At 72.7% G+C, this 110,276-nt stretch carries 110 protein-coding genes and 2 pseudogenes (1 of these 112 cut by a window edge); 49 read left to right on the top strand and 63 right to left on the bottom strand.

What is annotated here, in order from left to right:
- The first annotated feature begins 399 nt into the window (after nucleotides 1-399).
- Entirely contained in the window at nucleotides 400-1,404 is a 1,005-nt protein-coding gene (locus tag ACH5AC_RS16365) for a Ppx/GppA family phosphatase (protein ID WP_398862481.1), read from the top strand.
- A 15-nt stretch (nucleotides 1,405-1,419) separates the two neighbouring features.
- On the opposite strand, the gene ACH5AC_RS16360 is transcribed toward ACH5AC_RS16365, so the two are convergent.
- Both ACH5AC_RS16360 and ACH5AC_RS16355 read right to left on the bottom strand, forming a co-directional pair.
- Nucleotides 1,420-2,028, bottom strand: coding sequence for a flavodoxin family protein (locus ACH5AC_RS16360; RefSeq protein ID WP_398862480.1), 609 nt, complete (start codon nucleotides 2,026-2,028; stop codon nucleotides 1,420-1,422).
- Between the two features lie 204 nt (nucleotides 2,029-2,232).
- Nucleotides 2,233-2,655 carry a subtilase-type protease inhibitor gene (locus ACH5AC_RS16355; protein ID WP_398862479.1) on the bottom strand — a complete coding sequence of 141 codons (423 nt, stop codon included), beginning with the start codon at nucleotides 2,653-2,655 and terminating at the stop codon, nucleotides 2,233-2,235.
- A 326-nt stretch (nucleotides 2,656-2,981) separates the two neighbouring features.
- Here ACH5AC_RS16355 and ACH5AC_RS16350 point away from each other — a divergent pair, with 326 nt between their 5' ends.
- Together ACH5AC_RS16350 and ACH5AC_RS16345 are read left to right on the top strand one after the other, a co-directional pair.
- Complete coding sequence (locus ACH5AC_RS16350; protein WP_398862478.1) at nucleotides 2,982-3,521, top strand: hypothetical protein; 540 nt, start codon at nucleotides 2,982-2,984, stop codon at nucleotides 3,519-3,521.
- A 39-nt stretch (nucleotides 3,522-3,560) separates the two neighbouring features.
- The gene (locus tag ACH5AC_RS16345) at nucleotides 3,561-4,253 is read left to right on the top strand and encodes an alpha/beta fold hydrolase (protein WP_398862477.1); all 693 of its coding nucleotides are present in this window, start codon (nucleotides 3,561-3,563) and stop codon (nucleotides 4,251-4,253) included.
- Between the two features lie 48 nt (nucleotides 4,254-4,301).
- On the opposite strand, the gene ACH5AC_RS16340 is transcribed toward ACH5AC_RS16345, so the two are convergent.
- The 3 genes from ACH5AC_RS16340 to ACH5AC_RS16330 form a co-directional block, all read right to left on the bottom strand.
- Entirely contained in the window at nucleotides 4,302-5,948 is a 1,647-nt protein-coding gene (locus ACH5AC_RS16340; protein WP_398862476.1) for an RICIN domain-containing protein, read from the bottom strand.
- A 390-nt stretch (nucleotides 5,949-6,338) separates the two neighbouring features.
- Nucleotides 6,339-6,716 (bottom strand): toxin Doc, encoded by a 378-nt coding sequence (locus ACH5AC_RS16335; RefSeq protein WP_067232917.1) that lies wholly within the window; start codon nucleotides 6,714-6,716, stop codon nucleotides 6,339-6,341.
- A 3-nt stretch (nucleotides 6,717-6,719) separates the two neighbouring features.
- Complete coding sequence (locus ACH5AC_RS16330) at nucleotides 6,720-6,965, bottom strand: hypothetical protein (protein ID WP_398862475.1); 246 nt, start codon at nucleotides 6,963-6,965, stop codon at nucleotides 6,720-6,722.
- Nucleotides 6,966-7,159: 194 nt separating this feature from the next.
- Here ACH5AC_RS16330 and ACH5AC_RS16325 point away from each other — a divergent pair, with 194 nt between their 5' ends.
- Nucleotides 7,160-8,404 carry a cytochrome bc complex cytochrome b subunit gene (locus ACH5AC_RS16325; protein ID WP_398862474.1) on the top strand — a complete coding sequence of 415 codons (1,245 nt, stop codon included), beginning with the start codon at nucleotides 7,160-7,162 and terminating at the stop codon, nucleotides 8,402-8,404.
- On the opposite strand, the gene ACH5AC_RS16320 is transcribed toward ACH5AC_RS16325, so the two are convergent.
- The gene (locus ACH5AC_RS16320; protein ID WP_398862473.1) at nucleotides 8,349-10,589 is read right to left on the bottom strand and encodes a glycoside hydrolase family 9 protein; all 2,241 of its coding nucleotides are present in this window, start codon (nucleotides 10,587-10,589) and stop codon (nucleotides 8,349-8,351) included. The genes ACH5AC_RS16325 and ACH5AC_RS16320 overlap by 56 nt on opposite strands.
- A 396-nt stretch (nucleotides 10,590-10,985) precedes the next feature.
- Between ACH5AC_RS16320 and ACH5AC_RS16315 the strand changes: the two genes are divergently transcribed.
- The gene (locus ACH5AC_RS16315; RefSeq protein ID WP_398862472.1) at nucleotides 10,986-13,355 is read left to right on the top strand and encodes a SpoIIE family protein phosphatase; all 2,370 of its coding nucleotides are present in this window, start codon (nucleotides 10,986-10,988) and stop codon (nucleotides 13,353-13,355) included.
- A gap of 21 nt (nucleotides 13,356-13,376) precedes the next feature.
- Here ACH5AC_RS16315 and ACH5AC_RS16310 read toward each other — a convergent pair whose 3' ends face one another.
- Entirely contained in the window at nucleotides 13,377-15,179 is a 1,803-nt protein-coding gene (locus tag ACH5AC_RS16310) for a ricin-type beta-trefoil lectin domain protein (protein ID WP_398862471.1), read from the bottom strand.
- Between the two features lie 241 nt (nucleotides 15,180-15,420).
- Nucleotides 15,421-16,386 carry a helix-turn-helix domain-containing protein gene (locus ACH5AC_RS16305; RefSeq protein ID WP_398862470.1) on the bottom strand — a complete coding sequence of 322 codons (966 nt, stop codon included), beginning with the start codon at nucleotides 16,384-16,386 and terminating at the stop codon, nucleotides 15,421-15,423.
- A 73-nt stretch (nucleotides 16,387-16,459) separates the two neighbouring features.
- Between ACH5AC_RS16305 and ACH5AC_RS16300 the strand changes: the two genes are divergently transcribed.
- Nucleotides 16,460-17,239: a phytanoyl-CoA dioxygenase family protein gene (locus ACH5AC_RS16300; RefSeq protein WP_398862469.1), complete on the top strand. Its 780-nt coding sequence runs from the start codon at nucleotides 16,460-16,462 to the stop codon at nucleotides 17,237-17,239.
- 48 nt (nucleotides 17,240-17,287) lie between these two features.
- Here ACH5AC_RS16300 and ACH5AC_RS16295 read toward each other — a convergent pair whose 3' ends face one another.
- Together ACH5AC_RS16295 and ACH5AC_RS16290 are read right to left on the bottom strand one after the other, a co-directional pair.
- The gene (locus tag ACH5AC_RS16295; protein ID WP_398862468.1) at nucleotides 17,288-17,794 is read right to left on the bottom strand and encodes a flavoprotein; all 507 of its coding nucleotides are present in this window, start codon (nucleotides 17,792-17,794) and stop codon (nucleotides 17,288-17,290) included.
- Nucleotides 17,795-17,819: 25 nt separating this feature from the next.
- A complete protein-coding gene (locus ACH5AC_RS16290) occupies nucleotides 17,820-18,278 on the bottom strand; it encodes a nuclear transport factor 2 family protein (protein WP_398862467.1) in 459 nt (152 codons plus the stop codon).
- 114 nt (nucleotides 18,279-18,392) lie between these two features.
- Here ACH5AC_RS16290 and ACH5AC_RS16285 point away from each other — a divergent pair, with 114 nt between their 5' ends.
- Nucleotides 18,393-18,944: a TetR family transcriptional regulator gene (locus tag ACH5AC_RS16285; RefSeq protein WP_398862466.1), complete on the top strand. Its 552-nt coding sequence runs from the start codon at nucleotides 18,393-18,395 to the stop codon at nucleotides 18,942-18,944.
- 515 nt (nucleotides 18,945-19,459) lie between these two features.
- Nucleotides 19,460-20,083 (top strand): LysE/ArgO family amino acid transporter, encoded by a 624-nt coding sequence (locus ACH5AC_RS16280; RefSeq protein WP_398862465.1) that lies wholly within the window; start codon nucleotides 19,460-19,462, stop codon nucleotides 20,081-20,083.
- Between the two features lie 58 nt (nucleotides 20,084-20,141).
- On the opposite strand, the gene ACH5AC_RS16275 is transcribed toward ACH5AC_RS16280, so the two are convergent.
- Nucleotides 20,142-21,143 (bottom strand): cation diffusion facilitator family transporter, encoded by a 1,002-nt coding sequence (locus ACH5AC_RS16275; protein ID WP_398862464.1) that lies wholly within the window; start codon nucleotides 21,141-21,143, stop codon nucleotides 20,142-20,144.
- Between the two features lie 107 nt (nucleotides 21,144-21,250).
- On the opposite strand from ACH5AC_RS16275, the gene ACH5AC_RS16270 reads away from it, so the two are divergent.
- Entirely contained in the window at nucleotides 21,251-22,270 is a 1,020-nt protein-coding gene (locus ACH5AC_RS16270) for a glutathione S-transferase family protein (RefSeq protein ID WP_398862463.1), read from the top strand.
- A 65-nt stretch (nucleotides 22,271-22,335) separates the two neighbouring features.
- Nucleotides 22,336-22,656, top strand: coding sequence for a DUF4235 domain-containing protein (locus ACH5AC_RS16265; protein WP_398862462.1), 321 nt, complete (start codon nucleotides 22,336-22,338; stop codon nucleotides 22,654-22,656).
- Nucleotides 22,657-23,222: 566 nt separating this feature from the next.
- Here ACH5AC_RS16265 and ACH5AC_RS16260 read toward each other — a convergent pair.
- Nucleotides 23,223-23,687 (bottom strand): pyridoxamine 5'-phosphate oxidase family protein, encoded by a 465-nt coding sequence (locus ACH5AC_RS16260; protein WP_398862461.1) that lies wholly within the window; start codon nucleotides 23,685-23,687, stop codon nucleotides 23,223-23,225.
- Nucleotides 23,688-23,808: 121 nt separating this feature from the next.
- Here ACH5AC_RS16260 and ACH5AC_RS16255 point away from each other — a divergent pair, with 121 nt between their 5' ends.
- From ACH5AC_RS16255 to ACH5AC_RS16245, 3 genes are all read left to right on the top strand, one after another.
- Entirely contained in the window at nucleotides 23,809-25,029 is a 1,221-nt protein-coding gene (locus ACH5AC_RS16255) for a PucR family transcriptional regulator (protein WP_398862460.1), read from the top strand.
- Between the two features lie 66 nt (nucleotides 25,030-25,095).
- Nucleotides 25,096-25,458 carry a DUF1304 domain-containing protein gene (locus tag ACH5AC_RS16250; protein WP_398862459.1) on the top strand — a complete coding sequence of 121 codons (363 nt, stop codon included), beginning with the start codon at nucleotides 25,096-25,098 and terminating at the stop codon, nucleotides 25,456-25,458.
- Nucleotides 25,455-26,018, top strand: coding sequence for a TetR/AcrR family transcriptional regulator (locus ACH5AC_RS16245; RefSeq protein WP_398862458.1), 564 nt, complete (start codon nucleotides 25,455-25,457; stop codon nucleotides 26,016-26,018). Before ACH5AC_RS16250 ends, ACH5AC_RS16245 begins: the two co-directional genes overlap by 4 nt.
- A 4-nt stretch (nucleotides 26,019-26,022) precedes the next feature.
- On the opposite strand, the gene ACH5AC_RS16240 is transcribed toward ACH5AC_RS16245, so the two are convergent.
- The 3 genes from ACH5AC_RS16240 to ACH5AC_RS16230 form a co-directional block, all read right to left on the bottom strand.
- Nucleotides 26,023-26,877 (bottom strand): hypothetical protein, encoded by an 855-nt coding sequence (locus tag ACH5AC_RS16240; RefSeq protein WP_398862457.1) that lies wholly within the window; start codon nucleotides 26,875-26,877, stop codon nucleotides 26,023-26,025.
- An 81-nt stretch (nucleotides 26,878-26,958) separates the two neighbouring features.
- Nucleotides 26,959-28,065, bottom strand: a complete 1,107-nt coding sequence (locus ACH5AC_RS16235; protein ID WP_398862456.1) for an NAD(P)-dependent alcohol dehydrogenase — start codon at nucleotides 28,063-28,065, stop codon at nucleotides 26,959-26,961.
- 25 nt (nucleotides 28,066-28,090) lie between these two features.
- Nucleotides 28,091-29,545, bottom strand: a complete 1,455-nt coding sequence (locus ACH5AC_RS16230; protein WP_398862455.1) for an aldehyde dehydrogenase family protein — start codon at nucleotides 29,543-29,545, stop codon at nucleotides 28,091-28,093.
- 130 nt (nucleotides 29,546-29,675) lie between these two features.
- On the opposite strand from ACH5AC_RS16230, the gene ACH5AC_RS16225 reads away from it, so the two are divergent.
- Together ACH5AC_RS16225 and ACH5AC_RS16220 are read left to right on the top strand one after the other, a co-directional pair.
- Nucleotides 29,676-30,113: a MarR family winged helix-turn-helix transcriptional regulator gene (locus tag ACH5AC_RS16225; protein WP_398862454.1), complete on the top strand. Its 438-nt coding sequence runs from the start codon at nucleotides 29,676-29,678 to the stop codon at nucleotides 30,111-30,113.
- Nucleotides 30,114-30,266: 153 nt separating this feature from the next.
- Nucleotides 30,267-30,629, top strand: a complete 363-nt coding sequence (locus ACH5AC_RS16220) for an anti-sigma factor antagonist (protein WP_398862453.1) — start codon at nucleotides 30,267-30,269, stop codon at nucleotides 30,627-30,629.
- Between the two features lie 32 nt (nucleotides 30,630-30,661).
- On the opposite strand, the gene ACH5AC_RS16215 is transcribed toward ACH5AC_RS16220, so the two are convergent.
- Entirely contained in the window at nucleotides 30,662-30,916 is a 255-nt protein-coding gene (locus ACH5AC_RS16215; protein ID WP_398862452.1) for a hypothetical protein, read from the bottom strand.
- 110 nt (nucleotides 30,917-31,026) lie between these two features.
- Between ACH5AC_RS16215 and ACH5AC_RS16210 the strand changes: the two genes are divergently transcribed.
- From ACH5AC_RS16210 to ACH5AC_RS16200, 3 genes are all read left to right on the top strand, one after another.
- Complete coding sequence (locus ACH5AC_RS16210) at nucleotides 31,027-32,064, top strand: PHP domain-containing protein (protein ID WP_398862451.1); 1,038 nt, start codon at nucleotides 31,027-31,029, stop codon at nucleotides 32,062-32,064.
- 34 nt (nucleotides 32,065-32,098) lie between these two features.
- Entirely contained in the window at nucleotides 32,099-32,770 is a 672-nt protein-coding gene (locus ACH5AC_RS16205; RefSeq protein WP_398862450.1) for an HAD family hydrolase, read from the top strand.
- A gap of 89 nt (nucleotides 32,771-32,859) precedes the next feature.
- Complete coding sequence (locus tag ACH5AC_RS16200; RefSeq protein WP_398862449.1) at nucleotides 32,860-33,876, top strand: SDR family oxidoreductase; 1,017 nt, start codon at nucleotides 32,860-32,862, stop codon at nucleotides 33,874-33,876.
- A gap of 84 nt (nucleotides 33,877-33,960) precedes the next feature.
- On the opposite strand, the gene ACH5AC_RS16195 is transcribed toward ACH5AC_RS16200, so the two are convergent.
- Nucleotides 33,961-34,206 (bottom strand): hypothetical protein, encoded by a 246-nt coding sequence (locus ACH5AC_RS16195; RefSeq protein ID WP_398862448.1) that lies wholly within the window; start codon nucleotides 34,204-34,206, stop codon nucleotides 33,961-33,963.
- 607 nt (nucleotides 34,207-34,813) lie between these two features.
- On the opposite strand from ACH5AC_RS16195, the gene ACH5AC_RS16190 reads away from it, so the two are divergent.
- From ACH5AC_RS16190 to ACH5AC_RS16170, 5 genes are all read left to right on the top strand, one after another.
- Complete coding sequence (locus ACH5AC_RS16190; protein ID WP_398862447.1) at nucleotides 34,814-35,413, top strand: HD domain-containing protein; 600 nt, start codon at nucleotides 34,814-34,816, stop codon at nucleotides 35,411-35,413.
- A 111-nt stretch (nucleotides 35,414-35,524) separates the two neighbouring features.
- Entirely contained in the window at nucleotides 35,525-36,019 is a 495-nt protein-coding gene (locus ACH5AC_RS16185; protein WP_398862446.1) for an FBP domain-containing protein, read from the top strand.
- A gap of 121 nt (nucleotides 36,020-36,140) precedes the next feature.
- The gene (locus ACH5AC_RS16180; RefSeq protein ID WP_398862445.1) at nucleotides 36,141-37,388 is read left to right on the top strand and encodes an aromatic acid exporter family protein; all 1,248 of its coding nucleotides are present in this window, start codon (nucleotides 36,141-36,143) and stop codon (nucleotides 37,386-37,388) included.
- Nucleotides 37,389-37,422: 34 nt separating this feature from the next.
- Entirely contained in the window at nucleotides 37,423-38,466 is a 1,044-nt protein-coding gene (locus ACH5AC_RS16175; protein ID WP_398862444.1) for a hypothetical protein, read from the top strand.
- A 102-nt stretch (nucleotides 38,467-38,568) separates the two neighbouring features.
- Complete coding sequence (locus ACH5AC_RS16170) at nucleotides 38,569-39,735, top strand: lactonase family protein (protein ID WP_398862443.1); 1,167 nt, start codon at nucleotides 38,569-38,571, stop codon at nucleotides 39,733-39,735.
- On the opposite strand, the gene ACH5AC_RS16165 is transcribed toward ACH5AC_RS16170, so the two are convergent.
- Together ACH5AC_RS16165 and ACH5AC_RS16160 are read right to left on the bottom strand one after the other, a co-directional pair.
- Nucleotides 39,703-40,431 (bottom strand): DUF2470 domain-containing protein, encoded by a 729-nt coding sequence (locus ACH5AC_RS16165; RefSeq protein ID WP_398862442.1) that lies wholly within the window; start codon nucleotides 40,429-40,431, stop codon nucleotides 39,703-39,705. The genes ACH5AC_RS16170 and ACH5AC_RS16165 overlap by 33 nt on opposite strands.
- Before the next feature lie 75 nt (nucleotides 40,432-40,506).
- Nucleotides 40,507-41,112 (bottom strand): TetR/AcrR family transcriptional regulator, encoded by a 606-nt coding sequence (locus ACH5AC_RS16160; RefSeq protein ID WP_398862441.1) that lies wholly within the window; start codon nucleotides 41,110-41,112, stop codon nucleotides 40,507-40,509.
- Nucleotides 41,113-41,241: 129 nt separating this feature from the next.
- On the opposite strand from ACH5AC_RS16160, the gene ACH5AC_RS16155 reads away from it, so the two are divergent.
- Nucleotides 41,242-42,753: a cytochrome P450 gene (locus tag ACH5AC_RS16155; protein ID WP_398862439.1), complete on the top strand. Its 1,512-nt coding sequence runs from the start codon at nucleotides 41,242-41,244 to the stop codon at nucleotides 42,751-42,753.
- Here the strand turns inward: ACH5AC_RS16155 and ACH5AC_RS16150 are convergent.
- The 10 genes from ACH5AC_RS16150 to ACH5AC_RS16105 form a co-directional block, all read right to left on the bottom strand.
- Nucleotides 42,715-43,548 carry a pentapeptide repeat-containing protein gene (locus ACH5AC_RS16150; protein ID WP_398862438.1) on the bottom strand — a complete coding sequence of 278 codons (834 nt, stop codon included), beginning with the start codon at nucleotides 43,546-43,548 and terminating at the stop codon, nucleotides 42,715-42,717. The genes ACH5AC_RS16155 and ACH5AC_RS16150 overlap by 39 nt on opposite strands.
- A gap of 32 nt (nucleotides 43,549-43,580) precedes the next feature.
- Nucleotides 43,581-44,309 (bottom strand): PIG-L deacetylase family protein, encoded by a 729-nt coding sequence (locus ACH5AC_RS16145; RefSeq protein WP_398862437.1) that lies wholly within the window; start codon nucleotides 44,307-44,309, stop codon nucleotides 43,581-43,583.
- 97 nt (nucleotides 44,310-44,406) lie between these two features.
- Nucleotides 44,407-45,708, bottom strand: coding sequence for an alpha/beta fold hydrolase (locus ACH5AC_RS16140; protein ID WP_398862436.1), 1,302 nt, complete (start codon nucleotides 45,706-45,708; stop codon nucleotides 44,407-44,409).
- Nucleotides 45,709-45,798: 90 nt separating this feature from the next.
- Nucleotides 45,799-46,824, bottom strand: coding sequence for a LacI family DNA-binding transcriptional regulator (locus ACH5AC_RS16135; RefSeq protein ID WP_398862435.1), 1,026 nt, complete (start codon nucleotides 46,822-46,824; stop codon nucleotides 45,799-45,801).
- Nucleotides 46,825-46,901: 77 nt separating this feature from the next.
- Entirely contained in the window at nucleotides 46,902-48,332 is a 1,431-nt protein-coding gene (locus ACH5AC_RS16130) for a BNR repeat-containing protein (RefSeq protein WP_398862434.1), read from the bottom strand.
- A gap of 62 nt (nucleotides 48,333-48,394) precedes the next feature.
- Nucleotides 48,395-48,715: an L-rhamnose mutarotase gene (locus tag ACH5AC_RS16125; protein WP_398862433.1), complete on the bottom strand. Its 321-nt coding sequence runs from the start codon at nucleotides 48,713-48,715 to the stop codon at nucleotides 48,395-48,397.
- A gap of 31 nt (nucleotides 48,716-48,746) precedes the next feature.
- Nucleotides 48,747-49,829, bottom strand: coding sequence for a rhamnose ABC transporter substrate-binding protein (gene rhaS, locus ACH5AC_RS16120; RefSeq protein WP_398862432.1), 1,083 nt, complete (start codon nucleotides 49,827-49,829; stop codon nucleotides 48,747-48,749).
- A 43-nt stretch (nucleotides 49,830-49,872) separates the two neighbouring features.
- Nucleotides 49,873-50,868, bottom strand: a complete 996-nt coding sequence (locus tag ACH5AC_RS16115; protein ID WP_398862431.1) for an ABC transporter permease — start codon at nucleotides 50,866-50,868, stop codon at nucleotides 49,873-49,875.
- Entirely contained in the window at nucleotides 50,861-51,901 is a 1,041-nt protein-coding gene (locus tag ACH5AC_RS16110; RefSeq protein ID WP_398862430.1) for an ABC transporter permease, read from the bottom strand. Before ACH5AC_RS16110 ends, ACH5AC_RS16115 begins: the two co-directional genes overlap by 8 nt.
- A complete protein-coding gene (locus tag ACH5AC_RS16105; protein WP_398862429.1) occupies nucleotides 51,898-53,415 on the bottom strand; it encodes a sugar ABC transporter ATP-binding protein in 1,518 nt (505 codons plus the stop codon). Before ACH5AC_RS16105 ends, ACH5AC_RS16110 begins: the two co-directional genes overlap by 4 nt.
- 260 nt (nucleotides 53,416-53,675) lie before the next feature.
- Here ACH5AC_RS16105 and rhaI point away from each other — a divergent pair, with 260 nt between their 5' ends.
- The 6 genes from rhaI to ACH5AC_RS16075 all read left to right on the top strand — a co-directional run bounded on the left by rhaI (nucleotide 53,676) and on the right by ACH5AC_RS16075 (nucleotide 61,358).
- Entirely contained in the window at nucleotides 53,676-54,836 is a 1,161-nt protein-coding gene (gene rhaI, locus ACH5AC_RS16100) for an L-rhamnose isomerase (protein WP_398862427.1), read from the top strand.
- 104 nt (nucleotides 54,837-54,940) lie between these two features.
- A complete protein-coding gene (locus ACH5AC_RS16095) occupies nucleotides 54,941-56,980 on the top strand; it encodes a bifunctional aldolase/short-chain dehydrogenase (RefSeq protein ID WP_398862426.1) in 2,040 nt (679 codons plus the stop codon).
- 8 nt (nucleotides 56,981-56,988) lie between these two features.
- Nucleotides 56,989-58,425 carry a rhamnulokinase family protein gene (locus tag ACH5AC_RS16090; RefSeq protein WP_398862694.1) on the top strand — a complete coding sequence of 479 codons (1,437 nt, stop codon included), beginning with the start codon at nucleotides 56,989-56,991 and terminating at the stop codon, nucleotides 58,423-58,425.
- Between the two features lie 73 nt (nucleotides 58,426-58,498).
- Nucleotides 58,499-59,254 carry a (Fe-S)-binding protein gene (locus ACH5AC_RS16085; protein WP_398862424.1) on the top strand — a complete coding sequence of 252 codons (756 nt, stop codon included), beginning with the start codon at nucleotides 58,499-58,501 and terminating at the stop codon, nucleotides 59,252-59,254.
- On the top strand, nucleotides 59,251-60,729 hold the full coding sequence (locus ACH5AC_RS16080) for a LutB/LldF family L-lactate oxidation iron-sulfur protein (RefSeq protein WP_398862423.1): 1,479 nt from the start codon (nucleotides 59,251-59,253) through the stop codon (nucleotides 60,727-60,729). Before ACH5AC_RS16085 ends, ACH5AC_RS16080 begins: the two co-directional genes overlap by 4 nt.
- The gene (locus ACH5AC_RS16075) at nucleotides 60,726-61,358 is read left to right on the top strand and encodes a lactate utilization protein C (protein WP_398862422.1); all 633 of its coding nucleotides are present in this window, start codon (nucleotides 60,726-60,728) and stop codon (nucleotides 61,356-61,358) included. The genes ACH5AC_RS16080 and ACH5AC_RS16075 overlap by 4 nt, the downstream gene beginning before the upstream one ends.
- Nucleotides 61,359-61,367: 9 nt before the next feature.
- Here ACH5AC_RS16075 and ACH5AC_RS16070 read toward each other — a convergent pair whose 3' ends face one another.
- From ACH5AC_RS16070 to ACH5AC_RS16060, 3 genes are all read right to left on the bottom strand, one after another.
- A complete protein-coding gene (locus ACH5AC_RS16070) occupies nucleotides 61,368-62,909 on the bottom strand; it encodes an FAD-dependent oxidoreductase (RefSeq protein WP_398862421.1) in 1,542 nt (513 codons plus the stop codon).
- A gap of 166 nt (nucleotides 62,910-63,075) precedes the next feature.
- On the bottom strand, nucleotides 63,076-63,495 hold the full coding sequence (locus ACH5AC_RS16065; RefSeq protein ID WP_398862420.1) for a CBS domain-containing protein: 420 nt from the start codon (nucleotides 63,493-63,495) through the stop codon (nucleotides 63,076-63,078).
- Nucleotides 63,496-63,603: 108 nt separating this feature from the next.
- A complete protein-coding gene (locus tag ACH5AC_RS16060) occupies nucleotides 63,604-63,999 on the bottom strand; it encodes a winged helix-turn-helix transcriptional regulator (protein ID WP_398862419.1) in 396 nt (131 codons plus the stop codon).
- A gap of 108 nt (nucleotides 64,000-64,107) precedes the next feature.
- Here ACH5AC_RS16060 and ACH5AC_RS16055 point away from each other — a divergent pair, with 108 nt between their 5' ends.
- From ACH5AC_RS16055 to ACH5AC_RS16040, 4 genes are all read left to right on the top strand, one after another.
- Entirely contained in the window at nucleotides 64,108-64,953 is an 846-nt protein-coding gene (locus ACH5AC_RS16055) for an SDR family oxidoreductase (protein WP_398862418.1), read from the top strand.
- A 96-nt stretch (nucleotides 64,954-65,049) separates the two neighbouring features.
- Nucleotides 65,050-65,907, top strand: coding sequence for an AAA family ATPase (locus tag ACH5AC_RS16050; protein WP_398862417.1), 858 nt, complete (start codon nucleotides 65,050-65,052; stop codon nucleotides 65,905-65,907).
- Nucleotides 65,904-67,262, top strand: a complete 1,359-nt coding sequence (locus ACH5AC_RS16045; RefSeq protein WP_398862416.1) for a VWA domain-containing protein — start codon at nucleotides 65,904-65,906, stop codon at nucleotides 67,260-67,262. Before ACH5AC_RS16050 ends, ACH5AC_RS16045 begins: the two co-directional genes overlap by 4 nt.
- A 97-nt stretch (nucleotides 67,263-67,359) precedes the next feature.
- Nucleotides 67,360-68,337, top strand: a complete 978-nt coding sequence (locus ACH5AC_RS16040) for an NAD(P)-dependent alcohol dehydrogenase (protein WP_398862415.1) — start codon at nucleotides 67,360-67,362, stop codon at nucleotides 68,335-68,337.
- 39 nt (nucleotides 68,338-68,376) lie between these two features.
- Here the strand turns inward: ACH5AC_RS16040 and ACH5AC_RS16035 are convergent, their stop codons facing one another.
- The 3 genes from ACH5AC_RS16035 to ACH5AC_RS16025 form a co-directional block, all read right to left on the bottom strand.
- Nucleotides 68,377-68,742 carry a cupin domain-containing protein gene (locus ACH5AC_RS16035; RefSeq protein WP_398862414.1) on the bottom strand — a complete coding sequence of 122 codons (366 nt, stop codon included), beginning with the start codon at nucleotides 68,740-68,742 and terminating at the stop codon, nucleotides 68,377-68,379.
- Between the two features lie 89 nt (nucleotides 68,743-68,831).
- A complete protein-coding gene (locus tag ACH5AC_RS16030) occupies nucleotides 68,832-69,803 on the bottom strand; it encodes a pyridoxal-phosphate dependent enzyme (RefSeq protein WP_398862413.1) in 972 nt (323 codons plus the stop codon).
- Entirely contained in the window at nucleotides 69,800-70,495 is a 696-nt protein-coding gene (locus ACH5AC_RS16025) for a transcriptional regulator (protein WP_398862412.1), read from the bottom strand. The genes ACH5AC_RS16030 and ACH5AC_RS16025 overlap by 4 nt, the downstream gene beginning before the upstream one ends.
- 229 nt (nucleotides 70,496-70,724) lie before the next feature.
- Between ACH5AC_RS16025 and ACH5AC_RS16020 the strand changes: the two genes are divergently transcribed.
- Entirely contained in the window at nucleotides 70,725-71,543 is an 819-nt protein-coding gene (locus tag ACH5AC_RS16020; RefSeq protein WP_398862411.1) for an SAM-dependent methyltransferase, read from the top strand.
- A gap of 18 nt (nucleotides 71,544-71,561) precedes the next feature.
- Here the strand turns inward: ACH5AC_RS16020 and ACH5AC_RS16015 are convergent, their stop codons facing one another.
- Nucleotides 71,562-72,482: a helix-turn-helix domain-containing protein gene (locus ACH5AC_RS16015; protein ID WP_398862410.1), complete on the bottom strand. Its 921-nt coding sequence runs from the start codon at nucleotides 72,480-72,482 to the stop codon at nucleotides 71,562-71,564.
- 97 nt (nucleotides 72,483-72,579) lie between these two features.
- Complete coding sequence (locus ACH5AC_RS16010; RefSeq protein ID WP_398862409.1) at nucleotides 72,580-72,810, bottom strand: DUF397 domain-containing protein; 231 nt, start codon at nucleotides 72,808-72,810, stop codon at nucleotides 72,580-72,582.
- A 127-nt stretch (nucleotides 72,811-72,937) separates the two neighbouring features.
- On the opposite strand from ACH5AC_RS16010, the gene ACH5AC_RS16005 reads away from it, so the two are divergent.
- The 4 genes from ACH5AC_RS16005 (at nucleotide 72,938) to ACH5AC_RS15990 (ending at nucleotide 76,820) form a co-directional block, all read left to right on the top strand.
- Complete coding sequence (locus ACH5AC_RS16005) at nucleotides 72,938-73,396, top strand: ATP-binding protein (RefSeq protein WP_398862408.1); 459 nt, start codon at nucleotides 72,938-72,940, stop codon at nucleotides 73,394-73,396.
- The gene (locus ACH5AC_RS16000; protein ID WP_398862407.1) at nucleotides 73,393-73,875 is read left to right on the top strand and encodes a hypothetical protein; all 483 of its coding nucleotides are present in this window, start codon (nucleotides 73,393-73,395) and stop codon (nucleotides 73,873-73,875) included. Before ACH5AC_RS16005 ends, ACH5AC_RS16000 begins: the two co-directional genes overlap by 4 nt.
- 636 nt (nucleotides 73,876-74,511) lie before the next feature.
- Complete coding sequence (locus ACH5AC_RS15995; RefSeq protein ID WP_398862406.1) at nucleotides 74,512-75,906, top strand: diacylglycerol/lipid kinase family protein; 1,395 nt, start codon at nucleotides 74,512-74,514, stop codon at nucleotides 75,904-75,906.
- 89 nt (nucleotides 75,907-75,995) lie between these two features.
- The gene (locus tag ACH5AC_RS15990) at nucleotides 75,996-76,820 is read left to right on the top strand and encodes an SAM-dependent methyltransferase (protein WP_398862405.1); all 825 of its coding nucleotides are present in this window, start codon (nucleotides 75,996-75,998) and stop codon (nucleotides 76,818-76,820) included.
- Nucleotides 76,821-76,856: 36 nt separating this feature from the next.
- Here ACH5AC_RS15990 and ACH5AC_RS15985 read toward each other — a convergent pair whose 3' ends face one another.
- From ACH5AC_RS15985 to ACH5AC_RS15970, 4 genes are all read right to left on the bottom strand, one after another.
- Complete coding sequence (locus ACH5AC_RS15985; protein WP_398862404.1) at nucleotides 76,857-77,123, bottom strand: DUF4235 domain-containing protein; 267 nt, start codon at nucleotides 77,121-77,123, stop codon at nucleotides 76,857-76,859.
- Nucleotides 77,120-77,641 (bottom strand): DUF3618 domain-containing protein, encoded by a 522-nt coding sequence (locus ACH5AC_RS15980; protein ID WP_398862403.1) that lies wholly within the window; start codon nucleotides 77,639-77,641, stop codon nucleotides 77,120-77,122. Before ACH5AC_RS15980 ends, ACH5AC_RS15985 begins: the two co-directional genes overlap by 4 nt.
- A complete protein-coding gene (locus ACH5AC_RS15975) occupies nucleotides 77,638-78,054 on the bottom strand; it encodes a phage holin family protein (RefSeq protein ID WP_398862402.1) in 417 nt (138 codons plus the stop codon). The genes ACH5AC_RS15980 and ACH5AC_RS15975 overlap by 4 nt, the downstream gene beginning before the upstream one ends.
- 110 nt (nucleotides 78,055-78,164) lie before the next feature.
- On the bottom strand, nucleotides 78,165-79,136 hold the full coding sequence (locus tag ACH5AC_RS15970; RefSeq protein ID WP_398862400.1) for an expansin EXLX1 family cellulose-binding protein: 972 nt from the start codon (nucleotides 79,134-79,136) through the stop codon (nucleotides 78,165-78,167).
- A 183-nt stretch (nucleotides 79,137-79,319) separates the two neighbouring features.
- Between ACH5AC_RS15970 and ACH5AC_RS15965 the strand changes: the two genes are divergently transcribed.
- A complete protein-coding gene (locus ACH5AC_RS15965) occupies nucleotides 79,320-80,579 on the top strand; it encodes a cytochrome P450 (RefSeq protein ID WP_398862399.1) in 1,260 nt (419 codons plus the stop codon).
- 21 nt (nucleotides 80,580-80,600) lie between these two features.
- Here ACH5AC_RS15965 and ACH5AC_RS15960 read toward each other — a convergent pair whose 3' ends face one another.
- The 8 genes and pseudogenes from ACH5AC_RS15960 to ACH5AC_RS15925 all read right to left on the bottom strand — a co-directional run bounded on the left by ACH5AC_RS15960 (nucleotide 80,601) and on the right by ACH5AC_RS15925 (nucleotide 88,714).
- Nucleotides 80,601-82,136: a polysaccharide lyase family 1 protein gene (locus ACH5AC_RS15960; protein WP_398862398.1), complete on the bottom strand. Its 1,536-nt coding sequence runs from the start codon at nucleotides 82,134-82,136 to the stop codon at nucleotides 80,601-80,603.
- A gap of 482 nt (nucleotides 82,137-82,618) precedes the next feature.
- Nucleotides 82,619-82,772, bottom strand: a pseudogene (locus ACH5AC_RS15955) (dehydrogenase); the annotation flags it as partial.
- Nucleotides 82,756-83,609: pseudogene (locus ACH5AC_RS15950) on the bottom strand (NAD(P)-dependent oxidoreductase). The pseudogenes ACH5AC_RS15950 and ACH5AC_RS15955, both read right to left, overlap by 17 nt.
- A 33-nt stretch (nucleotides 83,610-83,642) precedes the next feature.
- Nucleotides 83,643-84,437, bottom strand: a complete 795-nt coding sequence (locus ACH5AC_RS15945; RefSeq protein ID WP_398862397.1) for an alpha/beta fold hydrolase — start codon at nucleotides 84,435-84,437, stop codon at nucleotides 83,643-83,645.
- 10 nt (nucleotides 84,438-84,447) lie between these two features.
- Entirely contained in the window at nucleotides 84,448-85,860 is a 1,413-nt protein-coding gene (locus tag ACH5AC_RS15940; RefSeq protein ID WP_398862396.1) for a hypothetical protein, read from the bottom strand.
- A gap of 167 nt (nucleotides 85,861-86,027) precedes the next feature.
- Entirely contained in the window at nucleotides 86,028-87,065 is a 1,038-nt protein-coding gene (locus ACH5AC_RS15935) for an NAD(P)/FAD-dependent oxidoreductase (protein WP_398862395.1), read from the bottom strand.
- Nucleotides 87,062-87,577, bottom strand: coding sequence for an isoprenylcysteine carboxyl methyltransferase family protein (locus tag ACH5AC_RS15930; protein WP_398862394.1), 516 nt, complete (start codon nucleotides 87,575-87,577; stop codon nucleotides 87,062-87,064). Before ACH5AC_RS15930 ends, ACH5AC_RS15935 begins: the two co-directional genes overlap by 4 nt.
- Before the next feature lie 12 nt (nucleotides 87,578-87,589).
- Nucleotides 87,590-88,714, bottom strand: a complete 1,125-nt coding sequence (locus tag ACH5AC_RS15925) for a type III polyketide synthase (protein WP_398862393.1) — start codon at nucleotides 88,712-88,714, stop codon at nucleotides 87,590-87,592.
- Nucleotides 88,715-88,760: 46 nt separating this feature from the next.
- Between ACH5AC_RS15925 and ACH5AC_RS15920 the strand changes: the two genes are divergently transcribed.
- Complete coding sequence (locus ACH5AC_RS15920) at nucleotides 88,761-89,627, top strand: UbiA family prenyltransferase (protein ID WP_398862391.1); 867 nt, start codon at nucleotides 88,761-88,763, stop codon at nucleotides 89,625-89,627.
- A gap of 23 nt (nucleotides 89,628-89,650) precedes the next feature.
- On the opposite strand, the gene ACH5AC_RS15915 is transcribed toward ACH5AC_RS15920, so the two are convergent.
- Both ACH5AC_RS15915 and ACH5AC_RS15910 read right to left on the bottom strand, forming a co-directional pair.
- Nucleotides 89,651-90,604: a Ku protein gene (locus ACH5AC_RS15915; protein ID WP_398862390.1), complete on the bottom strand. Its 954-nt coding sequence runs from the start codon at nucleotides 90,602-90,604 to the stop codon at nucleotides 89,651-89,653.
- Nucleotides 90,605-90,635: 31 nt separating this feature from the next.
- Nucleotides 90,636-91,535, bottom strand: a complete 900-nt coding sequence (locus ACH5AC_RS15910; RefSeq protein WP_398862388.1) for a hypothetical protein — start codon at nucleotides 91,533-91,535, stop codon at nucleotides 90,636-90,638.
- Nucleotides 91,536-91,723: 188 nt separating this feature from the next.
- Between ACH5AC_RS15910 and ACH5AC_RS15905 the strand changes: the two genes are divergently transcribed.
- Nucleotides 91,724-92,314 (top strand): hemerythrin domain-containing protein, encoded by a 591-nt coding sequence (locus ACH5AC_RS15905; protein ID WP_398862387.1) that lies wholly within the window; start codon nucleotides 91,724-91,726, stop codon nucleotides 92,312-92,314.
- 34 nt (nucleotides 92,315-92,348) lie between these two features.
- Complete coding sequence (locus ACH5AC_RS15900; protein WP_398862386.1) at nucleotides 92,349-92,747, top strand: hypothetical protein; 399 nt, start codon at nucleotides 92,349-92,351, stop codon at nucleotides 92,745-92,747.
- 32 nt (nucleotides 92,748-92,779) lie between these two features.
- On the opposite strand, the gene ACH5AC_RS15895 is transcribed toward ACH5AC_RS15900, so the two are convergent.
- Nucleotides 92,780-93,757 (bottom strand): SDR family oxidoreductase, encoded by a 978-nt coding sequence (locus ACH5AC_RS15895; RefSeq protein WP_398862385.1) that lies wholly within the window; start codon nucleotides 93,755-93,757, stop codon nucleotides 92,780-92,782.
- Between the two features lie 492 nt (nucleotides 93,758-94,249).
- On the opposite strand from ACH5AC_RS15895, the gene ACH5AC_RS15890 reads away from it, so the two are divergent.
- From ACH5AC_RS15890 to ACH5AC_RS15870, 5 genes are all read left to right on the top strand, one after another.
- Nucleotides 94,250-95,524, top strand: coding sequence for a hypothetical protein (locus ACH5AC_RS15890; protein ID WP_398862384.1), 1,275 nt, complete (start codon nucleotides 94,250-94,252; stop codon nucleotides 95,522-95,524).
- A 55-nt stretch (nucleotides 95,525-95,579) separates the two neighbouring features.
- Nucleotides 95,580-96,032 (top strand): hypothetical protein, encoded by a 453-nt coding sequence (locus ACH5AC_RS15885; RefSeq protein WP_398862382.1) that lies wholly within the window; start codon nucleotides 95,580-95,582, stop codon nucleotides 96,030-96,032.
- Between the two features lie 170 nt (nucleotides 96,033-96,202).
- Nucleotides 96,203-96,991 carry a hypothetical protein gene (locus tag ACH5AC_RS15880; protein WP_398862381.1) on the top strand — a complete coding sequence of 263 codons (789 nt, stop codon included), beginning with the start codon at nucleotides 96,203-96,205 and terminating at the stop codon, nucleotides 96,989-96,991.
- Entirely contained in the window at nucleotides 96,975-98,117 is a 1,143-nt protein-coding gene (locus ACH5AC_RS15875; protein ID WP_398862379.1) for a hypothetical protein, read from the top strand. The genes ACH5AC_RS15880 and ACH5AC_RS15875 overlap by 17 nt, the downstream gene beginning before the upstream one ends.
- A 135-nt stretch (nucleotides 98,118-98,252) precedes the next feature.
- A complete protein-coding gene (locus ACH5AC_RS15870) occupies nucleotides 98,253-98,825 on the top strand; it encodes a MarR family winged helix-turn-helix transcriptional regulator (RefSeq protein WP_398862378.1) in 573 nt (190 codons plus the stop codon).
- A 22-nt stretch (nucleotides 98,826-98,847) separates the two neighbouring features.
- Here the strand turns inward: ACH5AC_RS15870 and ACH5AC_RS15865 are convergent, their stop codons facing one another.
- From ACH5AC_RS15865 to ACH5AC_RS15815, 11 genes are all read right to left on the bottom strand, one after another.
- Nucleotides 98,848-99,423: a TetR/AcrR family transcriptional regulator gene (locus ACH5AC_RS15865; RefSeq protein WP_398862377.1), complete on the bottom strand. Its 576-nt coding sequence runs from the start codon at nucleotides 99,421-99,423 to the stop codon at nucleotides 98,848-98,850.
- Nucleotides 99,423-100,133, bottom strand: a complete 711-nt coding sequence (locus ACH5AC_RS15860; RefSeq protein WP_398862376.1) for a gamma-glutamyl-gamma-aminobutyrate hydrolase family protein — start codon at nucleotides 100,131-100,133, stop codon at nucleotides 99,423-99,425. The genes ACH5AC_RS15865 and ACH5AC_RS15860 overlap by 1 nt, the downstream gene beginning before the upstream one ends.
- The gene (locus tag ACH5AC_RS15855; protein WP_398862375.1) at nucleotides 100,130-101,620 is read right to left on the bottom strand and encodes an aldehyde dehydrogenase; all 1,491 of its coding nucleotides are present in this window, start codon (nucleotides 101,618-101,620) and stop codon (nucleotides 100,130-100,132) included. Before ACH5AC_RS15855 ends, ACH5AC_RS15860 begins: the two co-directional genes overlap by 4 nt.
- Before the next feature lie 92 nt (nucleotides 101,621-101,712).
- The gene (locus ACH5AC_RS15850) at nucleotides 101,713-103,170 is read right to left on the bottom strand and encodes an APC family permease (protein WP_398862374.1); all 1,458 of its coding nucleotides are present in this window, start codon (nucleotides 103,168-103,170) and stop codon (nucleotides 101,713-101,715) included.
- A gap of 190 nt (nucleotides 103,171-103,360) precedes the next feature.
- Complete coding sequence (locus ACH5AC_RS15845) at nucleotides 103,361-103,978, bottom strand: TetR/AcrR family transcriptional regulator (RefSeq protein ID WP_398862373.1); 618 nt, start codon at nucleotides 103,976-103,978, stop codon at nucleotides 103,361-103,363.
- A gap of 52 nt (nucleotides 103,979-104,030) precedes the next feature.
- Nucleotides 104,031-104,876 (bottom strand): fumarylacetoacetate hydrolase family protein, encoded by an 846-nt coding sequence (locus tag ACH5AC_RS15840; RefSeq protein WP_398862372.1) that lies wholly within the window; start codon nucleotides 104,874-104,876, stop codon nucleotides 104,031-104,033.
- Entirely contained in the window at nucleotides 104,869-105,789 is a 921-nt protein-coding gene (locus tag ACH5AC_RS15835; RefSeq protein ID WP_398862371.1) for a 3,4-dihydroxyphenylacetate 2,3-dioxygenase, read from the bottom strand. The genes ACH5AC_RS15840 and ACH5AC_RS15835 overlap by 8 nt, the downstream gene beginning before the upstream one ends.
- Nucleotides 105,782-107,248, bottom strand: a complete 1,467-nt coding sequence (locus tag ACH5AC_RS15830) for an aldehyde dehydrogenase (protein WP_398862370.1) — start codon at nucleotides 107,246-107,248, stop codon at nucleotides 105,782-105,784. The genes ACH5AC_RS15835 and ACH5AC_RS15830 overlap by 8 nt, the downstream gene beginning before the upstream one ends.
- Before the next feature lie 37 nt (nucleotides 107,249-107,285).
- Nucleotides 107,286-108,092 carry an acetoacetate decarboxylase family protein gene (locus tag ACH5AC_RS15825; RefSeq protein WP_398862369.1) on the bottom strand — a complete coding sequence of 269 codons (807 nt, stop codon included), beginning with the start codon at nucleotides 108,090-108,092 and terminating at the stop codon, nucleotides 107,286-107,288.
- A gap of 13 nt (nucleotides 108,093-108,105) precedes the next feature.
- Nucleotides 108,106-109,314 carry an NAD(P)/FAD-dependent oxidoreductase gene (locus ACH5AC_RS15820; protein ID WP_398862368.1) on the bottom strand — a complete coding sequence of 403 codons (1,209 nt, stop codon included), beginning with the start codon at nucleotides 109,312-109,314 and terminating at the stop codon, nucleotides 108,106-108,108.
- A gap of 5 nt (nucleotides 109,315-109,319) precedes the next feature.
- Entirely contained in the window at nucleotides 109,320-109,508 is a 189-nt protein-coding gene (locus ACH5AC_RS15815) for a ferredoxin (RefSeq protein ID WP_398862367.1), read from the bottom strand.
- A gap of 332 nt (nucleotides 109,509-109,840) precedes the next feature.
- On the opposite strand from ACH5AC_RS15815, the gene ACH5AC_RS15810 reads away from it, so the two are divergent.
- Nucleotides 109,841-110,276, top strand: partial view of a glutamine synthetase family protein gene (locus ACH5AC_RS15810; RefSeq protein WP_398862365.1) — the 5' portion only. Its footprint extends 920 nt past the window's final position; only the first 436 of its 1,356 coding nucleotides appear in the window; the start codon lies at nucleotides 109,841-109,843; its stop codon lies off the right edge, out of view.

The following is a 110,276-nucleotide window of genomic DNA, read 5'->3' as shown; positions in this document are numbered from 1 at the left end:
AGGCGCCCTGTTCGGACACACCCTGGAGCGGAGCCGGACCCGGAGCGGGCCGTCGCGCCCGCCGTCGGTCAGTGCGCCGACCTGCTGGACCGCGCGGGCGATCTCTGATCGTGGCCGCGCTGGAGGCGGCGGCCGCCGACGCCGGGGCGCGGGACACGTGCGCCGCGCGTCTGTCGCCGGCCACGGCCCTGCACCGGCGCGGCGTCCCGCGCCCCGGTCCGGGCGCCGACCGGGCCGCCGACACCCTCTGCGCGCTCGCCTTCCCGCCCGTCCGCCACCTGCGGGCACCTACCGGGAGTGGTCGCGGGAGCTGCTGGTCGGGGAGTTGCTGCCGCGGGAGTGACCGGGCGTCGCCGCCGGGAGGGGCAGGAAGGGGGCCGCCCGGGTACTCGCCTCCCTATGAGAATCGGTGTGGTGGACGTCGGATCGAACACGGTACGGCTGGTGGTGGCGGACGCGGCGGGCGGAGTTCCCCTGCCGGTGCACACGGCCAAGTGGCGCCTGCGCCTGTCCGAACTGGTCAGGCCGGGCGAGCCCATTCCCGAGGAGGCCGTGGAGCTGCTGGTCGACGCGGTCGCGGCGGCGGACCGTACCGCGGCGCGGTGGGGCACGGCCGGGCCTCCGCTGGCCTTCGCGACCGCCGTGGTGCGCGGCGCGCCCAACCGCGAGGAGGTGCTGAGCGCCGTCCGCGCGCGGACCGATGTGGCGCTGTGCACCCTGCCGGGCGAGGTGGAGGCCGAGCTGACCTTCCTCGGGGCCCGGCGGTGGATGGGCTGGCGGTCGGGCCCGCTCGCCCTGTTCGACATCGGCGGCGGCTCCTTCGAAGTGGCCTTCGGGCGGGGCCGGTTGCCCGACTTCGTGGCCTCGCTGCCGCTCGGCGCGGGCCGGCTCACCCATGAGTTCCTGCTCGGCGAGGAGCTGCCCGAGCCGGCGCGGGTCCGGGCGCTGCGGCGCAAGCTGCGGCACGAACTGCGGGACGCGGCGGCCCGGATCCGCTGGGAGGGGCCGCGCACGGCGGTGGCCACCTCCCGCACCTTCCAGCAGCTGAGCCGACTGTGCGGATCGGCGCCCGGCCGGCACGGCCCGTTCGTGGAGCGCACCCTGTGCCGCCGGGACCTGCGCGCCGCGATCGACCGGTTGTCCGCCCTGACGGCCGCGGAACGCGCCGCGCTGCCCGGCATCTCCGCGCCGCGTGCCGCGCAGAGTCTGGCCGGTGCGGTGATCGGGCACACGGCGATGAAGCTGACCGGGCTGAAGCGCGTCACGATCTGCCCGTGGGCGATCCGGGAGGGGGTCCTGCTGCGCCATATCGAGGACGGCCCGTCCTGGTGGGCGGAGGTCTCCCGGCCGACCGACGAGCCCCCGCCGAGGGAGCCGGTGCCGCTGCGCATCGCGAGCCGCTGACCCCACCCGGGGCGGTCATCCGGGGGGCGCCCCCAGCGGCCGCTCCGCCAGGGCCCGGGCCACGCCGTGCAGGTTGGCGGCCATGGCCCGGCCCGTGCGGTGGGACCAGTCGTGGCCACGCTCGTCCTCGCGGTAGTCCGGTCCCGGCCCGGGTCCCAGGTGCCAGTACGTCCATGCCTGGCCGGGGACGGTGTAGCCGAGGTCGGCGAGCGCTCCGGAGATCTCGCTGATGACGTGGTGCGCGCCGTCCTCGTTGCCGGTGACGACCACGCCGGCGACCCGGTTGTAGGCGACGGGTCGGCCCTGGTCGTCGGTCTCGGACAGCATCGCGTCCATCCGCTCCAGCACCCTCTGGGCCACGGAGGACGGCCGGCCGAGCCAGGTCGGCGACGCCATGACGAGGATGTCGCTGGCCAGCAGCTTGTCGTGGACGAGCGGCCACATGTCACCGTCCCGCACGGCCTCGCTGACCACCCCGGGCGCGATGTCCAGGTCGACGGCCCGCACCACCTCGATCTCCACGCCGTCCTTCTCCAGCTGCTCGACCACGACCCGGGCGAGCGCCTCGGTGTTGGAGAACTCCGGCGATGTCTTAAGCGTGCAGTTCACCACAAGTGCCTTCATCCGACTCGGAGTACCCCGGTGTCGCGTCGCCACGCGGGCGGCGGCGATCCGGCGGGTCTCCGTACAACCCCAGGGGCCGGTGGGCGGCCCCACTCCGCCCTGCCGGCCCCTGGGTAACGAGATCGCAGCGGTCCCGTGTCAGAGCTCGCACTCCCCATCTGCGAGCCTCTCGCGGCATGCACGGGGACCGCGCGATCCCGGTCTCTAGAACGCGAAGACGCTGCTGCGGCTCGCGTTCATCACGCACTCGTTGGAGAAGGTGCGCTCGTACGAGACCCGGGTGCCCTGCCAGACACCGTCGACGGTCACGACCACGGGCGCGTACTCCTTGGTGCAGATGGCGGCCCCCGGTTCCGCGAGGGCGTCCAGGTCACCACCGGTGGCGCGCAGTTCGGCGCAGGCCGCGGCGGGCGCCGGATGCGTCCCGGAGGGAGCCGGGGCGCAGCTGAGGGTGACGGCGCGGGACGGGGTCGCCAGGGCCGCGCTCTCGCCGTGGCCCATGGTCAGCACCAGGGCGGACGGCGCGTAGAGCGAGGCGGGGGCGGCGGAGGCGCTCCCGGCGAGGGGAGCGCAGACGGCGGTGGCCGTGAGGGCGAGGGTCGCCGCCCAGCGCGCGGTGTTCCGCATTGTGTGCATCCTTCCGCTGAATAACGAGGGTGTGCCGGCCCGGCCCTGTGGGTGCCGGACGGCGGCGACCGCGAGTCTGCCGAGTCCGCGACGGAAACTCACATCGACCCCACGAGTTTCAGTAACCTTGCGTATTGAATCAGTGGCGGGAAGTGACACGCTCCGGTTGTCCGAACGCCGGAACCAGGCGCCTCCCGGTTCCCCGGATCGGCCACATGGCCGATTTCCATAGCTTCGTTAATCGTCCTGAAACATTCAGCTTCCGCCCTCGACCGAACCCTCCGCGACCCCTTGCGTTCATGGACCAGCGGAGTAATGGTCATTACATGCTTACGAACGAGCAACGCGAGAAACTGCGCGGCTGGTTCACCGGCCGCCTGCCCGACGACCTCTTCGAGGAGCTCACCGACCTGACGGTCGACCGCGAGGAGATCACCGTGATCGGCCGCATCCCCCCGCCCCGGCTCGCCGAGGGGGCCCCGGCCGCCGAGCGCCGGGCCGCGATCGAGTCCCGGATCCTGGAGTTCCGGGAGCGCACCCGGGAGACCAGGATGTCCGTGGCACGGGAGGCGGAGCACCGGTTCCGCCGGAAGGTGTCCTGGGGCGTGGTCTGCGACGGGGAGCGCGCCCTGTTCACACATGTGGCCGCGCCGGTGATGACCCGGCTGCGGCAGCCCGAGCGCCAGGTCCTCGACACACTGATCGCCGGGGGTGTGGCCCGCAGCCGCAGCGACGCGCTCGCCTGGTGCGTGCGGCTGGTCCAGCGCCACACCGACGACTGGCTCACCGAACTGCGTGAGTCCCTGGAGCAGGTGCACCGGGTGCGGGAGCGTGGCCCGGACGCGGGTCCCGCCGACGGCACGTGAGCTGCGGGCCTTGTCAGATGCCTGCGTTAGCGTGCGGGCATGACCAACTTCGTACTGGTGGCGGGTGCTTGGCTGGGCGCGTGGGCGTGGGAGGAGGTGGCGGCCGAGCTGCGTGCGGCGGGCCTCGGCGTCCGTGCCCTGACGCTGAGCGGGCTCGCCGAGAGACATGGCGTCCCGGCGGGACAGCAGACCCATGTCCGGGACATCGTCGACGAGATCGAGCGGCTCGACCTGCGGGACGTCGTCCTGGTCGGGCACAGCTACTCCGGTGTGCCGGTCGGGCAGGCGGCCGAGCGGATCGGGGACCGGCTGCGGCGGGTGGTGTACGTGGACGCGAACGCGGCGGTGGACGGCGAGGCGTTCCTGTCGGGCCCGTGGAGCGACCAGGTGCGGCAGATGATCGAGGACAACGGCGGCTTCTGGCCTCCCCTGCCCGAGGAGTTCACCGGCCAGGGCCTCACCGACGAGCAGATCGGCCGTGTCGCCGAGCGCTTGACGCCCCACCCCGGCGCCTCCCTCACCGAGCCGGCCGTCATGACCCGTCAGCTCGGCGAGCTCCCCGGCACGTACATCAAGTGTCTGCTCGACGGCGAGGAGCCGTGGGGTGCCGCTGCCGACCTGCTCAAGAGCGAACGCTGGGAGCTGGTGACGATGGACACCGGCCACTGGCCGATGTTCTCGCAGCCGCGTGAACTCGCCCGGATCCTGCGGGAGCCGGCCCTCCACCCCTGATCCGTCCGGCCGTACCCGCCGGTGTGAGTCGGTCTGCGCGCGCCCGGCTCACGCCGTCCGGTCGGGCAGCTCCGCCGGCTGGGGCGTCGGTCCCTCGGTGCCGCTGATCGACAGCGACCCGGGGCTTGCCGTCACCGCGTCGGTCCGCCAGCGCTGGGCGGTGGAGCCGTCGCGGACCTTGACCACGAGGTCGGCGCCGGCCTCACGCCCGGCCGGGGCGAGGGCGAGGGCCTCGTCCCAGCGGGGCAGCAGCTCGCCCTGCACCGTGAAGTCGTAGCGGACGTCGGCGGCCCGGGCGGTGTCCTCCTCGGCGCACGCCCCGAGGATGACCACCCCGGCGTCGGCGTGCGAGTCCACGCACAGCCCGGGCTCGGCGACACTGCGCAACTGCCCGTCGTCCTCGTAGGTCCACTGCTGGGTCCAGTCCGAGGAGCACACCGCCAGTTCGATCCCGGCGCCCTCCTGGGGCGTGCCGCTGATGTCGAGGCAGAGGTCGGCGTCGGCGTTGCGCAGCCTGGTCTGCGCGGGCACGCCGGGCAGTCCGGCGGTGCCGGGGGCCGTGGGCGTGCCGGCCGTCGGGGCCTGGGCGTCGGTGCCGGGGACGGTACCGCCGCCGCTGGCACTGGTGGAGGCCGCCGGGTCGGCGCCGCCGTCGTCGGACCACATGCCGGCCGCGAGCAGGGTGGTCAGCAGGCCGGCCGAGGCGAGTCCGACGCCGGTGAGCAGCGTCCGCGGCGAGCGGCCGGCCCCCGGGGAGCGGCGTACCGGCGCGGGGATACGGTCCAGCAGGCGCCGCCCCCTGCCGCGCGGGCGTCCGCCGCGGTGCCGGGCGGAGCCGCGCAGCCGCACGGGCTGCTGACCGGCGCGGCCGGGGCGGGTCTCCAGGTAGCGCTGGGCGCCCCAGCCGAGCACCGCCTCCGCGAGCAGCAGACCCAGCCCGCCCTCGAAATGGCCGAGTTGCTCGGCGGCGGCCCGGCAGTAGCGGCAGCCGTCCAGGTGTTCGCGGACATCGGGCAGCAGGTCGCCGCCGCGCCGCAGGGGGACGTCGAGGAGGCGGTTGTAGAAGCGGCAGTCCTTGCTGGGCGCCAGTTCGCGGTGGGCGCGGACGATGCCCTCGCGCAGCTTGTCCCGGGCCTGGTCGAGGGCGGCCGCCGCGGCCTCGGCGTCCACGCCGAGCAGCTGGGCGGCGACGGGGACCGGTTCGGCCTCGACCTCGATGTGCCACAGCACACAGCGGTCCACGGAGGACAGGCCCTGGTACGCGCGCTCGGCCAGCACCCGGTGGTCGGGGACCAGGGACTTGGCCGCCCGCATGCCGCGCGCCCCGGCGGGCTTGCGCAGCACGGGCAGGGCACCGGAGACGCGCTCCGTGCCGGACCACAGCCGGGCGGTGTCCCGTACGGTCACCAGCAGCCGGGGGCGCAGGGCGGTGCCGGGCTCGCCGAGCTTCAGCCGGTCGAAGACCTGGTGGAAGGCGGCCCCCGTGACCATGGCCGCGACGCTTCCGGAGGAGGCCAGGCAGATCACCGCGTAGTCGTGGACCGGTTTCCAGTGCCGCGCGATGATCAGGGCGGTGGACTGGGCGACCTCGTGGTCCGGGCCGCCGCGCACTCCGGCGGCGAGCGACTCGTCGGACTCGGCCGGATCCGTACCGGGCGGCGGGTACGGCGGACGGGGCGGGTGGGGGGTGGGCACTGAGCGGATTCCTTTGGTACGTACCTACTTCGACGCGGTGGGGAGGCCCAGCCGTCACCCCCGCTCGAGTGGTTCACCCTTGCACAACCAACTCATGCGTAACAAGGCACTTGAGTGACATCCCTCTTATTGAAAGAAAGTCGACAGGGCGGGCCAACACGGACCGTTCGCCGCCGCGTTCACCGGTGGCATGCGCCCCGTGTGAAACGTCCGCACACTCCGGTGCGCCGCGCACGCTCCCGGCCCACCGGGCCGCCGTAGTGGACTGGATCCGGCCTTTCCTCGTAAGGCCCCGCGCGGGACGGCGGCTCTCCCGCGCGAAACGGCCGCCGGCCCTGCTCCTCCCGCCCTCGGCCGGCGGCCCGGGGAGGCCCCGGGCCGCGGGTGGTCTCAGATCTGCCAGGAGCGCAGCCGGTCGGCCGCCCCGTAGACGTCGGCCTTGCCGGACATCAGATCGCGGGCGAGGTCCACGAGGGCGCCGTAGGGCGGGTCGATGCCGACGCCGCTGACGAACATGTAGGCCACGGCGGTGGCGCAGGCGAAGCGCGCGTTGGCCGACGGCAGGGGCTTGAGCACGGCGAGGGTGTGCAGCAGTGCGGCGGCGCGCCAGGCCGGGTCGGAGTCCACGCCGAGGCGCGGTGGGTCGACCCGGTGCCGGGCCACGGCGGCGACCAGCGCGGAGAAGTCGTTGACGGTGGGCTGGTCGGGGAGCACCTCTTCGTGGCGCTGGAGCAGCCAGGGCACATCGATGTGGATGACGGGTGTCATCGGTCAGGCGACCTGCCCCTCGCCCCTGGCGGGCGATTCGTCGTCGGGGAACGCGGCCGCGAACTCGGCGGCGTGACCGGCGAAGAACTGGCGGAAGGCTTCCGCGCCCTCCTGCAGCGCACGGTGGCGGGCGATGTCGGCGGCGGCCGCCTCGCGCACGAGGGCCTTCATGGACGTACCGCGCTCCTTGGCGATCTGCCGGAGGTCCTCTAGCTCGCGGTCGCTGAACTCCACGTTGAGAGCTGGCATGCCCTCACGGTACTCCTCGGGTACTCGGGCGTAAATATCCGCAGGTCAAGTATGGGACAGAACGGTACCGGCGGAGGGGGACGCCGAGTCGGCCGAGACGTGCGTCACACGCGGGCCGTCCGATGTCACATCCCGGCCCGCTGCGGTGTCTCACCGGCACACGCGTGTACGGGTGAGAAGGAGGGCGAGGGGGCGTGAGCGCCACGGAACGGCACGGAGATGGCTCGCGGGGTGAGCGGGTCGCGGACTGGTTCGACGGCCGGCTCGGCATCCACACCTTCGGCAGGAAGTATCTGCGCAAGGTGTTCCCGGACCACTGGTCCTTCCTGCTCGGCGAGATCTGTCTGTACAGCTTCGCCGTCCTGATCCTGACCGGTGTCTATCTGACGTTCTTCTTCCATCCGTCGATGAACGAGGTGACGTACGAGGGCGGCTATGTCCCGCTCAACGGGGTCCGGATGTCCGAGGCGTACGCCTCCACGCTCGACATCAGCTTCGAGGTGCGCGGCGGGCTGCTGATGCGGCAGCTGCACCACTGGTCGGCGCTGATCTTCGTCGCCGGGATGCTCACGCACATGATGCGGCACTTCTTCACGGGCTCGTTCCGCAAGCCGCGGGAGGTCAACTGGCTGTTCGGCTGGACGCTGCTGTTCCTCGGCCTGTTCGAGGGACTGTTCGGCTACTCGCTTCCGGACGACCTGCTGTCGGGGACCGGTCTGCGCTTCCTCGACGGCGCGCTGCTGTCGGTGCCGATCGTCGGGACGTATCTGTCGATGTTCCTGTTCGGCGGGGAGTTCCCCGGCGACGACATCGTCGCCCGCCTGTACTCGCTGCACGTCCTGGTGATCCCCGGGGTCATGGCGGCGCTGGTGGTGGCGCACATCGTGCTGGTCGTGCACCACAAGCACACCCAGTTCGCCGGGCCCGGTCGCACCGAGCGCAATGTGGTCGGCGCCCCGTTCATGCCGGTGTACCTGGCGAAGGCGGGCGGCTTCTTCTTCCTGGTCTTCGGTGTCCTCACCCTCATCGCGGGCGTGGCGACGATCAACCCGGTCTGGGCGTACGGTCCCTACCGTCCCGATCAGGTGTCCACCGGCGCGCAGCCGGACTGGTACCGCCTCAACCTCTCGATCAACGCCGTGACCTGGGCGGTCCGCATCAGTATGTTCGTCGTCCCGGCGGTCGTCCTCTTCGCCACCCGCCGCATCTGCCTGGGCCTCCAGCTCCGCGACCGCGAGCTGGTCGAGCACGGCCGGGAGACCGGCCTGATCAAGCGACTGCCGCACGGCGAGTACACAGAGGTGCACCAGCCGCTCGACCAGGCCCGGCTCCACACCCTGACCGCTCATGAGCGGCCGGGAGAACCGGTGGAGCACCGGAGTATCAGCTCTGGTCCGCCACGAAGGACGCCATCCGGGTCAGGGCCGAGTTCCAGTTGATGGTGTGTTCGTTGGTCGACCAGGACTGGATGTCGTCGATGTAGCAGAACTGGGCGACGCAGCCCTGGAGTTTGGACTGGGCGAAGGGGTCCTGGATGCTTGAGTTGGGGCCGCCGGCGAGGGTGCCGGCCGGTGGGTTCGGCTGGGTCGGGTCGAGTTGGTGGGCGTACCAGCGGGCGTGCTGGTTGTGGGCGTTCACCTCGCCGTAGCCGGTGACGTAGGAAATGTTCAGGGCGTTGCGGCCGAGGATGTAGTCCATGCTCTGCAGGGCCCCGTCACGGTACTTCGAGGCGCCGGTGAGGTCGTAGGCGGTGGCGATGACGACCGCGTTGTGCAGGACCTGGTGGGCGGAGCCCCAGTCGTAGAGGTTGTCGGCCGGGGCGTACGGCATGCCGTACGGGTGTGCCTTCAAGGTGGCCAGGTAGCGGTCGGCGCCCTTGATCACGGACTGGCGCACCTTGTCGCGGCCGGGCAGCTTGCTCGGCACCAGCGCCAGGTCGAGGCGGGCCGCCGCCGCGGTCCGGGCCCAGTCGTAGCCGGTCGGCCCGAAGATGTCCGCGGTGTGGACCGGGGAGCGCAGGACGTGGTTCTGGAACTGCTTCTCGCCCGTGGTCAGATACAGCTCGGCCGCCGCCCAGTAGAACTCGTCGGTCACGTCGTCGTCGGGGTAGGCCCCGCCGCCGGTGCCGTCGTTCGGGTCGGCGTAGATGTCGGGGTGGGCGAGGGCGGCCGCCCATGCCTTGCGCGCGGCGGTGAGCGCCTCGGCGGCGAACTGCTTGTCGTAGGAGCGGTAGAGGCGGGCCGCCTGGGCCGCCGTCGCGGCCAGGTTCAGGGTGGCCGCGGTGGTCGGCGGGTGCAGTTCGCGCTTCTGCGGGTCGTCGGCCGGCATCAGCGGCAGCCCGGTCCACTGCTCGTCATGGATCTTGTGGTGCGCCATACCGGCCAGCGGCTCGCCGTCGGGCACCTGCATCTTCAGCAGGAACTCCAGCTCCCACCGGGCCTCGTCGAGGAGGTCCGGCACCTTGTTGCCGCTCTCCGGGATGGCGAGGCTGCCGTCGCCGAGCTTGTCCTGCTGCCCGGTGCGGGCGTGCCGCGCGCGTTCGTACGTGCTGAGCAGCTCCCAGGTGGAGATGCCGCCGTTGACGACGTACTTGCCGTGGTCACCGGCGTCGTACCAGCCGCCCGTGACGTCGAGGGTGTAGTCGCACACGCCGGGCTGGCAGGGCACGGCGGAGTCGCCCTGGTTGGGGGCGACGCCCACATGGCCGGCCGCCCTGCCGTAGCCGGGGCGCAGGTCGTCGCGGATCGGGGTGCCGCTGCGCTGGGTGTAGTAGTACTTCGCCGTGTCCAGGCGCAGCCGTTCGTAGGCGGCGGCGTCGAGGTCGAAGGGGTGGCTGCTCTCCCCGTTGGCGACGAGCGTGAAGCCGGTGCCGCGTGCCCGGTAGGAGCCGAAGTCGATCGAGTGGACGTTCTGCGCGGAGGAGACGTCGACGCCGCGCGGCACGGTCCAGCCGCGGGCGACGGTCGTACCCCGGGCGTTCTTCAGCTGCCAGGGCAGCCTGCCGGTGGCGTCGGTGACGAGGGTGGCGTTCTTCGGCCCGGCGGGCAGATAGCCGACCTGGTTGACCCGGACCCGCGGCCCGGTGTCGGGCTCGTACACCTCCGGCGGCACCCCGCCGAGCAGGGAGACGTCGTCCAGGCAGAACCGCCACGGGTTCGCGCTGCCGCCGACCTGGAAGGCCACCTGCGCCTGGGTGGTGTCGACGGGCGAGGTGAAGGTGTACGAGTACGTGTCACCGGCCTCGTCGAGGACCGGGCTCGCCTCCTGCCAGGTGTCGTACGGCGCGACCGCCAGGCCGACGATCGCGCGCACCACATGGCCGTCGGGCAGGCCGGAGGCGCGGAAGGAGAACCGGTAGGTCTCCCCCTGCGCCAGGGTGATGTCGTTCTGGCCGATCCCGGAGTCCCAGCGGTTGACCGTGCTGCCGGGCACGTCCGCGCACAGGCGGCCGTCGGACAGGCCGGCGGTGACATTGCTGGTCCACCAGGGGTCGGCGGTGCTGTCGAAGGTGCCGTTCCTGACCTGCTCCACTTCGTCGGCACCGGCCTGCTGGGCGGGCAGCGCGGTGAGCGCGGCGCCCAGCAGGGCGGTGAGGGCGAGCAGGCTGGTTCTGCGTCGTTGCACGTCTGGGCTCCTCGGGGAGGTGCGGGGGTGCCCCCGGTTTTTGGGAGCGCTCCCAAGAGACGGACGGGGCCCATGCTTGTGCGAGTGGTGACATGCCGTCAACGGTCCGTACGACACTTGCTGCCGCACGGACCGGACGTCCCGCTGTGCCTCCAACTTGCTGATGAGGAGCGCACCTCGGGCTTGACCAGGCGCGCTGCTGGTCATGGTCAGCCGCAGCAGGGAGCCGCGCACCGGGTCAAAGGTGACGACGGGGCGCTCGGTGACGTCGAGGGGCCGTGACCTCCGGCGGGCGGTCGCCCGAGGGGGCCGGGCTCCGCGCGGAAGTGCGACGCACTAGGCTGGGACCGCGTGACGTGCCCAGTCACTGTGAGTGTCCGCGATGGAGTGGCGACGATGAGCCCGGTCTATCCGTTCGACGATGCCGCGACGGCACGGGCTGTCGTCGACGACGACGGCGTCCTCGTCGAGTGGAACGCCGGTGCCTGCGCGCTCCTCGGCTGGGACGCGACGGAGGTCGTCGGCCGTCCCGCCACCCGCCTGCTGGCCGACGGCTCGGTGCCGGTGCCCGCCGAGACGCGCTGGGACGGCACGCTCGCACTGCGTCACCGCCAGGGCCGTACGGTGACGGTGTGGCTGCTCGCCCATCACCGGCCGTCCCCGGAGGGCGGCCCCGGACGCTGGCTGGTGGTCACCCCGCTGGGCGCCGGCGGCCCGCACTCCCCCGAGGATCCGCTCGGCGCGGCGGGCCTGGTCCAGGCACCCTGCGCGGTCGCCGTCTACGACGACCAGCTGCGGCTGCGCCGTATCAACGACGCGATGGCCCAGGCCATCGGGCTGCCCGAGGAGCGCATCCGCGGCCTGCGCCTGTCCGAGATCGGCGGCAAGCCGCAGAGCGAGGAACTGGAGCGGCACATGCTGCGGGTGCTCACCAGCGGCCGCGCCGAGGACGTCCAGACGTATCTGCGCACCGGCGGCGAGAAGCACGCGCACGCGTGGCTGGCCCGGATGGCGCCGGTCACCGACGCGCGGGGCCGGGTGCGGGGCGTGTCCCTGGCCGCCCACGACTTCACCGAGCACTACCTGGCCCGTGAGCGGCTCCAGCTGGTCAACGAGGCGAGCGTACGCATCGGCACCACCCTCGACGTGATCCGCACGGCGCAGGAGCTGGCCGATGTGTGCGTGCCCGCGCTCGCCGACTTCGTCAGCGTCGACCTGCTGGACCCGCAGGACGGCGACCCCCCGGCGCGGGCGACCGCCCCGGTGAGTCTGCGCCGGGCCGCCCACCGGTCGGTGACGCCGGGCAGCCCGGAGGCAGTGGCCAAGCCCGGCGAGGTCCAGGAGTACCCCGCCGGGTCGCCGCAGGCCGACTCGCTGGTGGCGGGCCGGACCATCGTCGGCTCGGTCCCGCGCGGCGACCTGGACCAGTGGCTCGCCCGGGACACACTGCGCCGGGCGCGGGTACGGGAGTACGGGATCCACTCCACGATGTCCGTCCCGATCCGCGCGCGGGGCGTCACGCTGGGCGTCGCGGTGCTCACCCGGTTCCGGCGGCCCGACCCGTTCGCCGCGGACGATGTGCTGCTCGCCGAGGAGATCACCGCGCGGGCCGCGCTCTGCGTCGACAACGCGCGCCGGTTCTCCCGGGAACGCGAGACGGCCCTCGCCCTCCAGCGCAGCCTGCTGCCGCGCACCCTGCCGCACACGGCCGCTGTCGACGCCGCGTCCCGCTATCTGCCGGCCGCGCGCGCCGGGGTGGGCGGCGACTGGTTCGACGTGATCCCGCTGTCCGGGATGCGGGTGGCCCTGGTCGTGGGCGATGTCGTCGGGCACGGCATCCAGGCGTCGGCGACCATGGGCCGGCTGCGCACCGCCGTGCGCACGCTCGCCGACATCGACCTGGCGCCCGACGAGCTGCTCACCCACCTCGACGACCTGGTCGTCCGGCTGTCGCAGGAGGCCGGCGGCGAGGGCAGCCCCGGCGAGCTCGGCGCGACCTGTCTGTACGCGGTGTACGACCCGGTGTCGCGCCGCTGCACCCTGGCCCGGGCCGGGCATCCCCCGCCCGTGCTGCTGGCGCCGGGCGGTGCGCCGCGCCAGGTGGAGCTGCCCGCCGGTCCCCCGCTGGGCCTGGGCGGGCTGCCCTTCGAGTCGGCCGAGCTGCGGCTGTCCGAGGGCAGTGTGCTCGCCTTCTACACCGACGGTCTGACCGGGTCGCGCGACCAGGACTCCGAGGCCGGGCACCGGCGGCTGTGCGCGGCACTGGCGGCGTACTCCGACTCCCTGGACGAGACCTGCGACCGGGTGCTGCGCGCCGTGCTGCCGACGGGCGGCGCCGCCGACGACGTGGCCCTGCTGCTGGCGCGCACCCGGGGGCTGCCCGCCACCCAGGTCGCCACCTGGGACATCCCCGCCGACCCGGCGCTGGTCGCGCCGATCCGCAAGCAGGTCGTGGCGCAGCTGGACGAGTGGGGGCTGAGCGAGGCGACCTTCACCACGGAGCTGGTGGTGAGCGAGCTGGTCACCAACGCCATCCGCTACGGCGCCCACCCGATCCGGCTCCGGCTGATCCACGACACGACGACGCTGATCTGCGAGGTGTCCGACACCAGCCACACCGCCCCGCATCTGCGCCGGGCCAAGACCTGGGACGAGGGCGGCCGGGGCCTGCTGCTGGTCGCCCAGCTCACCCGGCGGTGGGGCAGCAGGCACACCGCCGAGGGCAAGACCATCTGGGCGGAGCTGGCGCTGGTCGAGGAGGAGTGACCGCCCCCGGGTGGCGGCCGCTCAGCGGCGGCCACCGCCCCAGGGACCGTAGCCGCCGCCCCAGCCGTCACCGCCGTCGCGTCCGCCGTACCCGTCGCCCCAGCCGCCCCAGCCGCACGCGTACGGGTTGTCGTACGAACAGGTGGGGGTGGGCGTCGGCGTGGGTGTGGGTGTCGGCTTCGGGGCGGTCGGCGTGGCCGCCGGGGTCGGGGGCTTGGCCGCTTTCGGGCGGGGTGTCGGACTCGGGGTGGCTTCCGCGCCCCAGTTGACGATCTGGAGCTGCGGCTCGGGCCGGGAGGTGTCGATCACCCAGCGCTGGACGGTGGTGTCGGTGCGATTCTTCGCGACCAGGATGCCCGAGCCGTCGGTGGCGGCGGGGGTGAGCGCCAGGTCCTGGTCCCAGCGCGGGACCAGGGTGCCCTGGAGGGTGAAGTCGTAGCGGATGTCGAGGCCGCCGGGCGCGGTGGCGGCCGTGCAGGCGGTCAGGCGCACGGAGTGGCCGAGGTGCGAGTCGAGGCACAGGTCGGGGTCGGCGCCGTTGCGCAGCAGGCCGTCGGCCTCGTACGACCACTGCTGTGTGGCGGTGGTGGAGCAGGGGCCGAGCACGGCCTCGGCATCGGGGACCGCCTTGGCGCCGGCGAGGCCCACGCACAGCCCCGAGGCGACGTTGTGGAGGCGGCCGCGCAGCGGGGCGCTGTCGGTCTCGGCGGCGCCGATCCAGGAGGGGCCGGCGCCGGTGGAGCCGGTGCCGGGCTGCTCGGCGGCGTCGCCGGCGGCGGGCGTACCGGATCCGCCGTCGGAGCCGAGGGTGGACCACAGCACCAGGGGCAGGGCGATCAGTGCGCTGACGGTGAGGACGGCCACGGCGAGGTTGCGGCGCCGGGCGCGGCGGGCGGCCCGGTGGAGGGACCGGCGCGATCTGCCGGTCACGGCCTCGGTCGCTTCGCCGGCTTCGCCGGTCTCGCTGGTCCCGACGGCGGCGGCCGGATGGTCGGCGGGCTCCTCGGGCCGGGTCGTGCGGCCTTCGACGTAGGCGCCGGCGCCCCAGCCGAGGACGCCCTCGGCGAGGGCGAGGCCGAGTCCCCCGTCGAAGCGGCGCAGTTGGTCGGCGGTGTGCGCGCAGTGCCGGCACCGGGTGAGGTGGCCGTTCAGGTCGGGGTCCATGTCGGGTCCGCCGCGCCGGCAGGTGACGTCGAGCAGCCGGTGGTAGCGGTGGCAGTCCTCGTCGAGGGCGAGTTCGCGGTGGACCTGGAGGCACTCCTCGCGCAGCCGGTCATGGGCGCGGCGCAGTTCGGCGCGCACGCCTTCGGCGTCCAGGCCGAGGAGCGCGGCCGGCACGCTCTGTGGCTCGCCCTCCACCTCGGTGTGCCACAGCAGGCAGCGGGAGGACTGGGGAAGCCGCTGGAAGGCGCGGGCGAGCAGACGGCGGTGCACGGGCGGCAGCAGCCGGGCGGCGAGGCGTTCACCGTCGCCCTGTGCGGCGCGCAGCTCGGGGTGGAGCAGCTCGCGGCGGCCGTCGCCGTCCCACTCGGTGGCTATCCGGCGCACGGTGACCAGCAGTTGGGGGCGCCACGCGGCGCTCGGACCGTTCTGCCGCAGGGACTCGCCGAACAGCCGGGTGAACGCGGCCGTGGTGAGCATGCCGGCGGCGCGCTCCCCCTCGGTGCACAGCCTGGCGTAGGCGAAGGCCGCCTCCCAGTGCCGGTCCAGCAGTTCACCGACGGGGTGCGGCGCGGGTGAGGCGCCCGTCCAGTTCTTCAGCTCGGCGCTCAGTTGTTCGTCCGTCGCGTCGAGGCGGCGCGCAGAAGTCGGGGAATTCGACATGCCTGCGTCTTTCACGTCCGCATTCCTCCGGGGGACATTGACACAAAGTCCATACCAAGGGGTATGTGACGGGGTTTGAGGCATCTCGGACGTCCGCCGTGGGCAGCTCTTTTGAAGCGTGGGGGGTGGACGGGAGGGGCCTCCTGCACCTTTGCACAGGCAGCGGAGCAGGAACAAGGGATCCTGTGATTTTGCGCATCACCCGCGGTGTCCGAGATTTGACGGGAGGTCAATAAAGCGGTCATTCCCCGGGGTCTTTGCGGACGGTCACGGTATTGGTGTCCATTTTCGACAGGGGGATTTCCGGCCGGGTTCCGTTCCGGTACGCGCCGGGCGGCCTGCCGTATCGGGCGTGGAAGGCCCGGGTGAAGTGGAAGGGTCCGGAGAATCCGGAGGCGGCCGCGACCCGCGCCACGGGCAGGTCGGTGGCCTCCAGCAGCCGGGCGGCATGGCGCAGCCGCGCCTCGCGCAGGGCCCGCATCGGCGACCGGCCTAGTTGCTCCGTGAACAGGTGCGCGAAACGGGAGGGCGACAGCGACACCGCCGCGGCGAGGGAGCGCACGGTGTGCGGGGCGCCGGGGTCGGCCGTGATCAGCGCCTCGGCACGGTGGATCCGCTCGTCGACACCGGGCGGGGCAGCGGGCGTTCGCACCGAGGAGGTGGCGAGGAGGAGGGCCTCCTCCAGTGCGCACAGGGCGAGTTCCCGGGCGGCGGTGTCATGGGCGAGGGCGACCGGTTCCGGGTCGCCGCCGACAGGCGGTGCGGGCTCGGGTGCGGGGCGGCGGGCGTCGTCGAGCATGCGGTGGAAGGCGGCTTCGATGCGGGCGTGCAGTCCGGCCGGGACGGGGCCCAGGGCATACAGGCCGTCGCCGAGGTCGTACGGGCGCAACCATGGCGTCCAGGTGGGGCGGGCCGGGCCGTGGACCCACCACAAGCGCCAGCCGCGGGCACCGGGCGCGACGGCGTAGCGCTGCGCCACACCAGGGGCGAGCGCCACCAGGGTGCCCGCGCCCGCGCTCGTCCCGGCACCGCCCTGCCGCAGCAGGCCCTGTCCTCCGGTCGTCCAGATGAACAGCCAGCTGTCCGATCCCGTCGGCCGGTCGACCGCGTATCCGGCGCCTCGGTCGAAATGTCCGACCACGACCAGCCCGGGCGGCGGAGAGGGATCCCCGGGCGCGGCAGTCTCGGGCAAGTCCTCAGCACGCATGGGCATCCTCCGTACGACGTCCGCGGCCTAGCGTGGCGGGCGGCCGGCAGCACAGCGCACCGAGGAGGCACGCATGACCGGCAGGGACATGGTGCGGCAGTACCGGGGGGACGGGTTCACCGTCGTCCGCGGGATGTTCGGGTACGACGAGATCGAGGCGGTGCGTGCCGAGTTCGCGGCACTGCACGCGGGCGGGGCGGTGCCGGGGCACTTCGAGCCGCGGGCGGGGAACGATCCGCTGGACCGGTTTCCCCGGGTGATGCAGCCGCACGAGATCAGCGGCCTGGCGCGGGGCGTGCTGCTGGACGTGCGGCTGCGGGAGGTCGTGGAGGTGCTGCTGGGTGAGGAGGTGCTGGCAGCGCAGAGCATGTTCTACTTCAAGCCGCCGGGTGCGCGGGGGCAGGCGCTGCACCAGGACAACTTCTATCTGCGGGTCGAGCCGGGCACCTGTGTGGCCGCCTGGATCGCCTGCGATGTGATCGGCCGGGACAACGGGGGGCTCGAAGTGGTCCCCGGTACGCACGAGATGGACTTGTTCTGTCCGGAGACGGCGGACGCGGAGGTGTCGTTCGCGCGGGAGTACGTGCCACCGCCGGCCGGTCTGTCGGCCGTGCCGGTCGATATGACGCCCGGAGATGTGCTGTTCTTCAACGGGACCCTGGTGCACGGATCTCAGCCGAATCGTTCCGCTCGATTCCGGCGGTCGTTCATCGGGCACTACGTGGGGGCTTCCGCCGAGCGGATCGGCGGGTACTACCGGACGCTGTCCATGCGCGGGGAGCGGGTCGTGCTGCCGGAGAGCGAGGGGGCGGGACCGTGCGGGACGGAGTTCGCCGCAGGTGGTGCGCACTAGGGCGTATTGCGAAAGTCGCGTCGTCCGCCCGAAGGGCCGGCCCCGCGGCTAGAGCAGGTCCAGTGCCCGCGCCCAGCCGAACTCCCCCGCCTGCCCGGCGTACGGATCGCCGAAGCGGACGCCCATCGCGCGCAGCCGGGTCAGGGACTCCCGGTAGGCGGGGTGGGAGGTCAACGCGTCGGCCACACAGGGCAGAACGGCGATGGGGACGCCCAGGCCGGACGCCTCGCAGAGGGTGCCGAGGGCGAGCGTGTCGGCCATGCCCGCCGCCCACTTATTGATCGTGTTGAAGGTGGCGGGGGCGACGACGACGGCGTCGGGGGCGGGGAACGGGCGCGGGTCGCCGGGCCGACGCCAGGCGGAGCGGATGGGGCGGCCGGTGCGGGACTCGACGGCGGCGGTGTCGAAGAAGCCGTTCATGGCGACCGGGGTCGCGATGACGCCGACCTCCCAGTTCCGCTCCTGGGCCGCGGCGATCAGTTCGCCGACGTCCGCCGCGACACCGGCGGCGCAGACGACGACGTAGAGGAAGGGTTTCGCGTCCTGTTCGGTCACGGGACGACCCTAGCGACGCGCGAATCTAGCGCAGCGGGAAGGTCTGCCCGCGCTCGGCCTCGGGGCGCGGGCCGAGGATGCGGCGGTCCCTCTCCTCGATCGGCACGTCGTTGATGGCGGCCTCGCGGCGGGCCATCAGGCCGTGCTCGTCGAACTCCCACAGCTCGTTGCCGTACGAGCGCCACCACTGGCCGTCGGCGTCGAGGGACTCGTACTGGAAGCGGACGGCGATGCGGTTGCCGTCGAAGGCCCAGAGGTCCTTGCGCAGCGCGTACTCCCGCTCACGGGCCCACTTGGCGGTGAGGAACTCGGCGATCTCGGCGCGGCCGGTGAGGAAGGTGTCGCGGTTGCGCCACACCGAGTCCCGCGAGTAGGCGAGCGCGACCCTGTGCGGGTCGCGGGTGTTCCAGGCGTCCTCGGCCGCCTGCACCTTCTGCTGGGCGGTCTCGCGGGTGAACGGCGGAAGGGGCGGGCGGGTCGTCATGACCACCTCCGGGACGGGGACTCAACTCGGCGGCAAACCAAGGGAGAACGTGCGTTCTCCACTGGGCTGCTACCGTAGGAGAACGTACGTTCTCACGTCAAGGAGACTCCGGACATGGACAGCGCCACCGCCCGTGAACAGGCCCTGGACGCGGCCGAGAAGCTCTTCTACGGCCGGGGCATCCAGTCCGTCGGCATGGACGACATCCGCGGCGCGTCGGGGGTCTCGCTCAAGCGGCTCTACCAGCTCTTCCCGGCCAAGGAGCAGCTGGTGGTGGCCTATCTGGAGCGGCGCGACGTGCGCTGGCGCGGGTCGCTCGCGCGGCATGTGGAGGGGTACGCGGACCCGGAACGGCGGATCCTGGCCGTCTTCGACTGGCTGGAGCGGTGGTTCGGCGAGGAGGACTTCCGCGGCTGCGCATGGATCAACTCCTACGGCGAACTGGGTGCCCGGTCCCACCCGGTGGCGGACCAGGTGCGCGCGCACAAGCGGGCGTTCCGCGACTGGCTGGGCACGCTGGTGGCGGACGCCGGGCTGCCCGGCGCGCTGACCGGGCAACTCCATCTGCTCGCCGAGGGCGCCATGGTCACGGCGGGCATCACGGGTGGCACCGAGCCGGCCGCCGAGGCGCGCACGGCGGCACGGCTGCTGCTGGCCCGGGCGTGACCGTCGTAACGCGGGCTCCCGATCGAGGCGGCGGGCTCCGATCGAGGCGCGGGCCTGATGCTCGTGGCACGGGCTGCCGATCGAGGCTGCGGGCTCCGATCGAGGCGCGGGTCTGATGGTCGTGGCACGGGCTGCCGATCGAGGCGCGGACCTGATGGTCGTGGCACGGGCTGCCGATCGAGGCGCGGACCTGATGGTCGTGGCACGGGCTGCCGATCGAGGCTGCGGGCTCCGATCGAGGCGCGGGTCTGATGGTCGTGGCACGGGCTGCCGATCGAGGCGCGGGCCTGACCGTCGTAGCGCGGGTTGGCGGTCGCTCCGGCAGGGGGATCGGGCGGATGGGGAGAAGGCCGGGGCCGGGGCGGCGCAATTCGGTTGCCGACGGGGAGCGGTGGGACGCAGGATCCGGCCATGAGCTCCGTCGACGCGATGCCGCTGCCGCTGTCCGCCCCCGCCCGTCCGGCGCGCCGGCAGCAGCAGCCCCGCCGTCCCGGGAGGCCCGGTCCCACGCGCCGGTGACGACCGCGCTCGTCGCGGGCCTCATCGCGGGCTACGGCATCGCCGTGCCCGTCGGCGCCGTCGCGACCTACCTCGTCTCCCTCACCGCCCGCACCTCGCTGCGCACCGGAGCGTGCGCCGCACTCGGCGTCGCCACCGCCGACGGGCTCTACGCGCTCGCGGCCGTCCTGGGCGGCTCGGCGCTGGCGGCCGGTCTGCGGCCGGCGCTGGTACCGCTGCGCTGGGCCTCGGCGGCGGTGCTGCTCGTGCTGGCCGCGCGGAGTGTCGTCGCGGCCGTCCGCGCATACCGGGAACACCGGCTCGCCACCCGGTCCGCGCCGCCCCCGCCGACGGCGGCCCGGGCCTATCTGGCACTCCTCGGGATCACCCTCCTCAACCCGATCACCGTGATCTACTTCGCCGCCCTCGTCGTGGGCAGCGGCACCACGGACACCCTCCGGCCGCTGGAGCAGGGGGTGTTCGTCCTCGCCGCGTTCGCCGCCTCGGCCAGCAGGCAGCTCTTCCTCGCCGGGGGCGGTGCCCTGCTGGGCCGCGCTCCGACCGGACACCGGGGGCGGCTGGTCACGGGGCTGGTGTCCGGGGCGGTGATCGCGGGGCTGGCGGTGGGGATGGTGGCGTGAGGCGGTTCGGCAATCCGGGGCGGCGGGCATGAACCCGGCAGGGGCGGGCACCCGAGGATCAGGCCCCGCCGCGCTCCCCCGTCGCGGCGGGGCTCTCGTGCGCCGCGCGCGCGGGACGGTCGGTGATGTCGAGGAAGATCTCGTCGGCCTCGGGCACGGTCCGGGACACCGACCTCTTGATGCGGTCGGCCACCACCTCGACCTGCTCACTGTCCATGCCGGGTACGAGATCGACCCTGGCGGCCACCAGGGCGGAGTCCGTCCCGGTCTTCATCGTGTAGAGGGCCTCCACGCTGTCGATCTCCGGCTGGGCCCGCAGCAGCTCCCGGATACGGCGGCCGGCCTCGGGGTCGGCGGCCTCGCCGATCAGTTGGTCGCGGGCCTCGCGGCCGAGGCGGTAGGCGACGAGGACGAGAAGCGCGCCGATCGCGAACGAGGCCGCCGCCTCCCACACCACCCGGCCGGTGACCATGTGCAGGACCATTCCGGAGGCGGCCAGTGTGACACCGAGGACGGCCGTGCCGTCCTCCGCGACGACCGTACGCAGGGCCGGGTCGCGCATCCCGGCGGTCCGGCCGCCCTGCCGGCGCACCTGGTGCAGGGCGCGCACCAGCGAGACGCCCTCGGCGAGGAGCGCGGTGCCGAGCACGATCAGGCCCGCGACATAGCCTCGGAAGTGCTCCTGGGTGCCGCCGCGCAGGGCCTCGACGCCCTGGAAGAAGGAGAAGCAGCCGCCCATCACGAAGATCCCCACGGCGGCGAGCAGCGACCAGAAGAAGCGTTCCTTGCCGTAGCCGAAGGGGTGGCGCTGGTCGGCCGGGCGGCGGCTGCGGCGCAGGGCGGCGAGGAGGAAGACCTCGTTGAGACTGTCGGCCACCGAGTGCGCGGCCTCCGACAGCAGCGCGGGCGAGCCCGCGACCAGGCCGCCGACGGCCTTGGCCACCGCGATCAGCAGATTGGCCGCGAGGGCCACCAGCACGGTGACGCGCGTACGGCGGTCGGATGCGCGGGCGGTGGCCCCGCGCGCGGCTTCCGGCTTCGTCGAACGTGTCCCGCTCACCTACGTCGACTGCCCCGGCCCGGCGCGCCCATACCGTGCCGCCGAGTGGAAAACGGGGAACGCGGGGAGCAGGACAGGGACAAGGTCCCATGAACTCGGGAGGAACCATGAGCACTGGGGGCGACGGCAACGCGGCGTACGGCCACAAGGCGTTCCGACGGTCGCCGAGCCATTTCACCGACCGGATCACGGCGGACGGCCGGGACGGCTGGCCGGTGGAGCGCGGCCGCTACCGGCTGGTGGTGAGCCGTGCCTGCCCCTGGGCGAGCCGGGCGGTGATCTCCCGTCGGCTGCTGGGCCTGGAGGACGCCCTGTCGATGGCTGTCGCCGATCCGATCCAGGACGACCGCAGCTGGCGCTTCACGCTGGATCCGGACGGCCGGGATCCCGTGCTCGGCATCCGCTTTCTCAGCGAGGCGTACGACAGGCGGGAGTCGGAGTACCCCGGCGGGGTGAGCGTGCCCGCGATCGTGGACGTGCCCAGCGGGCGGCTGGTCACCAACGACTACCAGCGGATCACGTTGGACCTCGCCACGGAGTGGACCGCCTGGCACCGGCCCGGGGCGCCGGATCTCTACCCCGAGCGGCTGCGGGACGAGATCGACGCGGTGGCGGCCGAGGTGCACGAGGACGTCAACAACGGGGTGTACCGGGCCGGGTTCGCCAACGGGCAGCAGGAGTACGAGGCGGCGTGCGCGGCGCTCTTCCGGCGGCTGGAGGCGCTCGCCGGCCGGCTGGCCCGGCGGCGCTACCTGGTCGGTGAGACCATCACCGAGGCGGACATCCGGCTGTTCACCACCCTGGTCCGGTTCGACGCGGTCTATCACGGTCACTTCAAGTGCAACCGCTGGAAGCTGACGGAGAACCGGGTGCTGTGGGGGTACGCGCGCGATCTCTTCCAGACGCCCGGCTTCGGGGACACCGTCGACTTCGACCACATCAAGCGGCACTACTACCAGGTCCACTCGGGCATCAACCCGACGCGTATCGTCCCGCTCGGACCGGATCTGTCCGGGTGGCTCGCGCCGCATCACCGGGAGGAGCTCGGCGGCCGGCCGTTCGGGGACGGGACACCGCCCGGGCCCGTGCGCGCGCAGGAGGCGGTCCCTTCCTCCGGGCGGCCCTGACGGGTGTCCGCGGGCGCGGAGCGCGACGCTGACCGATGATCGTAGGCACACACAAGGAGGCGCACGTGACGAAGAAGCGGAAACTGTCCCTCGTCTACCAGCCCGTCGGGATCGCGTTCGGCTGGGCGGGCGGGGCACTGGCGGCCTACGCCTTCCGCAAGACCTGGCAGGCCCTGCGGCACGAGGACGACGCGCCCGACCCGCTGGACCGCGACCGGGGCTGGGGCGAGGTGCTGCTGGCCGCGGCGATCCAGGGCGCCATCTTCGCGGTGGTCCGCAGCGCCGCCGACCGCACGGGCGCGAAGGCCATCGAACGCTCCACGGGCGTCTGGCCGGCCAAGCCCCCCAAGGATCCGAAACAGAAGCCCAGCAGCGGCCGAGCCTGACCCCGCCACCTGCACCGCGAGCCAACCGGCCGGCACCGGAGCCTGCCCTCGGCAATGGCGGGGACGGCCGGAGCGGGGGCCGGCAGCCCACCAACAGTCGGACCCGGCCCACACGCGCGCCGAGGAGCCCCCGGGGGGCAGGGCCCGCGGCCCAGCAACGGCCGCGCCCGGCCAGCAGACACAACAGGAACCGCCCGGCGCGGCACCAGTCCCCCAACAGCCGACACACGGTGACCCGGGGCGGGCCCAACAGCCCGACAACGGCCGCGCCTGACCTCACAGCCTGCGGCTGGAATCCCACCAGCCGTCTCCACCAGCCGGACCCTCCCGCGCGCGCCGGGCAGCCCCCGGGGGCAGGTCCAGCAGCCCGGCAACGGCCGCAGACGCAACGGGAACCGCCCGGCGTGGCACCCACAGCCCCACAACAGCCGACAACGCGGGGTGGGGCCCAGCAGCCCGACAACAGCCGGGCCACGGGAGCCTGGCACCCAGTCGCGGCGCGCGTGCGGCCTGGGTGGGCGGTGGGTGCGGGCTCGTCGGTTCGGGTGCCTGCGGAAGCCGTCCGGTCAGTCGGGTACCAGCCACTCGCCGTCGCGCATCAGGTCGCGGTCGGCCGGCTCGTTCGGGTCGCGCCAGGCCGAGATGTGGTGGGGGTGGAGGCGGAAGTAGAGGTAGGGGGTGGCGAGTTCGCGGGGGTCGAAGCCGGCCTTGGCCGCGAAGATCTCGGCGTCCTCCTCCGGGAGGTCGAGCGGCGCCACGGCGTCGGCGGTGGCCTCGACGAGGACGGCGTCACGGGTCGGGCCGATGCCGAGCCGGGCCCGGCCGGTGGTGCGCAGGCTGCGGCCGGTGACGCCGGCGGCGGGGGTGGCGATCAGCAGCGTGGCACCGTCCCAGACGAAGGGGAGCGGCACGAGGTAGGGGGCCGAGCCGTCCTCGGCGGCGGTGGCGACCCACGCGTCGACGTCGTGTTCCAGCCGGTGCAGGGTGTCGAGCTTGCGCTGCTTGGCGGCACGTGCGGGTGCTGAGGTCATGGCACCAGTGTGGCGTCGCCCACCGTCCCCCGCCCGCCTTGTCACCGCCGGACAGTTCCACCCCCGGGGACTGTCCGGCGGTGATGAGACCCGCGTGTTACCGGCCGGTATCGTCACCGCCGTGCCGAAGAGAGCCGCGGAGGTCGACCACATGGGGGGCGGCCCGTTCGAGGAGTTGCCGGCGCGTCTGCACGCCCGTCTCAGACCGTATTTCGCCGACATCACCGAGGAGGTCGTCGAGGCGATCCGCACCGAGATCCCCGAGTACGCGCGCCCCGCCGACGACACCTACATGCAGGCCGTGCACCGGGGAGTCGACCACGCGCTGCGCGGGTTCCTGGAGCGGATGGCGAACCCGGACCGGGACTGGGAGCCGGTGCAGGCCACGTACGAGCGCATCGGGCGCGGGGAGGCGGAGGAGGGCCGCAGCCTGGACTCGTTCCAGTCGGCGCTGCGCCTGGGCGCACGGGTGACCTGGCGCAGGGTGAACGCCCTGGTGGACGCCGATCTGCTGCCGCGCAAGGTACTGGCCGCCTTCGGCGAGGCGCTGTTCGTCCATCTGGACGAGATGGCCGCCGCGACGACCGCCGGCTACACCGAGGCCCGGCTGCACGCGGCCGGCGAGCTGCGGCAGCGGCGGTCCCGGCTGATCGACCTGCTGACCGCGGACCCGGCGGCCTCGGCGGAGGCGATCGCGCACCTGGCGCACAGCGCGCGCTGGCCGGTGCCGAAGGAGCCGGCGGTGGTGGCGGTCGACACCGGCGCGCCGACCGCGGCCGGGCCGATCGTGCCGCCGGAGTTCCTGACCCGGTTCGCTGTGCAGCCCGCGACGGTGGTGGTGCCCGACCCGGAGGGGCCCGGACGGGCGCGGACGGTGGCCGGGGCGCTGCAGGGGCTGCGTGCGGCGATGGGCCCGACGGTGGGGCTGCGAGAGGGCGCTCGCTCCCTGCGCTGGGCCGCGGAGGCGCTGGATCTGATGCGGCGGGGCGTCCTGGCGGACACGGGGCTGGTGCGCTGCCGGGACCACCTCTCCACGCTTCTGCTCCTGCGCGACGCGGCCCTGGTGGACGCCCTGGCCGAGCGCCGGCTCCGGCCGTTGCGTCAGGTGCGCCCGCCGCAGCGTGAGCGGCTGGCGGAGACCCTGCTGAGCTGGCTGAGCTGCGGCCACAACGCGGGCGAGGTCGCCGAGCGGCTCGCCGTGCACCCGCAGACGGTGCGCTACCGGATGCGCCGGCTGGACGAGCTGTTCGGCGCCCAGCTCCAGGATCCGCTCGCCCGGTTCGAGATCCAGCTCGCGCTGCGGGCACTGCGGCTGCGCCGGGACACGGCGGCAACTTCATAGACAGCTGTCCAGGTATAGTGCCCCTGTCGTGGACACCTGTCCATGAAGTGGGCGAGGGGAGAGTCGATGGAAACGGTCGCGAACGTGCTGGTGGGCCTGGTCGCCGCACTGCACGCGTACATCCTGGTGTTGGAGATGTTCCTGTGGCAGAAGAAGCCGGGGATGTCCTTCCACGGCCTCGACCGCGAGATGGCGAGCCGGACCGCCGCGATGGCCGCCAACCAGGGGCTCTACAACGGCTTCCTGGCGGCGGGCCTGGTCTGGGGCCTGGTCGCCGACGACCCGACCGGCTTCCGCGCCCAGGTCTTCTTCCTGTCCTGTGTGGTCGTCGCCGGGGTGTACGGCGCGGTCACCGCACATGTGCGCATCCTGGCCGCGCAGGCCCTGCCCGGCGCGGTCGCCCTGGCCGCCGTACTGCTGGCGCAGTGACCCGCGCGGCACCCGAGGACCCGCGAGCGGCCCGCACCCGGGCGCGGCTGCGCGCGGCCCTGCTGGACGAGTGCGCCGAGCGGCCACTGGAGGAGGTCAGCGTCGCCGCGCTGGTGCGCCGGGCCGGGGTCGGCCGGGCCACGTTCTACGTGCACTACGCCGACCTGGAGGCGCTCGCCGTCGACGCCTGCGCGGACGTCGTGCGGGAGGCGGTGGAGGCCCTGCACGCCTGGCAGGGGCGGCCGGACCCGATGCGCGCGCCGGCGGCGCTGGCGGAGTTCTTCGCCTCGCTCACCCCGCACACCGGTCTGTACCGCACCCTGCTCGCCCCGGGCGGCGGCGGGCCCCTCGGCCTGGTGCTGCACCGGGATCTACGGGCCTACAGCCTGCGCGAGCGCACCCGCGCGGGCGCCCCGGACGCGCCGCTGGTCGCCTCGGCGGTCGCCGCCACCTTCGCCGGGGTGCTGGCGGACTGGCTGCACGGCCTGCTGGAGGCCGGCCCCGCCGAGATCGCCGACCAGGTCTGGCAGTTGCTGGTGGCGCTGCACGCCAGCCGCTGAAGCCTCAGTAGCAGGCCACGTCCTCCCGCAGCGCGGGCCACGCCTCGACGCCGTCCGGGGTGCGGACGTACGCCGTCGTAGGGTCGTCCGTCAGCCACAACTGCCAGTCCTGGTGGCGGTATCCGGTGTCGCGCGCGTCGGCGGGCAGGCGTGCGTCGCCGTCGTACGGGGTGGTGAGCATGTCCCGTGCGAGGACGCCGTGCGGGTCGCGGACGTACGTCCGGCGGTCCGGGTGCCGGCCCAGGTCGAGGAAGCGTGCGCTCTGCCAGTTGCAGTGCTCCGGGCCGGTGGAGGTGTGGATCTCGGCCACCGGCAGCCGTCTGCCGTCGCTGTCCGTCCAGATCTCGTACCACTCGTCGTCGCCGACGCCCTCCGGGAGTTCGGCGGGGTCGCAGGAGGCGCTGGTCTCCGGCCCCCAACCGGGCCGGTCCCGCTGGTCCTTGGCGACCACGACCGCCACCTTGGTGCGGCCGCCGACATCGTAGGAGTAGAGGACGCGGTCGGCCTCCCGTCGCTCCACGCGGTAGCCCTGCCGGGGGACCTGGGGCGTGAAGAGGTCGAAGTAGAGCGCCAGGCCGTCCTCGGGGGTGTCGCCGCCGTCGCTCTCGTTCCAGCCGTCGGGTCCGTTGCCGTGGAAGATCCCGGTGTCGCACTCCAGTGCCCGCCCCGCGGCGCCGGACGCCTGGCGGATGGCCTCCTGGGAGTACTCGTCCTGTTCCCGGGCGGGTATGTCCAGGCGGCCGCTGTACGGCGTCGCCGGGGGCGTGCCCTGGACGACCATGCCTTCTCGGCCGTCGTCGGTGCACGCCCCGGTCGTCACGGCCGCCAGCACCGTCACCACTACGAGCCCTCTGCGCATTCCCGCCCCTGTTCCACCGGTTGTGTCGATGATCCTTCGACGCGGTGGTGGCCGGAAACGTTCAGTGGCCCGCGGGGCGGGTCAGAACGTGAGGACGGGCTTGACCGCCTTGCCCGCGCTCATGTCCCGTACCGCCCGGTCGAGGTCCGTGAAGGGGTACGCGGAGATCAGACGGTGCAGCGGGAGCCGGCCCTCCTTGACGAGTTTCACCAGGGCCGGGATGAAGCTGCGGGTCTCGCTGTCGCCGAGGGTGAGGCCGACGACCCGCTTGCCGGTGAGCAACCCGTTGACGTCCAGGGCGACTTCGGTGCCGAAGGGCGGGGCCCCTACGACGACGAGGGTGCCGCGGGCCGCGAGCGCGTCGACGCCCTGGCGCAGGACGGCCACGTTGCCGGTGGTCTCGACGACTCCGTCGGCGCCCTGTCCGGCGGTGAGGTCGGCGAGGGCCTCGCCGAGGTCGGTCGCGGACGCGTCGACGGTGTCGGTGGCGCCCAGCTCCCGGGCGAGATCGAGGCGTTCGGCGACCCGGTCGACGGCCACGATGGTGGTGGCCGGGGTGAGCGCGGCCGCTATGACCGCAGACAGGCCGACGGCGCCGGCGCCGAGCACGACGACCGTGCTGCCGGTCTTCGGCCTCAGTACGTTCCACACGGCGCCGACGCCGGTCTGCACCCCGCAGCCCAGCGGGGCGATCGACGCGAGCGGGACGTCGGGGTCGACCCTGACCAGGCTGCGCTCGTCGACGAGTGCCCGTTCGGCGAAGGAGGACTGGCCGAAGAAGTGGCCGCCGAGGGGTTCGTCGCCCCGGCTGATGGTGGCGGTGCCGTCGGCGCGGCGGCCGCCGAGGAGGTTGAGGGGCAGCCAGGTCGAGCAGTAGGCGGGGTGGCCGCCGGCGCAGTTGCGGCAGTCGCCGCAGGAGGTGAAGGACAGCACCACGTGGTCGCCGGGGGCGATCCCGGTGACGGCGGAGCCGACCGCTTCGACGACGCCGGCGCCCTCGTGGCCGAGGACCCCGGGCAGCGGGAAGGGCAGTCCGCCGCTCGCCACGGTCAGATCGGTGTGGCACAGCCCGGCGGCGGCCATGCGGACGACGGCCTCGTGCGGTCCGGGGTCGTCGAGGACGACGTCGCAGAAGGTGAAGGGCGCTCCGCCCGACTCGACGACGGCGGCTCGGGTGGTCAGGGGCATGGTTCCGACTCCTTGAGGGGTGCGCTCAGTCGAGGGAGACGACGACGGACTTGACCTTGGTGTAGGCGGCGAGCGCCTCGGGGCCGTACTCGCGGCCGAAGCCGGAGTTCTTGACGCCGCCGAAGGGGACGGCCGGGTCGAGCATCGCCCAGTCGTTGATCCAGACGATCCCGGCCCGGAGCCGGTCGGCGATCCGGTGGGCGCGGGTCAGACTGCTGGTCTGGATGCCGGAGGCCAGGCCGTACGGCGTGGAGTTGGCGAGGGCGACGGCCTCGTCCTCGCTGTCGAAGGGCTGGACGGTGAGGACCGGGCCGAAGACCTCCTCCTGCACGACGCGGGAGTCGTTCGGGAGGTCGGCGATCACGGTGGGCTTGTAGTAGTAGCCGCCGTCCAGGTCGAGGCGCTCACCGCCGCAGACGATCCGGGCGCCCTCCTTGCGGGCCAGGTCGACGTACTCCTCGACCTTGCGCAGGTGCCGCTCCCCCGCCATCGGGCCGACCACGGTCTCGGGCCGGCGCGGGTCGCCGACGGGGACGCCGGGGACGGCCTCGGCGAGGATGTTCAGCAGCGTGGGGTAGACCGAGCGGGCCACCAGCAGGCGCGGCCCGCCCATGCAGAACTGGCCGGTGTTGAAGACGAAGCCCTTGATGACCGCGCCGACGGCCCGCTCCAGGTCGGCGTCCTCGAAGACGAGGTGGGCGGCGTTGCCGCCGAGTTCCATGGTGACGGGCTTGAGGGCCTCGCCGGCGACGCTCGCGGCGTGCCGGCCGACCGCGGTGGAGCCGGTGAAGGCGATCTTGTCGATGCCGGGGTGGCGCAGCAGGGCCTCGCCGGCGACCGGGCCGCTGCCGGTGACGACGTTGACGACACCGTCGGGGACGCCGGCGCGCTGGAGCAGGCCGGCCATGTACAGGGCGCTGAGCGGCGTCTCGTCGGCGGGCTTGTGGACGACGGTGTTGCCGGCGGCGAGGGCCGGGGCGATCTTCGTGCCGGCGAGGATCAGCGGGAAGTTGAAGGGCGTGATCGCCGCGACGACGCCCAGCGGGCCGCGGCTGGTGTAGGCGTGGGCGTTGAGCGGGGTGTCGCGGGTGGCGCCGTCGAGGCTGAAGGCGAGGGCGGCGTAGTACTCGTAGTCGTTGGCCGCGTTGGTGACGTCGACGGCGTGGGCGAGGGTGATCGGCTTGCCGACGTCGAGGCTCTCCAGTTCGGCGAGGTCGTCGGCGTTCTCCCGGATGAGCTGGGCGACGCGGTGCAGGATCCGGCCCCGTTCGCGGCCGCTGAGGCCGGCCCACTGCCCGGCGTCGAAGGCTTCGCGGGCGGCGGTGACGGCGGCGTCCACGTCGGTGGGGCCGGCCTCCGCGACGGTGGTGACGACCGTGCCCCGGGACGGATCGACCACCTCGGTGCGCGCTCCGTCGGCGGCCTCACGCCACTGTCCGCCGATGAACAGTCTGCCGGGGTCGGTCTCGAAGGTGGTCATCGCCCACTCCTCAGCGTCGTTGCCAAGATCCGTCAGCCAAAAGTTCAACCAACAGGATTCCTGTTGGTCCCCACTTGGTTCGCAGTCTCTTTACAGACAGGTTTCCTGTCAATGCTCTACGCTCGATCCCATGGTCGGCACGCAGACAACCAAGGCTCCCCCGTCCCTGCTGTACATGGTGAAGCAGGTGGAGCTGGTGGTGCGTTCCCATCTGGACGAGCTGGTCAGGCCGTCCGGGATCACCGCACTGCAGTACACGGCCCTGACCGTGCTGGAGCGACACGACGGACTGTCGGCGGCACAGCTGGCCCGCGACTCCTTCGTCACCGCCCAGTCCATCGCCGACCTGGTGCGCTCACTGGAGAGCCGGGGCCTGGTGCGCCGGGAGCGCAATCCGCGCAACCGGCGGGAGCTGCTGATCCTGCTCACCGAGGCGGGGCGGGAGCTGCTCGCCCGGTACGCCGGGCCGGTGCGGGAACTGGAGGAGCGGATGGTGGGTGAGCTCACGGCGCATCAGACCGAACAGTTCCGGTCAGCCCTGTCCAAGGCGTGGCAGGCGCTTTCGTAGGGCTTCGCTCACGACACGAAAAAAGTCGGTCAGAATTCGAAGACATATGTCAATCGAACATGCTCCAATTCACTCGTTCGAGGGTAACTTGCTGGGGCGGGGGCCCAGTTGGAGCGGGTGGGAGGCGATGTCGTCGTGCAGGAGGAGTCCGCCGTGGAGTCCTCACATGTGCGCGTCCGCCAGGAGCGGGGGTTCACGGTGCTGGAGCTCCGGGGCGAGATCGACATCGCCGCGGCGGTGGAGATCATTCCGCACCTCGACGCCGCGACCCGGGGGGCCGAACCCCGGCTGGTGATCGACCTGACGCACATCCACTTCTTCGACTGCTCCGGGCTGCGGCTGCTCTACCGGGCCCGCACCCGCGTCCAGGACCGGGACGGGGAACTGCGCCTGGTGTGCACGCATCCGCTCGCCCTGCGGATCCTGCGCGCCACCGGCCTGTCCAAGCTGCTGCCGCCCGCGCCGAGCCTGGACGCGGCCCTGACCCTGCCCGAGGCCACGTCCGGCTCCTTATGACCGTGTCCCGCGTCTACATGACAGCGTCTACTTCACGATCCGCGGATCCAGGTACGCGGTTTCCAGGTGTAGCGGTCGCCGCCGACCCAGCGCACCACGTCCGGATCATCCAGGTCGTGGACCGTGATACCGAACGCGGCGGCGGTCTCGAGGACGTCCGTCACGGTCCTCGCCTCGCCGACCACTTCGCCATCGATTTCCACGATGCGAAAAGGCGGCTCGCCCGGCTGTACCCCGAGCACCATGATCCGCGGCTGTGAGATATGAGGGCTCGCGATTTCGGTCATGCCATAGAGGGTAGAGCGGAAACCGCATAGGGGGACGAATCGGTACCGCCCGGGGCGGTCCGTCGTGCGGGGTGTGGGGGCTTGGGGAACCCTGGTGGCAGGAGGTGGGCATGGATCCCGTGGAGGCGCTGGGCCGGATCGCCTTTCTTCTGGAGCGCTCCCTGGCGCCGACGTACCGCGTACGGGCCTTCCGTACGGCGGCCCGGGTGCTGGAGGGGCTGCCGGAGGGGGAGGTCGCCGAGCGGGCGGCGGCGGGGACGCTGGAGTCGCTGCGGGGCGTCGGGCCGAAGACCGCCGAGGTGGTGCGACAGGCGCTGGCCGGCGAGGTACCGGCCTATCTGCGGAAGCTGGAGGGCGAGGTCGGGGCGCCGCTCTCCGAGGGCGGGGCACGGCTGCGGGCGCTGCTGCGCGGGGACTGCCATGTGCACTCCGACTGGTCGGACGGCGGCAGCCCGATCGAGGAGATGGGCCGGGCGGCGGCCGCGCTCGGGCACGAGTGGGCGGTGCTCACCGACCACTCGCCCCGGCTGACCGTGGCGCGCGGACTGTCCCCGGAGCGGCTGCGCCGGCAGCTGGACGTGGTGGCGGAGCTCAACGAGACCTGGGCGCCCTTCCGGCTGCTGACCGGCATCGAGTGCGACATCCTGGAGGACGGCTCCCTCGACCAGGAGCCGGAGCTGCTGGACCGGCTCGACGTGGTCGTGGTGTCGGTGCACTCCAAGCTGCGCATGGACGCCCGCTCGATGACCCGGCGCATGGTGACGGCCGTACGGGAGCCGCACGCGGATGTGCTGGGCCACTGCACGGGGCGGCTGGTGACCGGGCGGGGGCGGCCGGAGTCGGAGTTCGACGCGGACGAGGTGTTCGCCGCGTGCGCCGAGTCGCGGACCGCCGTGGAGATCAACAGCAGGCCCGAGCGGCTGGACCCGCCCCGCCGGCTGCTGCGCCGGGCGGTGGAAGCCGGGGCGCTGTTCTCGCTCGACACGGACGCGCACGCGCCCGGGCAACTGGACTGGCAGGTCCTCGGGTGTGCGCGGGCCGAGGAGTGCGGGGTGCCCGACGAGCGGGTCGTGACGACCTGGTCGGCGCCGGAGCTGCTGGCCTGGACCCGGGAGGGGCGGCTGCCGGACCGGGTGGCCGCCGGCTGACGTGGTACCCGGGCGCACGAGGGAGGATCACCTGATGAACCGTGCCGCCGTCTTCGACGTCGACGGGACGCTCGTCGACACCAACCATCTGCATGTCACCACCTGGTGGGAGGCGTTCCGGCAGGCCGGTCACCAGGTGCCCATGCACGCCGTGCACCGGGCCGTCGGCCTGGGCTCCGCCGACCTGGTCGCCCATCTGCTGGGCGAGGACCGCGACACCCGGCAGGACGACGGCCTCGACGCCGCCCACAAGGCCCTGTACGGCCAGTACTTCGACCGGCTGCCCGCTCTCGCGGACGCCGGGGCGCTGCTGCGGCGGCTGCACGGCGAGGGCTGGACGGTGGTGCTCGCCACCTCGGCGAGCGGCGCCGAGCTGGCGGCGCTGCGGCGGGCCATCGACGCCGACGACGCCATCGCGGCCACGGCGAGCGCCGACGACGTCGAGGAGGGCAAGCCGGCGCCGGAGCCGGTGGAGCACGCGCTGGAGCTGGCCGGGGCACCGGCCGAGCGGGCGGTGTTCGTCGGGGACACGGTGTGGGACATGCGGGCGGGGCGGCGGGCCGGAGTGCGGTGCGTGGGGGTGCTGTGCGGGGGCATCCCGCGCGGGGACCTGGTCGAGGCGGGCGCGGAGGCGGTGTACGACGACCCGGCGCGGCTGCTGGCGCGCCTGGCGGAGAGCCCGTTCGGGTCCGTTCCCGGCGGGTGACGCGGGGCGGGGCTCTCCGATGCCCCGGCGTCAGGCCGCGGGGGCCGGGTACTCGTCCCGTCCGTTCCGTACGGCGGGAGGAGACGAGCGTGAGCAGCAGGGTGGTCGTGACGGGTGCCACCGGCAACGTCGGTACGAGTGTGGTGCGGCTGCTGTCGGAGGACCCCGAGGTCGAGTCGATCGTGGGGCTGGCGCGACGGGTCCCGCAGTGGTCTCCGGCGAAGACGGAGTGGGCCACGGTGGACCTCGGCTCGGAGCGCGCGGACGTGGCCGGGCTGCTGTCGGGGGCCGACGCGGTGGTGCATCTGGCCTGGGCGTTCCAGCCGACGCACGACCCGGCGGTGACCTGGCGCACCAATGTGCTGGGGAGCATGCGGGTCTTCGAGGCGGTGGCGGCGGCGCGGGTGCCGGTGCTGGTGCACGCGTCCTCCGTCGGGGCGTACTCGCCGGGGCCGAAGGACCACGCGGTGGACGAGTCCTGGCCGACGCACGGCTGGCCGGGCGCCGCGTACTGCCGGGAGAAGGCATATCTGGAGCGAGCGCTGGACGGCTTCGAGCATCAGCACCCGGAGGTGCGCGTGGTGCGGATGCGGCCGGCGTTCCTGTTCAAGCGGGAGTCGGCGAGCGAGCAGCGGCGCATCTTCGGCGGGCGCTTCCTGCCGGGCCCGCTGGCCCGCCCCGACCTGTTGCCCTTCCTGCCGGACATCCCCGGGCTGCGGGTGCAGGCGCTGCACACGGACGACGCGGCGGAGGCGTACCGGCTGGCGCTGCGTGCCGAGGTGCGCGGTGCGTTCAACCTGGCGGCCGAGCCGCCGGTCGACGCCGAGCTGCTGGGCGGGATGCTCGACGCGCGCCCGGTGCGGCTGCCGCGCACGGCGGCCCGGTCCGCCATCGCGGCGGCCTGGGGGCTGCATCTGCTGCCGGCGTCCCCGCATCTCTTCGACGCGGTGCTGCGGCTGCCGCTGATGGACTGCACGCGCGCGCGTGTCGAGCTCGGGTGGCGGCCGGAGCGTGCGGCGCCCGAGGTACTGGAGGAGTTCCTGCAGGGCCTGCGGGGCGGCGCGGGCGCGCCGACGGAGCCCCTGCGGGGGCGGAAGGTCGGCTGATCGGCCGACCTTCGGGGAACGTCGGTGCCTCGGCGCGGGCCGGTTGCCGACCTGCGCCGAGGCGGTCCCTGGGCGTGCGCGTGCTCAGGCCGGTGACTCGTCCGGGGTGGGGTGCTCGGGGTTCACGGTCGCCGCGTGCGGGGCACCCTGACGGCCGGTGCCGGCCTCGTCGGTGTCCGGCACGTCCTCGTCGTCATCGTCGTCGGAGTCGTCCGGTCGGTTCGTCGCGGAGACCTCCCACGGGTCCTCACCGGGGCGGGCCTGCTGATCCTGCATGTCCCGGGGCACCCGCTCGCCGCCCCGGTCCATGGCATCCGGCTGCTCGGCCACGAGGTGCTCCCTTCCTGTCGCGGAAAGTCAGGGAAATCCTGACCGAATGAGGAACCCGCGAGTACCTCCGCGAGCCGCGGCGAAACGTCGAGGTCCGAGGTGGCGGTGAGTACGTCGATGTCGCGCTGTCGCGGCCGGTGTCGGCGCCGCGCGGGACGGTCTCGGGTCTCCCCAGAACATGCGCACCGTCGATCAGGCCGCCGATCCGTGGCGTGCCCGCCGAGCCGTCGACGAGGATGTCGCCGGGCCAGAGGTCGAAGTGGACCAGGCGGAGGCTGGTGACCTCGTCCAGGGCGGAATACCCGGACCGGAGCACGGCGGCCAACTCGTCGACAGGCCGGGCCAGTCGGGCGCGGTAGCGGCGGGCGTCGTCGGGGAGCGCCTGCGCACGGAGTTGGGCCGCCAGGTGGCCCGTCTGCACGAGGTGACGTCATCAGCAGGTGGTCCTCGCCGACCGCCACCACGCGCGATGCCGCGACGCCCGGGCGCGCCGCGCCGTCTTGGAACTCGGCCTCGGAGAGCAGCAGTCGGTGCTCGTAGCGAGGAGTCGCCCACGCCCCACCCCCCGCGCAAGTCGGCTGCGCCGCTTGGCACTTACGCTGACGCGATGACCACCGCCGCGCACCTGCTGTCGATCGCCCTGGAAGAGACCACCGACCCTCCCCTGCGCCCGCTGCCCCACGACGTGGCCGACCTCTTGGGTGAACTGGCCGCGCCGCCACGGCTGGTGGCCCACCTGCGGGCCGTGCACGACGTGGCCGCGCAGCTCGTCGACTGGGTGGTGCGGCGGTGTCCCGAGCTGGAGGTCGACCGGGCGGCGGTGCTCTACGGCGCCGCCACGCACGACATCGGCAAGGTGCTGCACCCGGCCGAACTGTCCGGCCCGGGCGGCCGGCACGAGAAGGCCGGGCGTGATCTGCTGCTGGCCCGCGGGGTGCCCCCCAGCCGGGCACGGTTCGCCGCGACCCACGCCGCATGGGCGGAGCCCGGCGTCGGCGTCAACGACCTGCTGGTGAGCATCGCCGACAAGACATGGAAGAACAAGCGGGTGCCGGAACTGGAGGACCGGGTCGTGGACCTCCTCGCGCGGGCCGGCGGCCACGAGGCGTGGCAGGAGTTCCTCGCGCTGGACGAGCTCCTGACCACGATCGGCGAGGACGCCGACCGCAGGCTGGCCTGGCAGGCGGCTCATGGCGTCCATGGGTGAGGGGCTCCTCCGGGGAATTCACTGGCTTCGTCCACCCCCGGCTCCCTACCCTGAGTGAAACCTAGACCCCCTAGGTTTCGGTATCGAACCATGTCACTGGAGGCTGTCCCCATGCGCCCGCTCACCGAGCAGGACATCCGCAATTCCTTCGTCAACTGCTCGAAGGGAGAGGCCAAGCGCCTGGCGGTACCGCGTGATCTGGGCGAACGTCTCTGGGAGGACCTGGACTTCCTCGGCTGGCGGGATCCCGGGGCGCCGGACCGCAGCTATCTGGTGACCGAGAGAGAGGGCCGGGCGGTCGGGGTGGCCCTGCGCTTCCCGACCTCCCGGCGCGGGTTCCTGCACCGCAGCCTGTGTTCGCTGTGCCTGACCACCCATCCCGGTGGCGGCGTCTCCCTGATGACGGCGCGCAAGGCCGGCGCGGCGGGCCGCGAGGGCAACTCGGTGGGCCTGTACATGTGCACGGACCTCGCCTGCTCCCTGTATCTGCGCGGCAGGAAGGTCCCGGAGTCCGGGGTGCGCTTCGAGGAGAGCCTCACCCTGGAGGAGCAGATCGCCCGGACGAGGGGCAACCTCGCCGCGTTCCTCGACAAGGTGTACGCCTGACCCCCGACTCCCCGCTCCTGGTCTTTTTCCGGCTCCTGTGAACAATGTAGGAACCCTTGCGGACAGCTCCGGTCCTGAAAGGGACGTTCGAGTTCACAAGGGATGGGGAACAGGCCAAGGGATGCTAGAGGTACGTGAGGGTGTCGCCTCGCTGACGCGAGTGGCGCGGCTGCGGCGCGACCCCGTGGTCGTGCAGACGCTGCGCTCGGCCGTCGCCGCGACGCTCGCCTATGTCGTGGCGCTGCGGCTGTCCCCCGAGGCCGCCCCGCTCACCGCGCCGCTGACCGCGCTGCTGGTCGTCCAGGTCACCTTGTACGCCACGCTCACCAACGGCATCCGCCGGGTGAACGCGGTGGTGGCCGGTGTCCTCGTCGCCATCGCCTTCAGCCTGCTGGTGGGTCTGACGTGGTGGAGCCTGGCGCTGCTGATCGTTGCCTCGCTGGCCGTGGGCCATGTGGTGCGCGTCGACGAGTACGTGCCCGAGGTGGCGATCAGCGCGATGCTCGTGCTCGGTGTCACCACCGTCGGCGACACGGCATGGGCGCGGGTCGTGGAGACGCTCATCGGCGCGGTGGTGGGTCTCGGCTGCAATCTGCTGCTCGCCCCGCCGGTCTGGGTGGACGAGGCCGGCGAGTCGATCGAGGGCCTGGCCCGCCGGGTGCGGCAGCTGATGCTGCGCGTCGGCGAGGAGGCGGCCGGCCGTACGCCGGTCGAGCGGGCCGCCGCCCGGCTGCACGAGGCGCGCCGCCTCGACCACGACATCGTGGAGGTGGACGCGGCCCTGCGGCAGGCCGAGGACAGTCTGCGGCTCAACCCGCGTGTGAAGGAGGGCCTGCTCCACCGGATCGTGCTGCGCACCGGGCTGGACACGCTGGAGATCTGCACGGTCGTGCTGCGAGTGCTCGCCCGCACCCTCACCGACCTCGCCAAGGAACGCGAGCCCGAGCCGCTCTTCCCGGCCGAGACCGGCGCCACGGTGGAGCAGCTGCTGTCCGAGGTCGCCGACGCGGTGGTCAGCTTCGCCGTGCTGGTCACCACACATGTCAGCCTGAACGCCGACGCGGCCGAGGCCCGGCTGGCCGCCGAGCTGCGCCAGGCCGCCACCACCCGTGACAAGCTCGCCCAGCTGCTGGCGGACCAGGTCCAGCGCGACGCCCGCCACTGGCAGCTGTACGGTGCGGTGCTGACCGAGGTCAACCGCATCCTCGACGAGCTCGACACCGAGCACCGCTCACGCCGGCTGCTGGAGGAACTGGACCGCCAGGGGCGCGAACGGCACTCACCTCTCCCCCGGCTCACCCGGCTGCGGAAGTGGATTTCCGGCCACCGGTGGCGGAACCGCGGGGCGGCCGCCCGTCGTTCTACGTGACGTCACTGTGCACGACGGCGAGGGGGTACCAGGGATGACCGACAGCACCGTACGCATCGACGGGGACACGCTGCGGCTGCCGGGCGGTGTGGCGGTGCGGTTCATGCGGACCCTGCGGCTGCCCGAGACAGGCACCCATCCGCTGCCGCCGGGCCTCGGGCAGTTCCCGGTGCGGCGGATCTCCGACTATCCGGACACCGCGCCCGCCGAGTGGCTCGCCCGCGGTGGCGTCATGCTGCCGGTGTATCTGCGGGAGGCGATGTGGCTGAGCTTCGCCGGCAGCCTGGAGCCCGCGGCGCTGCAGGTCGGGGTCGGCAAAGTGTGCGCGGTGTCCGGCAAGCGGTGGAGCGACCGGCTCTCCCGGCACCCGCAGAACTACGTGGTGCTGCCCCGCCAGCCCTGGCTGGACGGCATCAACTCCGGCAAGGGCACCGTGCGCCAGTTCGTGGCCGTGCCGCTCGGACTCGGGGCGACCGTCGAGGGGCAGGTCACCGGCGAGGAGGTCTGGGGCGGCATCCAGCTGCAGGCGTTCCGGCTGAACGAGCAGAGGCTCGCCGAGTGGCACGAGGCCCAGCGACGCCTGGCCCGGCCGAGGTTCGGCGGTGGGGACGGCGCGCCGCCGCCCGCTCCCGGCGGGGTGTCGGCGCCCATGGCCGCCGCCGCACCGGCCGCACCGGCCGCGGCGCCGCGGGCCGCCGCCGCGATGGGGCTCGGGGTGGGCGGTTCGATGCGGCAGGAGGTCTACCAGGACGACCGGTCGCCGAAGGACTGGGCGAAGGAACCGGCCGGCCGGGTCTTCGTGCACCTGGTGACGCCCCCGGAGTGGCGCCGCATCACCGGCGAGGCCCCGCCGCCCTCCCCGGTGGACCGTGCCGCGTACACGGCCGCGGGGCTGCCCTGGTTCGACTACTACGACCAGGACGCCGAGGACCTCTCCCCCACGGACGCGCTGGGCGCGGTCAAGCCGGTCGGCGAGTGGCTCGGCGACGACCTCGACCCGTGGCAGCCGCCGTCCCCGGGGCAGGTGAAGCCGCTGAAGGACGCGCCGGGCAAGCCGGTGCAGGACGGCGACTGGTAGCCGGTTCCCCGCTCCGGCGCCCGCCCGGCCTTTGCGTTCCGGCGTCCCCGGCGTCAAGGTGGCTGTCTCGGACGGGACGGCCGGCGACCTGAGGGTGCGGACATGGGCAGTGGGACGGCAGCGGCGGTCGGCGGCTGGAGCAGGCGCCGCTTCGTCGGGGCGCTCGGCGCCGTGGCGGCCGCGGGCGGGTCCGTCGCGGGCTGCGCGGACGGCCCGGACACGGAGCACCCGGCGGTGTCCCGGAGCACGGCGCCCTCCGGGACCTCCCCCCGTGCCCTCTACCTCGGCACCTACACCTCCGCCGAGGGCGGCGGCCGGGGCATCGGGGTGGCCTCGTACGACCCCGCGTCGGGACGGATCACCGGCGGCGGCACGATCACCGGCGTCGCCGACCCGTCGTATCTCGCCCTGCACCCGGACGGCCGCACGCTGTACGCGGTGAACGAGCGTGAGCGCGGCACCGTGACCGCCGTGCGACCGGCCGACCGTACGGTCCTGGGCAGCGCTGCCACGGGCGGGGCGCACCCCTGTCATCTGTCCGTCCACCCGGGCGGGCGCTGGCTGCTGAGCGCGGACTACGGCTCGGGCAGCGTGGCGGTGCACCGGATCGAGGCGTCGGGGGCGCTCGGCGCGCGCGGCGACCTGGTCGCGCACCGCGGGCCCGCGCACGCCCACCAGTTCGTCACGGCCCCGGACGGCGGCCACCTCCTGGCCGTGGACCTGGGTACGGACACCGTCTACAGCTACCTCCTGGACGAACGGTCCGGCACGCTGCGGGAGGTCGCGCGGGCGCGCACCCGGCCGGGCGCCGGCCCGCGCCATCTGGCCTTCCATCCCGGCGGGCGGTACGCCTACCTGGCCAACGAGGTCGACGACACGCTCACGGTCTGCGCCTACGACCCGTCGACGGGCCGCCTGACGATCGGCGCGCCGCAGTCCACCGGATCGGGTGCAGGCACCAACTACCCGGCGCAGCCGGTGGTCTCACCGGACGGCCGGTTCGCCTACCTCGCCAACCGGGGCGCGAACACGCTCGCGCGGTACGCGGTGGAGGCGGACGGCGCCCGGCTGCGGCTGCTGGGCACGGTGCCGGTGGCCGGGGACTTCCCGCGCCAGATCGCCCTGTCACCGGACGGGAGGCTGCTGTTCGCGGCCAACCAGAGATCGAGCACGGTCAGCGTCTTCCACGTCGACCCGGACAGCGGCGGGCTGCGGCTCGCGGGCGAGCCGTTCGCGTCACCCGTCGCCGTCTGCGCGCTGCCGCTGTAGGGCGCGCGGGCAGGCGGCGCGGCTCGCCTGGGCGAGCAGGGCGTGCATGCGTTCGGTGAGCTGGGCGACACCGTCGGCGGGGGTGTGGAAGGGCAGCCGTACATCGCCGTGGGCGCGGGCGCGTTCGATGCGCAGGGTGAGTCCGTGCCGGTCGACGGCGAGGGGCTGGACGCGGACCGCGCCGTGCAGACTGTCGTCGCCGACGAGCCGGGTGAGGCGCTCGACGGCGTCGGGGTGGGCGTCGGCGAGGTGGGTCAGCAGCTGCGCCTCGGCGGTGGCGAGCGGGTCGGGCGCGGCGGCGGCGAACTCGTCGAGGCCGACGACGACGGCGCCGGTGGGCTGTTTCAGCACGACGCGGGTGGCCGTGAAGGCGAGGTGGTCGTCGCCCTCGGGGCTGAACCAGCCGGCCAGCCACAGACGGGCGCGGATCCGGCTCCGGACCGGGACGGGTGCGACGTCGGCGAACTCCAGCACGGCGGACGGCTCGCCGCGCGGGGCGCAGATCGCGGCGGTGAGCAGCGCGCTGTCCACGGGCACGCGCAACAGGACGCGGCCGTCCTCGGTGACGGTGTGCGCGCCGACGAACTCCTCGCGCCCGCCGCCCGCGGTCACCGCGCAGGACCACGCGGTGGCGAGCACGGACCGGGCCCGCTCCGCCGTGGACGGCGCGGCCGTCCACTCCTGGCTGTCACCCATCCCAGACCTCCTTAGGTAAGCCTTGCCTAACCTATCGGAGATCGGAGTCCACGCCAACCACCGGGCACCGCCCGCTCACGAGACCACCCCCAGCAGCGCCCGCGCGCACAGCTCCCGTACCTGCTCCCGAGTGAGCTCCGCCCCGCGCAGCCACTCCAGACAGACGGCCGTCGTGAACGCCAGCCAGCCGCGCACCGCCAGCCGTACGTCGGCCCTTCCCTCGACATCCGGGCCGAACTCGGGGTCGGCGGCCAGGGCCTCGACGATCTGGCGCTCCTGGACCGCCAGCGCCCGCCGGTAGACGCGGCGCACGGTCCGGTCGCCGGCCGCGTCCGCGCTGTGGAAGGCGCGGTAGCCGTGGGCGTGGGCCTGGACGTACTCCAGATAGGTGTCCAGTCCGGCGGCGAGCTGCGCACGCACCGGCACCCCGGGCACCGGTGCCGTCATGCGCAGCATGCGTTCGCTCTCCCGCTCCACCACGGCCGCGAAGAAGTCCCGCTTGGTCGGGAAGTAGTGGTACAGCAGCCCGCGTGAGACCCCGGCGATCTCCGCCACCTGCTCGATCCACACATCGTCGTACGGACTCTCCGAGAACAACCGCGCCCCGACCGCCAGGAGTTGCTCCCTGCGTTCCTCGGTGCTGAGCCGACGGCGGGTGCGCCCGCCCTGGTTCGCAGCCATGCCCGCACCTTACTTGACGTCGATTCACCAGCGGCAGCAGACTGAGGCGCGCTGTTGAACTCGCGTACAACAAGCTCGAACCCGTACACAACTCGCTCAACCTGCCGCTGGATCAAGGGAGATCGCGTCATGGGGGCACCACTTCCGAAGGGGTTCCGCAGCGCCGAGCTGGGCTGGCCCGCGCTGCACCGCATACCGCATCCACCGCACCGGCTGCCGCTGCTGGGCGATGTGCTCGGCGTGAGCCGCACCACTCCCCTGCAGGACTCCCTGCGCCACGCCCGGCAGCTTGGGCCGATCTTCCGGCGCCGGGTGTTCGGGAAGGAGTTCGTGTTCGTGTGGGGCGCGGACCTCGCCGCCGACCTCGCGGACGAGACACGGTTCGCCAAGCACGTGGGGCTCGGCATCGCCAATCTGCGGCCGGTCGTCGGTGACGCGCTGTTCACCGCGTACAACCACGAGCCCAACTGGCAGCTCGCCCATGACGTACTGGCCCCCGGTTTCAGCCGCGAGGCCATGGCCGGCTACCACCCGATGATGCTGGACGTTGCACGGCAGCTCACCGACCACTGGGACCGGGCGACGGCGGCCGGACGGTCCGTGGACGTGCCCGGGGACATGACCAAGCTGACGCTGGAGACCATCGCGCGCACCGGGTTCGGGCACGACTTCGGCTCCTTCGAGCGGCCCCGGCCACATCCCTTCGTCACCGCGATGGTCGGCACGCTCAGCCACGCGCAGCGGCTCAACACCGTGCCCGCGCCGGCGGCACCGCTGCTGCTGCGCCGCGCGAACCGCCGCAACGAGGCCGACATCGCGTATCTCGACCGCACCGTCGACGACCTGGTGCGGGCCCGGCGCGCGGCGGGCGGCGGGAGCGGTGATCTGCTCGACCGGATGCTGGCGACCGCCCACCCCGAGACCGGCGAGCGGCTGTCCCCCGAGAACGTGCGCCGCCAGGTCATCACCTTCCTGGTCGCCGGCCACGAGACCACCTCCGGCGCGCTCTCCTTCGCGCTGCACTACCTCTCCCGGCACCCCGAGGTCGCCGCCCGGGCCCGCGCCGAGGTGGACCAGGTGTGGGGCGACGCGGCGGCCCCCGGCTACGACCAGGTGGCCAAGCTGCGTCATGTCCGCCGGGTGCTCGACGAGTCGCTGCGGCTGTGGCCGACCGCGCCCGCGTTCGGACGGGAGGCCCGGCAGGACACCGTGCTGGGCGGGAAGCACCCGATGCGGCGGGGCGCCTGGGCACTGGTGCTGACCCCGATGCTGCACCGCGCGCCCGAGGTGTGGGGTGAGGACGCGGAGCGGTTCGACCCGGACCGGTTCGACGCCCGGGCCGTACGCGCCCGGCCGCCGCACACCTTCAAGCCGTTCGGGACCGGCGCGCGGGCCTGCATCGGCCGGCAGTTCGCGCTGCACGAGGCGACGCTGGTGCTGGGACTCCTGCTGCGCCGCTACGACTTCCGTCCCGACCCCGGCTACCGGCTGCGGGTGACCGAGCGGCTGACCTTGATGCCGGAGGGGCTGCGGCTGCGTCTGGAGCGGCGCACGCCCGCGGCGGCCGCGCCGGAGCCGGAGCCGGTCACGGGAAGGGTTCTGTCAGAGGCTCGCTGTCCAGTGCACCGGGCGGGTGACTGACGCCGGCAGCCGGGTGCCCGCGCTGCCCCGGGCCGCGTTCAGCTGCGGCTGGGTCAGGAAGAACGCGCCGGTCAGGTCGGCGTCCGTGAGGTCGGTGTCACGCAGGTCCGCCCCGATCAGGTCGGCACCGCGCAGATCCGCGCCGGTGAGGTCGGCGGCGATCAGCAGGGCGCCGCGCAGGTTCGCTCCGCTCAGGTCGGCACCCCTGAGGCGGGCGCCCATCAGGTCCGCGCCCCGGCGCTCCTTCCTCTTCCGGCCGGGCGTCCCGGCCCGGGCCAGCTCGCTGGTCCTCAACAGCAGCACGTTGACGTCCTGGCGGTGGGCCGCGACGTCCAGGACGGCCAGCTCGTCCGGGGTGCCCCGCGTCAGCCCCTGAGTCTTCTCCAGGGCGCGGCCCAGCTCGGCGCGCAGCGGGCGGGCGGCGGGCAGGGTGAGCGCCTCGGTGAGGTACCAGAGCAGTTCGTGCAGCTGGCGCACCACCGGGAACACCTCGAGCATCCGCCGCGCCTCGGCCTTGGACGCCGTACGCCAGTCCCGGCCGGCGAAGGTGACCTGCGAGACCTTCTGGCCGGCGCCGAAGCAGTCGTAGACGGTGCAGCCGGTGAAGCCCTTCTGCCGCAGCCGCTCGTGGATGCCGCAGCGGTGGTCGTCCTGGAGGTTGCGGCAGGGCGTGCCCGCGTCCTTGTCGAGGGCGAAGTCCGCGGAGCGGGCGAAGGGCAGGGCCACGCAGCACAGTGCGAAGCAGTTCCCGCAGTCACCGCGCAGGTCGGCCCGGCCGGCCATCTGATCTTGCATATCGTTCAGCATACGGAACGGTGGCGAGTCACTCAGCGGCCGAACAGTTCGAACGCCACGGCGGGGCGGCCGCCGAAGCGTTCTCCGGTGGAGCGGGCCATGCCGGTCAGGAAGTTGCGTACGTAGTCTTCGGGGTCCTCGTCCGTCAACGCCTCGATGTACGTGCGGTGTTCGAGCAGGGACCGGACGGCGCGCTCCAGGCCGGGGGTGGCGTCCACGGCGTGGGTGGGGGTGGCGGATCCCGCCACGGCGACCCAGCGCACACCGCTCCAGGGCTGCAGGCCCTGCTCGACGAGTTCCGGGAAGATCCAGCGGTTGCCCGCGTCCGCCGCCGCGTCCAGCGTCGCCCGGCCCACCGCGACATGGTCGGGCGTGTTCCACGCGACACCGCCCCAGGTGTCCCGGTGGTTGAGCGTGATCACCAGCTCGGGGCGGTGGCGCCGGATCGCGGCGGCGATGTCGCGGCGCAGGGCGAGGCCGTACTCGATGACGCCGTCGCGGTGATCCAGGAACTCCACGGTGGACACGCCGACGACGGCCGCACTCGCCCGCTGCTCCCGCTCTCGCAGCGGGCCGCACTTCTCCGGGGCGAGGGTGTCGATGCCGGCCTCGCCCCTTGTCGCCAGCACGTAGGCGATCTCTCGGCCGGTGCCGGTCCAGGCGGCGATCGCTGCGGAGCAGCCGTATTCCAGGTCGTCCGGGTGGGCCACGATGGCGAGGGCGCGGGTCCAGTCCTCCGGCATGGGGATCAGTTCGGTCATGTCGGCAGGCTATTCGACTGCGGGCCGGTGGGGGCTGGTCGCGCCCACGCGGCGGAGCCGCATAGCGAACACAGCCCCGCGACCCTGACGGGGTGCTCTACGCCTCGTCTCTTGTCAAAGCGAGGAGGCGGTCCAGGACACGCGGGCCGCTCGTGCGTACGCCGTCGTGTTCGTACTCGTTCGTGACCCAGGTGCGCAGGCCGCGGATGGTCTCGGCCGTCCGCAGCGAGTGGGCGGTGTCCACGTACATGTCGTCGTGGTAGATCGCCGCCGCCACCGGGACCTCGTTGGCGGCCAGGCGTGCCGGGTCGTACAGGGGTGTCCAGGGGGTGTGGGCGGCCAGCAGGTCGGCCGTGTCGCGCAGGGGGCGCAGGGCGGGGTCGCAGTCGAACATCCAGGGGTGGATGGTCTCGCCGGTGAAGAGGAGGGGCGTGTCGCCCGCGAGGGTCTTGGCCGCGTCGAACTGGGGGAACTCGGCGCGGACGCGCTCGGCCGACCAGTCGGTGGGGCGGGCGTCCTGACCGTAGATCGCCTCGTGCACGAGGGCGTAGAGGGGGTGGGCGGCGTACGACAGCTGGTTCTGGAGCTGTTCCTGGAAGGCGTCGGAGAGTTCCGGGCCGCGCGGGGTGGTCACGAACGCGTCTTCGAGGAGGTGGTGGAGGCGGTGACTGCCGTCGGCGCCGCCGAGGAGGATGCCGAGGGACTGGAACGCCTCGACGGTGAGGCGGTAGCCGTTGGGGAGGGTGACCTCGTGGGTGAGGAGGTGGTCGGCGATGCGGCGGGCGCGTTCGATGTCCTGCGGATAGCGGGCGTAGTGCGCGGCGGCCTTGCGCTCGATGCGCGGGTAGGCGGCGCGGTAGACGTCGTCGGCGTGGGCGTCGAGGGAGGGCAGGCCGCCGGTGATGACGGCTGCGGTCAGGGCCTCGGGGGCGATCGACAGGTACGTCACCGTGCAGAAGCCGCCGAAGCTCTGGCCGAGGACGGTCCAGGGGGCGCCGCCGGTGACCTCGCGGCGGATCAGCTCGCAGTCCCGGACGATGGAGTCGGCGCGGAAGTGGGTGAGGTAGGCGGCCTGTGCGGCGGGGCCGCCCCGCAGTGGGAGGGTCTGGCGGTTGGCGGGGGTGGAGTGGCCGGTGCCACGCTGGTCGAGGAGGAGGACGCGGTACTCCTTGAGGGCGCGGCCGAGCCATGCCTGCCTGCCGATGAAGCGGTGGGCGCCGAAGCCGGGGCCGCCCTGGAGGTAGAGCAGCCAGGGCAGGTCCTGGTGCGCCTTGTCACCGGCGACGACCTCGCGGGCGTACAGCTCGATCGTCTCCCCGGCCGGGTCGCCGTGGTCGAGGGGGACGGTGAAGCGGCGGTCGGTGAGGACGACGCCGGGCTGGCGGTAGGTCGCGGTCAACGAGGCTCCCGGGACGGTGGGTGTGCGGGCCGCGTCCCAGTTCAGCACAGGTGGGGGCGGGAGTGCCCGCCCGGGGCCCCGCGTCGCCGTTCAGCGAGCCGACAGGCTGGAGTGACGGACCACCAGCTCCGGCTGCAGCACCACCCTGCGGTGTGCGTGCGGGCGTTGGCGGGGACCCTCCTCGGTCTCCTCCAGGAGGAGTTCCGCGGCGAGGGCGCCCATGGTGACGGCGGGCTGGCGGACCGAGGTGAGCGGGACGGCCGCCGCGGCGGCGAACTCGATGTCGTCGTAGCCGACGATGGCGAGGTCCTCGGGGACGCCCACGCCGGCCGCGTACATGGCCTGGAGCACGCCGAGGGCGAGCAGGTCGTTGGCGCAGAAGACGGCGGTGGGGCGGTCGGCGAGGCCGAGCAGCCGGGCGCCGGCGTCGCGGCCGGCGGCCACGTCGAGGCGCTCGGTGGGCAGTTCGCGCAGATGCTCGGGGCCGAGGCCGGCCTCGGCGAGCGCGCCCAGCGCTCCGGTGCGGCGGTCGCGGACCTGGTTGAAGCCGGGCGGGCCGCTGACGTACGCGATGGAGCGGTGTCCCGCGTCGATGAGGTGCCGTACGGCGAGCGCGCCGCCCGCGACGTCGTCCACGGACACCGAGCACTCGGTGGTGCCCTCGGAGACCCGGTCGACCAGCACGAAGGGGATGCCGTGCCGGCGGAAGGAGTCGATGTTGCGGCCGGTGGCGTCGGCCGGGGTGAGCAGCACGCCCCGCACCCGCTGCTCGGCGAAGAGGGAGAGGTACTCGGCCTCCTCGGTGACGCTCTCGGCGCTGTTGCAGACCATCACGCCGAGTCCGGCCTCGCGGGCGGCCCGCTCGGCGCCGCGCGCGACGTCCACGAAGAAGGGGTTGCCCATGTCGAGGACGAGCAGGCCCATGATCCGGCTGCGGCCCGCGCGCAGCTGGCGCGCGGACTCGCTGCGGACGTAGCCGAGCCGGTCTATGGCGGACTGCACGCGGGCCCGGGTCTCGGTCGCGACGGTGTCCGGGCGATTGATGACGTTGGACACCGTGCCGACGGAGACTCCGGCGGCGCGTGCGACGTCCTTGATACCCACCGACTGGGCCATCGGGCAGGGACCTCCAGGGAGACGAGGGGCGGCAGGACGACCTTCACATTACCGTCGAGCCGCCCCAACAGCGGTGGTCAGGCGGGCAGGCGGAAGTTGAGCGAGCGCAGCGCCGAGGGCGTCGTGCCGCTGGACTTCTCCTGGTACATGATCGACAGGAAGTTGTCCTGACGGATCCGGGTCTCGTCGATCACCACCTCGCCGAAGGCGTTGAGTCCGGCGCCCACCCCGTCGTAGAGCATCGACCAGTCGGTGTACCCGGATGCCTTGGAGGCTCCGGCGATCCGGCAGAACGGGAAGATCGCGTAGGCGTTGTCGTACTTGTCGAGGATCAGCTTGGTGCGCTGGCTGGAGTCCAGCGGGACCGGGATCTCGGTCTTCTGCCAGGCGCCGGAGGCGTTCTTGCGGACGTGGAAGGCGCGGCCGTTGCGGGTGCGGTCGGACACGTAGTTCGTCGTGCACTGGCCGAAGCGGCCGGGGACGTAGGAGATGATCCCGTGCGGCAGGCCCGCCGAGTCGGTGAACTGGCTCTCCTGGTTCATCAGGGAGTGGTCCGGGTTGAGCGGGTCGACGACCAGTCCGGGGTCGGTGACCGAGACCCGGTCGGAGCCGCCCGTCGTGCCGACGAGGGTGCCCGCGTTGTTGCGCCAGGTGCGGCCGCGGTCGTCGGAGTAGACGTAGCCGGTGTCGTGGTTGGTGATGCCGCCGCCGGAGCACATCACGGCGCCGTTCTGCTCACGCCAGGTGAACAGGGCGTGCAGGCGGCCGTTGACGTCGTAGTCGATGCCGTGCAGGTACATGTTGCGGGCGGTGCTGGAGCCGTGCTCGCTGCTGTAGGTGCCGGTGGAGCTGGTCCACTCGCCGAGGTTGGTCCAGGAGGTGCCGTCGTACTCGGCGAGGGCGTTGCGGCCGTTGCCGGAGATGGCGACGCGGTAGCTGAGCTGGAGCCTGCCCTCGGGGGTGGAGACGAACTGCGGGTAGGTGAACTGGGAGGTGAGGGCGAGGCCGTCGAGCGTGGACTGGGGGGCGCCGAAGCGGCTCGCCGTCCAGGTGAAGGCGTCCGGGTTGTCCATCAGGCCGGCGACGGACTTGACGTAGGTGAAGCCGTCGCTGTGCGAGTCCATGTTGAGGTGGAGCCGGCCGTCGATCCGGGAGACGCCCATGGAGATGACGTTGTGGGAGTCGTTGTAGCGCAGGGTGTGGCCGACCTTGACGGTCTCCCACGTGCTGGAGGGGAACTTGCGGCGGCCGACGACGGCGTTGCGGTCGGCGGTGTACCAGACGGCGTACTGGTAGCCCTTGTAGGTGAGGAGGCCGTTCTTCTGGAACGAGTTGTTGTTGACCAGGCCGTCGTACGACACGAAGAAGATGGCCTGGCTGTCCAGCAGGGTGCTGCCGGTCAGGGTGACCGAGGGGCCGGGGTCGGCGGCGCGGGCGGTGCCGCCGGCGAGCAGGGGACCGGCGACGGTACCGGCGAGCGCGGCACCCAGCAGCGTACGTCTCTTCATCTCGGGGGACTCCATTGTCGGCGAGGGACGTGGGCGAGAGGGGGTTTCGGGCGAGGGGGGTTTCAGGCGAGGTGGAACACCTCGGTGAGGGGCTTCATGGCCTCGTCGGGCCGGGCGCCGTCCAACGACTCGAAGAACGGCGCCATCTCGGCCTGCCAGCGGGCGTTGACGTCGGTGGCTTCCATACCGGCCACGGCTGCCTGGAAGTCCTCGGTCTCCAGGTAGCCGACGAGCAGGCCGTCCTCGCGGAGGAACAGCGAGTAGTTGTGCCAGCCGGTGGCTCTGAGCGCGTCGAGCATCTCGGGCCACACGGCGGCGTGCCGCTCGCGGTATTCGTCGAGGCGTTCCGCCCTGACCTTCAGCAGGAAGCACACGCGCTGCATCAACAGCCCTTTCCGGAAGGAGAGTCTGGGATCAGAAGTTGAACTGGTCGATGTTCTTGGCGTCGAACACGGTCGGCTTGCCCAGGCTGATCACGCCGTCCTTGCCGATGGTGTACGTGGTGTCGCCGGCCTTGAAGGTCTCGCCCTCCTTGCCGGTGATCTGACCGGAGACCAGGGCGACGGAGACACGGGCGGCGAGGTCGCCGAGCTTCGCCGGGTCCCACAGCTCGAAGGCGTCGACGGTGCCGTCCTTGACGTACTTGCGCATGTCGTTGGGGGTGCCGAGGCCGGTCAGCTTGACCTTGCCCTTGTAGTTGGAGCCCGACAGGTACTGGGCGGCGGCCTTGATGCCGACGGTGGTCGGGGAGATGATCCCCTTCAGGTTCGGGAACTCCTGGAGCAGGCCCTGGGTCTGCTGGAAGGACTGCTGGGCGTCGTCGTTGCCGTACGCGACCTTGACCAGCTTCATGTCCTTGTACTTGGGGTCCTTCAGCTCCTCCTTCATGTAGTCGATCCAGATGTTCTGGTTGGTCGCGGTCTGCGCGGCGGACAGGATCGCGATCTCGCCCTTGTAGCCGATCTGCTCGGCGAGCAGCTGCACCTCGGTGCGGCCGAGGTCCTCGGCGGACGCCTGGGAGACGAAGGCGTTGCGGCACTCGGGCTTGGTGTCGGAGTCGTAGGTGACGACCTTGATGCCATTGCTCATGGCCTGCTTCAGCGCGGTGCACAGCGCGCCCGGGTCCTGCGCGGACACGGCCATCGCGTCGACCTGCTGCTGGGTGAGGGTGTTGACGTACGACACCTGGCCGGCGGTGTCGGTCGCGCTGGACGGGCCGACCTCCTTGTAGCTGGAGCCGAGCTCCTTCAGCGCGGCCTCGCCGCCCTTGTCGGCGGAGGTGAAGTAGGGGTTGTTGACCTGCTTGGGCAGGAAGCCGACGGTGAGCCCCTTCTTCAGCTCGGCGTCGGGGTTGGCGGTGGCCCCGGAGTCGGCCGAGCCGGCGCTCTCGTTCTTGACGTCCTCCTTGGTGGTGCCGCCGCAGGCGGTGGCGGCGAGGGCGAGGGAGGAGACGGCGGCGAGCGCCATGCAGGCACGGCGGAGGGAGGAGTTGCGCATGGTTGGGGTTCCTTAGGAGGAGGGGAGCGAGGGGAGGGGGGACTTATGACGTCGATGTCGAGGCGGAGGCGGCTCTGCGGCCCGCTCGAGCGACGTGGATCTGGCGTGCGACCCGGGGGCCGAGCACGGAGAGGACGAGCAGTACACCGGTGACGACGATCTGCGACTGCGCGGAGACGTCCTGGAGGCTCATCACGTTCTGGAGCGCCCCGAGGAGGAACACACCGGCGATGGCACCGCCGAGCGTGCCCTTGCCGCCGTCGAAGTCGATGCCACCGAGCAGGACGGCGGCGACGACGGAGAGTTCGAGACCGGTCGCGTTGTCGTAGCGGGCGCTGGCGTAGTGCAGGGCCCAGAAGATACCGGTGAGGGAGGCCATCAGGCCGGTGACCGTGAACAGGATCAGCTTCTGCCGCTTGACGCGGATGCCGGCGAACCGCGCCGCCTCCTCGCTGGCGCCGATCGCGAACAGCGTCCGCCCGAACGGGGTGGCGTGCAGGGCGACGACGGCGATGGCGAGCAGGACGAGGAAGGGCAGCAGCGCCTGCGGCACGAACGTGTCGCCGATCCGGCCGGACGCGAAGGTCAGGTACTGGGTGGGGAAGTCGGTCACCGCGTCGGAGCCGAGCACGATCTGTGCGATGCCCCGGTAGGCGGCGAGGGTTCCGATGGTGACGGCGAGGGACGGCAGCCCGAGCCGGGTCACCAGCAGGCCGTTGATCAGGCCGCACACCACGCCGAGCAGCAGACAGATCGGGATGATCGTCTCGATGGTCATGCCCTGGTTCCACAGGGCGCCCATCACGGCACCGGACAGACCGGCCGTCGAGGCGACCGACAGATCGATCTCGCCGGAGACCACGAGCAGGGTCATCGGCAGCGCGATGAGCGCGATCGGCAGGGTGTTGCCGATCAGGAACGACAGGTTGAGGTCGTTGCCGAAGCCGTCGACGAAGCCGAAGGACAGCAGCAGGACGACGATCAGGAGCGCGCCGACGACGGTGTCCCAGCGGATGGCTCGGGTGAGGGACTCAGGCATGGCGAGCGTTCCTCTTCTTCAGGGCGGTGGCCACGCGGAGCGCGACGATCCGGTCGACCGCGATGGCGAGGATGAGCAGGATGCCGTTGATGGCGAGCACCCAGACGGAACTGACGCCGAGGGCGGGCAGCACGCTGTTGATCGAGGTCAGCAGCAGGGCGCCGAGGGCCGCTCCGTAGACGCTGCCGGAGCCGCCGGTGAAGACCACGCCGCCGACGACGACCGCGCTGACGACGGTGAGTTCGTAGCCGTTGCCGGTGCTGGAGTCGACGTTGCCGAACCGGGCCAGGTACATGGCGCCGGCGAGTCCGGCGAGGGCGCCGCAGAAGGTGTACGCGGCGAGGATCCGCTTGCGCACGGGGATGCCGGCGAGGCGGGCGGCCTCCGGGTTGGAGCCGAGGGCGTAGAGCTCGCGGCCGCTGCCGAACTGCTTGAGGTAGTACGCGGTGGCGATGAGGACGGCGAGGGCGACCAGCGCCAGGTAGGGCACCGCGGAGATGCCGCCGGCGCCGAAGTCGACGAAGGAGCCGGGCAGGTCGGCCGCCGTGATCTGCCGGGAGCCGACCCAGATGGAGTCGATGCCCCGGATGATGTAGAGCGTGCCGAGGGTGACGACGAGGGCGGGCACCTGGCCGAGGCTGACCAGCAGGCCGTTGAGGAGGCCGAACCCGACGCCCGTCAGGACGGCGAGGAGCACGGCGACGACGGGGTTGCCGCCGCCCTGGAGGTAGATGCCGGCGGCGAAGGCGCTGATGCCGAGCGTGGAGCCGACCGACAGGTCGACGTTGCGGGTGATGACGACCAGGGACTGGCCGGTGGCGACCAGGACCAGGATGGTCGCGTTGAGCAGCAGGTCCTTGATGCCCTGTTCGGACAGGAACTCGCTGTTGCCGGCCTGGGTGACGGCGATCATCGCCAGGAAGACGACCAGGATGGCGAGCTCTCGCATCTTGAAGACGCGGTCGACGAGCCGGGTGCCGCCGGACTTGGCCGGCTCGGTCACGGGGGCCTCTTGGGGGGTGGTCACCGTCATGCGGCGGTCCTCCCGGTGGCTGCGGCCATCACGGTTTCCTCGGTGGCTTCGGAGCGGGGGATCTCGGCGGTGAGCCGGCCCTCGTGCATCACGAGCACGCGGTCGGCCATGCCGAGGATCTCGGGCAGGTCGGAGGAGATCATCAGCACGGCGACGCCGTCGGCGGCGAGCCGGCTGAGCAGCCGGTGCACCTCGGCCTTGGTGCCGACGTCGATGCCGCGGGTGGGCTCGTCGACGATGAGCACCTTGGGGCCGGTGGCCAGCCACTTGGCGAGGACGACCTTCTGCTGGTTGCCGCCGGACAGGGTGGAGACGGCGTCGGCGATCCGGGCGTACTTCACCTGGAGCTTGACCGCCCAGTCGAGGGAGCGGCTGCGCTCGGCGCCCCGGTCCACGAGGCCGGCCTTCACGGTCGTACGAAGTCCGGTCAGGCCGATGTTGCGCTCGATGGACATGTCCATCACCAGGCCCTGGGCGCGCCGGTCCTCGGGGACCAGGGCGAGGCCCGCGGCCATGGCGGTGGACGGCGCGCCGTTGGTGAGCCCCCGCCCGTCGATCTCGACCTCGCCCGCGTCCCAGCGGTCGATGCCGAACACGGCCCGGGCGACCTCGGTGCGGCCGGCCCCGACGAGTCCGGCGAGGCCGACGATCTCGCCGCGGCGGACCTCGAAGGAGACGTCGGTGAAGACGCCCTCGCGGGTCAGCCGGCGCACGCTGAGGGCGACCTCGCCGGGCGTGACGTCCTGCTTGGGGTAGAGCTCGTCGAGGTCGCGGCCGACCATACGGCGGACCAGGTCGTCCTCGGTCATACCGGCGAGCGGCTCGCTGGCGATCCAGGCGCCGTCGCGCAGGGTGGTGACCCGCTGGCAGATCTCGAAGATCTCCTCCAGGCGGTGGGAGATGAACAGCACCGCGGCGCCCTGTTCGCGCAGGGTGCGCACGACGCCGAACAGGCGGGCCACCTCGCTGCCGGTGAGGGCGGCGGTCGGCTCGTCCATGATCAGGACCCGGGCGTCGAAGGAGAGCGCCTTGGCGATCTCCACGATCTGCTGGTCCGCGATGGACAGGCCGCGCGCGGGCTGTTCGGGGTCGAGGTCGACGCCGAGGCGGGCCATCAGGGCGGCGGTGGCCGCGTGGGTGGCCTTGTGGTCGATGCGGCCGAGGGCGCGCTTGGGCTGGCGGCCCATGAAGATGTTCTCGGCGATCGACAGATCGGGGAAGAGCGTGGGCTCCTGGTAGATCACGGCGATGCCGGCGTCGCGGGCGTCGCCGGGTCCGTGGAAGGCGACGGGCTCACCGTCGAGCAGTACCTGACCGGCGTCCGGTCGGTGCACGCCGGCGAGCGTCTTGATGAGGGTCGACTTGCCCGCGCCGTTCTCCCCTGCGAGGGCGTGCACCTCTCCGGCGAACAGCTCAAGAGAGACGCCCCTGAGGGCGCGTACAGCGCCGAAGGACTTGGCGACGTCCTTCAGCGCCAGCACCGGGGCCGGTCCCGCGTCGGACGGGTGGGTCATGGAGGGCTCCTCGACGACGTCGGCGGCGGGGCCGACTCAACGCCGTGAAAGGTTTCAACTGGATTGCCGGGACGTTAGGCACGCCAGCCATGTCACGTCAATGGGTCCGCCCCGAAAAGTTTTCGATAGACCAAGGTCACGCGTCGGTCACGGGAGGCGCCCCTGACCCCAGGGCTTGACAGTCCTCCGGCGGCCTCATAGCTTCCCCTTCTGAATCGTTTCATAGGAAGCGTTACAGACCGATGCCACAGGAGCCGGAAGTGACCGACCTCGCCGCGGTGAAGGCCGCGCTCAAGACCCAGGCCGTAGAAACGCCGTCGTGGGCGTACGGGAACTCGGGGACCCGGTTCAAGGTCTTCGCGCAACAGGGTGTGCCCCGGACACCCCAGGAGAAGCTGGCGGACGCCGCCAAGGTGCACGAGTTCACCGGTGTCGCGCCCACCGTGTCGCTGCACATCCCCTGGGACAAGGTCGACGACTACGCGGCGCTCGCGAAGTTCGCCGAGGAGCGGGGGGTGAAGCTCGGTGCGATCAACTCCAACACCTTCCAGGACGACGACTACAAGCTGGGCAGCATCTGCCATCCGGACGCGGCCGTGCGGCGCAAGGCCGTCGACCACCTGCTGGAGTGCGTCGACATCATGGACGCGACCGGATCGCGTGATCTGAAGCTGTGGTTCGCCGACGGGACGAACTATCCCGGGCAGGACGATGTGCGGGCGCGGCAGGACCGGCTCGCCGAAGGTCTGGCCGAGGTGTACGAGCGGCTCGGGGACGGGCAGCGGATGCTGCTGGAGTACAAGTTCTTCGAGCCGGCGTTCTACACGACGGATGTGCCGGACTGGGGAACGGCGTACGCGCACTGTCTGAAGCTCGGTGAGAAGGCGCAGGTCGTGGTGGACACGGGTCACCACGCGCCGGGCACCAACATCGAGTTCATCGTCGCCACGCTGCTGCGCGAGGGGAAGCTCGGCGGGTTCGACTTCAACTCGCGGTTCTACGCCGACGACGACCTGATGGTCGGGGCCGCCGATCCGTTCCAGCTGTTCCGGATCATGTACGAGGTCGTGCGTGGGGGCGGGTACGGGCCCGAGGTCGCGTTCATGCTCGACCAGTGCCACAACATCGAGGCGAAGATCCCGGCGATCCTCCGGTCGGTGATGAACGTGCAGGAGGCCACGGCGAAAGCTCTGCTGGTCGACCGGGTCGCGCTGGGTGAGGCTCAGGCGTCCGGGGATGTGCTCGGGGCGAATGCGGTGCTGATGGACGCGTACAACACGGACGTGCGGCCGCTTCTTCGTGAGGTGCGGGAGGAGATGGGACTTGACGGTGATCCACTGAAGGCGTATGCGCGGTCCGGGTGGGCTCAGAAGATCGTCGAGGAGCGTGTGGGTGGGGAGCAGGCCGGGTGGGGGGCGTAAGCGTCTGCCGGGACCTGTCGTCTGCGGGGTGCGGGTTGTTTGTGGTTGACCGCGCAGTTCCCCGCGCCCCTGTCGAGCTCGCCCTCTGTTGAAAAGGAACTGGAATGGCTGTTCATCCTGAAGCCGCTGCTCTGCTCGGTCGGTCGCATCGGCTGGGTGCTGATCCTCGGAACACGAACTACGCCGGTGGGAACGCCTCGGCGAAAGGTGTCGACACGGACCCGGTGACCGGCGGGGACGTCGAGCTGATGTGGGTCAAGGGGTCCGGTGGGGACCTCGGGACTCTGACCGAGGCGGGGCTGGCCGTGCTGCGGCTGGACCGGCTGAGGGCCCTCGTCGAGGTCTATCCCGGGGTCGACCGTGAGGACGAGATGGTCGCCGCGTTCGACTACTGCCTGCACGGCAAGGGGGGTGCCGCGCCCTCGATCGACACCGCCATGCACGGGCTCGTCGACGCCCCGCACGTCGACCATCTGCACCCGGACTCCGGGATCGCGCTCGCCTGCGCCGCCGACGGGGAGAAGCTGACCGCCGAGTGCTTCGGCGACACCGTGGTGTGGGTGCCCTGGCGGCGGCCCGGCTTCCAGCTGGGGCTGGACATCGCCGCCGTGAAGGCCGCCAACCCGCAGGCCATCGGGTGTGTGCTCGGCGGGCACGGGATCACCGCCTGGGGCGACTCGGCCGAGGAGTGCGAGCGCAACTCGCTGCACATCATCCGGACGGCGGAGAAGTTCCTGCAGGAGAAGGGGAAGGCCGAGCCCTTCGGTGCCGTCGTCGAGGGATACGAGCCGCTGCCCGAGCGTGAGCGACGGGAGCGGGCGGCCGCGCTGGCGCCGTACGTACGGGCCATCGCCTCCCAGGACCGGCCGCAGGTCGGGCACTTCACCGACGCGGACGTGGTGCTGGACTTCGTCTCGCGTGCCGAGCACCCGCGGCTCGCGGCCCTCGGCACCTCCTGCCCGGACCACTTCCTGCGCACCAAGGTGCGGCCGCTGGTGCTGGACGTGCCGCCGTCCGTGCCGGTCGAGGAGGCCGTGACCCGGCTGAGGGAGCTGCACTCCGAGTACCGGGAGGAGTACGCCGCCTACTACGAGCGGCACGCCGAGCCGGACTCCCCCGCCATGCGCGGCGCCGACCCGGCGATCGTGCTGATCCCGGGCGTGGGCATGTTCTCCTTCGGCAAGGACAAGCAGACCGCGCGGGTGGCCGGCGAGTTCTATGTCAACGCGATCAATGTGATGCGCGGGGCGGAGGCCGTCTCGACGTACGCGCCGATCGAGGAGTCGGAGAAGTTCCGCATCGAGTACTGGGCGCTGGAGGAGGCCAAGCTTCAGCGGATGCCGAAGCCGAAGCCGCTGGCCACGCGGGTCGCCCTGGTCACGGGTGCGGGGAGCGGCATCGGCAAGGCGATCGCTCACCGGCTGGTGGCCGAGGGCGCGTGTGTCGTCGTCGCCGATCTGAACGGCGAGAACGCCGCCGCCGTCGCCGAGGAGCTGGGCGGGCCGGACAAGGCCGTCGCGGTGACGGTGGACGTCACCTCCGAGGAGCAGATCGCCGACGCCTTCAAGGTGGCCGTGCTGGCCTTCGGTGGCGTGGACCTGGTCGTGAACAACGCCGGGATCTCCATCTCCAAGCCGCTGCTGGAGACCTCGACGCGGGACTGGGACCTGCAGCACGACATCATGGCGCGCGGTTCCTTCCTGGTGTCGCGGGAGGCGGCCCGGGTGATGATCGCGCAGCAGCTGGGCGGTGACATCGTCTACATCGCCTCGAAGAACGCCGTCTTCGCCGGCCCGAACAACATCGCCTACTCGGCGACCAAGGCCGACCAGGCCCACCAGGTGCGGCTGCTCGCCGCCGAGCTGGGTGAGCACGGCATCCGCGTCAACGGGGTCAACCCCGACGGTGTGGTGCGCGGGTCGGGGATCTTCGCCGGTGGCTGGGGGGCCAAGCGGGCCGCCGTGTACGGGGTGGACGAGGAGAAGCTGGGCGAGTTCTACGCCCAGCGGACCATCCTCAAGCGGGAGGTGCTGCCGGACCATGTCGCCAACGCCGTCTTCGCGCTGACCGGCGGGGACCTCACCCACACCACCGGGCTGCACATCCCGGTCGACGCCGGCGTCGCCGCCGCCTTCCTGCGGTGAGCGGTCCGGTGAAGTCGTACGCCGCGGTCGACCTGGGCGCCTCCAGCGGCCGGGTGATGGTCGGGCGGGTGAGCCCGGACTCGCTGGAGCTGGTCGAGGCGCACCGGTTCGTGAACCGGCCGGTGCGCCTTCCGGAGGGGCTTCGGTGGGACATCCTCGGGCTGTACGCGGGGGTGCTGGACGGGCTGCGCGCGGCCGGTCAGGTCGATTCCGTCGGCATCGACAGCTGGGCCGTGGACTACGGCCTGCTGGACGCCGACGGGGCGCTGCTCGGCAACCCGGTGCACTACCGGGACTCCCGTACCGAGGGGGTCCCGGAGAAGGTGTGGGCGACCGTGCCCGCCGAGGAGCTGTACGCGGCGACCGGGTTGCAGTACGCGCCGTTCAACACGCTGTACCAGTTGGCGGCGGCCCGGGAGACGGCCCAGTTCGGCCACGCCCGGCGGCTACTGCTGATCCCCGACCTGCTGTCGTACTGGCTGACCGGGGAGTTCGGCACGGAGCTGACCAACGCCTCCACCACCCAGTTGATCGACCCCGGCACCCGCGACTGGGCGTACGACATCGCCGCGCGCCTCGGCATCGACCTGGAGCTGTTCCCGCCGCTGCGGCTGCCCGGCGACCGGGCGGGGCTGCTGCAGCGGCGGGTGCTGGAGGAGACGGGGCTCACCGGTCCGGTGCCGGTGACGGCGGTCGGCTCGCACGACACCGCGTCCGCGGTCGCCGCCGTCCCGGCGGTGGGCGAGCGGTTCGCGTACATCTGCACCGGCACCTGGTCGCTGGCCGGTCTGGAGCTGGACGCGCCGGTGCTCACCGAGGAGAGCCGGGCCGCCAACTTCACCAATGAGCTGGGGCTGGACGGCACGGTCCGCTATCTGCGCAACATCATGGGGCTGTGGCTGCTCCAGGAGTGCGTACGGGCCTGGGGCGACCCGGATCTGGGCGGGCTGCTGCGGGAGGCGGCGGCGGTGCCGGCGCTGCGGTCGGTCGTGGACGCGGGGGACGCCGTGTTCCTCGCACCGGGGCGGATGCCGGAGCGGATCGCCGAGGCGTGCCGGGCGTCGGGGCAGCCGGTGCCGAAGTCCCGCGGTGAGATCACCCGCTGCATTCTCGACTCGCTGGCGCTGGCCCACCGGCGGGCGATCGAGGACGCCCAGCGGCTGGCCGGCCATCCGGTGGACGTGGTGCACATCGTCGGCGGCGGCACCCGCAACGCGCTGCTGTGCCAGCTCACCGCCGACGCCTGCGGGCTGCCGGTGGTGGTGGGCCCGACCGAGGCGGCCGCCCTCGGCAATGTGCTGGTCCAGGCCCGGGTGCACGGCATCGTCGGTGACCTCGCCGACTCCCGTCGGCTGCTGGCCCGGACCCAGCCGCTGACCCGTTACGAGCCGCGGGGCGACCCCGCCCGCTGGCAGGAGGCGGGGGCCCGGCTCGCCGCACGGTGAGCCGGGGTCTCCCCCACTCCTATGAGGCCGCGCTAGGCTGCACACATCCGATGATCAACCCCAAGGAGCCGCGATGCGTGTCGCACTGTTCCTGACCTGTGTCAACGACACGCTCTATCCGGACACCGGGCGCGCGGTGGTGAAACTGCTGACCAGGCTGGGTGTCCAGGTCGACTTCCCGATGGCGCAGACCTGCTGCGGACAGGCGCACTACAACACCGGCTACCGACATGAGGCGGAACCGCTGGCCCGGCATTTCTCCGATGTCTTCGGGGAGTACGAGGCGATCGTGACGCCGTCCGGCTCGTGCGGGGCGATGGTGCGGGAGCTGTATCCGCGGATGGGTGAGCGGGCCCGGGCCGAGGGCCGGGGCGAGGCGCTGGCGCGCACGCTGGCGCCGGTGGTGCCGAAGACGTACGAGCTGACGGAGTTCCTGGTGGATGTGCTGGGGGTGACGGACGTCGGCGCCTACTACCCGCACACGGTGACCTACCACCCGACCTGTCACGGGCTGCGCGGGCTGGGGCTGGGCGACCGGCCGCGGCGGCTGCTGCAGGCCGTGAAGGGGCTGGAGCTGGTGGAGCTGCCGGGCGCGGAGGAGTGCTGCGGTTTCGGTGGCACGTTCGCGCTGAAGAACTCCGACGTCTCGGCGGCGATGGGCGCGGACAAGGTGCGCAACGCCGAGTCGACGGGCGCGGAGGTGCTCTGCGCGGCCGACAACTCCTGTCTGATGCACATCGGCGGGACCATGACCCGGCTGCGGACCGGTATGCGGCCGGTGCACATCGCGGAGATCCTGGCGAGCACGGAAGGGGAGCCTGCCGTATGAGCGGGACGTTCGTCGGGATGCCGGCGTTTCCGAAGGCGGCGCACGAGGCCGTCCGTGACGAGACCCTGCGGGGCAATCTGCGGCACGCCACGCACACCATCCGCGCCAAGCGCGCGAAGGCGGTCGAGGAGGTCTCCGACTGGGCGGAGCTGCGGGAGGCCGGCAAGCGGATCAAGGATCATACGCTGCGTCACCTCGACCGCTTCCTCGTGCAGTTGGAGGAGTCGGTGACGGCGGCGGGCGGCATCGTCCACTGGGCGTCGGACGCCGCCGAGGCCAACGACATCGTGACCCAGCTCGTCAAGATGACCGGCGAGTCGGAGGTCGTGAAGGTCAAGTCCATGGCCACGCAGGAGATCGGACTCAACGAGGCGCTCGAGGCCGAGGGCATCCGTGCCTACGAGACCGATCTGGCCGAGCTGATCGTGCAGTTGGGCAAGGACCGCCCCTCACACATCCTCGTCCCGGCCATCCACCGCAACCGCGGTGAGATCCGGGACATCTTCCGCGCCGAGATGAGCGAGTGGGGCCGCCCGGCCCCGGAGGGGCTGACCGACACGCCCGCCGAACTCGCCGAGGCCGCGCGCCTGCACCTGCGGGAGAAGTTCCTGCGGGCGAAGGTCGGGATCTCGGGCGCCAACTTCATGGTCGCCGAGACCGGCACGCTGGTGGTCGTGGAGTCCGAGGGCAACGGGCGGATGTGTCTGACCCTGCCCGAGACGCTGATCTCGGTCGTCGGCATCGAGAAGATCGTGCCGACCTGGCAGGACCTGGAGGTGTTCCTGCAGACCCTCCCGCGTTCCTCCACCGCCGAGCGCATGAACCCGTACACCTCGACCTGGACCGGGACGACGGACGGCGACGGGCCGAGCACCTTCCATCTGGTGCTGCTGGACAACGGCCGCACCGACACCCTGGCCGACGAGGTCGGCCGCCAGGCCCTGCGCTGCATCCGCTGCTCGGCCTGTCTCAACGTCTGCCCGGTGTACGAGCGGGCCGGCGGGCACGCGTACGGCTCGGTCTACCCGGGGCCGATCGGGGCGATCCTGAGCCCTCAGCTGCGCGGCACCCAGAGCGAGATCGACGCCTCGCTGCCGTATGCGTCGAGTCTGTGCGGGGCCTGCTACGAGGTGTGCCCGGTGGCGATCGACATCCCCGAGGTGCTGGTGCATCTGCGGGAGCGGGTCGCCCAGGGCGGGCAGGTGACGCAGGACGGCAACAAGGTCGTGCTCAAGCCGGCGAAGGGGCACGCGGCCGAGCGGGCGGCGATGCGCGCGGCACGCTGGGCGTTCAGCCACCCCGGTGCGCTGCGGTCCGGGCAGCGGCTCGCCTCCCGCACCCGGCGCTTCCATCCGCGCACACTGCCCGGCCCCGGCAAGGCGTGGAGCGGGACCCGGGATCTGCCGGCGGTGCCGTCCGAGTCGTTCCGGGACTGGTGGCAGCGTACGAACGGTGGAAAGGGCGGTGCCAAGTGAGCAGCAGGGAGCGGATTCTGGGCCGGGTGCGGCGCGCGCTGGCCGATGTGCCGGGCGGCGAGGACGAGCCGATCGAGCGGGGGTATCTGCGGGAGCACGGGGAGCGCGGCGTCGCGGAGACGGTCGAGCTGCTGGCGGAGAACCTGGCGGACTACCGGGCGATCGTCCATCGGTGCACGGCTGCCGAACTCCCCTCCGTGATCGGCAGGTTGCTCGCCGAGCGGAAGGCGGGGTCCGTGCTGGTGCCGCCCGGTCTGGACGAGTCCTGGCTGGCCGGGGTGGACATCGCGCGGGTCGCCGATCGCGCCGGGAGCAGCGCGGACGAGCTGGACCGGGTCGACAGTGTGGTGACGGGGTGCGCGGTGGCCGTGGCCGAGACGGGCACCATCGTCCTCGACGGCTCCCCCGACCAGGGCCGGCGCCGGATCACGCTCGTCCCCGACCACCACATCTGTGTGGTGCGGGTGCCCGGCCAGGTGGTGTCCTCCGTGCCCCAGGCGCTCGAACGCCTCGACCCGGCACGGCCGTTGACCTGGATCTCGGGTCCGTCGGCGACCAGCGACATCGAGCTGGACCGGGTGGAGGGGGTGCACGGCCCGCGCACCCTGGAGGTGATCCTCGTCGGCTGACGCCGCCGCTCACAGCTCGTGCGGATCCAACGGGTGCACGGCAGGGCCCTGCACGACGTGTCCGTCGGGGCCGAACCGGGAGCCGTGGCAGGGGCATTCCCAGGCCCGTTCGGCGCGGTTGAAGGAGACCAGGCAGCCCAGGTGGGTGCAGCGCGCGGACACGGCGTGCAGTCCGCCCTCGTCGTCGCGGTGGACCGCGCAGCGCTCGCCGCCGAGCCGGAGGACGGCGCCGTCGCCGGGGGCGATGTCGTCGACCGACGACCGTCCGTCGGAGGTCGTCAGACGGTCTCCGACGAAGTGGCGGGCCACCTCGGCCTGCTGCTTGAGGAACGCGGCGCCCTCGCGGACGACGGAGGCGATGCGGCGGGGGTCGTAGAGGTCGCTCCACGGGGAGGCGCGGCCGGTGATCAGATCGCAGAGCAGCCGGCCCGCCATGACGCCGCCGGCGAGTCCCCAGCCGCCGAAGCCGGTGGCCACATAGGCGTGCCGGGTGCCGGGGTGGAGCGGGCCGACGAGCGGGACCGAGTCGGTGGGCTCGTTGTCCTGCGTGGCCCAGCGGTGGGTGAAGGACAGCGGGCCGAAGCGGTCCGTGGCCCAGGCGGCCAGCCGGTCGAAGCGCTCCTCCACGTCCTCGCCGGTGCCCGGGGTGAAGTGCTCACCGGTGACGATGAGCAGGCGCCGGCCGTCCGGGAGGGGCGCGGAGCGGACCGAGCGGGTGTTCTGCTCCGGGGTGATGTACATGCCGCGCGGGGCGATGGCCGGGTCGACGGGGGCGGCCACGACCACCTCGCGGCGCGGGGAGAGCCGGGTGAAGAGCAGGGCGCGGTCGAAGACGGGGTAGTGGGTGGCGACGACGACGGTCCGGGCGTCGACGGTGGTGCCGCCGGTGCCGGACTCGGTGGTCAGGACGCAGGGTTCGCCCTCGCTGAGGCCGGTCACGCGCGTGTGCTCATGGATCGCGCCGCCGAGCCGCTGGATGTCCTCGGCGAGGCCGAGCAGGTACTTGCGGGGGTGGAACTGGGCCTGTTCGGCGACCCGGACCGCGCCCGCGACGGGGAACGGCAGCTCGGTCGCGGTGACGAACTCGGCGGGCAGCCCGGCCTGTTCGGCGGCCTCCGCCTCGGCCCGCAGCTCGGGGACGCGGTCGGGGTCCTCGGCGTAGGTGTAGGCGTCGGTGTCCTCCCAGTCGCAGTCGACACCCAGCTCCGCCGCGGCCGCGGCGGCATGCCGGATGGCGTCCATCTGCGAGCGGGCGTACAGGCGGGCGCCCTCGGGGCCGCGGGTGCGGCGCAGCCGGTCGTAGATCAGGGTGTGCTGGGCGCTCAGTTTGGCGGTGGTGTGCCCGGTGACACCGGCCGCGATGCGCTGCGCCTCCAGGACGGCCACGGACCGGCCGCGCCGGGCCAGCTCCCATGCCGCGCTGAGCCCGGCGATACCCGCCCCGACGACGGCGACGTCGACGTGGAGCGGTCCCTCCGGCGGCGGCGCGGGGTTGCCGGGCGGCGCGGTCTGCAACCAGTAGGACCCATGGAGAAGCTCCGTCTCACGCATGCGAGCCGGGTTCCCGCAACACCCCACCCCACACGACACCGCCGGGTCTGTGTGGTGGCCGAGTGAGGCTTGTGCCGCAGGGTGGGGGGCCGGGCCCGTCCTCCGGCTCGATGGGCTTCGCGATGCCGGGCAGGGCCCAGACGACCGCTCGGACGGGGGCGCCGGGTCACTGGTTCGGACGGGACGCGCTGATGTCGCCGAGGGTCGACTCCGGGTCGCGTTCGATGGTCAGGTCGCCGAGGGAGACGATGCCGACCGGGTGGCCGTGCTCGACGACGGGGATGCGGCGTACGGCGTGTTCGCGCATCAGGTCGGCGGCCCGGTCCAGGTCGTCGTCCGGGGTGATGGTGATCAGGTCGTCGCTGCAGGTGCGGGCCGCGGTCGTCTCGTCCGGGTCCCAGCCCTCGGCGAGGGCGCGCACCACCAGGTCGCGGTCGCTGACCAGCCCGCGCAGCCGGTCCTCGTCCGTGACCAGGACGGTGCCGATGTTCTCGTCCCGCATCAGGCGGGCGACGGCCGTCACCGAGGTCTGCGGTTCCACGGTCACGGGCGCCGTGGTCATGATGTCGCGTACGTGCTGGGTCACGGCGTGCCTTCTTCCGGTCCGGGCGGTGCCCGTCACCGCCGTCTCCGGCCGGGTACCCGGTGGGCGCGGCCCGACCCGGCTTCCGTACGGCCTTCCGAGCGCGCGGCGCTACGCGGTGGCCGGCTCGCCGTCGTACTCCCGCCGGGCGCTCTCGACCTTGTCGAGGTTGTCGGCGGCCCAGGTGGCGAGGTGGGCGAAGAGCGGCGCGAGGCTGAGGCCGAGCTCGCTGATCTCGTACTCGACGCGGGGCGGGACCTCCGGGTGGTAGGTGCGCACCACCAGTCCGTCGCGCTCCAGCTGGCGCAGGCGCTGGGTGAGCACCTTGGGCGTGATGTTCGGGATGCCGCGCTCCAGCTCGACGAAGCGCCGGCGGCCGTGGGCGTGCAGCGTCCAGAGAATCGGGGTGGTCCAGCGGCTGAACACGATGTCCACCACGGGCGCGACGGGGCAGGCCAGTTGGGGGTCGGTGGCGACCGCAGTCCGCTTCGCGCGGGTGGTTGTCATCGGCTGCGCGTCCCTTCGGGGAAGTCACTTTCCTCTAGGTACCTACTATATCGACGCTGTTAGCGTCCTCAGCGAAGCGAACAGCCCATTTCTTCTGAGGAGTTACTCATGATCGTGGTGACGGGGGCGACCGGGAACGTCGGCCGGGAGCTGGTGCGGGTCCTCGCGGGGGCGGGCGAGCGGGTGGCCGCGACGTCGCGCGGTGTCTCGGAGGCGGAGGTGCCGGAGGGGGTCCGGGCGGTGCGGGCCGATCTGACGGACGCGGAGAGCCTGCGGTCCGTCTGCGACGGCGCCGACGCGCTGTTCCTGCAGAACGGGGGGACCAGTGCCCATCTCATCAACGCCCGGGACCTTCTCGACGTGGCGAAGGCGGGCGGGGTCGGGCGGGTGGTGCTGCTGTCGTCCCAGGGCGTGGTGACCCGGCCGGAGTCGCCGTCGCACGGGGGCATCGCGCGAGCCATCGAGGACGCGGTGCGGGACTGCGGGCTCGACTGGACGATCCTGCGCCCCGGCGGCTTCCACTCCAACGCCTACGCCTGGGCGGAGTCGGTGCGTTCGGGCCGGACGGTCGCGGCGCCGTTCGGCGACGTCGGACTGCCGAGCGTCGACCCGGCCGATATCGCCGAGGTCGCGGCCGTGGCGCTGTGCGAGGACGGACACGCGGGCCGCGTCCACGAGTTGACCGGTCCGGCGCCGACGACGCCCCGGCAGCGGGCGGAGGCGATCGGCGCGGCGCTCGGCGAGCCGGTGCGGTTCGTCGAGCAGACCCGGGAGGAGGCGCGGGAGCAGATGCTCGCCTTCATGCCCGGGCCGGTCGTCGAGACGACTCTCGCCATCCTGGGCGCGCCGACTCCGGGCGAGCGGCGGGTCAGCGGCGATGTGGAAGCCGTGCTGGGCCGGGCCCCGCGCGACTTCGCGGACTGGGCGCGGCGCCACGCGGCCGTCTTCCGGTGACGGTGGGCGATGCAGTGGGCCGGGCGACAGGCGTGACAAGCGTGGTGAACAAGCGCTTAGATAGGGCGCCCGTGCCCTCACCACCGGGAGGCCCCGTTGTTCACGTCCGTCGACGATGTCTCCGCCCGTCTGGCCGAGACCGGCTATCTGGCCTCCCCCGCGGTCGCCACCACCGCCTTCCTCGCCGACCGGCTCGGCAAGCCGCTGCTGGTGGAGGGCCCGGCCGGGGTCGGCAAGACGGAACTCGCCAAGGCCGTGGCCCAGGTGGCGGGCGCACGGCTGGTGCGGCTGCAGTGCTACGAGGGGGTCGACGAGTCCCGCGCGCTGTACGAGTGGAACCACGCCAAGCAGCTGCTGCGGATCAGCGCCGGCCGCGACGAGTCCTGGGACGAGACACGGACGGACATCTTCAGCGAGGAGTTCCTGCTGCCCCGCCCGTTGCTGACCGCGATCCGGGGCGACGACCCGAAGGTGCTGCTGATCGACGAGATCGACAAGGCGGACGTCGAGATGGAGGGCCTGCTGCTGGAGATCCTCAGCGACTTCCAGGTCACCGTCCCGGAGCTGGGCACCGTCACCGCGACCCGCCGCCCCTTCGTCGTGCTCACCTCCAACGCCGGCCGCGAGCTGTCGGAGGCACTGCGCCGCCGCTGTCTCTTCCTGCACATCGGCTTCCCCGACGAGGAGTTGGAGCGCAGGATCGTACGGCTGAAGGTGCCCGGCGTCGACGCGGCCCTGGCCGCGTCCGTGGTCCGGGTGATCGGCGCGCTGCGGGCGATGGACCTCAGGAAGGCGCCGTCGGTCGCCGAGACCGTCGACTGGGCGCGCACCCTGCTGGCGCTGGGCGCCGGCACGCTCGACGAGCGGGTCGTCCGGGACACTCTGGGCGTGATCCTCAAGCACCAGGACGACGTGCTCAAGGCGGCCGCCAAGCTCGACCTGGACGCGCTGTGACCACCGCGGCGGACCTCCCGGCCCGGCTGAGCGGCTTCGTCGCCGCGCTGCGCGCGCACGGCCTGCGCATCGGCACCGCCGAGACCGTGGACGCGGCCCGGGCCATGGAGGCGCTCGGCTTCGCGGACCGGGTGCTGCTGCGCGAGGGGCTGGCCGCCACGCTGCTGCGCACGGCCGGCGGGCGGCAGGTGTTCGACGCCGTCTTCGACCTGTACTTCCCGCGCACGGTCGGCGGGCCCGACAGCCGCCCGGCCGGCCGCGACGACCTGCGCGACCGCCTCGCCGACGCGCTCACCGCCGACGACTCCGCCCTGCTGGCGCGGTTGGCGGCCGAGGCGGTCGACGGACTGGGCGGATACGGGAGTTCACCGGGCGGGGACGGATGGTCGTCGTACCAGACACTGGAGCGGCTGCGTCCGCAGACCCTGCTGGCCCGGGTACGGGACAACCTGCGCGCGTCCGGCGACGGTTCGGGTTTCGCCGACCGGCTGCTGGAGGACGAGATCCGGCGGCGCATCGACGCCTTCCGGGCGCTGGTGGCGGTCGAGGCGCGGCGGCGGGTGGCCGAGCGGCGCGGCCGGGACGAGATCGCCCGGCGGGCTGTGGCCCCGACCGCCGACCGGGTCGACTTCCTGTACGCGGGCAGGGACCGGCTGGCCGAACTGCGCCGGACGGTGGGGCCGTTGGCGCGCAAGCTGGCCACGCGGATGGCCGCGCGCCGGCGCCGGGCCGCCCGCGGCACCATCGATCTGCGCCGTACGCTGCGCGCTTCGCTGTCCACCGGCGGGGTGCCGATGCGGCCGGTGCTGCGCCGACGCCGGCCCGTCCGTCCCGAGCTGGTACTGCTGTGCGATGTGTCGGGCTCGGTGTCCGGCTTCTCCGACTTCACCATGCTGCTGGTGCAGGCGCTGCACGACCAGTTCAGCAAGGTCCGGGTGTTCGCCTTCGTCAACCGGGTCGACGAGGTGACCGGTCTCCTCCGGCACGGCGCCGCCGACCCGGCGGGCCTCAGCGCCCGGATTCACGCCGAGGCGGCCGTCGCCGCCTGGCACGGCAGCAGCGACTACGGCACGGCCCTCGGCGAGTTCGCCGAGCGTCACACCGCCGCGCTGACCCCGCGCACGACGGTGTTCGTGCTCGGTGACGCCCGCACCAACCGGAGCGACCCCAATCTGCCCGCCGTGCGTGAGATCGCCCGCCGTGCCCGCCGCGTCCACTGGCTCAACCCGGAACCGCGTGCGCAGTGGGGCACGGGTGACTCGGCCGCGCCCGCCTATGCCGGGATCGTCGCCATGCACGAGTGCCGCAACGCCCGTCAACTCGGCGAGCTGGTGGGCCGGTTGCTGCCGGTCTGACGGCCGGCGCGTGACCGGGTCTCCCCTAGGGAGCCTCCCGGATACCGCGGGTCGGCCGGCTCCCCTACTCTCCGAAGAGGGGAAGAAGGAGGGGGCCATGAAGGCCATCGTGCAGGAGCGGTACGGCCCGCCGGAGGCGCTGGAGCTGCGTGACATCGAGCGGCCCGTGCCCGGTGCCGGGGAGGTGCTGGTGCGGGTGCGCGCGGCCTCGCTCAACGCCTACGACTGGCATTTCATGCGTGGCGACCCGATGCTGGGCCGCCCGACGATGGGGTTCACCCGGCCCCGGGTGCGCGTCCGGGGCAGGGACTTCGCGGGCGAGGTGGAGGCGGTGGGCAGCGGGGTCACGGCGTTGAAGCCCGGCGAGGAGGTGTTCGGCCAGGCCGACGGCACACTCGCGGAGTTCGTGTGCGCCCGGGCCGACGAGGTGGGCCCGAAACCGGCCAACCTCGGCTTCGAGCAGGCCGCCGCGATACCCCTGGCGGGGAACACCGCCCTGATGTGCCTGCGGGACACGGCCGGAACCCAGCAGGGCCAGAGGGTGCTGGTGAACGGCGCGTCGGGCGGTGTGGGCACGTTCGCCGTGCAGATCGCCAAGGCGGACGGCGCCGAGGTGACCGCCGTGTGCAGCGCGCGGAACGCCGGCCAGGCCCGTGCGCTCGGCGCGGACCACGTCGTCGACTACACCCGGGAGGACTTCACCCGCTCCGGGCGGCGCTACGACATCGTGCTGGACCTGGTGGGCAACCACTCCCTGGGAGCGCTGCGGCGCGCCCTCACCCCCACCGGGACGCTGGTGCTGTCCGGCGGAGGGGTGTACGAGGGCGGCAGTGTGGTCGGCCCCATGGGGCTCTTCCTCAAGCGCCGTCTGCTGTCGCCCCTCGTGCGTGGTCAGCGCCTGCTCGAATGCGCGGAGCGGATCGACACCGCGCATCTCGCGACGCTGCGCGAACTCGCCGAGGCGGGCACGGTCGTGCCGGTCGTCGAGCGGACGTATCCGCTGAGCGAGGCGGTGGACGCGCTGCGGTACCTGGAGACGGAGCACGCGCGGGCGAAGATCGTCGTCACCGTGTGATCGCGCGCGCGTGCCACCGGTCCGGCGTGTGCGGCCGGTTCAGGTGTCCTTGGCCTTCCCGTACTCCTTGGCCGTCTGCCCTTCGAAGTCGTACGCGACGCACTGCTCGTCGCCCACGACCCACGCGTCGTGTCCGGGCGAGCACACGAAGACGTCGCCGGGGCCGACTTCCTGCTCACCGCCGTCGTCCATACGGATGTGCATACGGCCCTGGACGACATAGCCGTTGTGGTTCATCTGACAGCTGTCCGTGCCCACGATCGGTCCCAGGGACTCGGACCACCGCCAGCCCGGCTCGAAGGTGCCCACGGCGAAGTCGCACCCCGTGAGGTGGACCACTTCGAGGTGGCCGCGGGGGAAATCACGCCGCTCGTCGGGCTTGTCGAGCGTCTTCACTTCCATCATGGTCCTGCTCCTTCCGCGCGGTACCGCACATCCGGCCGTTACCTCCTCATCGTCCGCCCGGCCACGCGGAGCCGCCATCCGAGGCGGCCTCACGCCCCGCACAGGCGCGCGAAGCGCTCGGCGTCGATGTTCCCGCCGGAGAGGATCAGCCCGGTGCGGGGCGGCAGCGGTCCGGCCCGCCCGGTGAGCAGGGCGGCCAGCGGGGTGGCGCCGCTCGGTTCCAGGACGATCTTCAGCCGCTCGAAGGCGAAGCGCATCGCGTCCCGGATCTCGTCGTCGCTCACCAGCGCGATCGCGTCGACGAGCCGCCGGTTGACCGAGAAGGTCAGCTCGCCGGGGATGTGCAGGGCCTGACCGTCGGCGATGGTGCGCGGCACGGGGACGGAGATGCGCCGGCCTGCCTCCAGCGACCGCTTGGTGTCGTCGCCGGCCTCCGGCTCGACACCGACGATCCGGATGTCCGGCCACAGCCCCTTGGCGGCCGTGGCGCTGCCGGCGATCAGCCCGCCGCCCCCGACGGGCACCACCAAGGCGCCCAGCTCGCCTACCTCGTCAAGGAGTTCGAGGGCGGCCGTGCCCTGTCCGGCCATGATGTGCGGGTGCTCGTAGGGCGGGACCACGGTCAGGCCCCGCTCGGCGGCCAGGGCCTCGGCGAGGGCGACGCGGTCTTCGGTGTAGCGGTCGTAGGTGATGATCTCGGCGCCGTATGCGGCGGTCGCCGCGCGCTTGGCGGGCGGGGCGTCGTCGGGCATGACGATCACGGCGGTGGTGCCGAGTTCCCGGGCGGCGAGGGCGACGGCCTGGGCGTGATTGCCGGAGGAGTAGGCGGCGATGCCCCGGGCGAGCTGCTCGGGGGTGAGCCGGGAGACCGCGTTGTAGGCGCCACGGATCTTGAACGCGCCGGCGCGCTGGAAGTTCTCGCACTTGAGGAAGACCTCGGTGCCGACCCGGGCGTCCAGGGTGCGTGAACGCAGCACGGGTGTGCGGTGGGCGACGCCCTTGAGCCGCTCGGCGGCGTCGCGGACGTCGTCGAGGGTGATCGGCGGGGGTGCGGTCGTCACGGGTGTGCTCCTTCGCGGTCGGTGGTCTGTGCGGCGGCCCTGGCCTGGGCGAGGTAGTGGTAGGCGGACGCCCGGGAGACGCCGAGCCGGGCGGCGACCAGCTCGACCGAGCGCCGCACGGCGAACACGCCCTGCTCGTCGAGGCCGCGGAACAGCGCGAGGCGGCGGTCCCGGTCGAGGGCGGCCCAGGTGCGGTCCTGCCGGTTGAGGTGCTGGTCGACGAGTGCGTCGACGACGGACTCGATGTCGTCGCCGAAGGTGGTCACCGGCGTGTCGGCGGCCCGCCCGGCGGCACCGGCGAGCGCGGCGAGCAGGGCCTGCGCCCGGTCGACGGCGGTGACGTCGACATTGACGCACAGGGCGCCGAAGACCGCGCCCTTCGAGTCGCGCAGCACCATGGTGGACGACTTCACCAGGCGGTCGGCGCCGGTCCGGGTGACGTAGTTCAGCTCGTCGGCGGCCTCGTCGCCGCGGGCGAGGACACGCATGCCGATCTCGCTCATCGCGCTGCCGACCGCACGCCCGGTCACCGCCCCGGCGACGGCGACCACCGACGCCTCGGGCCGCCGGTAGTCGTGCAGCACCACCTCGCACACCGGCCCGAAGGTGGCCGCGATGCCGTCGACCACGGGCCGCAGCGCGGCGAGGATCGCGTCCCGCTCGGCCTCCCTGGACTCGTCGCCGGTCGCCATCCACACCCTCCTCTGGACTGTTCGTCTACCAGCTGGACTGTACGTCCAGTTCGGCGGCACATCAAGCACTCGCACTGGTGACCGAGAGTTCACCGCCGCTCACGCGCCACCGCGCGCGCCGTCGTCACGGGGAAGGTCGGATCAACGGCTGGTGTCGCCAATTGCCGCCTCCCTACGATGTATTGTCGGTCGCGCCAGTCCACGGCGCGGTGCGGACCTGGGGGAAGAGATGCAGCCCGACAAGCAGCTGTCCACGTCGATCGATGCCACGGTGCCCACAGCCGCGCGCATGTACGACCACTATCTGGGCGGCAAGGACAACTACGCGGCCGACCGGGCCGCTTGCGCGGCGCTGGACGAGGTCGTCCCCAGCACCCGCGCCCTGGCGGTCAACAACCGCCGCTTCCTGCAGCGGGTCGTGCGGACCCTGACGCAGGAGTACGGAATACGGCAGTTCCTCGACCACGGCTCCGGCCTGCCCACCCAGGACAACGTCCACCAGGTCGCCCAGCGCATCGACCCCAGCGCCCATGTCGTCTACGTCGACAACGACCCGATGGTGCTGGTGCACGGCCGGGCCCTGCTGGAGCAGGACGAGCGCACCACGGTGATCCACGCCGACATGCGGCACACCGAGCACATCTTCACCCACGAGGACACCCGGCGGCTGATCGACTTCGACCAGCCGGTGGCGGTGCTGTTCAACTCGGTGTTCCACTGCATCCCGGACAGCGAGACCGACGGCCCGCAGGCCGTGATCCGCCGGGTGGTCGAACGCCTCGTGCCGGGCAGCTACCTGGTGATGTGCCAGCTCGTCAGCGAGGACCCGAAGGTCCGGGAGTTCGTCACCGACTTCATGGACAAGGCGACCCAGGGACACTGGGGCCGGGTGCGGGAGGAGCGGGACGTCGCCGAGTGGTTCGAGGGCATGGACATCCTCGAACCGGGCCTGGTGGAGGTCTCCACCTGGCGCCCGGACAACGAGGTGGCGCCCCGTCAGCTCACCCAGGAATGGATCGAGTTCGGCGGTGTGGCCCGTCTGCGGTAGCCGCTGCCGCCGGGGAGGTCACGGGAGCGGGTAGCGCCGGTCCCGGGTCTCCTCGATCAGTGCCAGGGACTCCCGCGGGTTGAGGGCCTCGTCGGCCAGCCGGTCCAGCGTGACCCGGTACTCCTCCGTCTCGTCCTGGTCCTCCAGGAAGGTGGCGCTCCTGATCTGCTCCAGATAGACCACATCGGGCAGATCGGAGCCGCCGAAGCGCAGATAGGTGAGCGGGAATCCCGGCGCGGAGGCATGGGTGACGTCCAGCGGCACGATCTGCACGGTCACCTGCGGGCGGCGCGCCATCGCCAGGAGGTGGTCGAGCTGTTCGCGCATCACCTCGTGACCGCCGAGGACCCTCAGCAGGATCGACTCGTCGAGGACCACCCACAGCTGCGGGGCGTCCACGCGCTCCAGCAACTGAGTGCGGCGCGTGCGTAGTTCCACCCTCCGCTCCACCTCACGGGCCGACGCGGTGGGCAGTCCCCGCCACACGACGGCGCGGGTGTACGCGGGCGTCTGCAGCAGGCCGGGCACGTACTGGGTCTCGAAGGTACGGATCGCGGTCGCCGCCTCCTGCAGTCCGACCAGCCGGTCGAACCACTCGGGCATGAGCCGCTTGTCGTACCGCTGCCACCAGCCCGGCTCCCCGGCCCGCCGCAGCAACTGCAGCAGCACCGACGCCTCGTACGCGTCGGTCCGGTACAGCTCCAGCAGCGCCCGCACATCGGCCTCGGTCGGGGGCCTGCGGCCCTTTCCGGCCTCTATGCGCGACAGCTTGGCGGGGCTGAAACCGATGGCGCGCGCGGCCTGGTCCTGGGCCAGGCCGGCATCCTCGCGGATGCCCGCCAACTGCACTCCGACCAGCATCTTCAGCAGGGTCGGGGCGGGCTCCGCGCGATTCAGATACGGTTCGAGGCGGGTGACGCGAGAGGGCTCGGCAGGCATCCTGACTCCCCGTGAACCGGCAGACGACACAGCCATTGTGGCACTCTGCCGCCGGGCACCGCACGGGGCGGTGCCCGACGACACGTCACCCGCCTTCTCACACCAGGTGGTCGAACTCCCCGTCCTTGGCTCCGGCGAGGAACGCGGCCAGCTCGGCCGGCGTGTAGACCAGGGCCGGGCCGTCGGGGTCGCGCGAGTTGCGCAGCGCGATGTCTCCCCCGTCCAGCAGGGCGACCTCGACACAGTTGCCCTCGGCATTGCTGTGGCTGCTCTTCGTCCAGCGGACACCCAGCGAACTCGCGGGCACTCCGTTGCGTACTGACGGCATCGCACTCTCCTCACTCGTGGCGCAATTTCTCGTGAAATTGCACGAGGCCATCGACAGCGTGGATAATAGCGGTGCCGTCAACCGCCCTTTCGGCGCCCCGATCCTGACGTCGCCTCAGGGAGATGCCGTGTCATCACCTGCGCAGTTCCGGAACCAGGAGTCCGCCCGTGACTCGTCCAGAACGGCCACCCTGCACATCACGGGCACCCGGGAGGGCTTCGCCGAAGCGCGGGACTTCACCCACCGCACCCTTGACCGCTGGGAACTGGGCCAGTGCACCGAGGACGCGGTCACCGTCGTCACCGAGCTGGCCGCCAACGCCGTACTGCACGCGCTGCCGGACGTCCCCGCGGGCGGTGCCGACGTGCGGCTGCGGCTCAGCGTGCGCAGCTCCCACCTGGTGTGCGCGGTCACCGACCAGAGCGACACACCGCCCGTCTACCCGAGTCCGGACGACTCGCTGCTGGAGCACGGCCGCGGGCTGCACATCGTCGAGGCCCTCTCGGAGCACTGGGGATGGACCCGGCGCGCCCCGCTGGGCAAGACCGTCTGGGCCATGCTGCCGACCCGCCCCCGCGTGACATGAGCGGGCCGCAGGGAGCCCTCGCCGATCTCTCCCGGGTGCCCTGGCCCGAGATCAAGGACTCGACCGGGTCGGCCGCGGCGATCCCGTTCCTGCTCGCGACCGTCGCCCGGGGCGACGAACCCGCCGCCCGGACCGCGCTCGACCAACTCCGCGCCCGCATCTGCCAGTACGGCTTCGTCGTGGACCAGGCGACGGCCGCGACCGTCCCCTTCCTGTGGGAACTGGTCCAGCTCCCCCAGGTCTCCTGCCGGGCCCGGATACTGCGCCTGCTGAAGGACATCGCCGACGCCCGCCAGTGGGAGACCACCGCCGCGACCTACCCCAAACTGCTGCGCCACCGCGACAACTACGTGGAATGGGAACGCGAGGCCCGCCGCGCGGTTCACGCCCAGCGTGGCGTCCTCGACCACCTGCGCACCGAACCGGACACGGACATCGCCCGCGCCCGCGCGGAACTCGCGGCCACACTCGACACCTGAACCGCAGGCTCCGGTTCCTGCCGGCCGAGCCTACTGGTCGAGCGGGGGCAACTGCGGGAAGCAGGGGGGCGACGAGACGCCAACGCCGACTGCCCGAGGCGAGCCGCTGTCCGGTACGGCAGGCCCCGCGGTGGCTCACCAGCCCCCGGTGCGCCGCGCCCTCGACCGGCCGCCCGCCGAACCGGGAAGCGGAGAGATGCGAACGCCGCGGCGGCTCAACGCCCAGTGCGCCATGTGCATCTGCGCTCGGCGGCCACGCCTCGCCGCCGGCCCGCTACAGCCACTCCGCCGCCGGGCCGCACGCGCCCCGGCCCCATCAGGCGGTGCGCACCCGCCGGTCTCCGCGCCCAGCCGCGCGCGGCCGGTGAGGGTTGGCACCCACCGGACTCTCCTCCGGGCCGCGCACGGCCCGGATCAGCTGTGTATCCGGGAGCCATGCCCCGTGAGGTCCCCGCCGGCCCGCGCGCGGACCGGATCCACCGCCCGCCGCCCGTGTCACCGCCGAACCCGGCCCCGGTCCGCAGGTGCTTCCCCGGCACAAATCCCCCAGGTCCGCGCCCCGTTCACGCCCGGCACAGCCGCCGTACGAGGGCCCCGCCCCTGCGCTTACCATGGCGCCGACGAGTGGAGGACGCCGTGAACGTGGATCTGAGTGGGCAGGCTCATCGCCGGCAGCGGTGGGCGGCCCGGATCTCGCTGGGCGCGGCCGTGCTGGCGGTGCTGCTGCCGCTGGGCTACGGCGGACTGGCGGGGGTGCTGCTCGTCGCCGCCGGACTGGTCGGCGCGGCCGTCACGGCGGGCGCCGCGTGGTGGGCGCTGTCGCATCGCGGGCCGGTCCGGGCCGTGGCGACCGCGGTGGCCGTCGCCACGCCCGTCACCGTCGTCTATCTCCTCGCGACCGTCCTGCTGTGGTCGCTGGCCGCGTCCCTGCTGCTGGGCGCCCTCGCCGTCGCGAGTGGACGGTACGCGCTGCACAGCACCGGACAGCGGGTCCGCGGGGTCAAGGAGCACCGGACACCGCCGCCGACCAGGCCGTTCCTGATCATGAACCCGCGCTCCGGGGACGGCAAGGTGGAGCGGTTCGGTCTCGTGGCGAAGGCCGAGGCGCTCGGCGCGCGGGTGCACCTCCTCGACCCGGGGCAGCCGCAGGACGTGGTGGCCCTCGCCCACACCGCGGTCAGCGAGGGCGCCGACCTGCTGGGCGTGGCCGGCGGTGACGGCACCCAGGCACTGGTCGCCTCGGTGGCCGCCGAGTACGGCATCCCGTTCCTCGTGATCAGCGCCGGCACCCGCAACCACTTCGCGATGGACCTCGGCCTGGACCGCGACGATCCGGCCGCCGGCCTGGACGCCCTCACCGACGGCGTGGAACTCCGCGTCGACCTGGGCTTCGCGGGCGGCTACCCCTTCGTCAACAACGCCTCCTTCGGCGCGTACGCGGAGGTCATCCGGTCCCCCGCCTACCGCGGCGACAAGATAGGCACCGCGCTGGAGCTGCTCCCCGATCTGCTCACCCGCCGACGCGGAGCCCAGCTCACCGCCCACGCCTCGGGGCGGGTCCTCGCCGATCCGCACGCCGTCCTGGTGAGCAACAACGCCTACCGCACGGACGACCCGCTGGGCCTCGGCCGCCGCGAGCGGCTCGACTCCGGGCTGCTCGGCGTGCTGGGCATCCGCGTCGACAGCGCGGCCGAGGCGGCCGGTCTGCTGCTGCACCCCGAGCCGGAGGGGCTGGTGCTGCTGACCGCCCGTGAGGTGGTCGTGCACAGCGACCGGCCGGAGCTGGAGGTCGGCATCGACGGCGAGGCCGTACGGCTGCCCGCCCCCGTCCGCTGCGCCGTCGCCCCGGGTGCGCTGCGCGTCCGTGTCCCGCGCACCCGCCCCGGCGTGCCCGACGTGCCGCCGCCGCTGGACTGGCGCCGCCTGCGCAAGCTGGCCGCGTCCGTCGGCCGCAGCGCGGCACCGAGGCGCTTCGGCCGTCGGCCCGTCTCCCCCACGCCGACCGTTGGCGAAAACACCACGGTACGCTGACGTCCGATGCGTCAACGTCCCTTGGGCACCCGGCAGTTCCCCTAGGGTGGTGGCGCGTTGATCACCAGCACTCCACGGGAGGTCTTGCCGTGTCGGACTCCACCGCTCAGGACGCCACCACTCCGGGTGAACGCACCCGGATAGACACGTCCAAGCCTCACTCGGCCCGCTTCTGGAACTACTTCGTCGGCGGCAAGGACAACTACGAGGTCGACCGGGAGATCGGCGACCAGATCAAGGAGATCTTCCCGGGCCTGGTCGACGTGGCCGTCACCAGCCGCCACTTCCTGGGGCGGGCGGTGCGTCACCTGGCCGGAGAGCAGGGCATCCGCCAGTTCCTGGACATCGGCACGGGCCTGCCGACCGCTGACAACACCCACGAGGTCGCGCAGCGCGTCGCCCCGGACGCCCGGATCGTGTACGTCGACAACGACCCGGTCGTGCTGTCCCACGCCAACGCCCTGCTCACCAGCACCCGTGAGGGCAGGACGGCCTACCTGGACGCCAACCTCTACGAGCCGGAGGCCATCCTCAAGGCGGCCGCCGACACGCTGGACTTCTCCAAGCCGGTGGCCCTGATGATCCTCAACACGCTCGGCCACGTCGCCGAGTACGAGCAGGCGCGGGACCTGGTGCGACGCCTGATGGCGGGTCTGCCCTCGGGCAGCCACCTGGTGATCAGCGACTCCACCGCCACCAGCGAGGGCATGATCGCCGCGTCGGACGCGTACAACAAGAGCGGCGCCGTGCCGTACTACGTGCGCAGCGTCGAGGAGATCGCCGGTTTCTTCGACGGGCTCGACCTCGTGGAGCCGGGCGTCGTCCAGGTGACCGCGTGGCGCCCCGAAGCGACGGATTCGGCCAATCCCGCGATCGCCGTCGACGCGTACGGCGCGGTGGGCCGCAAGCCCTGACCCCGCCCCGGCGGCCCCGGCTCAGGCACGGATGTCTCAGCCCGGCCAGGTGCCGATCAGACGGCGGGTGGCGGTGGCACCGGCGCGGTCCACGGCCGCCTTGGTCACGGCGAAGATCGCGCCCTGGAGGGCGGCGGCGAGAAGGACCTCGCGCCAGGTGCGGTCCTCGTCGGTCGCGTCGGGGGCGTCCTCGTCATGGCCCAGCAGCTTCCAGGTCTGCTTGAAGGCCGCGCCGGCCATCATGCCGCTGACGGCACCGAGGGCGAGACCCACGGGCTTGTAGGCGATCTTGGCGGTCCTCATCGCCGGTGCCCCCTACGGCGGCGGACGGCCAGGGCGACGGCGCCGCCGGCCGCGGTGCCCGCGAACAGGGCAGTACGACGGCGCCGGGCGCCCGGCCGACCGCGCTCACCCTGGGCGAGCACCGGCCCCGGCGAGTCACCCTTCTCGACATGGCTGATCCGCGTGGCGGTGTCCCGGACCCGCTGCGCGGCCTCGACGGCGGTGTGCTGGACCGGTTCGGGCACTTTCTGCCGTACCTGCTCGGCGGTGTGCTGGACCGACTCCGGCACTTTCTGCCCCACTCCCGCGGCCGTGTGCCGTACCCGGGCGGCACGGGCGCGGGCCCGTTCGGTGAGGCGGGCGGTGGTGTGTCCGGCACGGGCCCTGACCTCGTCGGCCTTCTCCTGGGCCCGGGACCTGATGTCGACCCGGGCGGCGAGTTCCTCCACGGTCCGGCCCAGTTCCTCGCGGGTGTGCTCGATCTGCGCGCGCAGTTCCTCGGCGCTCGGGTTCCGGCCGGGCGTCCCGTCGCTGCTCATCGCTGTGCCCTTTCCTTGATCTCCGCCAGGTCGGCCCTGACGGTGTCGATGGTCTGCTCGGGCGCGGGCGGTGCGGCCCTGCGGACCTGCGCCCGGCCCACGACGGCCAGCACGGCGGCGATGACCAGCAGGGCCCCGGTCGTGATCAGACCCGCCGCCCACACCGGCAGGGCCAGGGACAGCGCGGCGATCGCGGTGGCCACCAGCGCCTGCAGGGCGAGGAAGCCGACCAGGCCGGCGCCGCCGAACATGCCACCGCCCAGACCGAAGCGCTTGCCCTTCTGCGTCATCTCGGTCTGCGCCAGCCGCATCTCGGCCCGGACCAGCTCGGTCAGCTCCCGGGACGCCTGCTGCACCAGCTCACCCACCGATGCCTCGGAGCGAACGCGGTGCCGCGGTTCCGTGACGGTCATGTCGGTTCATCCTCTCCGGGAGGGAGCCGGGAAGCGGGGCTGACGGCCGGGTACCCGGAACGCCGGGGCTGTCACCTGGAACCAGCCCCGGCCCAGCGCGTCCGCCCGTGTCAGTGACGGGCGAACTGCACGCCGGTCCGCTGCACCGCGTCGGGGCGCACCGTGATGCCCTCGATCACCAGTTGCTCCCCGTACACATCGGTGAGCCGGATGGCGCCGCCGCAGCCGCTGCCCTGCTCGGAGAGGAAGTAGTTGTACTCGGTGCGCGGCAGCGCACGCCAGCCGCTGCCGCTGCGTACCTCCAGCCGGGCCAGCGGATTGCGGTGGCCGAGTGCCTGGATGCCGCACCACCACTGGCTGGAGCCGATCTTGTAGCGGATCGAGACGGTCTCGGAGGTGCTGGGGCTCAGCAGGGTCCAGGTGACCGCGATCCGGCCGGTGACGGGGTCGGCCAGCTTGGCGAACGCCTGGCGGCTCAGGTCGAGTTGGCCGGGCGCGCAGGGCAGCGGGCACTCATTGGTGATCAGTACGGTGACGGAGGCGCCGCTCGCCGCTCGCACCAGGACGTGCGCACCGCACGCCTTGGAGGTCTCGTAGTCGGTGGTGTTCATCGCCGCGACCATCATGTCGTCGCTGGGCCCGAAGGAGCAGGCGCCGTTGCCGTCCGCGGCGTCGTAGTGGGTGGCGACGCCCTGGTAGGTGGTGCCGGGTCGTATCCGTCCGGCCAGTGCCGCGGTGCCGGAGGCGGCCCGCGGGGTGCTGCGGGCCTGGGGCCGTGCCGACGGTGTGGATGAGGTGGCCGCGGCCGAAGGGGTGGGCGACACGGTCGCGGGGGACGGTGTGGGGGACGGGGAGGCCGTGGAGGGCTGCGGGGACGGCTCCGTCCGGGGTGACGAGGGCGGGGCGGCCGCCGCCGGAGCGGCGGCGGCCGTGGCCGATCCGGTCCCGGTCGGGGTCTCGCCGCCGGGGCGGAGGGCGATGACCAGGGACACCAGGACCGCTACGGCGGCCACGGCGACGGCGGGTACGGCGATGGCGCGCCGCTTGCGGCGGGCACGGCGGTGAGAAGGGGACGACGCCACTGAACAGTCCTTACGCGGTTCGGATGCACACGTGGGAGGCAGAACACGTGTGGGTGCGGGCTCCGACGCAGGGAGCCTGCGAAGGGTCAGTGGCCGCGAAACGCGGAAAGGTTGCCGAGCCCGGTGCGTGACGCGGCACACACGGGGGCGGGGGGCGCACGGATCACGTGTTAGCGTCCGGCCGTGATCTCCCCGGTTCTGGACGCCTCCGCCTCGCTCGGGCCGCTCGACCTGTTCGACGACGGTTTCGTGCGCGACCCGTACCCCTGGCTGGACACGCTGCGCGCGCAGGCGCCGGTGCACCACGACCCGGGCACCGGGCTCTGGCTGGTCAGCCGCTACCAGGACGTACGCCGCGTGCTGCTCGACCCGGACGCCTTCCGCCCCGACAACGCCCAGCACGCCGTCACCCCGCTGCCGGTCGGTGTCCTGCGGGTGCTCGCCCGGGCGGGCTTCAAGGTGCCGCCCGCGCTGGCCAACAACGGCACCCCGAGCCACCCCGGACTGCGCCGGGTGGTCACCAGGTTCTTCAACGCCCGGCGCGTCGCGGCCGCCGTCCCGGTGATCGAGGGCATCGCCGGCGAACTGCTCACCGAGGCGCGGGACCGCATCGACGCCTCCGGCGGCGGTGACCTGTTCACGTCCTTCGCGCAGGTGCTGCCGTGCCGGGTGCTGATGGAGCTGCTCGGCATCGACGGTGTCTCCCCCGACACGCTGATCCGGTGGAGCGACGCCTCGCTGGAGCTGTTCTGGGGCCGGCCCTCACCGGAGCGCCAGCTGGAACTGGCCGCGCTGGTCGGCGAGTTCCACCAGTGGCTGACCCGGACCGTGGCCGACGGCCGGGCTGATCCCGACTCGTTCGTCGGCGCCCTGGCCGGGCATCGGCTGCCCGACGGTGAGCCGCTCGACGTGCGGACCGCGGTCGGCGCGTGCTTCTTCGTCTTCATCGCCGGGCAGTCCACGACCGGGCAGCTCATCGCCACGGTGCTGCGCCGGGCCCTCGCCGAGCCCGGCCTGTGGTCCCGCCTCGCGGGCGAGGAGGGCCTGGCCGAGGCGTGGGTGGAGGAAGTGCTGCGGCGTGAGCCTCCGGTGACCTCCTGGCGGCGGGTGACCGCGCGCCCGGTCGAGCTGGGCGGGGTGGAACTGCCGGCGGGTGCGCAACTGCTGCTGATGCTCATGGGCAGCGGCTCGGACCCGGAGGTCTTCACCGCCGCGGACCGGATGTGCCCGCGTCGCAGCAACATCCGGCAGCATCTGGCCTTCGGCGTCGGCCGCCACCGCTGCCCGGGCGCGTCCCTGGCCCGCACGGAGGCGGCGGTGGCGCTCCGGGCCGCGGCCCGCCACCTGCCGCGGGTACGGCAGGTGGCGGACGCCGCCGACGCCCCCATGCTGGGCCTGCTGTCCTTCCGCGCACCGCTGCGGGTGGGCGTGGAACAGCCGTAGCGGGACGGCGGCGCGCCGCTGTCAGGCGTACGTCTCGAACTCGGCGATCTGCGGGGTGCCGTTCGAGCCGGTGATCTCGAAAGTGATCTTGCTCAGGGAGGTCCTCGGGAAGGTGATGACGCCGGCCCCGCTTCCGGAGGTCAGGACGGCTCCGGTGTCGTGGTTGACGACCCGCCAGGAGCCGATGCGGCCCGCGGCGCCCGATGTCTCCCTGATGTTGATCGTGGACACGGTGGTGGCGGAGCCCCACTTGATCGAGACGGAGCCGGTGGATCCGGCCGGCGACCAGTAGGTGCTCATGTCGCCGTCCCGGACGTTGCCGTAGCTGGTCCCGTCGGCCTTGCTGGAGCCGTCGGAACCGGCGCCGACGCTGAGGTTCGTCCCACCCGGCTGGGTCGAGGTGGCCGTCGGTGTGGGCGTGGAGCCGGTCGGGGTCGGGGCCGGCGTCTGCGGCGTGCAGCTGCCGTCCGAGACCTGGAGGCCCTTGTTGGCGCCCGCCGTCCGGCTCACGACGCTCGGCACGCAGCTCGCCGCGTCGAGGCTGTAGGCGTAGGGGATGCTGACGGTGGTGTTGGACTGGGGGTCGGGGCCGGCGGGGTGGTTCTGGCTGCCGGGGGTGGACCAGGTGACGTTGTCGAAGGTGTTGCCGCTGACCTGCCAGTAGCCGGCCGCGTCCGTGTAGAAGGTGCCCAGGACGTCCTTGGAGTCCTTGAAGTAGTTGTTGTCCACCTTGGCGTGGGCGCCGGCGCGGGAGTTGATGCCGGAGTCGTTGATGCGCACGTAGTGGTTGTTGTAGATGTGCGCGGTGGCGCCGCGCAGCAGGGGCACCCGGGAGTCGAGGTTCTCGTAGAGGTTGTGGTGGTAGGTGATGTAGTTGTTCGAGAGCTCGGTCTCGCTGGAGCCGACGAGGCCGCCGCGGCCGGAGTTGCGCAGGACGCTGTAGGACAGGGTCACGTACTGGGTGTTGTCCTTCATGTCGAAGAGGCCGTCGTACCCCTCCGACTCGCCGCCCGACGCCTCCAGGGTGACGTGGTCGACCCAGATGTTGCGGACGTTGCGCTCCATGCCGATGGCGTCGCCGCCGTTGGAGGTGGGTGAGCCCGACTTCTTGACGTTCCGGACGGTCACGTTCTGGATGATGATGTTGCTCGACTCGCGGATGTGGATGCCGAGTTGGTCGAAGACGGCGCCGTTGCCGACTCCGATGAGGGTGACGTTGCTGATCTGCTTGAGCTCGATCACGCCGTCAGCGGTGTTGCAGCTGCTGCCGGACACTTTGCTGGTGTTGCCGTGGTTGATGGTTCCCTCGACCTGGATCGTGAGGGGGGTGCTGCTGCTGGCCCGGTTGCACAGGGCCGCGTGGATCGCGGTGCCCGTGGTGGCCCGGACCGTCTGCCCGCCCGCGCCGCCGGTGGTCCCGCCGTTCTGGGTGGCGTAGCCGGTGACGCCGCCCGTGGCGGCCGACGCCTCGGGCATCGCCAGCGCCACGGCGGTCGCGCCGGCCAGGGCCAGCGTGGCCAGCGCGGCATTGAGTCGCAGTGCGACTGGTCGTCTCATCCTCGTCTCCCCAATTCGTCCTCGAACACTGGGTGTTGCACTGCGCCATACATGCCATGGGCATGACAGCGATCATCGAGGCTGCCGACCTGTCGTCGAGCGGATGCCGGTCGGGCCGGTTGCGGGTGCCCTCCTCGATGCGAGCGGATCGATCACGTGCGCGCCACCCTGTGGGGATGGAAGCGCTTACGCGACGATCCATGGAGCGGTGCCTCTTCGCCACGGCGTACGCCCTTCGCTGCACGTCGCGTCAACCTCCAGGCGGAGCACGGGTACGGCTCCACTGCGGCTCACGCGCGACGTCGCGGTGGGTGCGTGACGATCGCTTCCACCTGAACGAGAACCAACGAACAGGGAAAGCGCTTTCTGGCCGTGAGAATAGGGTGGCCGACATTGGGCTGGCAAGGCTCTTGCACCGCGCGACGGGACTCGTCCCGCATACGGGCGGCGGGTTCGTGGGGCCGCGTGGACCGGGTGCCGTCAGACGTCCGCCCGGACGAAGAGGCGAGCGCGTCGGGGATGTGGGCGCGGATGTTGTCGCGGGCGATGCACAGGGTGACGCCGGTGAAGTACATGTCGAGCAGCGGCAGCGCCGGGGCGGACGTGGTTGCCCGCGCTCTCACAGATGCCCTCCGGGGGCCGCGTGCCCCTGAGCCGCCGCGCGCTCCAGGCGAGCGGCGCTCGCGGCGGCCAGGTCCAGTCGTACGCCGCCGCGCTCGCCCGCCTCGACGATGAGCCGGGCGTCCTTGGCGGCCGTGACCACCGCGAACTGGGCCGGGGAGAGCCGGTCCTCCAGGATCAGCGCCGACTTGGCCCGCAGGTACCCCATGTCGAGCGGACCGCCCACGATGGCGTCGAGGAAGCTTCCCGGGTCCACACCGAGCGCCCGCGCCAGGGCGAGCGTGTCGCCCACCGCGTTGGTGATGGCGAGGACCCAGCTGTTGGCGACCAGCTTCAGCCGGGTGGCGCTGCCCGCCGCGCCGTCCCCGCCGGTCCACACCGTGCGGGCGCCGACGGCGTCAAGGACGGGTGTCACCCGGTCCCGGTGCTCGGCGGGCCCGGCGGCCAGGACAGCAGGTGTCCGGCTTCCGCAGGCCGGCGGGTGCCGAGCACGGGGGCGTCGTAGAAGACCAGGTCGTGGGCGCGGGCGAAGTCGGCCAGGTCGGCGATCGCCACCACGCCCGCCGTGGTGGACTGCAGCCAGGCGGTGCCCGGACGCAGCGCGGACGCGGCCTCCCGCATCACGTCGAGAGCGGCGGGGCCGTCGTGGCGCATGGTCAGCACGACGTCGGCGCCCTCGACCGCCTCGGCGGGTGTGCCGGCGACGAACACGCCCTCCGCGGCCGGGGGTCGGGCCTTGGCGTGGGTGCGGTTCCAGGCGCGGACGGTGTGCCCGGCGCGGGCGAGGCTGCGGGCCATCGCGGCGTCCATGATGCCGGTGCCCAGGACGCTCGCGGTGAGGTTGTCGGTCATGACGTGGATTGTCCCGCCGGTTCGAGTCGTTGGTCAGGCACTGCCGTCCCGGGTGACCCGCCGGGCGAGGCGGTGGACGGGGGCCGACCACGCTTCGGGGTCGAGCCAGGGGAAGGTGTGCGCGCCGGGGACCTCGACGTACTCGCCGTCCGGCACCAGGCCGGCCAGGTGACGGCCCCAGCGTGCCGTGCCGATGCGGTCGTCCCTGCCGCGGATCACCAGCAGGGGGATCCGCAGGCGGGCCACCGAGTCCTCCAGCGGGTCGTGGAGGTGCACCCACGCCGTGTGGAGCAGCCGGCGCAGGCCGGCCCGCCGCCACTCGGGGCGGTGCGACTCGGACAGTCCGGGGGGTTCCCGCCGTCCGTCGAGCTGCCAGCGGACGAGCAGGCGTACCGGGCCGCGGGCCACGGGGTCGACGGTGGGGCCCGCCAGGACGAGCCCCGCGACCCGGGGGTGACCGAGGGCGGCCCGGGCGGCGACCTGGGTTCCGCTGGAGTGACCGACCAGGATCACCGGTTCCGTGTGGCGGGCGGTGAGCCAGTCGGCGACGCAGCGCCCGAACTCGGGCACGTCGAGTTCGTGCGGCGGGTCGCCGCTGCCCGCGAACCCCGGTAGTTCCACCAGGTGGGCCCTGGTCCAGCGGCCGAACGCGGCGAGCCCAGGGAGGAGATAGTCGGCCACGCCCATGCCCTGCACCAGCACCACCTCAGGGGTGTCGGGGCGTCCGTGTCCGACGGCACGGCTGCGCATCCGGCCGAGCTCACCGTCGTAGTAGCCGGTCGTGGTGGCCTCGGGGGACGGTGGGTGGTGTCCGTCGCTGGGTTCCATGTCCGACGGCCTATCCGGGCATCTCGATCCGGGCCAGCCGGTACGCCTCGGTGTGCCGCGCCCCGGTGAGGAAGTCGTCCAGTTCGTCCAGCCCCAGCGGAGGGGCCGGCGGGTGGCGTCCGGGCAGTCCCGCGATGGCCGGCTGGTAGCGCAACGCGCTGCCGATGTCCTCGGGAAAGGCATGCTCGTCCACGCCGATCAGGCCGCCGTCCGTGTGCGCGTACCCGCGGGCGAGTTCGCGCCACTCCTCGGGCGGGACCTGGCCGACCGAGCGCAGGCCGTTGGCGAACAGGTTCACGTGGATGTGCTCGAACGGGCGGTCGTTGTCGAGCAGGTAGCGGTCGAGCAGGTCGTAGGAGGGCCGGCCGGTGAACTGCAGCCAGAACGGCACCGCTCCCAGGCGCAGCGCCCAGTACGGTTCCCACTGGTCGTACGTCTCGACCAGCAGCCGGCGGGCCGGCAGTCCGCGGCGCCGGTACCACCAGCGGTACAGGTCGGCGACGAGCGGGCTGAGGTGCTCGGGCTCACCGATGGTGATCCGGCGCACGGGGTGGCCGCGGCGGGCCGCGAGCGCGGTGATGTCGGCGGTGAGGGTGTCGTCGTAGCCCCACTCGGCCTCGGGACGCGTCTCGTCCGGAGGCGGGGCGTCCCAGCGGCGCACCCGTGAGCCCTGTTCGGCGAGGTGGCGGGCGACGCGGTCGCTGCCGGTCGCGTACTCGTCGGCCGGCATGCCGCCGAGGGCGCCGAACTGGAAGGTGTGCCGCTCGCCCAGGACCGACACCGGCCAGGTCAGGGTGCAGTCGACGAGGAAGATCGTGGCGCCGGGTGCGAGCCGCTGTTCGAGGAACCGCTCCAGTGTCGCGCCGAGCCGCAAACGCTTGAACCGGAAGTACATGAAGCGGACGATCATCGCCCGGTCCTGGTTCGGGTCGTGCATATGGCACAGGGCCAGCTCGGGGTTGGCCTCGACCATGCGCCGGCCGAACTCCAGGCCCGCCCTCAGCGCCGCACGCGGCTGGTCGGGGTCGAGCCGGGCCCGTACCGGCACGAGGTAGGTCTGCGGCACGATCGGCGCGCGCAGAGCGGCGGCGAGATGGACGGCGGCACCGCTGCCTGCTCCGATGAAGACGGCGGGATACGGGCCCGGGCCGTACTGGGCGGCGGTCCAGGCCGCCAGGTCCTCGCCGCTGACGCGCCGCACCCGGGAGGCGGGCGCGCTCTGTCCCTGCGCGGCCATGACGAACAGGCGCCGGCGTGCCGTGGAGGGCAGATGGGAGAGCAGGTCGGCCAGCCGCACGGATCCGGGGCCCACACCGAGCCCCTTGAAGTCCTGCCCGCGCAGGAACCGGCTGACGGCCCGCACTTCGGCCACGGAGGAGTCGAAGTCGCACAGGCAACGACCCACCCGCACTCGTCGGCCCACGGTCGGCCTCCTTCCTCGCGGCCACGACGGCTGCGGCGTCGGCAGCAGCGGGCGCGGCCACGGCGGCGCAGGCACCGGCGAAGGGGCGCGTCGGGCAGCCGACGAGTTCCCCCGCCGGCCTCGGAGAAACAGTTCGGCCCCGCAGAAGCGGTGAGCAACAGTGCGTCTCAGGCCAGCGCGTTCACCGCCGCCGCGAAGACGCGCGGCAGGCGTACGGCCGCGGGCACGATGCGTGCGCCGAGCGCGGGCTGCTGCCGGGCCCGCACCAGGAGTTCCGTCAGCAGCCGGTGCCGGCGGGTCGCCCGGCTCCAGTCGGTCTCGTAGCGGCTCGGCGTGCCGCGGCGCACGTTGGCGACCAGGGCCTGGGCGCCGGTCAGGGCGAGGGAGACGCCCTCACCGGTGAGTGCGTCGACGTATCCGGCGGCGTCGCCGACGAACAGCACCCGTCCGTGTGTGCGGGTGCGGGCTCGCTGGCGCAGCGGTCCGGCGCCGCGCACCGGGGTGACCGCCGCGTCCGCGGGGAGGCGTGCAGCCAGTTCGGGGAAGCCCGCCAGCTGGGTGGCGAAGGGCACGCGGCGGGCCGTCAGCAGGGCGACGCCGACGAGTTCGGGGCCGAGCGGGGTCACGTACGCCTCCCCGTGCGGTCCCCAGTGCACCTCGACGTACGGCGACCAGGGCGGCACCGCGTAGTGCCGGCGCAGCCCGTACCTCGGCGTGCCCCGGGTTCTCAGGTGCAGGCCGAGGGAGCGGCGCAGGGGTGAGTGCAGGCCGTCCGCGGCGACCAGCCATCGGGCGCGCAGCCCGGTGCCGGGGAGGGTCACGCCCGCCGCGTCCTGTCGTACGTCCGCCACGCGCAGGGGCAGCACCGGGACGCCCGCGTCCAGCACGGCCCGGTGCAGGGCGCGGTGCAGGCCGGTGCGGCGCACTCCGAGGCCGGGGCCGTGCCGGAAGGCGGCCTGGACCCGGCGGGGTCCCTGGATGTAGCGGATGCCGGTGAGGGGATGCCCGGGGATCTCCAGGCCGAGGGCGGTGAGGGCCCGGACGGCGCCGGGCATCAGGCCCTCGCCGCACGCCTTGTCGACGGGTGCCGGGCGTGGTTCGGCGACCACGGTGTCGAGGCCCGCGCGGGCGGCGTACAGGGCGGTGGCGAGGCCGGCGGGTCCGCCTCCGGCGATCAGGAGGTCGAGGGCGTGGCCGCCGCTCACGCGGGCACCGCGTGGGTGAGGGCCGCGTTCTCGCAGCGGATGCGGACGGTGAGCAGCATCGCGTTGGCGGCGGTGAACACCGTCGCGGTCAGCCAGGCGGAGTGCACCAGGGGCAGGGCGGCGATCTCCACGACGACCGCGACGTAGTTGGGGTGGCGCAGGAAGCGGTAGGGGCCGGTGCCGACGAGACGCGCACCGGGGACGACGATGACCCGGGTGTTCCAGTAGGGCCCGAGGGTGGTGATGCACCACCAGCGCAGGGCCTGGGCCAGTACGACGAGGGCCAGCATGGGCCAGCCCAGCGCGGGCAGGAACGGCCGGTCGGCGAGCACCGGTTCGAGGAGGCAGCACCCGAGCAGGCCCGTGTGCAGGACGACCATCACCGGGTAGTGGCCGCGGCCGTGCTCCACTCCGGCGCGGGCGAACGTCCAGGCCGCGTTGCGCCGGGCGACGACGAGTTCGGCGACGCGCTCGGCGGCGACGGCCAGGACGAGAAGCGTGTACCAGGGCATGCCGATCACCACTCACCAGCGCAGCAGGACGAGTTCGGAGGAGAATCCGGGGCCCATCGCCAGGAGCAGCCCCCAGGTACCGGGCCGGGGCCGGCGGGACGCCCGGAGGTCCTCAAGGATGTGCAGGACGGACGCGGAGGACATGTTCCCGGCCGTCGCGAGGGAGCGCCGCGCGGAGTCCAGGGCGTCGCCGGGCAGGTCGAGGGAGTCGGCGACGGCGGCGAGGACCCTGGGGCCTCCCGGGTGGCACACCCAGGCCCCGATGTCGTCGGTGGTGAGTCCGTGTTCGGCCAGGAAGGCGCGCAGGTGCCGGCCGAAGTGCTGCCGCACGATGCCGGGTACGGCGGGGTCGATCACCACGCGGAATCCGCTGGCGCCGATGTCCCAGCCGAGGAGTTGCTCGGTGCCCGGGTACAGGTGGCTGCGGGTGGCGACGACCGCGGGCCCGGCGCCGCCGGCATCCGCACCGCGTGCGACGAGCGCTGCCGCGCCGTCGCCGAACAGGGCGCCGGCGACCAGGTTGGCGCGGGAGTCGTCGCGCTGCTGGAGCGTCAGCGAGCACAGTTCCACGGTGAGCAGGACCGCGGTGTCGTCGGGGTGGCCGCGCAGGTAGTCGTGGACCCGGGCCAGTCCGGCGGCGCCCGCCACACAGCCCAGGCCGAACACGGGGAGCCGTTTGACGTCGGGGCGCAGCCCCATGCGCCCGGCCAGCCGGGCGTCGAGCGAGGGGGCGGCGACCCCGGTGACGGAGGCGCACACCAGCAGGTCGACGTCGGTCGGTTCGAGGCCCGCTTCCTTCAGCGCTCCGGTGAGGGCCTCCTCGCCCAGTTCGAGGCCGGCCGCCAGCCATGCGTCGTTGCTCTGCCCGAAGTCGGCGAGATGGGCGTACCGCTCGATCGGCAGGGCGAGATGACGTGTGCGCACACCGGCGGACGCGTGCAGCCGGCGCAGCACGGCGCGATCGGCGCCCGGCGCCAGGCAGAGGTCGCCGAGCGGCTCGGTGAGATCGGCCTGCTCGTAGCGGTGCGCCGGCAGCGCGGTGCGGACGGCGGCGATGGTGGTCGCGGCGGGCGCGGCGGTAGGGCACGGCGCGCCGGACGGGACGGGTGCCTGATCGACGATCACGGGGACACACATGTCGGTAATGCCTTCCTCACCCCGGATGCCCGACTACCGTCCCTACGTGTCTCTCCACCCGTCTGGCGTTCTCTCGCGTACGGCCCACCGCGTACCGGCGTTGGTGCGCTCCTGCCACCTGGAGCCTGCGCTGGCCGTGACGGTGTTCGTGACCGCCCTGGCGGTGGCGGCGGGCCGTGGGGCGCCGGGTTCGGCGGCGGTGGCCGTGGCCGTGCTGGCGGGGCAGCTCTCGATCGGCTGGTGCAACGACGCGGTCGACGCACAGCGCGACTCCGTCTGCGGGCGCCCCGACAAGCCGGTGGCCGGCGGGGAGCTCCCGCCGCGGGCGGTGGCCGTCGCGGCCGGGACGGCCCTGGGGCTGTGCGTGCCGCTGTCCCTGCTGAGCGGTGGTGCCGCGGCGGTGGCCCATCTGACGGGGGTGGCCGCGGGCTGGCTCTACAACCTGCGCTGGAAGCACACCGTGCTCTCTCCGCTGCCCTATGCGGTGGGCTTCGGCTCGCTGCCTGCGTTCGTCACCCTCGGTCTGCCGACGCCGTCCTGGCCCGCCTGGTGGGCGGTGACGGCCGGGGCGCTGCTGGGTGTGGGGGCGCATGTGGTGAACGTCCTGCCCGACATCGAGGACGATCTCGCGACCGGTGTGCGCGGGCTGCCGCAGCGGCTGGGCCGTCAAATCTGCCGGTGGCTGGCGCCGTTGCTCATGCTGGCGGCCGTGGGGGTGGTCGTCGTGGGGCCGCCGGGGGCGGCGGGTGTCCCCGGCCGGGTCCTGGCGGTCGCGGCCGGGGCCGTGGCGGTCGCGGGTACGGCGCTGCCCCCGGCCGCGACGGCCCGGAGCCGGTGGCCCTTCCGGGCGGCGATCGTGGTGGCCGGCATGGCCGTGGCGCAGCTCCTGCTACGGGGCTCGGACCTGGCCTGAGCCGAGGGGTCGGCGGCGGCGGCTCAGGAGGCGGCCTCGGTGAGGGCCTGGATGAGCTGGTCGCGGTTCATCCTGGAGCGGCCCGGGATGTCCCGCTGGGCCGCCCGCTCGTAGAGCTCTCCCTTGCTGAGCCGGTCGAGCCGGTCCTTCGCGGCGCCTTTCCCGGCTTTCCGCCGCTTCCGCTTGCCGCCCTTGCGCGTACGGCTCTGTTCGACGCTGCGCCGGAGCGCGTCCATCAGGTCGATGACGTCGGTGGCCTCCGGCGCGGCCTCCTCGGTGACGATCTCCTCGCCCTTGGCCTTCGCCTCGACCAGCTGTCTCACCCGCTCCTCGTAGGTGTCGTGGTAGTCCTCGGGATGCCAGTCGACGGTCAGCGCCTCGATCAGCTGCCGGGCGGTGTCCAGCTCCTTGCCCCTGGCCACGTCGCGCCCGGGGAGCACCGGCAGTTCCTGGTGCGGGTCGCGGACCTCGTCGGCCCAGTGCAGGGTGTGCAGCACCATGACGTCCTCCTGCGCGCGCAGCGCGACGAGGTACTGCTTGCCGCGCATCACGAGCGTGGCGATGCCGGTCTTGTTCTCCTTCCGCAGGGCGGTTCGCAGCAGCGCGTAGACCTTGGTGTACTCGTCTCCCTTGGGGGCGAGGTAGTAGGTGCGGTCGAAGTAGACCGGCTCGACCTGCTCCAGGTCGACGAAGCCGATGATCTCGACGGTCCGGGACTTTCCGGGAGCGATCTCGTCGAGTTCCTCCGGTTCGACGATCACATAGCCGCCACCGCCCAGGTCGTAGCCCTTGACGATGTCGTCGTGGTCCACCTCCTTGCCCGTCCTCTCGTTGACCCGCTGGTAGCGGACGCGGTCGGAGGTGCCGCGCTGCAGCTGGCGGAAGTGCGTGGTGTGGTCCGTGGTCGCGGTGAACAGCTGCACGGGCACCGAGACCAGCCCGAAGGTCAGCACACCGCTCCAGATCGCTCGTGCCATCGTCGGTCCCTGCCTTCCCGTCGCCTTCCGTTCAGGTCTTCCGGGATCCGCGGCGCGGCGTTCCGGCGAGCCGCCGGGCGTGGGCGGCGGTGTCCTCGGCCCGGCGGCGGGCCTCGCGGACGGCCCGGTCGGCGGCGCGTGTGCCGTCGCGGGCGCGGCGGGCGGCGTCCCGGGCCTGTCGCTGTTCGTCCTCGGCCTCCGCCAGCTGCCGGGACAGCTCGGTGACACGCTGCTCACTCCGCCGCTGCCGCTCGTCCGCCCCGTCCTGTTCGCCCTGGGCGGCCGCCAGGGTCTCTTCGCGCTCTTCGAGTTCCCGCTGCGCGTCCGCCGCCTCTCGCCGCGCCTGGTCGAGACGGTCCTGCTGCTCCTTGCGGCGGGCGCGGGCCGCGTCCAGGTCGGCCACCCGGCCGGAGGGCTCGGCGTCACGGCGGGCTCGCGGCGCGGCGTCCTGGGGCAGGGCGGGGAAGCCGACCGGGGCGCTCAGCGGCTTGCTCAGCCGCCCCTCGGCCCACTGCTGGGCGGCGTCGGGGTCGGCCAGCACCGCGTGGAGGGTCTGCTCGACCTCGCGCTGGGCGTCCGCGCCGATGCGCTGACCCGCCTGCGCGGCCAGCCGGCCGGCCTGGCGGGCCAGCGCGGCGGTCAGTTGCCGCTGCCGCGCGGACAGCTCCCGCAACTGCTCGCCGTCCAGGTCCCTGTGGGCCTGCCGCAGCGCCTCACCGAGCCGCAGCAGCGCCTGGGTCTCCTCCGGCAGGTCGCGCACCAGCAGATTGCCGGCCCACGCCGACAGGGTGGGACGGCGCAGCCGGCGGATCCGGTCGGCCAGCTCCCGGTCCCCCGCCGCGCGGGCCTGCCGGGCGCGCTCGTCGCGGGTGGCGGTGAAGTCACCCGGCGGCAGGCGGTACAGCTCGTCGGCGACAGCGTCCAGATCCACCCTTCCTCCAGCCACCCACGCCCCTCTCTGTCGAGTTTGTCACTCTTCGCACAAGGGTGTGCCGTACGAGGTGTGGTCAGGGTGGTGCACGCATGAGCCCGTCCGCCCCGGAAACACGGAAGAGGCGAACGAAGGGGCGAACAGAGGGGGCACCCTTCACCGGCGAGCGAAGAGGAGAGGGTCCCGACATGGCTGACGACCTCATCACCATGGTCACCACCGACCACCGCGAGCTGAAGCGCCTGTTCGACATGATGCAGACGGACAAGGACTCCCGGCCGTTGGCGCTCCCTCTGGCCGTGGCCATGCTGGAGGCGCACAGCGAGGCCGAGGAGGACCGGGTGTATCCGGCCGTGGCCCGCGAGGCCGGCGAGAAGGACGAGGCCGAGCACGCCGCCGAGGAGCATCACCAGGCCGAGAGCCTCGGCAAGCACCTGCTGGAGATGGACTGGGAGAGCGGGGAGTTCGACCAGGCGCTGGAGGACTGGATCGGCGCCGTGCTCCAGCACGTCGAGGAGGAGGAGAACGAGATCCTGCCCGCGCTGCGCGACGCCGTCGAGCCGGACCGCCTGCGGCAACTGGGTCTGGAGTTCGCCTCTCGGCGGTCCAAGGCCCTGGCGGGCCAGCCCCTCAGGGCCGGCACCGGGCAGCAGCGAAAGTCCGGCGGCGAGACCCGGGCGGAGCTGTACGAGAGGGCCCGGGAACTCGGCATCGAGGGCCGCTCCTCGATGACCAAGGAGGAACTGGCCCGGCAGGTGAGCAAGGCCCAGCGCCGCTGACCGCACACCACCAGAGGGAGAGGAGTCACTGCTCGTGCATCTCTGGGTGGTGCTCACGGGCTTCGCCGGATACCTGCTCTGCGCGCTGGGAACCGCCCGGTGCGCCTACGGCGCGCAGCGCACCCGGGTCATCACGGAGGAGAGCCGGAGAGCCTCCTGCGCGGTGGATCCCGTCGCCCGGTTCGAGAACCACAGCCGGGACGCGACGGCGGTGACGGCGTTGCTGTTCGGCCTGGCCTGGCCGGTCACCGTCCCCTGCTACGGGGCCTACCGCTGCGCACGGTTCCTCGTCATGGCGCATCCACCGGAGACCCCGTACGAGCGTGAGCGCCGACTCCGGCACCAGCGCACGCGCGTCCGGCAGCTCGAGGAGGCCCTGGGCATGCGGCCGGATCCGGCGTCGGCCCAGCCGCGGCGAAGGGCCGGCGAGTAGCTGCGCGGGCCTCGCGGTCGTCAGCCAGTGACTCAGTGACCGCGCACCCGGCGTGCCACGCCCGCCGCCGCGCCCGCCAGCACGCCGGCGGTGGTCAGCCGGCGCAGCGCGGTGCGGCGGCGGCCGCCCCAGCCGCCGTGCACCGCGCCCGGACCGGGCGCCGGCACGTGCAGGTTGCCGTGCGCGGCCGGCGCGGGTTCCTCGCGGGACAGGTGGTTGCGGTCCACCTGGGTGGCCATCATCCGCTCCGTCAGCCCCGGCACCACCCGGGCCGCCCACACCGGTACGCGGCCCATCGGCCCCACCACGACCTCCCGCCGGGGCACCCGCACCAGGTCCACGACCGTCCGCGCGACGCGTTCGGGGCTGTAGACCGGCGCCATCGCCAGGGGCTTGCGTCCCGTGTAGTTCGCGGCGTGCTGGAACAGCGGGGTGTCGATGCTCGCCGGCAGCACCGTGCACACGTGAACGTGCCTGGCCCGGTCGAGGCGGAGCTCCTGGCGCAGGCTCGCGCTCAGCGCCCGGACGGCGTACTTGGACATGACGTAGGCGTGGGTGTACGGCTGGCTGACCACGCCGACGACGGACGAGACGTTCACCAGCGTGCCCCGGCCCTGTTCCCGCATCATCCGCAGGGCGGCGCGGGCGCCGTGCACGTACCCCATGACGTTGACGTCGAGGATCCTGCGGAAGTCCGCCAGGGGCACCTCCTCGAAGGGGCCGAACACGGTCACGGCCGCGGCGTTCACCCACACGTCGATACGGCCGAAGCGCGCCACCGTACGCCGTGCCAGGTCGTCCACCGCGCGGGCGTCCGTGACGTCGGTCGGCACGACAAGCACCCGGGCGCCACGGTGGCGTTCGCACGCGTCCCGGACCGCCCGCAGCGCCTCCTCCCGCCGGGCGGCCAGCACCACGGGGCAGCCCCTGCGGGCGAACGCGAGGGCGGTGGCGCGTCCGATGCCGCTGGACGCGCCGGTGACCACGACCACGCAATCACGCACGCGCATGGCCGGCGAGTGCCCCCTGAGTGCTGCCTTACGCGGCCCTCGGAGTCGGGCGGCGTCAGGGCGGGGTGACCGCCAGGACTCGGTTGAGCGCGCTGTCGGGGCGGGGCGGTGGGCGATGACGATCGTGGTGCGGGCCTCGCCGAGCGCGCCGGCGAGTTCGGCGTCCCCGCATGGTCCAGAGGGGCGGTGGTCTCGTCCAGGACGAGGACCCTGGGACCGGCCAGCAGGGCGCGGGCGAGCGCGATACGGGCGCGCCGGCCGCCGGAGAGGCATGACCGCCCGCGGATCCGCGCTCCGACCCCGCCCTGGCCCCACGCGTGAAGAAGGGCGACCTGGCCGTGGTGAGCGCCTCCTGCTCGCTCGACACCGGCCGCGTGGAGACCCTCTCCGGGGCTCCCGCCGCCCGACCGGCGCGGCCCGTTCGCGGCCGCCGTGCGAGACTGACCCCGATTTCGTGATGATCATGTGCACATTCGGGGAAGGAGACGCGCGTTGAGCGTCACCCAGGCAGGACGGATAGACATCGCGGGCCCCGTGGGGAAACTGCTCCACCGCCGCCGCCTCAAGAACGGCACCGTGATGCAGTCCTTCGGGATCGACCCGCTGTCGGGTGACCTCTATGTGCTCCAGGTCATGGGCGGCGGCATCCAGCTCTCCGACGAGCCCGCCGCCCTCACCTGGGAGACGCGCAAGAAGAACGGCGACCTGTGCCTGACCCGGCTCGACCCGGCCGGCGAGATCACCGGGTACATGTATCTGCGCGGGTTCGGACACGGTGTGAACCTCGGCGTGGAGAACCGCGACGGGGTGATCCGGCTGTGGACCGAGACCGCGTCGCGGCTCAACCGGAGCGGGACGGCGGGCTACGGCTCGGCCGTGACCAGCTTCGCCTTCCACTCCGAGACGGTCCTCGACCACGGCTCCACGCTGCACACCGAGCCCTACAGCCCGGATCCGGCCGCCGCCTTCGTCACCCCCACCATCGACCGCAGCGCGAACGAACTCGTCCTGCGCTTCAACCTCGGTGACACGACCCACTGGGAACGGTACGACCTGGACAGGGCGGCCGCCGGCGACTGGCAGCCGATCCAGCGGATCACTCCGGCGGTCCCCGCGGACGGCACGGACTTCCAGGGCTACGCCTCCCACGACGGCGTCCTCTACACCCTCAAGGGCCGATCGCTGGTCTCGGCACCGCTACCCGGCGACACGTACATCACCGCCTTCGACTGGGCCACCGGCGCCCTGCTCGACCACCGGCACATCACCGCCGGACCGGGCCTGGACTTCCGCGAGCCCGAGGGCATGACCGTCTCCGTCCGCGACGGGGTCCCGTACCTGCACTTCGGCTTCGCCTGTGAGACGGAGGGCCCGCGTACCTGCACCATCATGTCGCTGTCGGGGGCTCCTGAGACCGACGGCGTCAAGGTGCTCACCGACTGGACACCCATCGCCCTCGCGGCCGGGGTGACCGCCGACACCCACCTCCCCCAGGGCCGGCTGATCAGCCTCGGCGGCACCACGACCCTCCAGCTCAGCGGCGCCGTCAAGGGCTCCTTCGCCGCGGACACGGTCATCGCCACCCTGCCCGACGCGCTGACCCCGAGCCTGACCGCCCGCGCCGGCGTGCCCCGCAACGGCGTCGACGGTGTCTGCGTGGCCCGCGTCGAGGCGAGCAGGGACGGCAGGCTGAGGCTCTACGGCGGACGCCCCACCAACGTCATCACCTGGGCCCAGCTCGACAGCTTCAGCGCCGTCTGGAGCTGAGCACACCCCCGCCCCCGGCCGTCCCTTCCGTTCCGCCCCGCCAAGGAGTCCCACCATGTCGTACAACCGCCGCAGCATCCTCGGCGCCGCCCTCACCGTGCCCGCCGCCCTCGCCGTCGGCACCACCGCCGCCGCCCCCGCTGCCGCCGCCGTCGGCGGTGTCGAGGCCGGCGAGTGGACCGACCTCGTCCTGGAGCCCGGCATCACCACGACGCCCGGCGCCGTCCCGCAGGTCCGCCTCGTCACCATCGCCGGCACCACGTTCCTCCAGGCCCGCGGCACGATCACCTGCGACCTCGCCACCGACGCGAAGGTCGCCGCCCTGCCGGCCGGCTTCCCGGCCCCCACCTGGTACGTCCGGGCCACCGCTCCCCGCAACAACAGCCAGGGCATCAACGCCTGCCGCTTCGAGATCAACCCCGCCGGCTCGGTCGTCCTCTACGGCGGCAACGCGAACAACCCCGTCAAGTGGGCCCAGTTCGACTCCGTCCAGACGATCTGGCGGTAGGGCGACGCTGTCCGCGGGCCCCGCCGTGTCCGGACGGTCACGATTGTCATGGGGGTGTCGCGATGCCGCCCGTGCGGCTGCCGGCCGTCGCGGTGCGCCCGTACGCTCCCGCCACGTCTACGACTTGGGGGGACACCTTGCGTACCTCGCGTACAAGAGCCCTGCCCGCTGTGCGGGCCGCCACAGTGACGGTGGCCGGCGCCCTGCTGGCCGCCCTCGCTCTCGCCCCGCCCGCCCGGGCGGACCACCAGGACCTCACTCCGCCCGAGATCCTCAGCGCCTCCTTCCACGGCGGCCGCACCCTCGTCCTCGGGCCGAACCAGACCCTGACCGTCCAGGCGACCGTGATCGCCAGGGCCCCGGTCGGCATCACCCGCTACGGCGTCGAGGTCCAGCTCTTCGGGCCGGGCGGGCGGGTCTGGCACAACCCCGACCTGCCCGCGACGTGTGAGCCGATCAACGCCACCACGTCGGTGTGCACCGAGTGGTTCCGCATCGACACCGGCAGCGCGGCCATCACCAACGGCCACGCCGGCGACTGGAAGATGTGGGCGCTGGTGGCCAGCAACAACCTGCACACCCACCCGGAGTCCAGCATCACCACCGAGCGGGACCTGGCCACGGTCAAGGTGCGGCGCGCCTCCAAACTCACCTTCGCCGCCGCCCCCAACCCCGTGCGGCAGGGGCGTGACGTCAGCGCGCTCGGCCGCCTGACCGTCGCCGACTGGGAGACCGGCGCCTATGTCGGCGCGCCGGGGCAGACCGCCGAGCTGGAGTTCTGCGCGACCCCGTGCCGGACCGTCGAGCCGCTGCGCACCCTGCGTACCGGCACCTACGGCCTGACCGGTACGACGCACCCGGCCACCCGGGACGGTTCCTGGTGGCTGCGCTACGGAGGCACCGCCCAGTACGCCGCCACCTACTCGCCGGGGGTGTTCGTCGATGTCCTGGAAGGCTGACCGACGGGCGGCCTTCACGCTGCCCCTGCTGCTCGCGGCGGGCCTGCTCTGCGCGACCGCTCCCGCGGCCCAGGCCGCTCCCCCGACCCACGACTACGGCTATGTGCACGTCGACAAGGCGTCCTGGCCGGAGGACGAGGACTACACCCCGGCACGCAGCGTCAACTCCTCGGGCGGCACCAACGAGGTCATGCGGGTCGGGACCGGCGAGTACTGGGTGTTCATGCCGGGGCTGGGCACCGCCCTGGACTCCAACCGCGGCGTGGCGCACGTGACCGCCCACGGGCCGACGAACACGTACTGCGCGATCCGCTACATCAGCCGCGAGTGGGCGAGCGACGGCAAGCGGGAACCGACGGCGTACCGGGGGGTGTGGCTCTCGCTGCGGTGCTTCGCACCGGGCGGTGACCTCACCGACTCCGAGTTCACGGCAAGTTGGACGAACCAGGAAGTGGCCGACGGACAGCGGGGCTACGCCTACCTGACGACGAGCCGGCTGAACAGCCATATGCCGCCCGCCGAACAGCGGTACAACTCCAGCGGCTACGGCGTGAAGGTCTCCCGGGTCGCGGCCGGCCGTTACGAAGTGCATCTGCCCGGCCAAGGCGGTGGCGGCCTCGACCCCGCCGCCCAGCTCGGGCACGTTCAGGTGACCGCCGCCCAGGCGGCCTTCCACGCGCACCGCTGCACGGTCGGGGCGGTCCACAGCACCTCCGACCCGGTCCAGATCGAGGTCAACTGCCACGACACGGACGGCCATCCTGCCGACACCCTGTTCTCCCTCACCTATGTACGGAAGGCGAGTCTGCTGCGCACCCCGCTGGGCGCGTACACGCGGGCCCAGGGCGGCGACGACGAAATCACCGACCGGCAGTGGACCTGGGACGCGTTGGGCGAGCCCACCGGCGTGGCGAGCGGTGTCGGTGCCGACGAGGGACGGTACTGGGTGAAGACCCCGATGAGGGAGCACTTCGACGAGGGCAACGTCCAGGTCACCGCCGAGGGATCGGACGGGCGCCACTGCAAGGTGGCGAAGTGGAGCCCGGACGACGGGATCGAGGTCCGCTGCTTCAACCACAAGGGCGACCCGGCACGCGGCCCGTTCCTCGTCTCGTACACGCGCTGATCACCGCGCCGCTCACACCGCCGAAGGTCCCGACCGCCGGGCCACACGGCCCGGCGGTCCCGCGCCTGCACTCCGTACAATTTGAGGCCGAACGACTTCCGTAAGCTGTCGTGCCGCACCTGCCGAAGGAGTGCCATGCCCGGCCACCGATCCCTCGCCGAAGCCGAGAAGCTGGCCGCCGCCAAACTCGGCGGTATCCCCCTGCGCCGGGAGCAGATGGCCCTCGTGTCCACTATCTACCGGGCCGCATCGGCCGTGCGGCAGCATCTGGAGAACTCCGTGCTGCGCGGCGCGGACGTCACCTGGACGGCGTTCGTGGTGCTCTGGGTGGTCTGGGTGTGGGGTGAGTCGGAGACCCGGCACGTGGCGGAGGAGGCCGGTATCTCCAAGGGGACGCTCACCGGGGTGTCGCGCACCCTGGAGAAGCGCGGGCTGCTCAGGCGGACCAGTCATCCGGTGGACGGCAGGCTGGTGCTGCTCAGTCTCACCGAGGAGGGCGAGACGCTGATGCGGCGGCTGTTCCCGGCGTTCAACGAGGAGGAGGCGTTCGTCAGCGGCCGGCTCAGTGATGCCGAGTGCGCGCGCGTGGCCGAGGGGCTGCGGCAGGTCGTGCTCCAGGTCGAGGAGCACGGGGAGGAGCGCCGGCTCGCCGTGCTCGACGGGGAAGAACCGGCGCCGCGGCGCAGTGGCCGACGGCCGAAGGCATGACGCGGGCCGGGGAGACCGCCGGTCAGTGACTACGGTCGGCGGCCGCCAGCAGCCGGCGCAGTGCCTCGACGCCTTCGCGGGTGCGGCGAGCGTCGCCGGACGTGACCTGCTGGAAGACCAGGCCCTCCAGGCAGGCGAAGACGGTTTCCGCCATCGCCTCGGAGATCCCGAAGCAGGCCAGTGCCTCGCGCACCGCCCCGCGGTAGGCGGCGTGCAGCATGTCGACGTGGTGGCGCAGCTCGGGCCGTCGGCCGGCTTCGAGCCGCAGTTCGTACTGGAACGTCTGGAGGTCCGGGTCGGCGGCCACGAACTCCGGGAGGGTCGCCGCGAAGTCCTCCAGTCGGCCGCTGGCCGGGATGAGCGAGGACGTCTCGATGCTGTGGTCCACGGCCCAGCGCAGGGCGTGTTCGAGCAGGGCGTCGCGGGTGCCGAAGTGGTGGACGACCAGCCCGTGGGTCACCCCCGCCTCGGCGGCGACCGCCCGGTAGGTCAGCTTCCGGGGGCCGTGTCGCGCGACGACTCTGATGGCCGCTTTGACCAGCGCTTCGCGGCCCTCCCCGTATCCCGGGTGCTGGTCCCGGCAGGTCTTCTCCGCCATCACTGCCGGTCGCCGGCCGCCCGGACGAGGGCGTCGAAGAGTCTTTGCTGGGCGGGGTCCTCGTGGGCGGTGTCCTCGGGGTGCCACTGGACGGCGGTGAACCAGCCTTGCGCGGCGGGCAGTTCGAGCCCCTCCACGGTGTCGTCGGCGGCCCGTGCGGTGACCGTGAGTCCGGTGCCGAGGCGGTCGACGCGCTGGTGGTGGTAGCAGGACGCCTCGGCCTTCTCGGCGCCGAGGGCCTGTTCGAGGAGGGTGCCGGGGTGGACGGTCACCGGGTGGACGAGGTGGCGGTGCTCGTGCTCGGGGCCGCCCATGTCCTGTTCCAGGGTGCCGCCGAGGGCGACGTTGACGACCTGCAGACCGCGGCAGACCGCCAGGAGGGGCAGACCGAGGTCGAGGGCGGCGCGGGCGGCGGCGAGGTCGAAGGCGTCCTGGGCCTCGTCGACGTCGTACACGCTCGCATGGGTGTCGGTGGCGCCGTAGCGGTGCGGGGCGAGGTCGCCGCCGCCGGGGAGCAGGACGCCGTCGAAGCGGGCGAGGCGGGCGCCGGTGTCGGAGTCGGCCGGGTGGACGCTCACCGGTTCGCCGCCGGCCCGCCACACGGCCTCGATCAGGGCGCGGGCGTTGACCTCGGCCGCGTACCGCAGGGCGGAGGTGGTGGCGCAGAAGCGGGCGGGGACGGCGATCAGTGGCCGTGCGGGTGGGGTCACAGCTGGATCCAGGTGGTTTTGAGCTCGGTGTACTTCTCGAGGGCGTGGGCGGACTTGTCGCGGCCGTTGCCGGACTGCTTGATGCCGCCGAAGGGGACCGTCAGGTCGCCCTCCTCGTAGCAGTTGACCCAGACGGTGCCGGCCTTCAGCGCGCGGGAGACGGTGTGGGCGGTGGACAGGTCGGAGGTCCACAGGCCGGCGGCGAGGCCGTACTCGGTGGCGTTGGCGAGCCGTACCGCCTCGTCCAGGTCGTCGAAGGTGAGGACGGACAGGACGGGGCCGAAGATCTCCTCGCGGGCCAGGCGCATCTGGGGGGTCACCTCGGCGAAGACGGTCGGTTCGAGGTAGGAGCCGCCGGTGTCCGGCAGGGTGCGGGAGCCGCCGGTGAGCAGCCGTGCCCCCTCGGCGAGCCCGGCGGCGATGTGCTCCCGTACGCGCCCCAGGTGGCCCTCGCCGACCAGCGCGCCCATCTCGGTGGCGGGGTCGAGCGGGTCGCCGACGCGCAGTTCGCGTGCCCTGCGCACGACCGTGTCGGTGACCTGTTCGGCGATCGAGGAGTGGACGAGGAGGCGGGAGGGTGCGGTGCACATCTCGCCCTGGTTGAAGAAGATGCCCCACGCGGCGGTGGCGGCGGCCTTCTCCAGGTCGGGGGCGTCGGGAAGGACGATGTTCGGTGACTTGCCGCCCAGCTCCAGCCAGACGCGTTTGAGGTTGGAGTCGGCGGCGTACCGCAGGAAGTGGCGGCCGACGGCGGTGGAGCCGGTGAAGGCGAGGACGTCGACGTCGGGGTGCAGGCCGAGCGCCCGGCCGGCCGTCGGGCCGTCGCCGTTGACGACGTTGAGCACGCCCGGCGGAAGCCCGGCCTCGGTGGCCAGCCGCCCGAGGAGCAGTGCGGACAGCGGTGAGTTCTCCGACGGCTTCAGTACGACGGTGCAGCCGGCGGCGAGCGCCGGGGCCACCTTCCAGCCGGCCAGCGTCAGCGGGAAGTTCCAGGGCACGACCGCGCCGACGACGCCCGCCGGTTCCCGGGTGACCAGGGCGAGGGCGTCGGGAGCGGTGTGCGGTGCTTCGTCGGTCAGCTTGTCGGCGAGTTGCCCGTACCAGCGGAAGGTGTTGATGACGGCGCGCAGCTCGATGTCGTGGGCGTCGGTGATGGGCTTGCCCATCTCCAGGCTGACGGCGAGGGCGAGGTCGGCGCGCCGTTCCTGGAGCAGGTCGGCGATCCGCACCAAGGCGCGGCCGCGTTCGGCGGGGGCCAGGCGCGGCCAGGGCCCGGAGTCGAAGGCCCGCCGGGCGGCGGCCACGGCCGCGTCCACCTCGGCGGCGCCGCCGTCGGCGACCTGGGCCAGTACCCGGCCGTCGCGGGGGGACACGGCGGCGTAGCCCGCTCCGGAGCCGGGTTCGTCGGTGCCGTCGATGTGGTGGGCGCCGGACACGTGCAGTGCCTTGGCGCGGCGCAGCCAGGTGTCATGGTCGGTGGTCGGCATGGGAGACCTCTCAGAACCTCTGGAAGAACAGGTGACCCGGTCGAGCGCGTCGTCCGGCGCGGACCGGGCCGGTCCGCGCCGGACGGCGGGCGTCAGGAGTCGGCCGCCACCCGTCCCCGTCTCAGCCGGTCCCCGGCGATGCCCAGGACGAGGACCACCGGGACGGTGGCGCCGAGCCAGACGGCGGTGGCGGTGTCCCCGCCGATCAGGGTGGGGAAGTTCTGGACGATCAGCGAGATCGCGGCCGCGATGCCGAGGGCGCCCAGGACCGGGGCGATCAGCGTGTTCCAGGGTCGGGTGTCGACGCGCTCCCGCCGGAAGAAGACGGCCACGGAGACCGAGGTCAGGAAGTACAGCACCATGATCCCGAGGACGGCCGCCCCGCTGCCCCAGGAGAACAGGTGGAGCACCGGGTCCTTGCCGGCCAGCGCGAACGGCATGACGAGGAGCAGGGCGATGGCCGTCTGGACGGCGCCGGCCACGCCGGGCGAGTGGCGGCGGTTGATCGCTGACAGCTTGCGGGGCAGCAGTCTGTCGCGGCTGAGGGAGAACAGGTACCGGTTGGCGGAGTTGTGGAAGGCGAGGATGCCGGCGAACAGGGAGGTGGCCAGCAGCACGGGCAGGACGTCGTTGACCCAGGTGCCGAACTGGGCGGCGATCGGGGCGAAGACGAAGGCGGTCGAGTCACCGCCCGCGAGCGCCTCGTTCGCGGCGACGGGCGCCTTCACGGCGCCGTAGGAGGAGACCAGCATCCAGGAGGTGAAGGCGAAGAACCCGGTCACGAAGGCGACCGCCAGGTAGGTCGCCCGGGGCACGGTCCTGCGGGGTTCGCGCGCCTCCTCGCCGTAGATGGCCGTGGCCTCGAAGCCGACCATCGACGCGACGGCGAACATCAGGGCCACGCCCGGCGCCCCTTCGAGGGCCGCCCCCGGGGAGAAGCTGCCCAGGACGTCGAGTCCCTGGGGTCCGCCGCCCTTGAGCAGGGTGACGACGGCGAAGACGCTGAGGATGCTGAACTCTGCCAGCACGAAGACGGCCAGGACCTTGGCGCCCATCTCGATGCCGGAGGCGCCCAGGATCTGGACCATCACCATGGTGACCAGCGCACACGCCCACCAGGGGACCTGGGCCCCGGTGTAGTGCGCCAGCAGTCCGCTCACGATCGCCCCGTACAGGCCGTACATGGCGGCCTGGATCGCGCAGTAGGCGAACAGCGCGATACCGGCGCTGCCGGAGCCGAGCGGACGGCCCAGGCCCCTGCCGATGTACGTGTAGAACGCGCCGGCGTTCACGACGTGCCGGCCCATGGCCACGAACCCGACCGAGAACAGCAGGATGATCAGTCCGGAGGCCAGGTAGGCGGCGGGCGCTCCGGCGCCGTTTCCGATGGCCACGGCGATGGGGACGGCGCCCGCGACTCCGGTGAGCGGGGCCTGGGCGGAGAGGACGAAGAAGAGGATGCCCAGAACACCGAGGGAGTTGGGCTTGAGCTTGCCTGCTGTGGAGGCGTCGGGCGCGGTCTGGTTCACAACCGCCGTCGGACTGTCCACTCGAATCACCTGCCAGGGGAAGAGGGGGTTCGTTTCAGGCCAAACGAGTTGCCTCATACTGGGCTTGAACTATCCGTTTGGCAAGGGGTTCGGCCGGGATTCCCACAGCGCGGACACCGCCTGGCACCGGCACACCGGCGAAGCGCTGGACGACGGGCGTCCAGGGCCTCGGCAGGCGTGGTCCGGCGGGTCAGTCCCCCGCCGGCTCGGTGCCGTGTCCGTCGGCCTCCCGCAGCCGGAGCAGCGCGCGCAGCTCCTCGATGGCGGCGTCGGTGACGCCGGGCTCGCCGAAGACCAGCTGGTGCAGCACCAGCCCGTCGAGGGCCGCGAAGACCAGCCTGGTCAGGGCCGGGCCGGCGCTCTCGGGCAGCATGCGGGACAGCTCACGCTCCGTGGCGGCGAAGTAGTCGTCGTACAGGGCGCGGATCTGCGGCAGCAGTTCCGGGCGGCGCCGGGACTCCAGCAGCAGCTCGTACTGGAACGCCTGGATGTCGGGATCGGCGGTGACCATGTCCGAGACGCCGACGGAGAAGTCGGCGACCCTGCCGGTGCCGGGTTCGAGGGCGCTGGTGCTGAGCGAGGTGCGGATCGCGTGGGCGAGGGCCTCCTCGATCAGCGCGTCGCGCGAGCCGAAGTGGTGGACGACGAGTCCGTGGGTGGTGCCCGCCTCCTGTGCGACCGCCCGGTAGGTGAGCTTGCGCAGCCCGCCCCGGGCCACGACCCGCACGGCGGCGTTGAGCAGCGCTTCCCTGCCCTCGCCGTAGTTCATGCGCTTGCGCGGAGTGCGACCCTCGGCGGACTCGGTCATGTGCGCGACCCTACCGGGCGCCGGGCTCGGGATGGATCTGCGGGGCACGCGGTCAGCGACGCGGCGGCCGGATGCCACGGAACTCCCAGTCGCCGCCGAGGGCGGTGGACAGTACCTCCTCGGACTCGGTGGGCTGGGCGCCCACGTCGGAGCGGATGGGCGTCGGGCCGGTGACGATGTGGTTGGTGAGCCGGCCGAGGCCCTCGACCTCGACCTCGACGACGTCGCCGGGCCGGACGGGGCGGGAGTTGGCGGGCGTTCCGGACAGCAGCACATCGCCCGGGCAGAGGGTGATCGTGCGGGCGATGTCGGCGACGAGGTAGTGCATGTCCCACTGCATCTCGTCGGTCGAACCGTCCTGGACGACCTCGCCGTTGACGTAGGTGCGCAGGTACTTGCCGTGGAAGTCCCAGTCGGTGACCAGACCGGGCCCGAGCGGGCAGAGGGTGTCGGAGCCCTTGACCCGCAGCATGGAGCCCGCGTCGGTGTCGCGGAAGTCGTGCAGGCCGTAGTCGTTGGCGATCGTGTAGCCGGCGATGTACTCCCCCGCCTCGGCCGGTGAGATGTTGCGGGCCGTCCGTCCGATGACGATGGCGACCTCGCCCTCGTAGTTCAGCCACTTGCAGCCCTCGGGCCGCACGATCGCGCCCCGGTGGGAGTTGAGGGCCGAGGTCGGCTTGTGGAAGTAGGTGGGGGTGTCGGGGAGTTCGATCCGGAACTCCTCCACCCGGCTGCGGTGGTTGAGGTGGACGGCGATCACCTTCGAGGGCACGACCGGCGGCAGATGCCGGGCGTCCCCGGTCTTCACGCGGCGGCCGTCACCGGCGACGAGCTCGTCCCCGTCGACGGTGACCTGGACGGCGGCGCCGTCGAGCAGGATGCGGCGGTACTCAGGCATGGAGGGGCTCCCGGGTCGTCGTACGGTCTTGGGTCCAGCCGTTCTTCGGACGGTCGAACCAGAGGTGCACCTGGCCGGTGCCGATGGAGTTCTCGTACTCGCCGTACTGGCGGGCCCTCGCGACGCAGGCGTGCTCACCGAGGGCGCCGGCCATCATCAGGTAGTGGAAGAACTTCGCCTCCGGCTTGAACGTCCAGAACTCGTCCATCGTGTCGAGGACCTTGTCGTGGCGGCCCTCCTTGAACCAGGCGATGCGCTCGCGGTCGGCCTCGCGGGCCTCGGGCGTGAAGATGTGCGCCGGGTCGCTGGCCTCGTGGTCGCGCAGCTCCCGCAGCGGCCAGAAGGTGTGGGAGAGCGCCCCGGAGGCGATCAGCAGGACCCGTCGGCCGGGGGTCGCGGCGATGCCGTCCGCGAGCGCCCTGCCGAGGCGCAGATGGTCCTCCATGTCGCCGGTCTGGCAGACGCCGATGGTCACCCACCGCTTGTCGGGCAGTCCCTCGCCGAGGAACTTCCAGAGGTTGATGGTGGCGTAGTAGATCGGCAGGTAGGCGTCGTCGATGGCGGTGATGAAGGTGCCGTGCCTGTCGGCGAAACCGGCGATGTTCCGGGCGAGTTCGGGGTCGCCGGGGAAGTCGTACGGCATCCGGCACATGCCGCGCGGCAGTTCCTCGGAGGTGAACAGGCCCGCGCGCCGGTCCTGGGCGGTGACGACGAACTCGACGGTGGTCGCCCAGTGCGAGTCGAGGACGACGACAGTCTCGTAGTCACCCCGCTCGAAGACGTCCCTGCGCAGCTGCTGGAGCCCGGTGACAAGGGTGATCTCCTTGCCCTCGTTCAGCTCGAGCCGCTCCTCCTGCGGGAGCACGATGGTGGGCACATGGGCCAGCAGGCCCGCCCCGACGATCTCACCCATGGTCCTTGCGGCCCTTCGGTGCGGTGACGGTGTTCTTGAGGTCGCAGTAGAAGTCGAAGCTCCAGGTGCCGCCCTCGCGGCCGACGCCGGACTGGCGGGAGCCGCCGAAGGGGGCCTTCAGATCACGGACGAAGAAGCAGTTGACCCAGACGGTGCCGGCGACGAGCTGTGCGGTGACGCGCTCGGCGCGTTCCGGGTCGTCGGTGACGACGGTGGCGGCGAGGCCGAAGCGGGTGTCGTTGGCGAGGCGGACGGCCTCCTCCTCGGTGCCGAAGGTCTGGAGCGTGAGCACCGGCCCGAAGACCTCCTCCTGCACGATCTCCGCGTCCTGGGCGACATCGGTGAGCAGGGTCGGCGCGTAGTACTGCTCCTCCTTGCGATGACCGCCGATCACGGCCCGCGCGCCCGCCGTGATCGCGCGCCGCACGAAGCCGTCGATCTTCTCCAGCTGGCGGGGATGGACGGTGGGCCCGATGTCGGTGGCCTCGTCGCGCGGGTCGCCCTGCACCAGAGCGGATGCCTTCTCGACGAACCGACGGGTGAACTCCTCGGCGACGGTCTCCTCGACCAGCAGCCGGGTGCCGGCCAGACAGACCTGCCCGGCGTTGTCGTACTGCTCGACGGCGAGGTCGACGGCCAGCTCCAGGTCGGCCTCCGCGAACACCAACAGCGGTGACTTGCCGCCGAGTTCGAGGCTGAGCGGGGTCAGGTTGGCGGCGGCCGAGGCGGCGATCCGGCGGGCGGTGGGCACCGATCCGGTGAAGCTGATCCGGCGTACGTCGGGGTGCGAGGTGAGCGCGTCGCCGATCTCCGCGCCGTATCCCTGGACGACGTTCAGCACGCCGGCGGGCAGTCCGGCCTCGGCGGCGATGTCGGCGAGCAGCGAGGCGGTGAGCGGTGACCACTCGGCGGGCTTGAGGACGACGGTGTTCCCGGCGGCGAGGGCCGGGGCGACCTTCCACGTGGCCAGCATCAGCGGGGCGTTCCACGGAGTGATCAGCACGCAGGGGCCGGCCGGGTCCCAGCTGACGTGGTTGGTGTGACCGCGTGTCGTGAAGTCCTCGTGGTGCAGGTGGAGCAGCCGGTCCGCGAAGAAGCGGAAGTTGTGGGCGACGCGGGGCATCACGCCCCGGCGGTGGGAGCGCAGCAGTGCGCCGTTGTCCGTCGTCTCGACGACGGCCAGCTCTTCGAGCCGCTTCTCCACCCCGTCGGCGATGGCGTGCAGCAGGCGGGCGCGTTCGGCGCGGGGGGTGGCCGCCCAGCCGGGGAAGGCGGCCTTCGCCGCGGCCACCGCGGCCGCGGCCTCGCTGGGCGTGCCGCGGGAGATCTCGCCCAGGACGCTGCCGTCGATGGGCGAGACGTCGGTGAAGGTCTCGGTGGAGGCGACGCGCTCGCCGCCGATCCAGTGCCGGGTGTCGACGGCGACGCCGGCGACGGTGAGGATGTGTGGTCCGTTCATGGTGTCCGTATCTCCAGGTCGTCGTTGTCGTGCGGGGCTACTCGGCGGCGGAGGTGTTCGACTCCAGGAGGCGGCCGCCGTCCCAGACCACGCCGACCTGCCGGTAGTACGCGGCGATCGGTTCGCGGATCTCCAGCCGTGCCAGTTCCTCGGTGGGCGCCTCGAACAGTTCCAGCTCGGCCTCACCGACCCACGGTTGCCCGCCCTCGAAGGAGGCGGCACCGGACTCGATCAGCTCGTCGAGGGCGAGGCCCCTGCCCTTCTCGATGGAGGGCAGCCAACGGTGGTGGGCCATGGGGTGGCCGTTGACGAAGCCGTTCGTCTGCGAGGGCTCCCGCAGGGTGACCACGGCCTGGGCGAGGCGCCGGTCGGCGGCCGCTAGGGTCGCGCCGAAGCGTGCGCCCGCCTCGATGCGCGGGGCCGGGCCGTAGGGGTGCGGGCGGGTCTGGTGGATCGAGCCGAGCTTCTTGGGGTAGCCCTGGTGCAGTCCGCGGGCGATGGCGAAGTCCTTGTCGACCCAGATGTAGACGCAGCGGGTGTAGGTCTGCCCCCGGTACGTGCAGCGGACGACCGCGAACGCCTCCTTGTACTGGGCGAGGACCGGGTCGAGCAGTTCCGTGCCCGACTCCGAGCAGGACTGCCAGTCGGCCCAGATGAGAGCGACGGCCCCCGGGTCCTCGTCGGCCAGCTCCAGGGGCTCGGGAAGGAGTTCGCGTACGCGCGCCGGATCGGTGCGGTACTCGACGGTGAGCAGGTCGCCCGAGTAGCGCCAGGGCGGCGACGGGACGAGGGACGAGGTGCCGCTTGCCGTCTTGGGGTGGAAGAAGCCTCGGAGGCTGGTCATGTCTGCTGGGTCCTTACGCGGTGAGGGCGGGCTGCTTCAGGAGCTGGGCGCGGTGGCGTGCGGCGGCCTGCGCGGCGGCCTGACCGCCGAGGGCCACGACGCCGACGAGGCGGCCGTCGAGGTGGTAGCCGACCAGCACGTCGCCGTCCGGGTCACCGTCGAGGATCCGTACGTCGTCCCTGCCGAGCGCGGGCGAGCCGAACGACTGCAGGCGGAACTCGTGCTGGTCGCTCCAGAAGGTGGGCAGCGGCGCGAACGGGGCCGGCCGGGTGTCCGCCCCGGTGAGATGGGCGACGAGCGTCCTCGCCGCGTGCCGGGCGGTGTCGGTCGGGATCGACCAGTGCTCGACGCGGCGCGGGACGCCGTCGTAGCGGGCGTTGGGGAAGCGGGCCACGTCGCCGACCGCGACGATCTCCGGCCGGCCGCCGGCCCGCAGCAGCCCGTCCGTCAGCACACCGTCGGTGAGGTCGAGCCCGTTGCCCTCCAGCCACTCCACGTTGGCGGCCGACCCCACCGACTCCACGACCACGTCGGCGGCCAGGACCGTGCCGTCGCTCAGGACGACGCCGGTGACCCGGGCCTCGCCCCGGAACCCGGCGACCCCGGTACCGAGCGCGAAACGCACCCCGCGTTCCTGGTGCCGCCTCAGCAGTGCCCGGGCGAGCAGTTCGCCGAGCGGCCCCACCATGGGCAGCGGCAGCGGGTCGACGACGGTGACCTCGGTGACGCCCAGGCCCACGGCGGTCGCCGCGACCTCGCAGCCGATGAAGCCACCGCCGACCACGACCACGCGGACGCCGGGCCGGGTCAGGTCCGCGCGCAGCCGCCGGGCGTCGTCGAGGGTGCGCACCGTGTGGCGGCCGGTGAGCGGGCCGGGGCAGCTCAGTCGCCGGGGCCGCATGCCGGTGGCGACGACCAGGCCGTCGTACGGCAGTGCCGAGCCGTCGTCGAGTACGACGGTCCGCTCGTCGAGACGGGCGGCGACGACCCGGGTGCCCAGCCGCCACTCCACATCGGCGGCGGACGCCTTCGGAGTGAGGGCGAGCGACGCGAAGGGCGCCTTGCCCGCCAGGAACTCCTTGGACAGCGGGGGCCGGTTGTAGGGCACGTAGGGCTCGTCGCCGATCACGGTGACGGTGCCGGTCCAGCCGGCGGCGCGCAGCTGCTCGGCCGCGCGCAGGCCCGCCATCGAGGCGCCGGCGACGACGACACGTCCGGTCATGGCGGTCAGTCCTCGATCCGGATCGCCTGGAGGGGGCAGACGTCGGCGGCTTCCTCGACCTCTTCGCGCAGGGCGTCGTCCGGGTGGGGGACGAAGGCCAGGCGGCCTTCGGCGTCCATCCGGAAGACGTCGGGGGCGGCGAAGACGCACTGGCCGTGGTCCTGGCACTTGTTCATGTCAACGACGACCTTCATGGCCGGTCCTCCTGCGTGGGGGCCGATGGCAGTGGAGAGGGGGAGAGAGGGGCCCGGCCCTGGACGATGCCGTTGCCACGACCGGGCCCCTCGGCCAAAGGGGTGCGGAGACGACCCCTGACTCGTTTGGCTTCAAACAAGATAGGAAGCCGTCCGAGGGTGGTCAATAGCTGTCCGGATGGATAAATTTTTTGCACCACTCCCTTGCGGGACGACATCCGGCTCCCTACCGTTCGGAGTCAAACGACCGGCTTTCCCGTGGCCGCCTCCCCCCTGCGCCCGACCCACCCGGTCCTCCTCACGCCACCTTTCCCATCCGCCAAGGAGACACGGTGAGCGCATCTGACACTCCGGACATCCGCCAGCACCAGGAGCGGCTCGCCGCCGACGGCATCGACGTGGTGCGGGTCGTCTACCCCGACCTGATCGGCACCGACCGCGCCCGTGACGTCCTGATCGAGCATCTGCCGTCGGCCGTCTCCCACGGACTGGCCTTCTGCAAGGCCGTCTACCACACCACGCCCCAGGGCGACGTCGTCCCGGTCGCCGGCGGCCTGGACGCGGGCCTGCCCGACATCTGCGTACGCCCGGACCTCACCACCCTGACCGCGCTCCCCTGGGAACCCGGCGTGGCCACCTGCCTCGGCGAGGTCACCGACCCCGCGACCGGACAGCCGGCCTCCGAGTCACCCCGTGACCTGCTGCGCACGGTGCTCGCCCGCGCCGCCGAGGCCGGCCTGCGCCCCGTCATGGGCCCGGAACTGGAGT

This window comes from Streptomyces sp. NPDC018693 (assembly GCF_044391385.1).
GTDB lineage: Bacteria > Actinomycetota > Actinomycetes > Streptomycetales > Streptomycetaceae > Streptomyces.
Note: the sequence above shows the minus strand (reverse complement) of the source record. Positions and strands in the feature narration are given on the sequence as shown.

Coding starts and splice junctions, on each gene's coding strand:
- ACH5AC_RS15840 (WP_398862372.1), bottom strand. CDS start 104,876: ATGCCTGAGTACCGCCGCATCCTGCTCGACGGCGCCGCCGTCCAGGTC.
- ACH5AC_RS15960 (WP_398862398.1), bottom strand. CDS start 82,136: ATGAGACGACCAGTCGCACTGCGACTCAATGCCGCGCTGGCCACGCTG.
- ACH5AC_RS16155 (WP_398862439.1), top strand. CDS start 41,242: ATGGGGGCACCACTTCCGAAGGGGTTCCGCAGCGCCGAGCTGGGCTGG.
- ACH5AC_RS16185 (WP_398862446.1), top strand. CDS start 35,525: ATGCGCCCGCTCACCGAGCAGGACATCCGCAATTCCTTCGTCAACTGC.
- ACH5AC_RS16150 (WP_398862438.1), bottom strand. CDS start 43,548: ATGCAAGATCAGATGGCCGGCCGGGCCGACCTGCGCGGTGACTGCGGG.
- rhaS (WP_398862432.1), bottom strand. CDS start 49,829: ATGCGCAACTCCTCCCTCCGCCGTGCCTGCATGGCGCTCGCCGCCGTC.
- ACH5AC_RS15815 (WP_398862367.1), bottom strand. CDS start 109,508: ATGAAGGTCGTCGTTGACATGAACAAGTGCCAGGACCACGGCCAGTGC.
- ACH5AC_RS16355 (WP_398862479.1), bottom strand. CDS start 2,655: ATGCGGAACACCGCGCGCTGGGCGGCGACCCTCGCCCTCACGGCCACC.
- ACH5AC_RS15905 (WP_398862387.1), top strand. CDS start 91,724: ATGGCTGACGACCTCATCACCATGGTCACCACCGACCACCGCGAGCTG.
- ACH5AC_RS15875 (WP_398862379.1), top strand. CDS start 96,975: ATGTCCTGGAAGGCTGACCGACGGGCGGCCTTCACGCTGCCCCTGCTG.
- ACH5AC_RS15930 (WP_398862394.1), bottom strand. CDS start 87,577: ATGCCCTGGTACACGCTTCTCGTCCTGGCCGTCGCCGCCGAGCGCGTC.
- ACH5AC_RS16330 (WP_398862475.1), bottom strand. CDS start 6,965: ATGCCAGCTCTCAACGTGGAGTTCAGCGACCGCGAGCTAGAGGACCTC.
- ACH5AC_RS16115 (WP_398862431.1), bottom strand. CDS start 50,868: ATGCCTGAGTCCCTCACCCGAGCCATCCGCTGGGACACCGTCGTCGGC.
- ACH5AC_RS16335 (WP_067232917.1), bottom strand. CDS start 6,716: ATGACACCCGTCATCCACATCGATGTGCCCTGGCTGCTCCAGCGCCAC.
- ACH5AC_RS15835 (WP_398862371.1), bottom strand. CDS start 105,789: ATGGGTGAGATCGTCGGGGCGGGCCTGCTGGCCCATGTGCCCACCATC.
- ACH5AC_RS16230 (WP_398862455.1), bottom strand. CDS start 29,545: ATGACCACCTTCGAGACCGACCCCGGCAGACTGTTCATCGGCGGACAG.
- ACH5AC_RS15870 (WP_398862378.1), top strand. CDS start 98,253: ATGCCCGGCCACCGATCCCTCGCCGAAGCCGAGAAGCTGGCCGCCGCC.
- ACH5AC_RS16070 (WP_398862421.1), bottom strand. CDS start 62,909: ATGCGTGAGACGGAGCTTCTCCATGGGTCCTACTGGTTGCAGACCGCG.
- ACH5AC_RS16270 (WP_398862463.1), top strand. CDS start 21,251: ATGAGCACTGGGGGCGACGGCAACGCGGCGTACGGCCACAAGGCGTTC.
- ACH5AC_RS15885 (WP_398862382.1), top strand. CDS start 95,580: ATGTCGTACAACCGCCGCAGCATCCTCGGCGCCGCCCTCACCGTGCCC.
- ACH5AC_RS16040 (WP_398862415.1), top strand. CDS start 67,360: ATGAAGGCCATCGTGCAGGAGCGGTACGGCCCGCCGGAGGCGCTGGAG.
- ACH5AC_RS16055 (WP_398862418.1), top strand. CDS start 64,108: ATGATCGTGGTGACGGGGGCGACCGGGAACGTCGGCCGGGAGCTGGTG.
- ACH5AC_RS16160 (WP_398862441.1), bottom strand. CDS start 41,112: ATGGCTGCGAACCAGGGCGGGCGCACCCGCCGTCGGCTCAGCACCGAG.
- ACH5AC_RS16015 (WP_398862410.1), bottom strand. CDS start 72,482: ATGCCTGCCGAGCCCTCTCGCGTCACCCGCCTCGAACCGTATCTGAAT.
- ACH5AC_RS16285 (WP_398862466.1), top strand. CDS start 18,393: ATGGACAGCGCCACCGCCCGTGAACAGGCCCTGGACGCGGCCGAGAAG.
- ACH5AC_RS16060 (WP_398862419.1), bottom strand. CDS start 63,999: ATGACAACCACCCGCGCGAAGCGGACTGCGGTCGCCACCGACCCCCAA.
- ACH5AC_RS16020 (WP_398862411.1), top strand. CDS start 70,725: ATGCAGCCCGACAAGCAGCTGTCCACGTCGATCGATGCCACGGTGCCC.
- ACH5AC_RS16225 (WP_398862454.1), top strand. CDS start 29,676: ATGGTCGGCACGCAGACAACCAAGGCTCCCCCGTCCCTGCTGTACATG.
- ACH5AC_RS16095 (WP_398862426.1), top strand. CDS start 54,941: ATGGCTGTTCATCCTGAAGCCGCTGCTCTGCTCGGTCGGTCGCATCGG.
- ACH5AC_RS16035 (WP_398862414.1), bottom strand. CDS start 68,742: ATGATGGAAGTGAAGACGCTCGACAAGCCCGACGAGCGGCGTGATTTC.
- ACH5AC_RS15855 (WP_398862375.1), bottom strand. CDS start 101,620: ATGCCGACCACCGACCATGACACCTGGCTGCGCCGCGCCAAGGCACTG.
- ACH5AC_RS16145 (WP_398862437.1), bottom strand. CDS start 44,309: ATGACCGAACTGATCCCCATGCCGGAGGACTGGACCCGCGCCCTCGCC.
- ACH5AC_RS16345 (WP_398862477.1), top strand. CDS start 3,561: ATGACCAACTTCGTACTGGTGGCGGGTGCTTGGCTGGGCGCGTGGGCG.
- ACH5AC_RS16165 (WP_398862442.1), bottom strand. CDS start 40,431: ATGGGTGACAGCCAGGAGTGGACGGCCGCGCCGTCCACGGCGGAGCGG.
- ACH5AC_RS16085 (WP_398862424.1), top strand. CDS start 58,499: ATGCGTGTCGCACTGTTCCTGACCTGTGTCAACGACACGCTCTATCCG.
- ACH5AC_RS15980 (WP_398862403.1), bottom strand. CDS start 77,641: ATGAGCAGCGACGGGACGCCCGGCCGGAACCCGAGCGCCGAGGAACTG.
- ACH5AC_RS16110 (WP_398862430.1), bottom strand. CDS start 51,901: ATGACGGTGACCACCCCCCAAGAGGCCCCCGTGACCGAGCCGGCCAAG.
- ACH5AC_RS16215 (WP_398862452.1), bottom strand. CDS start 30,916: ATGACCGAAATCGCGAGCCCTCATATCTCACAGCCGCGGATCATGGTG.
- ACH5AC_RS16135 (WP_398862435.1), bottom strand. CDS start 46,824: ATGGCCCAGTCGGTGGGTATCAAGGACGTCGCACGCGCCGCCGGAGTC.
- ACH5AC_RS15925 (WP_398862393.1), bottom strand. CDS start 88,714: ATGTGTGTCCCCGTGATCGTCGATCAGGCACCCGTCCCGTCCGGCGCG.
- ACH5AC_RS16260 (WP_398862461.1), bottom strand. CDS start 23,687: ATGACCTCAGCACCCGCACGTGCCGCCAAGCAGCGCAAGCTCGACACC.
- ACH5AC_RS16300 (WP_398862469.1), top strand. CDS start 16,460: ATGACCGGCAGGGACATGGTGCGGCAGTACCGGGGGGACGGGTTCACC.
- ACH5AC_RS15830 (WP_398862370.1), bottom strand. CDS start 107,248: ATGAACGGACCACACATCCTCACCGTCGCCGGCGTCGCCGTCGACACC.
- ACH5AC_RS16080 (WP_398862423.1), top strand. CDS start 59,251: ATGAGCGGGACGTTCGTCGGGATGCCGGCGTTTCCGAAGGCGGCGCAC.
- ACH5AC_RS16180 (WP_398862445.1), top strand. CDS start 36,141: ATGCTAGAGGTACGTGAGGGTGTCGCCTCGCTGACGCGAGTGGCGCGG.
- ACH5AC_RS15820 (WP_398862368.1), bottom strand. CDS start 109,314: ATGACCGGACGTGTCGTCGTCGCCGGCGCCTCGATGGCGGGCCTGCGC.
- ACH5AC_RS16105 (WP_398862429.1), bottom strand. CDS start 53,415: ATGACCCACCCGTCCGACGCGGGACCGGCCCCGGTGCTGGCGCTGAAG.
- ACH5AC_RS16210 (WP_398862451.1), top strand. CDS start 31,027: ATGGATCCCGTGGAGGCGCTGGGCCGGATCGCCTTTCTTCTGGAGCGC.
- ACH5AC_RS16170 (WP_398862443.1), top strand. CDS start 38,569: ATGGGCAGTGGGACGGCAGCGGCGGTCGGCGGCTGGAGCAGGCGCCGC.
- ACH5AC_RS15895 (WP_398862385.1), bottom strand. CDS start 93,757: ATGCGCGTGCGTGATTGCGTGGTCGTGGTCACCGGCGCGTCCAGCGGC.
- ACH5AC_RS16290 (WP_398862467.1), bottom strand. CDS start 18,278: ATGACGACCCGCCCGCCCCTTCCGCCGTTCACCCGCGAGACCGCCCAG.
- ACH5AC_RS16205 (WP_398862450.1), top strand. CDS start 32,099: ATGAACCGTGCCGCCGTCTTCGACGTCGACGGGACGCTCGTCGACACC.
- ACH5AC_RS16025 (WP_398862412.1), bottom strand. CDS start 70,495: ATGGCGACCGGCGACGAGTCCAGGGAGGCCGAGCGGGACGCGATCCTC.
- ACH5AC_RS15825 (WP_398862369.1), bottom strand. CDS start 108,092: ATGACCAGCCTCCGAGGCTTCTTCCACCCCAAGACGGCAAGCGGCACC.
- ACH5AC_RS16310 (WP_398862471.1), bottom strand. CDS start 15,179: ATGTCGAATTCCCCGACTTCTGCGCGCCGCCTCGACGCGACGGACGAA.
- ACH5AC_RS16000 (WP_398862407.1), top strand. CDS start 73,393: ATGAGCGGGCCGCAGGGAGCCCTCGCCGATCTCTCCCGGGTGCCCTGG.
- ACH5AC_RS16360 (WP_398862480.1), bottom strand. CDS start 2,028: ATGAAGGCACTTGTGGTGAACTGCACGCTTAAGACATCGCCGGAGTTC.
- ACH5AC_RS15865 (WP_398862377.1), bottom strand. CDS start 99,423: ATGGCGGAGAAGACCTGCCGGGACCAGCACCCGGGATACGGGGAGGGC.
- ACH5AC_RS16190 (WP_398862447.1), top strand. CDS start 34,814: ATGACCACCGCCGCGCACCTGCTGTCGATCGCCCTGGAAGAGACCACC.
- ACH5AC_RS16240 (WP_398862457.1), bottom strand. CDS start 26,877: ATGCGCAGAGGGCTCGTAGTGGTGACGGTGCTGGCGGCCGTGACGACC.
- ACH5AC_RS16305 (WP_398862470.1), bottom strand. CDS start 16,386: ATGCGTGCTGAGGACTTGCCCGAGACTGCCGCGCCCGGGGATCCCTCT.
- ACH5AC_RS15945 (WP_398862397.1), bottom strand. CDS start 84,437: ATGGAACCCAGCGACGGACACCACCCACCGTCCCCCGAGGCCACCACG.
- ACH5AC_RS16315 (WP_398862472.1), top strand. CDS start 10,986: ATGAGCCCGGTCTATCCGTTCGACGATGCCGCGACGGCACGGGCTGTC.
- ACH5AC_RS16125 (WP_398862433.1), bottom strand. CDS start 48,715: ATGCAGCGCGTGTGCTTCCTGCTGAAGGTCAGGGCGGAACGCCTCGAC.
- ACH5AC_RS16350 (WP_398862478.1), top strand. CDS start 2,982: ATGCTTACGAACGAGCAACGCGAGAAACTGCGCGGCTGGTTCACCGGC.
- ACH5AC_RS16010 (WP_398862409.1), bottom strand. CDS start 72,810: ATGCCGTCAGTACGCAACGGAGTGCCCGCGAGTTCGCTGGGTGTCCGC.
- ACH5AC_RS15985 (WP_398862404.1), bottom strand. CDS start 77,123: ATGAGGACCGCCAAGATCGCCTACAAGCCCGTGGGTCTCGCCCTCGGT.
- ACH5AC_RS16235 (WP_398862456.1), bottom strand. CDS start 28,065: ATGCCCCTGACCACCCGAGCCGCCGTCGTCGAGTCGGGCGGAGCGCCC.
- ACH5AC_RS15975 (WP_398862402.1), bottom strand. CDS start 78,054: ATGACCGTCACGGAACCGCGGCACCGCGTTCGCTCCGAGGCATCGGTG.
- ACH5AC_RS16175 (WP_398862444.1), top strand. CDS start 37,423: ATGACCGACAGCACCGTACGCATCGACGGGGACACGCTGCGGCTGCCG.
- ACH5AC_RS16250 (WP_398862459.1), top strand. CDS start 25,096: ATGGAAACGGTCGCGAACGTGCTGGTGGGCCTGGTCGCCGCACTGCAC.
- ACH5AC_RS16130 (WP_398862434.1), bottom strand. CDS start 48,332: ATGAAGAGACGTACGCTGCTGGGTGCCGCGCTCGCCGGTACCGTCGCC.
- ACH5AC_RS15845 (WP_398862373.1), bottom strand. CDS start 103,978: ATGACCGAGTCCGCCGAGGGTCGCACTCCGCGCAAGCGCATGAACTAC.
- ACH5AC_RS15915 (WP_398862390.1), bottom strand. CDS start 90,604: ATGGCACGAGCGATCTGGAGCGGTGTGCTGACCTTCGGGCTGGTCTCG.
- ACH5AC_RS16365 (WP_398862481.1), top strand. CDS start 400: ATGAGAATCGGTGTGGTGGACGTCGGATCGAACACGGTACGGCTGGTG.